At 68.2% G+C, this 115343-nt stretch carries 90 protein-coding genes and 4 tRNA genes (2 of these 94 only partly in view); 41 read left to right on the top strand and 53 right to left on the bottom strand.

The window, feature by feature from the left end:
• From dnaG to BUF17_RS02880, 3 genes are all read left to right on the top strand, one after another.
• Positions 1-1867, top strand: the 3' portion of a protein-coding gene (gene dnaG, locus BUF17_RS02890) for a DNA primase (protein ID WP_073625658.1). 131 nt of this gene lie to the left of the window's left edge; 1867 of the gene's 1998 nt are visible here — the last part of the coding sequence; the start codon falls outside the window, past its left edge; the stop codon is at positions 1865-1867.
• Between the two features lie 597 nt (positions 1868-2464).
• Positions 2465-4441, top strand: coding sequence for an RNA polymerase sigma factor RpoD (gene rpoD, locus BUF17_RS02885; RefSeq protein WP_073625657.1), 1977 nt, complete (start codon positions 2465-2467; stop codon positions 4439-4441).
• A gap of 140 nt (positions 4442-4581) precedes the next feature.
• Entirely contained in the window at positions 4582-5481 is a 900-nt protein-coding gene (locus BUF17_RS02880) for an aldose 1-epimerase family protein (protein WP_073625656.1), read from the top strand.
• Between the two features lie 89 nt (positions 5482-5570).
• On the opposite strand, the gene BUF17_RS02875 is transcribed toward BUF17_RS02880, so the two are convergent.
• Entirely contained in the window at positions 5571-6917 is a 1347-nt protein-coding gene (locus tag BUF17_RS02875; protein WP_280162373.1) for a DUF3095 domain-containing protein, read from the bottom strand.
• A gap of 366 nt (positions 6918-7283) precedes the next feature.
• Between BUF17_RS02875 and BUF17_RS02870 the strand changes: the two genes are divergently transcribed.
• The gene (locus BUF17_RS02870) at positions 7284-9176 is read left to right on the top strand and encodes a PAS domain-containing protein (protein ID WP_073625655.1); all 1893 of its coding nucleotides are present in this window, start codon (positions 7284-7286) and stop codon (positions 9174-9176) included.
• Between the two features lie 167 nt (positions 9177-9343).
• Complete coding sequence (locus BUF17_RS02865) at positions 9344-10510, top strand: adenylate/guanylate cyclase domain-containing protein (RefSeq protein WP_073625654.1); 1167 nt, start codon at positions 9344-9346, stop codon at positions 10508-10510.
• 31 nt (positions 10511-10541) lie between these two features.
• Here the strand turns inward: BUF17_RS02865 and BUF17_RS02860 are convergent, their stop codons facing one another.
• From BUF17_RS02860 to BUF17_RS02835, 6 genes are all read right to left on the bottom strand, one after another.
• Positions 10542-11621 carry an ABC transporter ATP-binding protein gene (locus tag BUF17_RS02860; protein WP_073625653.1) on the bottom strand — a complete coding sequence of 360 codons (1080 nt, stop codon included), beginning with the start codon at positions 11619-11621 and terminating at the stop codon, positions 10542-10544.
• Positions 11618-12403, bottom strand: coding sequence for an ABC transporter permease (locus BUF17_RS02855; RefSeq protein ID WP_073625652.1), 786 nt, complete (start codon positions 12401-12403; stop codon positions 11618-11620). The genes BUF17_RS02860 and BUF17_RS02855 overlap by 4 nt, the downstream gene beginning before the upstream one ends.
• Complete coding sequence (locus BUF17_RS02850; protein ID WP_073626015.1) at positions 12400-13281, bottom strand: ABC transporter permease; 882 nt, start codon at positions 13279-13281, stop codon at positions 12400-12402. Before BUF17_RS02850 ends, BUF17_RS02855 begins: the two co-directional genes overlap by 4 nt.
• Positions 13282-13733: 452 nt before the next feature.
• A complete protein-coding gene (locus tag BUF17_RS02845) occupies positions 13734-14837 on the bottom strand; it encodes an ABC transporter substrate-binding protein (protein WP_073625651.1) in 1104 nt (367 codons plus the stop codon).
• A 209-nt stretch (positions 14838-15046) separates the two neighbouring features.
• Positions 15047-16783, bottom strand: a complete 1737-nt coding sequence (locus tag BUF17_RS02840; RefSeq protein WP_073625650.1) for a SulP family inorganic anion transporter — start codon at positions 16781-16783, stop codon at positions 15047-15049.
• Positions 16784-17029: 246 nt separating this feature from the next.
• A complete protein-coding gene (locus tag BUF17_RS02835) occupies positions 17030-17965 on the bottom strand; it encodes a dihydrodipicolinate synthase family protein (RefSeq protein WP_073625649.1) in 936 nt (311 codons plus the stop codon).
• Positions 17966-18812: 847 nt separating this feature from the next.
• Between BUF17_RS02835 and BUF17_RS02825 the strand changes: the two genes are divergently transcribed.
• Positions 18813-18886 (top strand) — tRNA-Cys (locus tag BUF17_RS02825).
• Between the two features lie 64 nt (positions 18887-18950).
• A tRNA-Ile gene (locus tag BUF17_RS02820) sits at positions 18951-19026 on the top strand.
• A 267-nt stretch (positions 19027-19293) separates the two neighbouring features.
• On the opposite strand, the gene BUF17_RS02815 is transcribed toward BUF17_RS02820, so the two are convergent.
• On the bottom strand, positions 19294-20193 hold the full coding sequence (locus BUF17_RS02815) for a hypothetical protein (protein WP_073625647.1): 900 nt from the start codon (positions 20191-20193) through the stop codon (positions 19294-19296).
• A 178-nt stretch (positions 20194-20371) separates the two neighbouring features.
• Here BUF17_RS02815 and BUF17_RS02810 point away from each other — a divergent pair, with 178 nt between their 5' ends.
• Positions 20372-20668 carry a hypothetical protein gene (locus BUF17_RS02810; RefSeq protein WP_428977613.1) on the top strand — a complete coding sequence of 99 codons (297 nt, stop codon included), beginning with the start codon at positions 20372-20374 and terminating at the stop codon, positions 20666-20668.
• Positions 20669-20725: 57 nt separating this feature from the next.
• Here BUF17_RS02810 and BUF17_RS22835 read toward each other — a convergent pair whose 3' ends face one another.
• The 3 genes from BUF17_RS22835 to moaB all read right to left on the bottom strand — a co-directional run bounded on the left by BUF17_RS22835 (position 20726) and on the right by moaB (position 22948).
• Entirely contained in the window at positions 20726-20971 is a 246-nt protein-coding gene (locus BUF17_RS22835; protein ID WP_073625646.1) for a hypothetical protein, read from the bottom strand.
• A gap of 228 nt (positions 20972-21199) precedes the next feature.
• The gene (locus BUF17_RS22830; RefSeq protein ID WP_073625645.1) at positions 21200-21556 is read right to left on the bottom strand and encodes a hypothetical protein; all 357 of its coding nucleotides are present in this window, start codon (positions 21554-21556) and stop codon (positions 21200-21202) included.
• A gap of 834 nt (positions 21557-22390) precedes the next feature.
• Positions 22391-22948 (bottom strand): molybdenum cofactor biosynthesis protein B, encoded by a 558-nt coding sequence (gene moaB / locus BUF17_RS02795; RefSeq protein WP_073625644.1) that lies wholly within the window; start codon positions 22946-22948, stop codon positions 22391-22393.
• A gap of 307 nt (positions 22949-23255) precedes the next feature.
• Between moaB and BUF17_RS02790 the strand changes: the two genes are divergently transcribed.
• Positions 23256-25529: an NADP-dependent malic enzyme gene (locus BUF17_RS02790; RefSeq protein WP_073625643.1), complete on the top strand. Its 2274-nt coding sequence runs from the start codon at positions 23256-23258 to the stop codon at positions 25527-25529.
• An 89-nt stretch (positions 25530-25618) separates the two neighbouring features.
• On the opposite strand, the gene BUF17_RS02785 is transcribed toward BUF17_RS02790, so the two are convergent.
• The 11 genes from BUF17_RS02785 to BUF17_RS02735 form a co-directional block, all read right to left on the bottom strand.
• Positions 25619-26362, bottom strand: coding sequence for a proteasome-type protease (locus BUF17_RS02785; protein ID WP_073625642.1), 744 nt, complete (start codon positions 26360-26362; stop codon positions 25619-25621).
• Between the two features lie 129 nt (positions 26363-26491).
• Entirely contained in the window at positions 26492-27316 is an 825-nt protein-coding gene (locus BUF17_RS02780; RefSeq protein ID WP_073625641.1) for a transglutaminase family protein, read from the bottom strand.
• 226 nt (positions 27317-27542) lie between these two features.
• Positions 27543-28484: an alpha-E domain-containing protein gene (locus BUF17_RS02775; RefSeq protein ID WP_073625640.1), complete on the bottom strand. Its 942-nt coding sequence runs from the start codon at positions 28482-28484 to the stop codon at positions 27543-27545.
• 135 nt (positions 28485-28619) lie between these two features.
• Positions 28620-30041 carry a circularly permuted type 2 ATP-grasp protein gene (locus tag BUF17_RS02770; protein ID WP_073625639.1) on the bottom strand — a complete coding sequence of 474 codons (1422 nt, stop codon included), beginning with the start codon at positions 30039-30041 and terminating at the stop codon, positions 28620-28622.
• Positions 30042-30180: 139 nt separating this feature from the next.
• Positions 30181-30933 (bottom strand): RadC family protein, encoded by a 753-nt coding sequence (gene radC / locus BUF17_RS02765; RefSeq protein WP_139282379.1) that lies wholly within the window; start codon positions 30931-30933, stop codon positions 30181-30183.
• Between the two features lie 17 nt (positions 30934-30950).
• The gene (map, locus tag BUF17_RS02760) at positions 30951-31781 is read right to left on the bottom strand and encodes a type I methionyl aminopeptidase (RefSeq protein ID WP_073625638.1); all 831 of its coding nucleotides are present in this window, start codon (positions 31779-31781) and stop codon (positions 30951-30953) included.
• A 169-nt stretch (positions 31782-31950) separates the two neighbouring features.
• Complete coding sequence (gene sfsA, locus BUF17_RS02755; protein ID WP_073625637.1) at positions 31951-32649, bottom strand: DNA/RNA nuclease SfsA; 699 nt, start codon at positions 32647-32649, stop codon at positions 31951-31953.
• Between the two features lie 6 nt (positions 32650-32655).
• Complete coding sequence (locus BUF17_RS02750; RefSeq protein WP_073625636.1) at positions 32656-33450, bottom strand: ABC transporter ATP-binding protein; 795 nt, start codon at positions 33448-33450, stop codon at positions 32656-32658.
• Positions 33447-34331: an ABC transporter permease gene (locus BUF17_RS02745; RefSeq protein WP_073625635.1), complete on the bottom strand. Its 885-nt coding sequence runs from the start codon at positions 34329-34331 to the stop codon at positions 33447-33449. Before BUF17_RS02745 ends, BUF17_RS02750 begins: the two co-directional genes overlap by 4 nt.
• Positions 34332-34653: 322 nt before the next feature.
• Complete coding sequence (locus BUF17_RS02740) at positions 34654-35634, bottom strand: ABC transporter substrate-binding protein (RefSeq protein WP_073626012.1); 981 nt, start codon at positions 35632-35634, stop codon at positions 34654-34656.
• A gap of 635 nt (positions 35635-36269) precedes the next feature.
• Positions 36270-36659 (bottom strand): DUF2934 domain-containing protein, encoded by a 390-nt coding sequence (locus BUF17_RS02735; protein WP_073625634.1) that lies wholly within the window; start codon positions 36657-36659, stop codon positions 36270-36272.
• Positions 36660-37049: 390 nt separating this feature from the next.
• On the opposite strand from BUF17_RS02735, the gene BUF17_RS02730 reads away from it, so the two are divergent.
• Complete coding sequence (locus BUF17_RS02730) at positions 37050-37796, top strand: HugZ family pyridoxamine 5'-phosphate oxidase (protein WP_073625633.1); 747 nt, start codon at positions 37050-37052, stop codon at positions 37794-37796.
• Positions 37797-37888: 92 nt separating this feature from the next.
• Here the strand turns inward: BUF17_RS02730 and BUF17_RS02725 are convergent, their stop codons facing one another.
• The 5 genes from BUF17_RS02725 to BUF17_RS02705 form a co-directional block, all read right to left on the bottom strand.
• On the bottom strand, positions 37889-38893 hold the full coding sequence (locus BUF17_RS02725) for a dipeptide ABC transporter ATP-binding protein (protein WP_073625632.1): 1005 nt from the start codon (positions 38891-38893) through the stop codon (positions 37889-37891).
• Positions 38890-39909, bottom strand: a complete 1020-nt coding sequence (locus tag BUF17_RS02720; protein ID WP_073625631.1) for an ABC transporter ATP-binding protein — start codon at positions 39907-39909, stop codon at positions 38890-38892. Before BUF17_RS02720 ends, BUF17_RS02725 begins: the two co-directional genes overlap by 4 nt.
• 2 nt (positions 39910-39911) lie before the next feature.
• Positions 39912-40826 (bottom strand): ABC transporter permease subunit, encoded by a 915-nt coding sequence (locus tag BUF17_RS02715; RefSeq protein ID WP_073625630.1) that lies wholly within the window; start codon positions 40824-40826, stop codon positions 39912-39914.
• Positions 40827-40837: 11 nt separating this feature from the next.
• On the bottom strand, positions 40838-41842 hold the full coding sequence (locus tag BUF17_RS02710; RefSeq protein ID WP_073625629.1) for an ABC transporter permease subunit: 1005 nt from the start codon (positions 41840-41842) through the stop codon (positions 40838-40840).
• A 324-nt stretch (positions 41843-42166) separates the two neighbouring features.
• Entirely contained in the window at positions 42167-43759 is a 1593-nt protein-coding gene (locus BUF17_RS02705; protein WP_428977622.1) for an ABC transporter substrate-binding protein, read from the bottom strand.
• A 410-nt stretch (positions 43760-44169) separates the two neighbouring features.
• Here BUF17_RS02705 and pyc point away from each other — a divergent pair, with 410 nt between their 5' ends.
• Positions 44170-47619 carry a pyruvate carboxylase gene (gene pyc / locus BUF17_RS02700; protein WP_073625627.1) on the top strand — a complete coding sequence of 1150 codons (3450 nt, stop codon included), beginning with the start codon at positions 44170-44172 and terminating at the stop codon, positions 47617-47619.
• Between the two features lie 372 nt (positions 47620-47991).
• On the opposite strand, the gene BUF17_RS02695 is transcribed toward pyc, so the two are convergent.
• Positions 47992-48393: a winged helix-turn-helix transcriptional regulator gene (locus tag BUF17_RS02695; protein ID WP_073625626.1), complete on the bottom strand. Its 402-nt coding sequence runs from the start codon at positions 48391-48393 to the stop codon at positions 47992-47994.
• Between the two features lie 92 nt (positions 48394-48485).
• On the opposite strand from BUF17_RS02695, the gene BUF17_RS02690 reads away from it, so the two are divergent.
• Entirely contained in the window at positions 48486-49040 is a 555-nt protein-coding gene (locus BUF17_RS02690) for an FMN-dependent NADH-azoreductase (protein ID WP_073625625.1), read from the top strand.
• A 98-nt stretch (positions 49041-49138) separates the two neighbouring features.
• On the opposite strand, the gene leuA is transcribed toward BUF17_RS02690, so the two are convergent.
• Together leuA and BUF17_RS02680 are read right to left on the bottom strand one after the other, a co-directional pair.
• Positions 49139-50869: a 2-isopropylmalate synthase gene (gene leuA / locus BUF17_RS02685; protein ID WP_428977612.1), complete on the bottom strand. Its 1731-nt coding sequence runs from the start codon at positions 50867-50869 to the stop codon at positions 49139-49141.
• A gap of 387 nt (positions 50870-51256) precedes the next feature.
• The gene (locus tag BUF17_RS02680; protein ID WP_073625624.1) at positions 51257-52054 is read right to left on the bottom strand and encodes a phosphodiesterase; all 798 of its coding nucleotides are present in this window, start codon (positions 52052-52054) and stop codon (positions 51257-51259) included.
• A gap of 289 nt (positions 52055-52343) precedes the next feature.
• Between BUF17_RS02680 and recJ the strand changes: the two genes are divergently transcribed.
• The gene (gene recJ, locus BUF17_RS02675; RefSeq protein ID WP_342185595.1) at positions 52344-54080 is read left to right on the top strand and encodes a single-stranded-DNA-specific exonuclease RecJ; all 1737 of its coding nucleotides are present in this window, start codon (positions 52344-52346) and stop codon (positions 54078-54080) included.
• Positions 54081-54124: 44 nt separating this feature from the next.
• Here recJ and BUF17_RS02670 read toward each other — a convergent pair whose 3' ends face one another.
• The 5 genes from BUF17_RS02670 to BUF17_RS02650 all read right to left on the bottom strand — a co-directional run bounded on the left by BUF17_RS02670 (position 54125) and on the right by BUF17_RS02650 (position 59961).
• Positions 54125-55366 carry a molybdopterin molybdotransferase MoeA gene (locus BUF17_RS02670; RefSeq protein ID WP_073625623.1) on the bottom strand — a complete coding sequence of 414 codons (1242 nt, stop codon included), beginning with the start codon at positions 55364-55366 and terminating at the stop codon, positions 54125-54127.
• A 131-nt stretch (positions 55367-55497) separates the two neighbouring features.
• On the bottom strand, positions 55498-56034 hold the full coding sequence (moaC, locus tag BUF17_RS02665) for a cyclic pyranopterin monophosphate synthase MoaC (protein ID WP_073625622.1): 537 nt from the start codon (positions 56032-56034) through the stop codon (positions 55498-55500).
• Between the two features lie 41 nt (positions 56035-56075).
• Positions 56076-56909: an indole-3-glycerol phosphate synthase TrpC gene (gene trpC / locus BUF17_RS02660; RefSeq protein ID WP_073626009.1), complete on the bottom strand. Its 834-nt coding sequence runs from the start codon at positions 56907-56909 to the stop codon at positions 56076-56078.
• Between the two features lie 10 nt (positions 56910-56919).
• A complete protein-coding gene (trpD, locus tag BUF17_RS02655; protein ID WP_073625621.1) occupies positions 56920-57948 on the bottom strand; it encodes an anthranilate phosphoribosyltransferase in 1029 nt (342 codons plus the stop codon).
• A gap of 123 nt (positions 57949-58071) precedes the next feature.
• Positions 58072-59961 carry a peptidylprolyl isomerase gene (locus BUF17_RS02650; protein WP_073625620.1) on the bottom strand — a complete coding sequence of 630 codons (1890 nt, stop codon included), beginning with the start codon at positions 59959-59961 and terminating at the stop codon, positions 58072-58074.
• Between the two features lie 351 nt (positions 59962-60312).
• On the opposite strand from BUF17_RS02650, the gene BUF17_RS02645 reads away from it, so the two are divergent.
• A complete protein-coding gene (locus tag BUF17_RS02645) occupies positions 60313-61419 on the top strand; it encodes a glycosyltransferase (protein WP_073625619.1) in 1107 nt (368 codons plus the stop codon).
• A 46-nt stretch (positions 61420-61465) separates the two neighbouring features.
• Here BUF17_RS02645 and BUF17_RS02640 read toward each other — a convergent pair whose 3' ends face one another.
• Together BUF17_RS02640 and BUF17_RS02635 are read right to left on the bottom strand one after the other, a co-directional pair.
• On the bottom strand, positions 61466-62368 hold the full coding sequence (locus BUF17_RS02640) for an alpha/beta fold hydrolase (RefSeq protein ID WP_073625618.1): 903 nt from the start codon (positions 62366-62368) through the stop codon (positions 61466-61468).
• 107 nt (positions 62369-62475) lie between these two features.
• Entirely contained in the window at positions 62476-63192 is a 717-nt protein-coding gene (locus BUF17_RS02635; protein WP_084563980.1) for an SDR family oxidoreductase, read from the bottom strand.
• A gap of 129 nt (positions 63193-63321) precedes the next feature.
• Here BUF17_RS02635 and BUF17_RS02630 point away from each other — a divergent pair, with 129 nt between their 5' ends.
• Complete coding sequence (locus BUF17_RS02630; protein ID WP_073625616.1) at positions 63322-64227, top strand: LysR family transcriptional regulator; 906 nt, start codon at positions 63322-63324, stop codon at positions 64225-64227.
• A gap of 168 nt (positions 64228-64395) precedes the next feature.
• Here the strand turns inward: BUF17_RS02630 and BUF17_RS22455 are convergent, their stop codons facing one another.
• Positions 64396-64986, bottom strand: coding sequence for a hypothetical protein (locus tag BUF17_RS22455; protein ID WP_139282378.1), 591 nt, complete (start codon positions 64984-64986; stop codon positions 64396-64398).
• A 156-nt stretch (positions 64987-65142) separates the two neighbouring features.
• On the opposite strand from BUF17_RS22455, the gene BUF17_RS21995 reads away from it, so the two are divergent.
• Together BUF17_RS21995 and BUF17_RS02615 are read left to right on the top strand one after the other, a co-directional pair.
• Positions 65143-66441 (top strand): winged helix-turn-helix domain-containing protein, encoded by a 1299-nt coding sequence (locus BUF17_RS21995; RefSeq protein WP_139282377.1) that lies wholly within the window; start codon positions 65143-65145, stop codon positions 66439-66441.
• A gap of 416 nt (positions 66442-66857) precedes the next feature.
• Positions 66858-67058: a hypothetical protein gene (locus tag BUF17_RS02615; protein WP_073625614.1), complete on the top strand. Its 201-nt coding sequence runs from the start codon at positions 66858-66860 to the stop codon at positions 67056-67058.
• A gap of 92 nt (positions 67059-67150) precedes the next feature.
• Here the strand turns inward: BUF17_RS02615 and BUF17_RS02610 are convergent, their stop codons facing one another.
• Complete coding sequence (locus BUF17_RS02610) at positions 67151-68797, bottom strand: DEAD/DEAH box helicase (protein ID WP_073625613.1); 1647 nt, start codon at positions 68795-68797, stop codon at positions 67151-67153.
• Between the two features lie 391 nt (positions 68798-69188).
• Positions 69189-71330 (bottom strand): lytic transglycosylase domain-containing protein, encoded by a 2142-nt coding sequence (locus tag BUF17_RS02605; RefSeq protein WP_175563591.1) that lies wholly within the window; start codon positions 71328-71330, stop codon positions 69189-69191.
• 568 nt (positions 71331-71898) lie between these two features.
• On the opposite strand from BUF17_RS02605, the gene mgtE reads away from it, so the two are divergent.
• A complete protein-coding gene (gene mgtE / locus BUF17_RS02600) occupies positions 71899-73302 on the top strand; it encodes a magnesium transporter (RefSeq protein ID WP_073625612.1) in 1404 nt (467 codons plus the stop codon).
• A gap of 70 nt (positions 73303-73372) precedes the next feature.
• On the opposite strand, the gene BUF17_RS02595 is transcribed toward mgtE, so the two are convergent.
• The gene (locus BUF17_RS02595; protein WP_139282376.1) at positions 73373-74086 is read right to left on the bottom strand and encodes an RluA family pseudouridine synthase; all 714 of its coding nucleotides are present in this window, start codon (positions 74084-74086) and stop codon (positions 73373-73375) included.
• 168 nt (positions 74087-74254) lie between these two features.
• Here BUF17_RS02595 and BUF17_RS02590 point away from each other — a divergent pair, with 168 nt between their 5' ends.
• Entirely contained in the window at positions 74255-75187 is a 933-nt protein-coding gene (locus BUF17_RS02590; RefSeq protein ID WP_073625611.1) for a carbohydrate kinase family protein, read from the top strand.
• Between the two features lie 136 nt (positions 75188-75323).
• Here BUF17_RS02590 and BUF17_RS02585 read toward each other — a convergent pair whose 3' ends face one another.
• The 5 genes from BUF17_RS02585 to BUF17_RS02565 all read right to left on the bottom strand — a co-directional run bounded on the left by BUF17_RS02585 (position 75324) and on the right by BUF17_RS02565 (position 80497).
• Entirely contained in the window at positions 75324-77396 is a 2073-nt protein-coding gene (locus BUF17_RS02585; RefSeq protein ID WP_073625610.1) for a methyl-accepting chemotaxis protein, read from the bottom strand.
• 271 nt (positions 77397-77667) lie between these two features.
• Entirely contained in the window at positions 77668-78147 is a 480-nt protein-coding gene (gene smpB, locus BUF17_RS02580; protein WP_073625609.1) for an SsrA-binding protein SmpB, read from the bottom strand.
• Between the two features lie 101 nt (positions 78148-78248).
• Positions 78249-79124, bottom strand: coding sequence for a 4-hydroxy-tetrahydrodipicolinate synthase (dapA, locus tag BUF17_RS02575; protein WP_073625608.1), 876 nt, complete (start codon positions 79122-79124; stop codon positions 78249-78251).
• A 260-nt stretch (positions 79125-79384) separates the two neighbouring features.
• Complete coding sequence (locus BUF17_RS02570) at positions 79385-80164, bottom strand: bestrophin-like domain (RefSeq protein WP_073625607.1); 780 nt, start codon at positions 80162-80164, stop codon at positions 79385-79387.
• A 248-nt stretch (positions 80165-80412) separates the two neighbouring features.
• Positions 80413-80497 (bottom strand) — tRNA-Leu (locus BUF17_RS02565).
• 203 nt (positions 80498-80700) lie between these two features.
• Here BUF17_RS02565 and BUF17_RS02560 point away from each other — a divergent pair.
• From BUF17_RS02560 to BUF17_RS02550, 3 genes are all read left to right on the top strand, one after another.
• Positions 80701-81633, top strand: coding sequence for a sulfite exporter TauE/SafE family protein (locus BUF17_RS02560; RefSeq protein WP_073625606.1), 933 nt, complete (start codon positions 80701-80703; stop codon positions 81631-81633).
• A gap of 89 nt (positions 81634-81722) precedes the next feature.
• On the top strand, positions 81723-82496 hold the full coding sequence (locus BUF17_RS02555) for a TIGR02186 family protein (RefSeq protein ID WP_175563590.1): 774 nt from the start codon (positions 81723-81725) through the stop codon (positions 82494-82496).
• A 137-nt stretch (positions 82497-82633) separates the two neighbouring features.
• The gene (locus BUF17_RS02550; protein WP_139282375.1) at positions 82634-84091 is read left to right on the top strand and encodes a S41 family peptidase; all 1458 of its coding nucleotides are present in this window, start codon (positions 82634-82636) and stop codon (positions 84089-84091) included.
• A 126-nt stretch (positions 84092-84217) separates the two neighbouring features.
• Here the strand turns inward: BUF17_RS02550 and pdeM are convergent, their stop codons facing one another.
• The 3 genes from pdeM to dxs all read right to left on the bottom strand — a co-directional run bounded on the left by pdeM (position 84218) and on the right by dxs (position 89491).
• Complete coding sequence (pdeM, locus tag BUF17_RS02545; protein ID WP_073625604.1) at positions 84218-84928, bottom strand: ligase-associated DNA damage response endonuclease PdeM; 711 nt, start codon at positions 84926-84928, stop codon at positions 84218-84220.
• A complete protein-coding gene (locus BUF17_RS02540; RefSeq protein WP_073625603.1) occupies positions 84925-87498 on the bottom strand; it encodes a ligase-associated DNA damage response DEXH box helicase in 2574 nt (857 codons plus the stop codon). Before BUF17_RS02540 ends, pdeM begins: the two co-directional genes overlap by 4 nt.
• A gap of 73 nt (positions 87499-87571) precedes the next feature.
• Entirely contained in the window at positions 87572-89491 is a 1920-nt protein-coding gene (gene dxs / locus BUF17_RS02535) for a 1-deoxy-D-xylulose-5-phosphate synthase (protein WP_073625602.1), read from the bottom strand.
• 354 nt (positions 89492-89845) lie between these two features.
• Here dxs and cysP point away from each other — a divergent pair, with 354 nt between their 5' ends.
• The 6 genes from cysP to BUF17_RS02505 all read left to right on the top strand — a co-directional run bounded on the left by cysP (position 89846) and on the right by BUF17_RS02505 (position 95201).
• Complete coding sequence (cysP, locus tag BUF17_RS02530; RefSeq protein WP_073625601.1) at positions 89846-90862, top strand: thiosulfate ABC transporter substrate-binding protein CysP; 1017 nt, start codon at positions 89846-89848, stop codon at positions 90860-90862.
• Between the two features lie 248 nt (positions 90863-91110).
• Positions 91111-91542, top strand: coding sequence for a DUF6152 family protein (locus BUF17_RS02525; protein ID WP_073625600.1), 432 nt, complete (start codon positions 91111-91113; stop codon positions 91540-91542).
• 19 nt (positions 91543-91561) lie between these two features.
• Positions 91562-92032 carry a DUF2214 domain-containing protein gene (locus BUF17_RS02520; RefSeq protein ID WP_073625599.1) on the top strand — a complete coding sequence of 157 codons (471 nt, stop codon included), beginning with the start codon at positions 91562-91564 and terminating at the stop codon, positions 92030-92032.
• A 114-nt stretch (positions 92033-92146) separates the two neighbouring features.
• The gene (gene cysT / locus BUF17_RS02515; protein WP_073625598.1) at positions 92147-93004 is read left to right on the top strand and encodes a sulfate ABC transporter permease subunit CysT; all 858 of its coding nucleotides are present in this window, start codon (positions 92147-92149) and stop codon (positions 93002-93004) included.
• The gene (gene cysW, locus BUF17_RS02510) at positions 93001-93900 is read left to right on the top strand and encodes a sulfate ABC transporter permease subunit CysW (RefSeq protein WP_084563824.1); all 900 of its coding nucleotides are present in this window, start codon (positions 93001-93003) and stop codon (positions 93898-93900) included. Before cysT ends, cysW begins: the two co-directional genes overlap by 4 nt.
• Before the next feature lie 221 nt (positions 93901-94121).
• On the top strand, positions 94122-95201 hold the full coding sequence (locus tag BUF17_RS02505) for a glycosyltransferase (protein ID WP_073625597.1): 1080 nt from the start codon (positions 94122-94124) through the stop codon (positions 95199-95201).
• Between the two features lie 98 nt (positions 95202-95299).
• On the opposite strand, the gene BUF17_RS02500 is transcribed toward BUF17_RS02505, so the two are convergent.
• From BUF17_RS02500 to BUF17_RS02490, 3 genes are all read right to left on the bottom strand, one after another.
• Positions 95300-95839, bottom strand: coding sequence for a GNAT family N-acetyltransferase (locus BUF17_RS02500; RefSeq protein ID WP_073625596.1), 540 nt, complete (start codon positions 95837-95839; stop codon positions 95300-95302).
• A gap of 125 nt (positions 95840-95964) precedes the next feature.
• Entirely contained in the window at positions 95965-96903 is a 939-nt protein-coding gene (locus tag BUF17_RS02495) for an electron transfer flavoprotein subunit alpha/FixB family protein (protein WP_073625595.1), read from the bottom strand.
• Positions 96903-97652 (bottom strand): electron transfer flavoprotein subunit beta/FixA family protein, encoded by a 750-nt coding sequence (locus tag BUF17_RS02490; protein WP_073625594.1) that lies wholly within the window; start codon positions 97650-97652, stop codon positions 96903-96905. Before BUF17_RS02490 ends, BUF17_RS02495 begins: the two co-directional genes overlap by 1 nt.
• Positions 97653-98098: 446 nt before the next feature.
• Here BUF17_RS02490 and BUF17_RS02485 point away from each other — a divergent pair, with 446 nt between their 5' ends.
• From BUF17_RS02485 to BUF17_RS02470, 4 genes are all read left to right on the top strand, one after another.
• Positions 98099-100447: a putative bifunctional diguanylate cyclase/phosphodiesterase gene (locus tag BUF17_RS02485; protein ID WP_073625593.1), complete on the top strand. Its 2349-nt coding sequence runs from the start codon at positions 98099-98101 to the stop codon at positions 100445-100447.
• Between the two features lie 122 nt (positions 100448-100569).
• On the top strand, positions 100570-102219 hold the full coding sequence (gene ettA, locus BUF17_RS02480) for an energy-dependent translational throttle protein EttA (RefSeq protein ID WP_073625592.1): 1650 nt from the start codon (positions 100570-100572) through the stop codon (positions 102217-102219).
• A 91-nt stretch (positions 102220-102310) separates the two neighbouring features.
• On the top strand, positions 102311-103081 hold the full coding sequence (gene tam / locus BUF17_RS02475) for a trans-aconitate 2-methyltransferase (protein WP_073626003.1): 771 nt from the start codon (positions 102311-102313) through the stop codon (positions 103079-103081).
• A gap of 257 nt (positions 103082-103338) precedes the next feature.
• A complete protein-coding gene (locus tag BUF17_RS02470) occupies positions 103339-103974 on the top strand; it encodes an MOSC domain-containing protein (protein WP_244530735.1) in 636 nt (211 codons plus the stop codon).
• Between the two features lie 33 nt (positions 103975-104007).
• Here BUF17_RS02470 and BUF17_RS02465 read toward each other — a convergent pair whose 3' ends face one another.
• Positions 104008-104586 (bottom strand): HdeD family acid-resistance protein, encoded by a 579-nt coding sequence (locus BUF17_RS02465; RefSeq protein WP_073625591.1) that lies wholly within the window; start codon positions 104584-104586, stop codon positions 104008-104010.
• Positions 104587-104939: 353 nt separating this feature from the next.
• Between BUF17_RS02465 and BUF17_RS02460 the strand changes: the two genes are divergently transcribed.
• The 9 genes from BUF17_RS02460 to groL form a co-directional block, all read left to right on the top strand.
• Entirely contained in the window at positions 104940-105770 is an 831-nt protein-coding gene (locus tag BUF17_RS02460) for a MipA/OmpV family protein (protein ID WP_073625590.1), read from the top strand.
• A gap of 178 nt (positions 105771-105948) precedes the next feature.
• Positions 105949-106704 (top strand): SDR family NAD(P)-dependent oxidoreductase, encoded by a 756-nt coding sequence (locus BUF17_RS02455; RefSeq protein ID WP_073625589.1) that lies wholly within the window; start codon positions 105949-105951, stop codon positions 106702-106704.
• Between the two features lie 49 nt (positions 106705-106753).
• Positions 106754-108163, top strand: coding sequence for a guanine deaminase (gene guaD / locus BUF17_RS02450; RefSeq protein WP_073625588.1), 1410 nt, complete (start codon positions 106754-106756; stop codon positions 108161-108163).
• Positions 108164-108222: 59 nt separating this feature from the next.
• Positions 108223-108918: a TIGR00266 family protein gene (locus BUF17_RS02445; protein ID WP_073625587.1), complete on the top strand. Its 696-nt coding sequence runs from the start codon at positions 108223-108225 to the stop codon at positions 108916-108918.
• Between the two features lie 106 nt (positions 108919-109024).
• Positions 109025-110308, top strand: a complete 1284-nt coding sequence (locus BUF17_RS02440; protein WP_073625586.1) for a metallophosphoesterase family protein — start codon at positions 109025-109027, stop codon at positions 110306-110308.
• Positions 110308-113826, top strand: coding sequence for an ATP-binding protein (locus BUF17_RS02435; RefSeq protein WP_073625585.1), 3519 nt, complete (start codon positions 110308-110310; stop codon positions 113824-113826). The genes BUF17_RS02440 and BUF17_RS02435 overlap by 1 nt, the downstream gene beginning before the upstream one ends.
• Positions 113827-114041: 215 nt before the next feature.
• Positions 114042-114117, top strand: a tRNA-Lys gene (locus tag BUF17_RS02430).
• Positions 114118-114455: 338 nt separating this feature from the next.
• Positions 114456-114770, top strand: coding sequence for a co-chaperone GroES (gene groES / locus BUF17_RS02425; protein ID WP_073625584.1), 315 nt, complete (start codon positions 114456-114458; stop codon positions 114768-114770).
• A gap of 119 nt (positions 114771-114889) precedes the next feature.
• On the top strand, positions 114890-115343 hold the 5' portion of the coding sequence (gene groL / locus BUF17_RS02420; RefSeq protein WP_073625583.1) for a chaperonin GroEL. Its footprint extends 1187 nt past the window's final position; only the first 454 of its 1641 coding nucleotides appear in the window; the start codon lies at positions 114890-114892; the stop codon falls past the right edge of the window.

Here is a 115343-nt window from a genome sequence, read left to right as displayed (position 1 = left end):
GTTCCATCAGGAGAAGTCGCCGTCGTTCCATGTCGACGACCGTAAGGGTTTCTATCACTGCTTCGGCTGCGGCGCGTCCGGCGACCACATCCGCTTCGTGATGGAGACAGAGGGCGCCACCTTCCCGGAAGCCGTCGAGCGGCTGGCCGGCGATGCCGGCGTGCAGATGCCGGCGCGCGACGCCGCCAGCGAATGGCGTGAGGAAGTGCGCCGCACCCTCGGCGACGTGGTCGCGCTCGCCGACCGCTTCTTCCAGCAGACGCTGCGTACCCCGGCGGGGGCGGACGCCCGCGCCTATATCGAGCGGCGCGGCCTCAGCGTCGACACGGTGCGCACGTTCGGCATCGGCTACGCCCCGGCCGAGCGTGATGCCCTGAAGCGCCATCTCGCCGCCGAGGGCATCGACGAGATGATGATGGTCGATGCCGGCCTCGTGATCCGGCCGGACGACGGCCGCCCGGGCTACGACCGCTTCCGCAACCGCCTGATGATCCCGATCCATGACCTGAAGGGTCGGGTGGTGGCGTTCGGCGGCCGCGCGCTCGCCGAGGACCAGCAGCCGAAATATCTGAACTCGCCGGAGACCGCGCTTTTCTCCAAGCGCATGCTGCTGTTCAACGCCCATCGCGCCCGCGAGGCCGCGCGAGCCGCCGGCTCCATCGTGGTGGTCGAGGGCTATCTCGATGCCGTCGCGGTCTATCAGGCGGGCATCAAGGGCGTTGTGGCGACCCTCGGCACCGCCTTCACCGAGGATCAGATCCAGGCGCTGTGGCGGCTCGCACCGGAGCCGGTGATCTGCTTCGACGGCGACCGGGCCGGCATCGCCGCCGCCCATCGCGCCATCGACCGCATCCTGCCGCTGCTCGAAAGCGGCAAATCGTTCAACTTCGCCTTTCTGCCGGACGGCAAGGATCCGGACGAACTGATCCGCAGCGGCGGCGCCGAGCGCTTCGTCGCGGAACTGCGCGCCTCCGTGCCGCTGAACGAGGTGCTGTTCGAGCGCGAGATCGCCGGGGCCCGCGTTGACACGCCCGAGCGCCGCGCCGCGCTGGAGAAGCGCTTCGACGAACTGATCGGCCAGATTCGCGACGAGCGCGTCGCGCGCGGATACCGTTTCGCCGCGCGGGTGAAGCTGCAGGAGGCGATGCACCGCGCCGGTGGCGAGGCCGGAGGCCGCCGGCCGGAGACGCGGCAGGGTGGTGGCGGCCGGCGCGGCGGGCGCGGCGGTTTCGCGCCGCCGGAAGCGCCCTCGATCGCGCTCGTGTCCGCGCCGCCGGCTGAACCGCTGGAACTGGAGCGCCTCGTGCTCGGCCTCGTCGTCGAATATCCCGCCCTGATCGATCGCCATGCCGAGGCGCTGGCCGCCGCCCCGCTTCAGAACGAGCTGCACCGCCGCTTCCGGGATGCGCTGCAGGCGATGTCCCTCGAAGAGGCCGATATGGCGGGCGAGGGCGCACCGGCCGCGGCCGATGCGCCGACGCGGGTCGACGGGCAGTTCTTCTCGCTGCTCGGCGAGGTGCACGGGCTGGAGGCGGACGGCCGCCGGCGCGGGCATCGGCTGCGCGGCCGGTTCCCGATCCTGGCCTTCCATCCGAGCGAGGATTTCGTCGAGCGCTGCTTCATCCATTTCCTCGGGCGCCTGGAGCTGAAGGCGATCGAGAGCGATCTCGATGCGGCGATCGCCGCCGCCGAATCGGATCTGACCGCCGACGACTGGGAACGTATCCAGGCGCTGCAGCATGCCGTGGTGCGCCGGCGGGAGGACATCGCGGCAGAGGAACGGAACTTCTCCGACGAGATCCGCTCGATCCGCAATGCATATGGATCGGGCAGCCCCGGTCTCGACGCAGACACCGGCAGCCCCTGATTTTCGATCCTTCCATGCGAATCATCGCTTGCAGATTCGCGATTGCGCGCTATCTAGAGCGACTGGGGCATACTATATGCGCTTGACGTGAATGCGGTCTCGTTTTCCCGGTTGCCGGTCTTCCCCGGCCCGGAAATTGCTTGGGGTCGTGTTGATCGTTCTCCGGCGACGGCTGGAGATGATTGCAGAAGGTCCGCGATGACGGTCGTGACACCACGTCTCAAGGCGCTCTCGTGATTGGAAAAGCGAGCGGTTCGGAATTGCGCGGTTCGAGATTCGGCGTTCTGGCGCCCTGCGGCCGAGCCATGGCCGCTCCTTGCAAGCCGCCGCTGATGCGGCAGCGGTTCCTGTCCTATCCCGCGACATGCGGGTCGGGCGACCGCCCTCCGGGATAGCAACGGCACGGTCCCGCGTGGCCGATTCGCTTGCCGGGGAGGGTGCGCGGCGCCCTTTCGGCAGCACAAAAGCAGTTTGAGTGGACATTGAGCGGACCGCACCCGCTGGTCCGATCATATCGTTGAAGGAAACGGCGGCTTTCGTCGGCATCCCGGTCGGTACCGGGTCCGGGTGTGGAGCGGCCGGTGGTGGAGACCGAAAATGGCAGCCAAGGCGAGCGAAACCGAAGACGCCCCGGAGACCTCGGCGGAAACCCAGGACGGCCCGCTGCTCGACCTTTCCGATGCCGCCGTCAAGCGGATGATCAAGGCCGCCAAGAAGCGCGGCTACGTCACCTATGACGAGCTGAACGAGGTGCTGCCTTCCGAAGAGGTCACCTCCGAGCAGATCGAAGACACCATGGCGATGCTCAACGACATGGGCATCAACGTCATCGATGCGGAAGAGGCCGAGGACGCGGAAGCCGCGACCAATAACGAAGGCGGCGAGGAAGAAAGCGGCGATCTCGTCGAGACGCAGTCGACCGCGGTCGCGCGCCCGGTCGCGGCGCGCGAATCCGCCGAGCGTACGGACGATCCGGTCCGCATGTATCTGCGCGAGATGGGCTCGGTCGAGCTTCTCTCCCGCGAGGGCGAAATCGCCATCGCGAAGCGCATCGAGGCCGGCCGCGAGGCGATGATCGCCGGACTCTGCGAGAGCCCGCTGACCTTCCAGGCGATCATCATCTGGCGCGACGAACTGCTCGAAGGCAAGGTTCTGCTGCGCGACATCATCGATCTCGAGGCGTCCTATTCCGACCCGGACGCCAAGCCGCCGATGGAAGTCGACGGCGATGCCGAGACCGACGAGGAAGCCATCCCGACCCCGCCGGAAGGCGAGGGCGAGGAAGAGGGCGACGAGTTCGAATCGAACGTGCCGCTCGCCGCGATGGAGGCGGAGCTGAAGCCGAAGGTGCTGGAGACCTTCGACAACATCGCCGAGAACTACAAGAAGCTGCGCCGGCTCCAGGATCAGAACGTCGAGCAGCGCCTGCAGAACAAGCTGCTGTCTCCTTCCCAGGAGCGGCGCTTCAAGAAGCTGCGCGACGACATCATCGATGACGTCAAGAGCCTGTCGCTCAACCAGAACCGCATCGATACGCTGGTCGAGACGCTCTACGACATCAACAAGAAGCTGATCGGCCTCGAAGGCCGGCTGCTGCGTCTTGCCGAATCCTACGGTGTGTCGCGCGAGGACTTCCTGCGCCAGTACCAGGGTTCGGAACTCGATCCGAACTGGATCCGTCGCGTCGCCAACCTCTCGTCCCGTGGCTGGCGCGATTTCGTGCAGCGCGAGAAGGAGCGCGTGCGCGAAATCCGGCAGGACATCCAGAATCTCGCCACCGACACGGCGCTCGAGATCATCGAGTTCCGCCGCATCGTGCACATGGTGCAGAAGGGCGAGAAGGAAGCCCGTCAGGCCAAGAAGGAGATGGTGGAGGCGAACCTCCGCCTCGTGATCTCCATCGCCAAGAAGTACACCAATCGCGGCCTGCAGTTCCTGGATCTGATCCAGGAAGGCAACATCGGCCTGATGAAGGCGGTCGACAAGTTCGAGTACCGTCGCGGCTACAAGTTCTCGACCTATGCGACGTGGTGGATCCGGCAGGCGATCACCCGTTCCATCGCCGATCAGGCGCGTACCATCCGCATCCCGGTGCACATGATCGAGACGATCAACAAGATCGTCCGCACCTCGCGCCAGATGCTGCACGAGATCGGCCGCGAGCCCACCCCGGAAGAGCTGGCTGAGAAGCTGGCGATGCCGCTGGAGAAGGTGCGCAAGGTCCTGAAGATCGCCAAGGAGCCGATCTCGCTCGAAACTCCGATCGGCGACGAGGAGGATTCCCACCTCGGCGACTTCATCGAGGACAAGAACGCGATTCTGCCGATCGACGCGGCGATCCAGTCGAACCTGCGCGAGACCACCACGCGCGTGCTGGCCTCGCTCACGCCGCGCGAGGAGCGCGTGCTGCGCATGCGCTTCGGCATCGGCATGAACACCGACCACACCCTCGAGGAGGTCGGCCAGCAGTTCTCGGTGACGCGCGAGCGCATCCGCCAGATCGAGGCCAAGGCGCTGCGCAAGCTCAAGCACCCGAGCCGGTCGCGGAAGCTGCGCTCGTTCCTCGACAACTGATCGCAAGATCGGATACCGCACGACACGAACGGCGCCCTCGATGGGCGCCGTTTGCTTTTCAGCTCCGGCCAGAAGATGGCGGCGGCCGGGGCGGGCGGATGCTATAGAGGAACGCCTGTCCTCCTCGGAGAAGCCCCAGCATGACCCCATCCGCGGCCGAAACCATCGCGATCTCGTCCTCCGGACTTGCCGTCACCGTGTCGACCCTCGGCGCCGAACTGCAGTCGATCCAGGACGCGGCCGGCAACGATCTGATGTGGAACGGCGATCCCGCGGTGTGGTCCGGCCGCGCGCCGATCCTGTTTCCGATCGTCGGCGAACTCGCGGGCGGCCGCTGCCGGGTCGACGGCAAGGATTATGCGCTCTCCCGGCACGGCTTCGCCCGCCGGCGCCTGTTCGCCATCGAGGCCCGGACGCCGGACGCTGTCACGCTCCGGCTCGTGGAGGATGACGAAAGCCTCGCCGTCTATCCCTTCGCCTTCGTGCTCGACATTACCTTCTCCGTGGCCGGCTCGCGGCTCGACGTGGTGGCGGCGCTCACCAATCCGTCGGATGTGCCGCTCCCGGCGAGCTTCGGCTACCATCCGGCGTTTCTGTGGCCGCTGCCTGGGGCGGGCGACCGTGACGGCCATGCGATCCGGTTCGATCAGCCCGAGACCGCCCCTATCCGCCGCCTCGACGTCCACGGTCTCGTGGTGCCCGAACCGCGCGAGAACCCCGTGGTCGGCGATCTCCTGGTGCTGCGGGACGAACTCTTCACCGACGATGCCCTGGTGTTCGACCAGCTTGCCAGCCGGGCGGTGACCTATGGCGGCAATGGCGGCCCGTCGATCCGGGTGGAGTTCCCGGAGATGCCCGATCTCGGCATCTGGACCAAGCCCGGCGCGGGCTATGTCTGCATCGAGCCGTGGCAGGGGCACGCCGACCCGGTCGGCTATGACGGCGAGTTCGCCGCGAAGCCCGGCGTCGTGACCGTCGCGCCCGGCGAGACCCGGCTGTTCGCCATGGGCATCACGGTTGAGGCCACCGATCCGGTCTGATCGCACGCCTTGCGGACTTCTCCGAAGTCAGTCGAGAGAATCCAGCCATATCATTGATAAGACATGATTTTCGGCGTCTGTGCGGTGCGTCACGCCCCGGCCGTCGCGATCCGGGCGGCCATCGCTTTCAGGCTTCGTGCCGCCTCGGCATAGCCGCCCTCGGCGCCGTCGATGAAGTGCACATGGTCGTGGCGGGTGATGTTCGGCACGAAGCAGGTGATCAGCGCGTTGTTCTGGCGGTGCAGGCCGTAGAGGACCATGTGATCCGCGGCGGCCTTGGCCAGCAGGCTTTCGAGGCGGTCGGCAAACTCGGGCGTGCAGTCCATCGTCAGGCGCAGGCCGTCGTCGAACTTGCGGAAATCCGAGTTCGCCACCAGCTCGTTGATGTAGCGCTTCGGGTCGAAGCTTCCGATGTGCGTCCCATACCGGAACACGCTCTTTAGAAGCCCGCCGAGCACCGCGATCTTCACTCGGTAGAACCAGGCCGGCAATGACGGCCTGCGCACGGCGAGCGCCTCCAGCTCGACGGCCTCCGGCGGCAAGCTGTAGTTCGGTCCACCTTCCGGAACCGGATTGCCCGCTTCGTCCTTCGACGGGTCGGGCAGCGCGAGGATCGCCTCGATCAGCCGCCGGAATGTCGGCATGTCGGCCCGGGGATCGGGCACCACCAGCAGCGAAACGATCACCCCGCGCCGCGACTTGATCGGATCGAACCGGCAGGACATGCCGGAAAGGTCGGGCTTGGAACCCGCCGGGGCCGGCGCAACGGCATAAAGGCCTCGCTTCAGCGCGGCCTCGGCCCAGCGCAACCCGCCGCCGGAGAACATGGCGTAGGCCAGATTAGGCGAAGACGCGAACCGTGCCACGCGGACATCGCTCCCGGCCGCGCGGATGTCGTCGACGGGCACCAGTGCCGCCCGCAGCGTCAGCCCGAGATCCTCCGCCGACCATGCGGCGGTCTCCGCAAGGCTCTGCCGCGCAGCCGCCTCGTCGTCGGGTGCCACGGCGAAACTCGCGCCGTCGCCGCCGAACACGAACGGGAAGTCCTCATTGCCGAGGGCGTTCGACAGGGCGCCGATCACCGAAGCCCCGGCCAGGTTCACGCGCTTGTAGTTGCCGGCGGCGATGGCGCCGGAGGAATCCACGACATCCGTCGTTCCGATCAGCCAGCCGGCGGGCAGCGGCATGTAGAGTTCGGGCTCCATCAGCCGGGCGAAGCCGTCGAACACCGGGATGCGGTGATAGAACGCGGTGGTCGGCCGTTCCGCCGGCAGGGGTGTCCCGTGCGCCGCCGTGCCGGCATCGCCGCCAGTTCGCGCGGTGTCGTCTGGTGCCGGGTCGCTCATCTCCGCCTCGCCGTCGATGGTGCCGTGAGCCGCATGGAACGCCGGCGGATGCGGGCAGCAACCGCCTTGCGCCGGGCGTGCCCTCTTCATGGCACATCACGCCGGTTGCGGCGAGAAATCAGATGCAGGAACGAGATTGCCCTGCGCCTGCGGGCCTCGTCGCAATTCCCGTGAAATCCATCGTCCGAAACGGACCGTGCAGAACGCATCCGGCCATTCCTGCCTCCGCGCGCATTCCGACCGGCGGTGACAAAGCTGCCTCCATCTCTTCGACGAGACTTGAATTATTGGTGCAATCAGGTGTTTACAAACAAGATTTCCTGATCGAACCTTGCGCCGGCTCTGACGGCTCGTGGCGCGGGGCGCCATTGACAATGCAGAGGAATTAACCACCGTCTGCGCACTCGGACTCGGAAGTCGAAGCCCCCGCTGTTCGTCGGTAGGAATAATTGCGTCATGCCTGTCAGTCTCTTCCACCGGCTGGACAGCAACATCAACGACCGGCTCGCGAGCAGTGTCATGCTGCATCAGATCCGGGATTTCGACTGGGCCTCGTCACCCGTCGGACCGATCGATCGATGGTCGTCCGCGCTGCGCAGCGCCGCGCGCACCATGCTGCTGTCCTCGACGCCGATGGTCGTCCTGATCGGGCGGATGGGCCTGCTCGTCTATAACGACGCGGCGCGGGAGATGTTCGGTCCCGGCTACGAAGGCTCGCTCGGCAGGCCCGTCGCCGAGGTGCTGGGCGAGGCGGCCGAGTTCTACGGCACGGTGATCGACGCCGCGTTCGAGGGCACGTCGTCGAGCTTCCGCGACCAGCCCTTCCGGCTTCGGCGCGATGGCTCGCGCGAGATCTCCTGGCTCAACCTCGACTTCACACCCATCGTCGACGAGACGGGAACCGTCTACGGCGTGCTGCTGCTGGTCAACGAGACGACCGAGCGGGTTCTGGCCGTGCGCGACCTCCAGCGCTCCCGTGCGCGCCTCGATCTCGCGCTCGATGCCGGCGGGATCGTCGGCACCTGGGAACTCGATTTCGCCACCGAGACGGTGACGTGCGATGAGCGCTCCGCGCGTCTCTACGGCATCGATCTTGAAGCGGCTCGGACAGGGGCGCCGAAGGCCACCTTCCTGGCCGGCATCCATCCCGAGGACCGCGATCGTTTCATCGCCGATTTCGACAGCGCCCGGTTCGGGCAGCACTTCCGCTGCCAGCACCGGGTGATCGGGCAGGGAGACGTCCGCTGGGTGGTGAATTCCGGCCGCGTCGTCGCCGATGCGAGCGGCCGGCCGCTGTCGTTTTCCGGCGTGGTGGTCGACGTCACCCACGAGATCGAGACGGCCGAGGCGCTCGCGGCAAGCGAACTGCGCTTCCGAACCTTCACGGAAGCGTTGCCCCACGTCGTGTTCAGCTGGCAACCCGGCGGGCAGATCGATTATTTCAACCAGCGCTGGCGGGAGTTCCTCGCCGTGCCGTCCGCCCCGGCAACCACGGAGGAATGGGAGGCCTGCCTGCACCCCAGCGATCGCGCCAGTGTGTTCGACAACTGGCGGGAATCCGCGCGCACCGGCGAACCCTTCGACATCGAGGCCCGCTACCGGCACCGCTCGGGCGAATTTCGCTGGGGGCGCGTCATCGCGCTGCCGATCCGCGATACCCACGGCCGTATCGGCCGCTGGATCGCGACGCTCACCGACATCCACGAGGCGAAACTGCTGGAAAGCGAGCGGGAGCTCGTGACGCGTGAGCTCGACCACCGGCTCAAGAACATCTTCGCCGTCGTCAACGGGCTGGTCAGCCTGACGCTGCGCGAGGACGTCGACGTGGGCGCGCGGTCGCAATCGTTCGCCGAGCGGCTTCGCGGCCGCCTGGGCGCGCTCGATTCCGCCCACGGCTTCATCAAGTCCGCCGGTACCGACCGGCGCAACGGCAGTTCGCTGCAGGAACTCGTCCGGGAACTGCTCGCGCCTTACGATGCCGCGGGCGATGGCGGCCGTCTCGTGCTCGAGGGCGACGATATCCGCGTCGCCGACAGCGCCATGACGCCGCTCGCGCTGATCTTCCACGAACTCGCCACCAATGCCGCAAAATATGGCGCTCTCAGCATGCCCGGCGGGGCCATCCGCCTGCACTCGCTGAAAAACGGCAACGCGCTGAAGATCGTCTGGCACGAGAGCGTGGGGACCGAGACGGACCTGTCGGCCAAGGAAAGCGGCTTCGGATCGAAGCTTCTGACCCTCGTCATCGAGGGACAGCTGCGCGGGCGCCTGCAGCGCGAGGCCACGCCGGACGGCTTCCGGATCGCCATGGAACTGCCGTTCGAGGGCATCGCCAGACCGGCGGGCTGAGGCCGCCGGCGCCGCCGGACCATCGTGCCGCAGCGCGTGCGTGCGCCACTTGCGTGCGCCCGGCCATGTACTAGATAAGACGTGGCCGTTCAGGCCGTTCTTCCATTGCTTCCGGCGATGCCGCGTCTTGTTTCCTGTCAGCGGCCGATTGTTCTCGACGAGGTAAAATGACGACCGATCTGGTGGCCGCCGGCCGCAGCCTGGCATTGTGGCTCGTCGACGAGGGGCGCTGGCTCGATCCCGCCGTGCTGATGGAAGGGCTCGGCTATCGCATGATGTCGTTCGGCCTGCCGATCCACCGGCTGACCGTCTCGCTGCGCGTGCTGTCGCCGACCGTGCTTGCCGTCGGCGCGACCTGGAAGCCCGGCGAGCCGACCGAGATCGCCACCTACGACTATGCCGAACGCGACACCGGCATGTATGAGCGCAGCCCCTACAAGGTCGTGCACGAGACCGGCAAGCCCCTCACCATCGCCCTCGACGAAACGCCGGACGACCGCTTCGGCATCGTCCCCGAACTGAAGGCCGCGGGCTACCGTCACTATTGCGTGCATCCGCTCCGCTTCTCCGACGGGGTGGTCAACGCGCTGACGATCTCGACCCGCGACGAAGCGGGCTTTCCGCCCGATTTCGAGGCCTTCCTTGCGGAGATGCTGCCCGCCTTCACCAACGTGATGGAGGTCTTCACCTATCATCGTGTGCTGAAGGGGCTCCTGACGGCCTATGTGGGCGCGGGGCCGGCCGGGCAGATCATCTCCGGCACCACCCATCGCGGCGAGGTCACGCGCATGCATGCCGCGGTGCTGTTCGTCGACCTGCGCGGCTTCACCGCGCTGTCGGTGACGATGCCGCCCGAGGACACCGCCGATCTTCTGAACAGCTATTATGATCTCGTCGTGCCGGCGATGACCGACAAGGGCGGCGACATCCTGAAGTTCATCGGAGACGGCGTACTGGCGATCTTCGCCGACGGCGAGGAAGGCCCGGGTGCGGCCTGTGTGCGGGCGCTTTCGGCGGCGGAGGCGGCGCTCGCCGCCGCGGTCGCCCACGATGCCGGTGAGGGGCCGCCAATCCACTTCGGCGTGGCGCTTCACCACGGCGAGGTCGCCTACGGCAATGTCGGTTCCGGCGAGCGGCTGGACTTCACCGTGGTCGGCCGCGACGTCAACATCGCCGCCCGCATCTCGGCGCTCTGCAGCAGCCTTGGACGTCCGCTGCTCGTTTCGGCGGGCTTCAAGGATCTCGTCGATGAGCGCACGTTCTCGACGTGCGGCTGGCACGATGTCCGCGGCCTTTCGGACCCGATCGAGGTGTTCGAGCCCGCGCCGCAATAAAGCGGCGCGGGGCATTGCACGGCTCCCGCGGTCAACCGGCCGCGGCGACGGGCTCGGCCAGCACCTGAAGGTCGCCGTAGCCGAAATGCAGCGCCACCGGCTGGCCGCGCTCGGGCGGCGGCAGGTTCGGCGTGTTGAAGGTGTCGAGCGACACCACGGCCTCGTTGATGCGGACGCGGACGCGGACGATGGCGCCGAGGAACGCTACCTCGTCGATGGTGCCGTCGACCCGGTTACGCTCGCCGCCCGGGTCCGTCAGCGACACCGCCTCCGGCCGCAGCGCGATGGTGCGCACGTCGCCGACCGATGCGCCGTTCAGGCCGCGGTTGGTGACGAGTTCCTTGCCGTCGATCAGGATCCGCCCGAGCGCCGGGTCGAGCACCTTGCCCTGCAGCAGGTTGAGCGTGCCGACGAACGAGGCGACGAAGCGGGTGCGCGGATAGTTGTAGATCTCGAACGGCGCGCCGACCTGGTCGGCCCGGCCTTCGTTCATGACCACGATCCGGTCCGACATCGACAGGGCTTCTTCCTGGTCGTGGGTGACGTAGATCGTGGTGATGCCGAGATCGCGCTGCACGGCACGGATTTCCTCGCGGAGCGAGATGCGGATCTTGGCGTCGAGCGCCGAAAGCGGCTCGTCGAGCAGCAGGATCTTCGGCTTCACCGCCAGCGCGCGGGCGAGCGCCACGCGCTGCTGCTGGCCACCCGAAAGCTGGTAGGGGTAGCGATCGCCGTGGTTCGGCAGCTTGATCAGCCGCAGCATTTCCTCCACGCGCGGCTTGATCTCGGACGCCGGACGCTTGGCGACCTTCAGGCCGAACGCCACATTGTCCGCCACCGTCATGTTCGGGAACAGCGCATAGGCCTGGAACACCATGCCGACATTGCGCTGGTTCGGCCGAAGCTGCGTCACGTCCTTGCCGTCGATCGAGATCGAGCCGGAGGACGGGGTCTCGAAGCCGGCGACCATGCGTAGCGTCGTGGTCTTGCCGCAGCCCGAGGGGCCGAGGAAGGAGATGAACTCGCCGCGTTCCACCGACAGGTTGAAGTCGTGGACGATGGTCATCGGCCCGAAGGATTTGCGCAGCGAGCGGATTTCGAGATAGCTCATTTCTTGCCTCCGGCGCCGCGTGCGCGGCCGAATACCTGCATCAGGCCCATGCAGGCCCAGGTGACGAGGAAGGCGATGATCGCGAGCGCCGACGGCTCATAGGCGCGGTTCGCGCCGATGAGCTGCAGATAGGGCCCGAAAGCCGGCCGGTTGAGCAGGCTCGCCATGGTGAATTCGCCGATCACGATGGCGAAGGTCAGGAATGCGCCCGACAGCAGCGCCACCCGCACGTTGGGGAAGATGACCTTGAACAGGATGGTCACCCAGTTGGCGCCGAGGCTTTCAGCCGCCTCGGTCAGCGTGCGCACGTCGATGGTGCGCAGGCCCGTGTCGACCGAGCGGTACATGTAGGGCAGGGCCAGCGTCACGTAGCCGAACATCAACAGGATGTTGGTCGACCACGCATTCGAGGTGAGCGGCAGGATCGAAGAGGAATTGTAGATCTTCAGATAGCCGAACACGATGACGATGGCCGGCACCACCAGCGGCAGCAGCGTCACGAACTCGACGAACGGCCGGAGCTTCGGCAGGCGAAGCTGGATCCAGTAGGCGGCCGGAACGACGAGCATGATGCCGACCGCGATGGTCGCGAGCGCGATCAGCGCCGAATAGCCGAACGTCGCCTGGAAGTTCGGGTCGGTCAACACCACCCGATAGGCTTCGAAGCTGTAGGTGCCCCGCTGCATGCGCAGCGAGAACTCGAAGGTCGCGATCAGCGGCACGACGAAATAGAGCGTGCCGACGACGACCGCGAGCCAGTGTCCGAACCGGTTCGCCTTCATTTCAGCCACCGTTCGCTGCGGGAGCGAAGCCAGATATAGGTGGCGTTCGACAGCCCGGTGATGATGATCATGCCCAGCGCCAGCGCGTAGCCGAGATTGGCATTGTGCAGCACGTCGCCGCGGATCTGCGCGTAGAGCAGGATGGTGACGATGTTGAGCGAGGAGCCGGTGAGCGCATAGGCGGTCGCGACTGCGCCGAACGAGTTCGCGAACAGAAGCAGCGTCGCGCCGAGCACGCTCGGCCACAGCACCGGGAAGGCGACGTGGCGCCAGTACTGCCAGGTGGTCGCGCCGAGAATGGAGGACGCCTCCCGCCATTCGCGCTTCAACCCGTCCAGCGCCGGGGTCAGAATCAGCACCATCAGCGGGATCTGGAAGTAGAGATAGGTCAGCGTCAGGCCGGTGAAGCTCAAAAGGTTGAAGCCGGTCGAGTAGATGTTGAAGCCGGCATATTTGATGAGCAGCGTCGTGATCAGGCCCGTCCGGCCGAGCGTGGCGAGGAACGCGAACGCCAGCGGCACGCCGGCGAACTGCGATGCCACGCCCGAGAAGGTCATCAGCGTCGGCCGTATCCAGGCCGGCAGCCCTCCGCCGACCGCGGCATAGGCGAGCCAGGCGCCGATGATCGCGCCGGCGATCGCGGAAGCCGCGCTGATCTGGATGCTGATCCAGTAGGCCCGCAGGATCTGGGGCTGCATCAGGTCGGCGAGGTTGCCGAAGGTGAAGTTGCCGTCCGCGTCCTGAAAGGCGCCGACGATCAGGAACGCCATCGGCAGGAGCAGGAACAGCACGGCGAAGATCAGGAAGGGCGAGACGCCGATCAGCGCCCAGGATGTCGCACTCCATCCCGCGGGATGGAGGCCTGATCGTCGGGGCATCGGCGTGACGACGGTTGGGGGCGCGTTCTGCTGGGCCATCGAGTCCTGCCGGAATGGGGCGCGCTCAAGAGGCGGCCGCCGAAGATCATGCGGAAAGGGAACTCACGCGAAGGAAGGCACGTCCACCGGGCGCACTCTCAGGCGCGCCAGCCCGTCGCTGTCTCGACGACGGCCGGGCAAGCAACCGGGAATGCGATAGTTCGTCGGCTCAGGTTCCCGTAACGGGGCGTCCCTGTCCAGTGCCTGCAAGCCGCAGGGGAAATCTTCGGGCACGAAAGTCTTCGGGCACAAAAGAGAGCGGCAGTCGGCGATGTGGCTGCCGGGTGAGAGCGCTCACGCGGGGGAGGCGCGCACACGCGATCACCTGCAATGGGGGACGAGCGCCTCCATCGGCGGACGCGACATGAAGAAACGGCGGACGGCAGAAGCCGCCCGCCGATCAGATCGCCCGATTACTGGACGCTGGCGCCGACAGCGGTATCCCACTGCTTGGTGATCACGCCGCTATACTGCTTCTGCTCTTCGAGGGTCGGGAACACGGCCTTCTCGTAGGCGGCGGCCGGCGGCATCTTGGCGAGCAGGTCCGCCGGGATCTTGCCGTTCTTGGCAAGATCGTTGAAGCGGATCGGGTGGCAGTAGCCCTTCAGCCACGCCAGCTGGCCTTCGTCGGAATAGAGATATTCCATCCACAGCTTGGCGGCATTCGGGTGCGGGGCGTAGGCGCTGATCGCCTGCACATAGACGCCGGCGACGACGCCGGTCTTCGGCACCACGACCTCGACGCCCGGGTTGCCGTTCAGCGTGTCGCGGTCGGCGAGGGCGTTGTAGTCCCAGCGGATGATGATCGGGGTCGCGCCCTGGGCGAGCGAGGCGGCCTTGCCGATCACCGGAACGAAGTTGCCGGCCTTGTTGAGGTCGGAAAAGAACTTCAGGCCGGCTTCGCCCGCCTTGCTCACGTCACCGCCGGCGCTGGAAAGGCCGGCCGCGAACACGCCCTGGATGGCCTGGTTGGCGGTGCGCGGGTCGCCGGCGAGGGCGACGGCGTTCTTGTAGTCCGGCTTCAGAAGATCCGGCCAGTCGGTCGGGACGTTGGTGACGATGTCCTTGTTCACTTCGAAGGCCAGCACGCCGTAATAGTCGCCGTACCAGTAGCCTTCAGCATCCTTGGCGCTGTCCGGGATCGAGTCCCAGGTCGAGACCTTGTAGGGCTGCAGCAGGCCCTCGGCCTTCGCGGACGGGCCGAACGACAGGCCGACGTCGATCACGTCCGGCGCCTGCGGGCCGGTGTTGCCCTTGTTCGCCTTGATGGCCTCGATCTCGTCGCCCGAGCCGGCGTCCGGGTTCAGCTCGTTGATCGTCAGGCCGTACTTCGCCTTGAAGCCGTCGATCACCGCGCCGTAGCCGCACCAGTCATGGGGCAGGGCGATGGTGGTGAGCTGGCCTTCCTTTTTCGCGGCGGCGATCAGTTCGGCCGACGGCTCGGCGACGGCCAGGCCGGTTCCGGCCCACATCGCGAGGACGGAGACGGACGTCATGCGAATCCAGGATGACTTCATAAGGATAAACCCCTTCGTGGCAGATCTGCGCGCGGTGGAAGGCCCGCCGGCTTCTCGGTCCGGCCGTCGCTATCACGCCTGCTTGAAGGTTCGATGTCAATTATACGACCACTTACAAATTTGGCTTTGGCGCTTCGCAATGCGCGGTTTTATCCCCGAACTCTTTCGTTTAGGCGGATTAACGCGCCCCGAGTGAACCCGCGTTGCCTTCACGCCGCGCTTGCCGGGGGCGCTTCCTCGCGGTCGGCGATGCCTGCGATCGCCCTGCGCGCCGAGGCCACGGCATCCTCCGCCGAAGGGCGGAAATGCACCTTCGGCGGGCGCGCATGATGCAGCAGCAGCACGCGGCGGACCGCCGGGCTGGCGCCTGAGATATAGACCAGCGCGCCGCGCCGTTCCGACTTGTGAACGAAGCCATCGATGGTCGCGGCGGCGGTCGAATCGATCACCGGCACGGCGGAGATGTCGATGACCACGGCGCGCGGATTGTCGTCGAACCGGTCGAGGGCCGCGCCAACGGTCGCCGCCGCGCCGAAGAAGAACGCGCCGGAGATGCGATAGACCACCACGTCCGTGTCGGTCGCAGCCGCGGCGTCGTATGCGCCGCGGCTGTCGGTGTCGTCGGCCCGGTCCGGCGCGATCAGCGGCCGGTCGGTCGCGATCTGCACCGCACCCGCCATGCGGTTCAGGAACAGGAGCACGCCGAGGCCGAAGCCGACGAGAATGCCCTCCGTCAGGTCGCGGAACACCGTCAGTAGGAAGGTCGCCAGCAGCACCACGGCATCGCCCCGCGAGGCGCGGATGAGGGTGGCGAAGGCGTGCTTCTCCGCCATGTTCCACGCGACAACGGCGAGCACGCCGGCGAGCGCTGCAAGCGGGATATAGGAGGCGAGCGGCGCCGCCACGAGCATGAATGCGAGCAGGAACAGCGCGTGCAGCATGCCAGCGACCGGGCCGCGCGCGCCGGAGCGCACATTGGTGGCGGTGCGGGCGATGGTTCCGGTCACGCAGAAGCCGCCGAACAGGCCCGAGGCGATGTTGGCGAACCCCTGTGCCACCAGCTCGCAGTTCGAGCGGTGGCGGCGCCCGGTCATGCCGTCGGCGACCACGGCCGACAGCAGGCTTTCGATGCTGCCGAGCAGCGCGAACGACAGCGCCGTCGGCAGTAGAATCAGGATGCGGTCGAGCGAGATCTCCGGCAGCCGCGGCGCCGGCAACGTGCTCGGAATGCCGCCGAACTTCGTGCCGATGGTCTCGATGGGCAGCCCCAGCCCCCAGGCCGCGACGGAGGCGAGCGCGACGGCGACGAGCAGGCTCGGCACCTTCGGCCGCCAGCGCCGCAGCGCCAGGATGACGACGATCACGCCCGCCGCCAGCGCCACCGCGGCGGCGTTCGCAGTCGGCAAGGCGTCGGCGATGGCGCGCAGCTTCGGCACCAGCGGTCCGGGCTCGGGCCCCGGCAGAGTCAGCCCGAACAGGTCCTTGATCTGGCTCGCGAAGATGATGACCGCGATCCCGGCGGTGAACCCGACCGTGACCGGATAGGGGATGAACTTGATGAACGTGCCGAGGCGCAGGAAACCGATGGCGAGCAGGATCACGCCCGACATCATCGTCGCGAGGATCAGGCCCTCGACGCCGTGGGCCGCCACCGTCGCCGCGACCAGCACGATGAACGCCCCGGCCGGCCCGCCGATCTGGAAGCGGCTGCCGCCGAGCAGCGACACCACGAACCCGCCGACGATGGAGGTATAGAGGCCCCGGTCCGGCGTGACCCCGGAGGCGATGGCGATCGCCATCGACAGCGGCAGCGCGACGATCGCGACGGTGAGCCCGGCGATGGCGTCGGCGCGTAGATCCGTGAGCCGGTAATGCTCGGAGAGTACGGTGACGAGCTTCGGCGTGAACAGGTCCGCAAAGCTCGGTTCGGCGGTCGGCGCAGCCATGACGATCCCCTTGCGAGGACCGGCATGGATCGTGAGGTGACCGCGCCGGTCCGATCCGTCCAGAACAGGCACGCCGTCCGGGAAGGCCTTGCCGGCCCTTCGGCACGCACGTGGTCGTGCTGCATCGCAGCTGGGATCGTCGGCACGAGGTCGGCGGTCGCCGTCCGGCGATTGTCGCCGAACGCGGCCGCATTCTCAAGCCGCGGACGCCCCCGGAACCGCGAAATTCCGGGGCGCCGCCTTGTCTCAGCGGCCCCAGCGCAGGACGAGCGGGTCCAGTCGGCGGGCGATCTCGATCAGGCCGGCGCTGGTCTTCGGGTGCGGCAGTTTCAAGGGATGGCGCACGGCGTCCGAGGCGATCACGCCGCCTTCCTTCATCAGGATCTTGGCGGTCGGGATGCCGCACTGGCGGTTCTCGTAGTTGATGAGCGGCAGCCAGCGCTGGTAGGCGTCGAGGGCGTCCGTCCGCCGGCCGGCGAAATAGGCGTCCGTCACCTGGCGGATGCCGTCGGGATAGCCGCCGCCGGTCATCGCGCCCGTCGCGCCGCCGTCGAGGTCGGCCATCAGGGTGATGGCTTCCTCGCCGTCCCACGGCCCCTCGATGGCGTCGCCGCCGGCCTCGATCAGCGCGCGCAGCTTGGAGGCGGCGCCGGGAACCTCGATCTTGAAATAGGACAGGTTCTCGATCTCGCGGGCCATGCGCGCCAGGAACGGCACCGAAAGCGGCGTGCCGGCGACCGGCGCGTCCTGCACCATGATCGGGATCGAGATCGCATCCGAAACGGTGCGGTAGAACTCGTAGATCGACTCTTCCGTCACGCGGAAGGTGGCGCCGTGATAGGGCGGCATGATCATGACCATGGCCGCGCCGAGTGCCTCAGCCTTCGCGCTGCGCGCCGCGGTGACGGCCGACGAGAAGTGCGTGGTGGTCACGATCACGGGCACGCGGCCGGCGACGTGGGTGAGCGCCAGTTCCATGATCTGGTCGCGCTCTTCGTCGCTCAGCACGAACTGCTCGGAGAAGTTCGCCAGGATGCAGAGGCCGTTGGAGCCGGCGTCGATCATGAAGTCGATCGCGCGGCGCTGGCCGTCGAGATCGAGGGTGCCGTCGTCATGGAACACGGTCGGCACCACAGGGAAAACGCCCGAGTAGCGCGGCGCCTTCTTTGCCTGGTCGGTCATGGATACTCGCTCATTCGGTTGGCGGCCGCTGCCGCGGCCGGGGTGGAAGGGAAAGGGTGGCGCCAGCGCCGCAATCCGCCGCCGCTTACGGCGGGTCTCGCAATGTGCCGGGCGTCCCGGTTCTTGTTCCCTGCTGTGCTCTTTACCTTGGCCGGGGTGCGAACGCGACCGTTGGTCTCGACTGCGACCATGGCGGCCGCCGTGGTCCTGCCGTCACCGGCGGCGATGGCCTCGACCACGGCGCGATAGGGGGCGAGGGAGCGAACACGGTCGTCGGGAAAGCCCTGGGTGTCCTTGCAGGTGAATGTCATCGCCGGGTGCCCGCACGTGCCCCCGATGTCATGCATCACCCGGGCGGCCGTCGCCTCGGAAACCCTGCCGCGAAGGCGGCACTGGCTGGCTTTGGCCCTGCATGCGATCGAGTGTCTGCGGTCCATCGGCCCCTGCGGCGTTTCCAGCGTCGTCCCGGCCCGCCTTCCTCTCCGGGAAGGTTCGCCGGCATGCCTATCCCAAGCGTGCCTATCCCAAGCGTGCCTATCCCAAGCGTGCCCGTTTCAAGCGTGCCCGTCTCATGCCATAGCCGCGCGGGAATAAATAGTCATATCATTTAACCTTGGCGGGAGCGTGCGTGCCCCGTCTCCCGCCGTCCGCGAGGGATGTCGGAAGGGGACGGGAAGCCGCCCGCATGGCCCCGGTCGCCGTCGCCAGGGCGGTGTCGCCCGCCTACCGGGAGCGTGCGTTCCGCCGCTCCGGCGGGCCGGCTCCGTTGGGACCGTCCGAGAAAAATGTGCACGAAATCCGAATGGGCTTGCGCCGCTTTTTACAAGCCCTTAGAAAACCGGCGCGTGGTGACGTGGCGGAGTGGTTACGCAGCGGACTGCAAATCCGTGTACGCCGGTTCAAGTCCGGCCGTCACCTCCACTCTTCAAGCCGGGCGCACACTTCAAGCCGCGCGAAGGCGTAAGCCACGCTCAGGCGACTGGCCGGGCCCGTAGCTCAATGGTTAGAGCTGACCGCTCATAACGGTCTGGTTGCTGGTTCGAGTCCGGCCGGGCCCACCACTTCCTTGTTCTGCTCGTCCTCTTTTCCCTCAGCCGTCACACGCCATTTCCGCGCGCCGGCCGGACCGTTTCCCGGGCGGATGGACGTCATCTGTCTGGTGGGACACGCCGTGCACTTTGGCGGGCGGGGTCTGCTCCGCCGCTTCAGATCAGCTCGCCTCAGCCGGTACGGGCTGCGTCAGGCCCGCCACAGCGGGCGGACCTGACCGTTTGCTTTGCCCCTAAGCCGCGCCTGGCGCAATTTCCGTCGGCGCGATCTCGCTTGGCTCAGTTGCCCCGCGCGGTCTGAAGCAGGGCTTCGGCGCGCTTGGTGACGGCCGCGAAGAACGGCAGCTTCGGCGCTTCCTCGGCGAAGCAGGCGCGATAGGCCTTCTCGCCTTCCGCTTCCACGTCGGCGGCTTCGGCGAGTTTGGCGTCGCGCTTGGCGCCGGCCTTGGCGGCGGAGGCCTGCAGCGCGGCGGACTTCTTCTCGTACCCCTTCCACACCTTGTCGCAGGCCGGGATCTGCTTGATCTTCACGCCGGCCGTCGTCGTGCCGACGACGACGCGGCCGTTGGCGATCTGTCCGATCACGATGGAATCGGGCACGGCGTTCGTGGTCATGTCCTGGGCGAAGATGCCGAGCGCCGCGTACGCGGTCTCGCCGGTCGGCGCAGTGACCGGCAGCGCGACATAGCCGGTGAAGGCGGCGTCGGAGCTGATGGTCGACGTGTAGAATTCGTTGACCTTGAAAGCCGCGGCGATGCCCTGACGAAAGGCGGCCGGCGCCTCCTGCTCCTTAGCGCGTGCCGCAAGCCAGTTGGCGAACACGGGTTCCGGCGAGACGATGAGGCGGGTCTGCCAGTCCTTGTCGGCGAACATCAGCCCGTCCGGCTCTTCCGATTCGATATAGCCGGGCACCAGCGTGCCGGGCGAGAACGTCGGCTTGGGCCCGAGGCCCTTGAACCGCAGCGGACCGAGAATCTTGGAGATCTGCGTCTCAAGTGCCGCCCGGGCGTCGCCGTCGAGTTTGTCGAGGCGGTCCTGGCTGGCGTCCGCCGCCGCCTCCCTCTTGATCTCGGTGGCATATTTGTCGCGCGCCGCGATGTAGGCTTCATCCGCCGGTCCGGCCTGGACGGCAGCGGGCAGCACGGTGGCGAAGAGGGCGGCAAGGGCGATCTTTTTCATGATGGGCTCGCAGCGACGGTGGAGACGGCGTGATCGTTCGTCTCGTGTGATCTCGTTAGTCTTGCCCGAACAGCAATCGCCGGTCCGCGCGCGATTGGAAAGACGCCGAAAGTCGCATCGCTCCAGCCGACCTGAAGCCGCGCGGTCAAGTCCGGTCCGACGAAACGGGGGTGAACCGATGAATGTTCTGCTTTCGATCGACCCGATGCTGGCGATCGGCGTCCTGCTCGCCACGGCGGCGACGGATGCGGTCTATGTGATGTTCACGTCGGCGGTGGTGATGCGCCGGCGCTTCGCCGCCGCCACCTGGTCGAGCTTCTGGTACCTGCTCTCGTCCTTCGCCGTGATCAGCTACACCGAGAACTGGATCTATGTCGTGTTCGCTGCGGTCGGCTCGTGGTTCGGGGCGTTCGCCTCGCTCACGTTCCTGCACCGGCCGGGCAGGGCCGTGCCGCCGGGATCGCCTCCGGAATGAGGTGATGTGATGCCCGCGGTCGTCGCCGGGCACCGGCCCGCCGCAACCGTCCGGGTCTCAGCCCGCCGGGGCGACGCGCTTGCGCAGGTTGTCCCAGGCGAGCTTGATTTCCTTGCCGTCAGCCCACGTCAGCGTAATCGTTCGCCCCGCGAGCTTGGCCCGGGCGGGCATGTCACGGCCCGTCTCGGCGCACCATTTGCCGGCGAGCCAGCCGATGCCTTCCGAAGAGGGCAGCGGAAACGGACATTTCGTGCCCGCGGCGGCGGCGTGGCCGGCGCGGAGATTGCGGATGGGGTCCGCCATGACGGGCTCCGGATGGCTGGAAAACGACTGTGACCGCCCCGGAATACCCGATCGGCGCGGCATGGGGTAGCCGCGCCCGCGATCTGCTTCTTCCTGGCAGGGCGACCGCTAGGGCATAGCCCGTTCGGATCGAACCGATCTGAACGGCTAGGATATGCTCAAGCATTTGAATCTGCAGCGATTTCTTGTCGATCTGATGTTGCCATCGGATCGGAAAGCACTCAAGGCTCAGCCCGCTGCCGGCGGCTCGGGCGGAAGCACGCTGCGCGGGAGCAGAACATATCCCTGCTCCGCCATGCAGCTTCGCATGGCATAGGCGGCGCTGTTGCCGGGCGTCGGATTGTAATAGATCGGGTTCGTTTCGATCGGGGCGGCGCGCGCGCGGTTGCTGCACATCGTCTGCGCGTAGGCGAAGCCGCTTTCGAGCTGCGGATTGCCTTCGACGCGGCGTCCGTCGATCCGTGCCCAGGCGAGCATGCTCGCGTCGTAAGTCAGTTGCTGCTGCTGTTGTTGCTGCGCGCCGCAGCCCGCGATGCCGAGGCTTGCCGTTGCGAGCACAGCCAGCCGAACCAATGTCTTCATCATCCCGATCCCGCCCCAGGATCGCCGGCCCGGGTACGGCGTCCGCGACGTGGCGGAACGGCGCTTTGCCGGACGACGACTGTCGCGGAGAAGGCTAGCGAGGCAGTCTGTGCTGAGCCTGTTGTTCCGCCGGGCCACGCCATGGGGCCTGACGGCAAATGAGGCCTGACGGCAATTCCTCCGGTTCAGGAGCTTGGGTTTAACCCGAACGGGAGGGATTTTGCACGGCCACGTTCGGGTATCCGGGGCACCGGGGCCGGCGGTTCCCGACGTGATCGCGCAGGCGTGTCAGTGGTCGGAATAGGCCGCCGTCTGACCGGCGTCGGTCGTCGGAGCATAGGCCACGGCGAGCAACCCGAGCCAGCCGAGAGCGAGCACCACCATCGCAATTCGCATTGTCATTTCGTCAACTCGCTCAATGCGTTACAGCACGACTGCCCGAAACGCCGCCGCAAAGGAGGGGGTTCCGCCCGGGAGGCGAAATTTGCAGCGAACGGCTCAGGAAGCCGGATTTTGAAAGAAGCCGGTCGCGGGAGCGTCCGACAGACCGCAAACGACAACCACCCCGGTTGCGTTCCCTCGACGGCAGCGAAATGCCGCCTTCCGGAACGTTCGTCAATGGCCCTCGGCCGATCGGAATAAAGCACCGCCTTTGTCCCGCCGCCACAACTATCGAGGCGGAATCTTGACGGAACGTTAAGCCTTGCGGTCGCGACGGGCGCGACCGTTCTCTCGGTTAACGTAAGGGGCGCATTCCCGAAATAAAGACAGTAATATCAGCTAAATAGACCGATATTCTGATGTTCAGACGCAGCAGGGCAGGTGCCCGCGCGCGTCCTAGGCCTCCCGTGCCTTGCCGCGGCGCAGGTGCTCGTCCAGCCGGGGCATGATCTCGACGAAATTGCAGGGTCGCAGGCGGTAGTCGAACTGCCATTTCAGGATGCCGTCCCAGGCGTCGCGGCAGGCGCCCGGCGAGCCCGGAAGGCAGAACACGAACGTCGTTCCCGCGAGCCCCGCCGTCGCGCGCGACTGGATGGTCGAGGTGCCGATCGCATCGAAAGAAAGCCGGTGGAAAAGGGTGGAAAACCCGTCCATGCGCTTCTCGAACAGCGGTTCGACGGCGTCCGGCGTCACGTCGCGGCCGGTGAACCCGGTGCCGCCGGTCGTGATCACCACGTCCACATCGGGGTTCGCGATCCACGCCGAGACGCGGCTGCGGATGGCCTCGATGTCGTCGGTGACGAGGTCGCGGTCGGCAAGCTGGTGGCCGGCATCCCGGATGCGCTCCGCGAGCGTCGTGCCGGACTTGTCGTCCGCCAGCGAGCGGCTGTCGGAGACCGTCAGCACGGCGAAGCGGATCGGGATGAAGGGGCGGCTTTCGTCGATGCGGGTCATGCAAGGGCTCCGGTGGTTCGCCGGCTGTCCGGCGCCTGCCGCCTGCGCAACGGCCGGTTAGGCCCGCTGGCGGCGGACAGAGCGGACCCGAAATCGCCCTCGCGTGCAAGCGCCACCCGGAGGACGGCGCGCGTTTTCCGGCGCTGCCGTGCATCGTTGCGACCATGCTTCGCGGCCGGCATCGCCGTTCGGCGTTGGCAGGACGGTCGCCGCGGCGCTATGAAGCGTGCGGAGGCCTTGGCCTTCACAATAGCCGGAGGCGTTCGCCCCGGGAGAGCCGGAGGCGTTGGCCTCGGAGGAGAGTGGCATGTCCGAAGAGCGGAAGAGCAACGCGGCCAATCTGGAAGACGGTGCGCTTTATTATCACCGGTTTCCGCGCCCCGGTAAGCTTGAGATCCGCGCCACCAAGCCGCTCGGCAACCCGCGCGATCTGGCGCTGGCCTATTCGCCCGGCGTCGCCTTTCCCTGCCTTGCCATCGCAAAGGACCCGGCCGCCGCAGCCGACTACACCTCGCGCGGCAACCTCGTCGCGGTGGTCTCCAACGGCACCGCCGTGCTCGGTCTCGGCGCCATCGGGCCGCTGGCCTCCAAGCCCGTGATGGAAGGCAAGGCCGTCCTGTTCAAGAAGTTCGCCGGCATCGACGTGTTCGACATCGAGGTCGAGGAACGCGACGTCGACCGCTTCGTCGACGTTGTCGCGGCGCTGGAGCCGACCTTCGGCGGCATCAATCTCGAAGACATCAAGGCGCCGGAGTGCTTCGACATCGAGGCCAAGCTGCGCGAGCGGATGCGGATTCCGGTCTTTCACGACGACCAGCACGGCACCGCGATCATCGTCGGCGCCGCCGTGCGGAACGCCATGGAGATCGCCGGCAAGCGCATCGAGGACGTGAAGATCGTCGCCTCCGGCGCCGGAGCGGCGGCGATCGCCTGCCTCAACCTTCTGGTCTCGCTCGGCGCCAATCCGCGCAATATCTGGGTCAGCGATCTCGAAGGCGTGGTCTACAAGGGCCGCCCCGTGCTGATGGACCGCTGGAAGGAGCCTTACGCCCAGGAGACCGACAAGCGCACGCTGGCGGAGGTCATCGACGACGCCGACATCTTCCTCGGCGTCTCGGCCGGCGGCGTGCTGAAGCCGGAGATGGTCGCGCGCATGGCGCCCAATCCGCTGATCCTCGCGCTCGCAAATCCCAATCCCGAGATCATGCCCGATGCGGCCGCCGCGGTTCGGTCGGATGCCATGGTCTGCACCGGCCGGTCGGATTTCCCCAACCAGGTCAACAACGTCCTCTGCTTCCCCTATATCTTCCGCGGCGCGCTCGACGTCTCGGCGACCGCCATCAACGAGGCGATGAAGCTCGCCGCCGTCGAGGCCATCGCCAAGCTCGCCCAGGAACCGCCGATCGATGCCGACGACAGCAAGCCGTTCGGTCCGGAGCGCCTGATCCCGTCGCCCTTCGACCAGCGCCTCGTGCTGCACATCGCTCCGGCGGTCGCCCGCGCGGCGATGGAGACGGGTGTCGCGACCCGTCCGATCACCGACTGGGAAGCCTATCTCGACGGGTTGAACCGCTTCGTGTTCCGCTCCGGCCTCCTGATGAAGCCGATCATCGCCAAGGCCAAGCAGATCGCCAAGCGCGTCGTGCTGTGCGAGGGCGAGGACGAGCGCGTGCTGCGCGCGGTGCAGATCGCGGTCGAGGACGGCATCGCGCGGCCGATCCTGGTCGGCCGTCCGTCGGTGGTGGAATCGCGGCTGGAGCGCTTCCGCCTGAAGATCAGGCCCGGGGTCGATTTCGAGCTGATCAACCCGCTCGACGATCCGCGCTACCGCGATTATGTCGACCTCTATTTCAGCCTCGTCGGCCGCAGGGGCATCACGCCGGATGCGGCGCGCACCATGGTGCGCACCAACTCGACCGTGATCGGCGCGCTGGCGCTGCGGCGTGGCGAGGCGGATGCCATGCTCTGCGGCCTCGATGGCCGCTTCAAGCGGCATCTGCGCGACATCAGCCAGGTCGTCGGGCTGGCGCCGGGCGTGTCCGCGCTGTCGACCTTGTCGCTGCTGCTGTTGTCCGAGGGCGCCTACTTCCTCGCCGACACCTCGGTGCAGGAAGACCCGTCCGCGCCGGCGATCGCGGAGATGACGAAACTGGCCGTGCGGCACGTGCGCCAGTTCGGCGTCGAGCCCGCCGTCGCGCTCTTGTCCCATTCCAATTTCGGCACCAGCGACGGCGAATCCCCGCGCAAGATGCGCGAGGCGCTCGGCCTCATTCTCGAAGACCAGCCGGACCTCCACGTCGATGGCGAGATGCAGGGCGATTCGGCGCTGTCCCGGCTCGTTCGGGACCTCGCGATGCCGCGCTCGCGCCTGTCCGGGGCCGCGAACCTGCTGATGTTCCCGAACCTCGACGCCGCCAACATCGCGCTGACGCTGTTGAAGGAAGTCGCTTCCGGCCTGCATGTCGGCCCGATGCTGATGGGCACGGCGCGCCCGGCTCATATCCTGTCGAGCTCCGCCACCACCCGCGGCGTCCTGAACATGATCGCGGTGGCCGCCGTCGAGGCCGGCAGCCGTCAATAACGGCCGGCCGCATCCCGGATGAAAAAAAGCCGCCGGCTCATTCGGGCCGACGGCTTTCTCATTTCTCATAAACGCTTACGCCCGATTCCTCACACCTCACCGTAAGGCGGCTCGGGAATCGCCAGGTGCGCGTCGCGCAGCGCGCGGGACCAGCGGTCGCGCAGGTCGCGGAAATAGGGATCGTAGGAATCGATGCGGTGGCGCAGGCTCGAGCGGATTGCGTCGCGGCGCACCATCAGCGTGTCGATGGGCAGACCCACGCTCAGGTTCGAGCGCATGGTGGAATCCATCGAGATCAGCCCGAGCTTCAGCGCGTCCTGCAGCGTCGTGTCGTAGGTCGCGGCGCGGTCGAGGATCGGCTTGCCGTATTTGTGCTCGCCGATCTGCAGATAGGGCGTGTCCTCGGTGGCCTCGATGAAGTTGCCCGCCCGATAGACCATGAACATCCTCAGCCGCCCGCCTGCGATCTGGCCGCCGACGAGCATGGTGACGTCGAAGCTGTTCGCGCTCTGCTCCAGCGCGCGCCCGTCGATCCGGTAGACCTCCCGGATCGCGCGGCCGACGAACTGCGCCGTGCGGAACAGCGTCGGCATCTCCATCAGCGTCTCGATCTCGCCCGTCTCCGGGTTCTCGAGACCTTCCGAGACGAGGCTCAGCACCGACTGCGTGATGGCGAGGTTGCCGGACGAGGCGATGGCGACCACGCGATCGCCCGGCCGCTCGAAGACGTGCAGCTTGCGGTAGGTGGCGATGTTGTCGAGGCCGGCATTCGTCCTCGTGTCGGCGATCATGACCAGCCCGTCACGCACCAGGATGCCGACGCAATATGTCATCGTGTTTCACCGTAGGAAAAAAGCCCGCAAATCCTCGCGACTTTTGCCTTCGACCGGAAAAAGGCGCAAGGGTTCCCGCGTTGCAAGGCGCAAAAGCCGCACATGTGACAGGGCGGTGGTGCACACCGGTCACAATCCGTAGGTGATCTCTTCCACCACGATGTTGACGGCGATGGATTCGATGCCGCCGCCGGCCCGCGCGCCGCGGATCGGCGCGGCGCCGATGGAATCGAGGCCCGTGGCCACCCGCACGTGCGCGTCCATCGGGCAGATGCCCAGGCAGGGATCGAAGGCGATCCATCCGAGACCGTCCACATAGGCTTCCGCCCAGGCATGCCCGGCATCCGTCTCGCGGAAGGCTTCCGGCCGGTGCAGGTAGCCCGAAACATATCGCGCGGGCACGCCGGCGTGGCGGGCGACCGCGATGAACAGGTGCGCCACATCCTGCGGGGTCGCTGGCTCGTCGACATCGGCGATCACTGCGGTCGCGGGCCGCGCCGGGGCATGGATCGCCGGCGCGAGGTTGATGCGGCGGTGAATGTCGATGTTGAGCCGGTGCAGGAGATCGAGCGGATCGTTCGCCGCCGCCGTCATCGCGGCGGCGAGGGCGGCGACCTTCTCGTCGGCGGCGGTGTAGTCGGTCGGCCGCAGGAAGACGGCGGCAGGCAGCTTGTCGCGCAGCCCCCGCACGATGCCGGCGGTGTCGTTCGTCACCACCTCGCCGCCCGCCTGGATGACGAGCGTTTCCACCGGCCCCTCGAACGACAGCGAATGGGTGGTGTTGCCGAACGGATCCTCGATCCGCGTCAGCCGGCCATCGGTCGAGACGTCGACGCGCCAATCCGAGACATACTGGCCGTGATGGTTCTGGGGGGTGAGCCGCAGGATCTCGATCGCCCGGTCGATCGGGCTGTCGTAGCGATAGACGGTCTCGTGGGTGATCCGCAGCCGCATTGTTGAACTCCGCCGGCAGGCGTCATGCTGGCAATCATCCGTCCGGCGACTTGGGGAGGTCTCCGGCGGCGGATGCGCGACAGTCGGGCGGGAGATCGGCCGGGGCTCCGAAAGGAGATCGTCCCGGCCGGCAAGCCGCCTGGAAGGTTGCTTCGGACGTCGGGGAAGGGGGGGCCCGGGTGTCCGAAGGCTCGGATACCCGGCGGCTCCCTCGCCGTCCGACCGCTCAGACGAGATATTGTTCTGTGATCGCCTCGCCCAGCTTGTTGTTGTCCTCGATGAACTCGGTCAGGAAGCTCCGCAGTCCGGAGCGCATCACGGTGCGGATCTCGCTGTCGTTGAGACGGTCGTAGATGTCGTAGGCGAGCCGCTGGCTCGGACCCTGGCGGCCGTAGGCGCGCGCCAGCAGGTCGAGACGCCGCGTGACGTTCTCGTAGCAGCTCGCGATCGAGCGCGGCATGCGCCGGTTGAGGATCAGCAGGTCGGCGACCAGCTCCGGCTTGACGCTGTCGCGGTAGACCCAGTGATAGGATGTCTGCGCCGAGACCGAGCGCAGGATCGCGGTCCACTGGAAATAGTCGTGACCGGTGCCGCGCGAGGCGCTGTCGTCCTCCAGGAAGTCGTGCTTTGCGAACAGGATGCGCGCGCTCGCATCCGCCCGCTCGATGAACACGCCGAGCTGGAAGAAGTCGAAGGCGTCGTCGCGCAGCATGGTGCGATAGGCCGAGCCGTCGAACCGGAGGTTGGCCTCCTTCACGAACGACAGGAACTCCGACAGCTTCGTGCGGGTCATCGAATCGCTGGAGAAGCGTTTCATCTCCAGCCACGCGCCGTTGATCGCCTCCCACATCTCGATGGTCAGCGCGGTGCGCACCGCGCGCGCGTTGGCCCGGGCGACCTCAAGGCACGAGCGGATGCTGGACGGGTTCTCGGTGGAAAAGCCGAGGAACTCGACGACCGTCTGCTGGTTGGCCTCGCCGTGGAGGCGGTTGAACAGGTCCGACATGCCCGTGGCCGCGACGGCCGTGGCCCATTCGTTGTGGTCGCCGGAATAGCCGGCCGGCATGGCGGACAGGCGCGCCGCGGCGTCTATGATTCGAGCGGTGTTTTCGGCGCGTTCGACATAGCGCGCGAGCCAGTACAGGGTTTCTGCGGTGCGGCTCAGCATGGAAGGTGGGCTCCCGTTTGGGATTGTGATTGTTGAGGGTCCGGCCGCGTGCGGGGTCGGCGGACCGTTCAGGCAGGGAAGGCGGCGGCGGGCGCGGGCCACCATCGATGGGGGCCGCCGCGCACGCCGGACACGTCAGTCGTTGAGGACCCAGGTGTCCTTGGTGCCGCCGCCCTGGCTGGAGTTGACGACCAGCGATCCGTCCTTCAGCGCGACGCGCGTCAGGCCGCCGGGAACGATGCGCACCTTGTCGGCGCCCGAGAGCACGAACGGCCGCAGGTCGACGTGACGGGGGGCGACGCCGGAGGCGACGAAGGTCGGGCAGGTCGAAAGCGCCAGCGTCGGCTGGGCGATGAAGTCGTCCGGCTTGGCCTTGAGCTTGGCGCGGAAGGTCTCGATGGTTTCCTTGTCGGACCGCGGGCCGATCAGCATGCCGTAGCCGCCGGATCCGGAAACCTCCTTCACCACCAGCTCTTCCAGATGGTCGAGCACGTAGGCCAGCGCCTCGGGCTCGCGGCAGCGATACGTCGGCACGTTCTTCAGGATGGCTTCCTCGCCGAGATAGAACCGCACGATCTCCGGCATGTAGCTGTAGACCGCCTTGTCGTCCGCCACGCCGGTGCCGACGGCATTGGCGAGCGCGATGTTGCCCGCGCGGTAGGCGGCCATCAGGCCGGGCACGCCGAGCGCGGAGTCCGGGCGGAACACCAGGGGATCGAGAAAGTCGTCGTCGAGGCGGCGATAGAGCACGTCGATGCGGCGCGGCCCTTCGGTGGTGCGCATGTAGACGATGTTGTCGCGCACGAACAGGTCGCGGCCTTCGACGAGGTCCACGCCGAGCTTGTCGGCGAGGAAGGTGTGCTCGTAATAGGCGCTGTTGAACGGACCGGGCGTCAGCACGCCGATGGTCGGCGACGACGGCGCCGAATCGGGGGCGATCGAGCGCAGCGTGGCGAGAAGTTCGTCCGGATAGTTCTCGACCGGCGCGACGCGGCTCTCGGCGCAGAGCTCGGGGAACAGCCGCAGCATCACCTCGCGGTTTTCCAGCATGTACGACACGCCGGACGGGGTGCGCGCATTGTCCTCCAGCACGTAGAACGTGTCGGCATCGACGCGGATGATGTCGATGCCGGCGATCGGCACATAGACGTTCTGGGGCGGGCGGAAGCCGACCATTTCCGGCCGGTAATAGGGATTCTTGTAGACGAGTTCCTCCGGCACGATGCCGGCCTTGATGATCTCGCCCTTGTTGTAGATGTCGGAGAGGAAGGCGTTCAGCGCCTTGACGCGCTGCTCGAGGCCGAGCGTCAGGTTCTTCCATTCCGTCTTGGTGATGACGCGCGGCACGATGTCGAACGGGATCAGCCGTTCCTCGGCATCGGCATCGCCATAGACGTTGAAGGTGATGCCGATCCGGCGGAACAGCAATTCCGCCTCCTTCTGCCGCAGGCGAAGCTGTTCCTGATCGGTCTCGGAGAGCCACGCCTTGATACGCTCGTATCCCGGCCGGATTTCCGCCCCCATTGCGGTCATCTCGTCGAAGGCCTGCGTCGTCATCCAGTCTGCTCGCTCTGTTGGCCGCCCTGGATTCGATTTAATCGACAAATCCGGGCCGTCCGCAAGGGCTTTGCCTCAGAGCTGACCAATGACTAAAATTTGGTCATTGGTGTTCAAAAGAGATCCGCATCACAGTATTTCAGAAAAACTTGAGCGCCTTCATGCTGGTGTGACCGTCGCGCCCGACAATAATATGATCGTGCACCAGAATGCCCAAAGGCTTGGCGATATCGGCGATCTGTCGCGTCATCTGAATATCTGCCCTCGACGGCGTGGGGTCGCCGGAGGGGTGGTTGTGGACGAGGATCAGCGCGGTTGCGGAGAGTTCGAGTGCTCGTTTGACGACTTCCCGCGGATAGACCGGCGTATGATCGACTGTCCCGGTCTGTTGAAGTTCATCGGCGATCAGCGCGTTCTTCTTGTCGAGGAAAAGGATCCGGAACTGCTCCTTTTCAGCAAAAGCCATCGCCGCGCGGCAATAGTCCAGAACTTCGCTCCACGATGAGAGGACAGGTCTGCCTCTGACCTTGCCGCGCGTCAGGCGCTGGGCCGCGGCGAGCACGATTTTCAGGTCCGTCGCTGTGGCATCCCCGACGCCTTCTACTTCGATCAATTGTGCGTGGGGAGCGGACAGCACTTCCGCGAACGATCCGAAGCGCTGGATCAGCCTTTTGGCGAGCGGCTTCGTGTCGCGCCTGGGGATCGAGCGGAACAGCACGATTTCGAGCAGCTCGTAGTCGGCGAGGCCGTCCGCGCCGGTGGTCTGGAACCGCGCGCGCAAGCGCTCGCGGTGCCCCTCCGCGTCCCCCTTGCGCGGGTCGATCTTTCGCGTGGCGTCGGCGAAGCCCGAGGCCGGCGGGCCGGCGGGGGGTCCGGCGTCGTCTCCGGCCATCGGCGCTCTCCCGCGTCTCAGCCGCGCAGCGAACGGGGCGTGAACAGGCCGCCCGGCGACGCGGTGAAGATCTCGCACCCGGTCTCTGTCACCCCGATGCTGTGCTCGCACTGCGCGGAGAGGGAGCGGTCGCGGGTGACGGCGGTCCAGCCGTCCGACAGCACCTTCACATGCGGCCGGCCGAGATTGACCATCGGCTCGATGGTGAACAGCATGCCGGGCTTCAGTTCGACGCCTTCGCCCGGCCGGCCGTAGTGCAGGATGTTCGGCACGTCGTGGAACAGCCGGCCGAGGCCATGGCCGCAGAAATCCTGCACCACGGAGCAGCGCTCGGCCTCGACATAGGTCTGGATGGCGTGGCCGATATCGCCGGTGGTGGCGCCGGGCTTCACGGCGGCGATGCCGCGCATCAGCGATTCGTGCGTCACCTCGATCAGGCGCTCGGCCGCGCGCCGGACGTCGCCGACTGGATACATCCGGCTCGAATCGCCGTGCCAGCCGTCGACGATGTAGGTCACGTCGATATTGACGATGTCGCCTTCCCGCAGCGGCTTCTCGTTGGGAATGCCGTGGCAGACGACGTGGTTGATCGAGGTGCAGGTCGAGCGGCGATAGCCCTTGTAGAACAGGGTCGCCGGGATCGCGTCGTTGGCGATGCCGAAATCGTAGACGAAGGCGTCGATGGCGTCGGTGGTCACGCCCGGCTTGACGAAGTCGTCGAGTGCGTCGAGGCAGCGCGCGGTGAGCTGCCCCGCCTTGCGCATTCCGTCGAACGCGGTCGCGTCGTAAAGCCGGATCTGTCCGTTGTTCTTCAACGGGGCGGTCGCCCCATCCACATATGTCACCATCGTACCGTTCCTTGCGGGCGTCGCACCGCCACGGGGCCGGCGTCGGGTTGACCGGCGGGCCCCGGCTGGGAGGAAAGCGCGTCCATTGCGAGCGTTGCGCCACATATAGGGTCTTTTGAACGCCAGTTCATCGCCGTTCGCAATCGCCAATTGGGCCGTGGGGCCCTGTTCAGGCGAAAGCGACCGGGCCGGTGACGGAAATCGCCTCGGTCGAGATGGTGCAGCCGTAAACGAGCGCCTCCACGCCCGCCTTGCGGGCGGTCTCGAAGGCGGCCGCGTAGGCCGGATCGATGTCGGCGGCGAGGGCGAAACGCTCCGCATCCGGCCGCTGGATCAGGAACACCATCACGGCGCGGTGGCCGAGCGCGCACATGGCGGCGAGCTCCGCGAGGTGGCGCGCGCCGCGCGCGGTCACCGAATCGGGAAATTCCGCCAGTCCCGGCCGCCGCATCAGGTGCACGTTCTTGACCTCGACATAGGCGCGCGGCCGGGCGTCGTCCTCGAGCACGATGTCGACCCGGCTCGCCTCGCCGTAGGCGACCTCGCGGCGCAGCCGCGCATAGCCCGCGAGCGGGGCGATGGTTCCGTCCACGATCGCCTCCGCGACGAGCCCGTTCGGGTGCGCGGTGTTGATGCCGACGAGCACGCCGTCCGCTTCCACCAGTTCCAGCGTCAGCGGCAGCTTGCGCTTCAGGTTGGGCGAGCGCGACACGAACACGCGCCCGTCCGGGATCGCGAGCCCGGTCATCGCGCCGGGATTGGGGCAATGCACGGTCTCGACGCGGCCGTCCTCGAACGCGACGTCGGCGAGGAAGCGCTTGTAGCGCCTGACCAGGCGGCCTTCGATCAGCGGGGTGGCGAAGCGCACGGCGGCTCAGTCCATCAGCAGGGCGTCGTCCTCGATCTCCTGGCCGCGCACCTTGCGGAACATCGCGACGAGATCGTCGACGCCGAGCCCGGCGCGCTCCGTGCCGGACACGTCCAGCACGATATTGCCCTCGTGGAGCATGATCGTGCGCTGGCCGACGGAAAGCGCCTGCTTCATCGAATGCGTCACCATCAGCGTCGTCAGGCGATGCTCCGCGACGAGGCGGGCGGTGAGGTCCAGCACGAAATCGGCCATGTGCGGATCGAGCGCGGCGGTGTGCTCGTCGAGCAGCAGCACCTTCGAAGGCGCGAGCGTCGCCATGACGAGCGACAGCGCCTGACGCTGGCCGCCGGAAAGAAGGCCCATGCGGTCCTTCAGCCGGTTTTCGAGCCCGAGGCCGAGCGAGGCGATGCGTTCGACGAACGCGGCGTGGCGGGCTCCCGTCAGCGCGTGGCCGAGGCCGCGCCGGCTGCCGCGGCCGGCGGCGAGCGCCATGTTCTCCTCGATGGTGAGATCGGCGCAGGAGCCGGCGAGGGGGTCCTGGAACACGCGGGCGACCAGCGCGGCGCGGCGGGTCGTCGACCAGCGCGTCACGTCGGTGTCGCCGATCAGCACCCGTCCGCGCGTCGCCTGCACGTCGCCCGCGAGCGCGCCGAGCAGGGTGGACTTGCCGGCCCCGTTCGAGCCGATCACCGTGACGAACGTGCCGTCGGCGATGGCGAGGTCGACATGGTCGAGCGCGCGCTTCTCCAGCGGCGTGCCGCGGCCGAAGGTGATGCCGAGATCTTCGACGCGGATCATGCGGTCCTCCCGGACTTTTTGAGGCGCGGCAGCACCAGCGCGACGGCGACGAGCACGGCGGTCACGAGGTTGAGGTCCGAGGCCTGGAGGCCGATGGAATCGGCGGAGAGCGCCAGCTGGATGCAGATGCGGTAGACGACGGAGCCGAGCACGCAGGCGGTCAGCGCCAGCCACAGCGTGCGGGTCGGAATGAGCGTCTCGCCGACGATCACCGCCGCGAGGCCGACGACGATGGTGCCCACGCCGACCGTGACGTCGGCAAAGCCGTTGATCTGCGCGAACAGCGCGCCGGCGAGCCCGACGAGGGCGTTCGACAGCGCCATGCCGACATAGATGTGGGCATCGGTGGAAACGCCCTGGGCGCGGGCCATGCGGGCGTTGGCGCCGGTGGCGCGCATCGCGAGGCCGAAATCGCTGGCGAGGAACCGGGCGATCAGCACCACGGCGATGGCGACCAGCACGGCCAGCATCATCGGCCGCACCCAGTAATCGCGCAGGCCGAACAGGCCGCGGAACGGCGTCAGCACCGTCTCGGCATTGATGAGCGCGACGTTCGGCCGGCCCATGACGCGCAGATTGATCGAGAACAGCGCGATCATCGTCAGGATCGAGGCGAGCAGGTTCAGGATCTTGAAGCGGATATTGAGGAATGCGGTGACGAGACCCGCCGCCGCCGCCGCCGCCATCGCCGCCAGCGTGGCGAGCCAGGGATTGACGCCCGCCAGGATCAGCACGGCGGAAGTCGCCGCGCCGAGCGGGAACGAGCCGTCGACGGTCAGGTCGGGAAAGTCGAGCACCCGGAACGAGAAATAGACACCGAGGGCGACGAAGGCATAGACGAGGCCGAGCTCGACACTGCCGAGGATTGCAATCAGGGACATGGAGGCTCCAGGCCGCACGGTGCTGCGGTCCGCGGCAATCCGTCGATCCCGGGATCGGCCGGATCGCGCCTCTGTCGCGCCGCGCCGCCGCGCGGGTTCAACCGCGAACGGGCAAACGCTCCAGATTCAAAGGCTTGAACACGGGCTTGAACAGGGCGTCTCGCGTCCGGGCCGGAGACCCGGACGCAAGCCGTTCTAAAGCACATTCCCGGCTAAACGAACAGACCCGGCGCTGCGGGAGCGGCCGGGTCTGGATAGCGGACAAGGTCCGGGGAGCGAGCAGGGACTGGCAACAGCCAGCCCCGTCGCGGATGTCCGCGGATTACTGCACCACCTTGGTCGCCTTGGCGACGACGTCGGCCGGAATGGTCACGCCGTACTTCTCGGCGGCGCCGGGATTGACCACGAGATTGGTGCCCTTGGCGACGATCGCGGGGATCTTGCTGGGCTTCTGCCCGCCGAGCACTTCCACCACCATCTCGCCGGTCTGGCGGCCGACATCGTAATAGTTGAAGCCGACGGCGGCGATGGCGCCGCGCGGCACGGAATCGGTGTCGCCGGCATAGAGCGGGATCTGCGCTTCCTGGGCGACCTGCACGGCCGATTCAAGCGCGGAGACCACGGTGTTGTCGGTCGGGACGTAGATGGCGTCGACCTTGCCGACGAGGGCGCGGGCGGCCTGCTGCACGGACGAGGAGTTGTTGGCCGTCGATTCCACCACCTTCAGCCCCGCATCCTCCGCCACGCCCTTGAAGGCCGAGACCAGCGCGACCGAATTGGCCTCGCCGGGATTGTAGATGATGCCGACCGTCTTCACGTTCGGCGTGATCTGCTTGATGAGCGCGACCTGATCGCCGAGCGGCGAGAAGTCCGAGACGCCGGTGATGTTGGCGCCCGGCTTGCCGAGGCTCTCGATCAGCCCGGCGCCGACGGGATCGGACACCGCCGTGAACACGACCGGAATGTCCTGCGTCGCGCTCGCGACGGCCTGGGCGGAGGGCGTCGCGATCGGCACGATCACCGCCGGGTTCTCCCCGACGAACTTGCGGGCGATCTGCACGGCGGTCGCCGGGTTGCCCTGGGCGGATTCGTAGACGAAGCGGATCGTCTTGCCGTCCTCGTAGCCGGCATCCTTCAGCGCATCGCGCACGCCGTCACGGGCGGCATCGAGAGCCGGGTGCTCGACGATGGCCGTCACGGCGACCAGCGGCAGGTCGTCGGCGCGGGCCGCGATCGGCGACGTCGCCATCAGGGACGCAAAGGCGAGCGCCGCGACGCCGGCCGCAGCGGCGAGGCGCGGCATCAGAGGGCGGGCGGCGTTCCCGGCTTCCGCCCGCGCGGTGGCGGCGGCGGACCGACGGAAGTGCCCGGTCGCGGTGAACGTCGTCGTGAGCGGCATGGTGAAATCCCTCTTTCGCAAGCTGCAGGCTCGTCTTGGGTGTTCGCATCCGGCTTTCGGCACCCGCGGGCACCGACGCCTCATCCCCAACCTATGTTCCAGAAATGCCGCGGCCTGTCGACGGAAGACATGGCGCGGGCATGGCGTCGTCGACGAAAGACATCCTGCGCCACCGAGGCCGACGGGCTTCGCCGACCGTCATGCCCGGTCCGGCCGGGAAAGCCCGCGGCTCCGGCAGAGACGAGGGTCGCTTCCGGCAGGGATGGGGGTGCTTCCAGCAAGTCACACGATCGACGATGGGAGAGAGCGGCGGACGTGAGGTGTGAGACGGCCGGCTTGGCCTGCGCGGCCGGCGGACCGGCAGTTCCTGACGCGAGGCGGGAAGGCGGGTCGTCCGCTCGGCGAGGTCCGGCGCACCGTTGCGTCGCTGCGCGTCTCATCGCGCCGGCCGGCAGGACCGACACGTCGCGAACCGCGAGCGCCATCCCGGCGCGGCCGAACGTCCGCGCGGGGAGACCTTGAGGCACGAAGGCGGCGGATCAGGCTTTCGGCTTGGCGGTCCGGCGGGTCTTGGCGGGCGCCTTCGTCACGGCGGGCTCCGGCGTTTTGGCGGCGACGGCTTCGGGCTCGGCCTTGACAGGCTCGGCGGCGGCGGGCGCTTCGGGGGCCGTCAGAGCCGGCGTCGCGGCCGGGGAGGCCTTGGCGCGCGCAGCGGGCTTCTTGGCAGCGGGCGTCTTCGCTGCGGGCTTCTCGGCGGCGGCCGGCTTCGCGGCGCGCGGCGCCTTGGCGGGCTTCGCCGCGTCGGCGGTGAAGCGCTCGACCGCGAGGAACCAGTGCGCTTCCGACCGGCCGTCGGGCATGCCTTCCTCGATCCAGATCGCGTGTGCGATCGCCCGGACCTGGTCCTCATCGATGGCGTTCTTGGTCATGTCGCTCTGCCTGTCGGTCCAGTGGAGGTGCGGTCGGCGTCCGGACCGTCGATGCCGTTCCGCGATGATTGTCCGGGTGTAACCCCGATCAGTGCAAGCACGATTCCTGCCAGATCATATGACAGGCAAAACGGTTTTTCCCGGGAAGCCGTGTAAATTCTCGTTTTGCAAATGCCTCGCAGTTGTGGCTATAACCCGGCGTCCCGCCTGTCTTTCCGGATCGACCGTCGGCGGCAAGCGGGACCATGCGCCGCCGCGCCTGCGGCTTTTGCGCAAGATACGTTCGCCATGTCGGCCTCCGCGTCGGATTGCGAAGTGAATTCAATTTCTTACACGCCGGGGGGCGGCGATGCCGCCATGGCCGGCGGGTTCCAGGGGCAGGATAGTACAATGACGGAAGACGCCTTCATCCCGGCTCTCGCGGCGCGGACGCTGATTCGCAACGCGCGCCACGGCAGCCTGGCGACGTTGGCGACGGAGGACGGGACGCCCTATGCCTCGCTCGCTTCGGTCGCGACCCTGCCGGATGGAACGCCGGTCACGCTGATCTCGACGCTCGCCCTGCACACCCGCAACGCAGCCGCGGACGCCCGTGCCTCGCTGCTCGTCACCGACGGCACCCGAATCGATCCGCTCGCCGGCGCCCGCGTCACGCTGCTCGGGCACCTGCGTCCCGTCGAGGAGGCGGGGGTGGAACTGGCCCGTCGCCGCTTCCTCGCCCGCCATCCGTCCGCCGCCGGCTACGCCACCTTCAAGGACTTCGCCTTCTGGCGCCTCGATGTGGAGCGGGCGCATCTCGTCGCCGGCTTCGGGCGCATCAACGCCCTCGCGCCGGCCGATGTCCTCGTCGATCCCGCGCTCGCCGGCGTGTTCGCCGAGAACGAGGCCGGCGCCGTGGCGCACATGAACGAGGACCATCGCGACGCCATCGCGCGCTATGCGACGGTGCTGCTCGGCCTCGAGGCGGGCGACTGGACCATGACGGGCGCCGACGCCTACGGCATCGACATGATGACCGCCGACGGCGTGCGCACCGCGCGCCTCGACTTCCCCGAGCCCGCGACCGCGCCGAACGCGCTGCACATGACGCTGGTCGATCTCGCCCGCAAGGCGAAGGCGCAGGCCGCGGCGGCGTGAGCCCAAGCAGGCCCACCCCAAACTGGCCTGAGCCCAAGCAGGCCGAACCCAGACAGGCCCCGGCGGCGTGAGCCGCCGCCGGAGACCGACGTTCAGGCCGGGACCGCCGCCTCGCGCGAGTTGGTCCCGGCTTCCGCCATGGCGACCCAGCACGCGGCCTTGCGACCGGCGATCTCGGCCAGCGGCGGGCGCTCGGCGACGCAGCGCTCGACGCGCTTCCAGCAGCGCGGGTTGAAGGCGCATCCGGACGGCGGCGCGAACGGCGAGGGCAGTTCGCCCTTGAGCACGATGCGATTGCGCACCCGCTCCGGGTCCGCCGAAGGCGTCGCCGACAGCAGCGCCTCGGTATAGGGGTGCTTCGGCGCGGAGAAGATCGCCTCGCTGTCGCCCTGCTCCACGGCGCGGCCGAGATACATCACCAGCACCTCGTCGGCGATGTGGCGCACCACCGAGAGGTCGTGGCTGACGAACAGGTAGGCGAGGCCGAGTTCGTCCTGCAGGTCGGCGAGCAGGTTCAGCACCTGCGCGCGCACCGAGACGTCGAGCGCCGAGACCGGTTCGTCTAGCACGAGGATGCGCGGCTTCAGGATGACCGCGCGGGCGATGGCGATGCGCTGGCGCTGCCCGCCGGAGAACATGTGCGGGAAGCGGTCGGCGTGTTCCGGCCGCAGCCCCACCTTCGCCAGCATCGCCACCGCCTCGGCGCGCCGGTCGGCCGCGCTCATGTCGGTGTTGATCTCCAGCGGCTCGGCGATCTGCTGGGCGATGGTCTGCCGCGGATTGAGCGAGCCGTAGGGGTTCTGGAACACGATCTGCACGTCGCGGCGCAGCGTCTTCAGCGTGGCCCTGTCCGCTCGGGCGATGTCGATGCCGTCGATCGTCAGGCTGCCGGCGGAGGGCCGCTCGATCATGGTGACGAGGCGGGCCAGCGTCGATTTGCCGGAACCTGATTCGCCGACCACGGCCAGCGTGCGGCCGGGCTCCAGCGTGAAGCTCGCGTCGGCGAGCGCGTGCACCACGCCCGCGGGGCGGAATGGCCCGCGCGACACCGAATAGGTGCGCGCGAGGTTGCGGGCTTCGAGCAGCGGCGCGGTCATGCCGGCACTCCTTCGCTTCTGGCGGGAACGGTGGGCGGCAGCGGCACGCCGTGGACGAGCGGGGTCAGGCAGCGCGCGCGGCCGAGTTCGGGGCTCGCCGGCTCCGGCTCCACCCGGCGGCAGGCATCGAAGGCGAAGGCGCACCGAGGTTCGAACAGGCAGCCCTTCGGCCGGTCGAACGCGCCCGGCACGGTGCCGGGGATCGCCGGCAGCCGCCGTTCCGTCGCCCGCTCGGGCAGGGCGGCGAGCATGGCGGCGGTGTAGGGGTGGTGCGGATCGCGGAACAGCCCGGCGGTCTCCTGAGTCTCCACCTGCTGCCCGGCATATTGCACCACGACGCGATGCGCCGTTTCCGCCACCACGCCCATGTCATGCGTAATGAGCACCAGCGCCATGCCGGTCTCCTGCTGGATGCGCGCCAGCAGATCGAGGATCTGCGCCTGGATCGTCACGTCGAGCGCGGTGGTCGGCTCGTCGGCGATCAGAAGTTTGGGATCGCCCGCGAGCGCCATGGCGATCATCACGCGCTGGCTCATGCCGCCGGAAAGCTGGTGCGGGAAGGCCGAAAGCCGGCGCTCCGGGTCCGGAATACCGACGAGGCCGAGAAGTTCCACGCAGCGCCGGTGCCGCGCGGCACGGTCGAGCCGGGTGTGGGTCTTCAGCACCTCGGCGATCTGGAAGCCCACGGTGAAGCACGGGTTCAGGCTCGACATCGGCTCCTGAAAGATCATCGCCATATCGCGCCCGACGATCCGGCGCCGCTCGCGCCGCGAGATCGTGCGCAGATCCTTGCCGTCGAACGACAGCGTGCGCGCGGTCACCGTCGCCGTGGGTGGCAGCAGCCCCATGACGGCGAGCATCGCCACCGACTTGCCGGAGCCGGATTCGCCCACGATGGCGGTGACTTCGCCGAGCGGCACCTCCAGCGAGACGCGGTCGACGGCCCGGAACGGACCGGCCCGGGTCGCGAACTCGACCGTCAGGTCGGCGATACGGAGAATGGGTTCGCCCGTCATCGTCAGCCCCTCTTCAGCTTGGGATCGAGCGCGTCGCGCAGGCCGTCGCCCATCAGGTTGATGGCGAGCACGGTGATGAGAATCGCGAGGCCGGGGAAGGTCACCACCCACCACGCCCGCAGGATGAACTCGCGCGCCTCGGCCAGCATCGTGCCCCATTCCGGCGTCGGCGGCTGCGCGCCCATGCCGAGGAAGCCGAGCGCGGCGGCTTCCAGGATGGCGTTGGAGAACGACAGCGTCGCCTGCACGATCAGCGGCGCCACGCAGTTCGGCAGGATGGTCTTGACCATGATGCGGAACGGCCCGCCGCCGGCGGTTCTGACGGCGATCACGTAGTCGCGCTCCTTCTCCGCCAGCACCGAGCCGCGCGTGAGGCGGACGAAATGCGGCTGGAGCACGAGCGCGATGGCGATCATCGCATTGTCGAGGCCGGGGCCGAGGATCGCCACCAGCACCAGCGCCAGCAGCAGGCTCGGGAAGGCGAGGATGACGTCCATCACCCGCATGATGACGATGTCGACCCAGCCGCCGAGGAAGCCGGCGATCAGTCCGAGCGCCACGCCCGAGACGAGCGATAGCGACACCACCACGAGGCCGATGAACAGCGAATAGCGGGCGCCGAAGATCAGCCGCGAGAGCATGTCGCGCCCCACGGCGTCGGTTCCGAGCAGGTATTCGCTCGATCCGCCGGTCACCCAGGCCGGCGGCAGCAGCAGCGCGTCGCGGTTCTGAATGTCGGGGGCATGCGGCGCGATCAGCGGCGCAAACACCGCGATGAGGATCAGCGCCACGAACACGATGAGGCCGGCGACGGCGCCCTTGTTCTCGGAGAACGAGCCCCAGACCTCGCCGAGGGTCGTCATCAGGGGATGGCCGCGGTTCGCGGCGGGCGTGGAGGGGGAGGCTGTGTCCGTCATGTCCCTCTCCCTCAGTGCCGGATGCGCGGGTTGACGAAGCCGTAGGCGACGTCGACCATCAGGTTGACGAGCATGATGATCGCCGCGATCAGCAGCAATCCGCCCTGGACGACCGGGTAGTCGCGGCGAAACACGGAATCGACCATCCACTTGCCGACGCCGGGCCAGGAAAAGATGGTTTCCGTCAGGATGGCGCCCGCCATCAGCATCCCGATCTGCAGGCCGATGGTGGTGACGACCGGGATCATGGCATTGCGCAGCGCGTGCAGGCCGACGACGCGCGAGGGCGGCAGGCCCTTTGCGCGCGCCGTGCGCACATAGTCCTCGCCCAGCACTTCCAGCATCGCCGACCGGGTCTGCCGGGCGATCACCGCCAGCGGAATGGTGCCGAGCACGATCGAGGGCAGGATGAGGTGCGACACGGCGGAGGAGAACGCGCCCTTCTGGCCGGACAGCAGGCTGTCGATCAGCATGAAGCCCGTCACCGGAGGGAAGAAATAGAGCAGCCCGATGCGGCCCGATACCGGCGTCCATTTCAGGATGCCGGAAAACAGGATGATCAAGAGCAGGCCCCACCAGAAGATCGGCATCGAATAGCCGACGAGGGCGGTTCCCATCACGGTGTGGTCGAACACCGAACCGCGCCGCACGGCCGCGACCACGCCCGCGGGAATGCCGATGCCGATCGCGAACACCATGGCGCAGATCGACAGTTCCAGCGTCGCGGGGAACAGGGTGGCGAACTCTTCGATCACGGGCTTCTTGGAAACGATGGAATTGCCGAGATCGCCGTGCAGCACGTTCCAGAGGAAGATGCCGTATTGCTCGTAGATCGGCTTGTCGAAGCCGAACCGCGCCATCATTTCGGCATGGCGTTCGGGCGAGATGCCGTGCTCGCCCGCCATCACGATCACCGGATCGCCGGGCAGGAGGCGGATGAAGACGAAGGCCACCATCGTGACGCCGATGAAGGTCGGAATCAGGATGGCGAGACGCTTCAAAATGAAACGCAACATGAGTGGTCTCCCGTCCGCGATCGCCCCGCTCGGAGTGCGCCGGACGAACCGATGGTGTCGCGGCGCGCCGCGAGGGCCGGCATGGCCACCCGACGACCGCGCGCGCCGGCCAGCGCGGAAGAACCGCGCAGGGACGGGCCGTTCGACGGCCGCGATGGCGGACAAGCCGGCTTCAATCGATTCTAATTTGAGGTGTTATGCAACTGCCAAGCGATGGCGGCACTGTCGGCGCCCGCAGGTTCGCGCCTCTCGTCGGCACGCACGAACCGGTACCGGAGCGCGCATCGGCGCGCCCCGGACCGCATCGGATGGCCTTCAGGCCGCTTACTCGGAGATGTCCACGCCGTCGAAGCGATGGATGCCGAGCGGGTCGATCTTGAAGTTGACCACGTTCTTGGTGGTCGGGACGGTCACCAGCGAGTGGGCGATGGTGGCCCACGGCGCCTGCTCCTTGAAGATCGCCTGGGCCTGCTCGTAGAGCTTGGCGCGCTCTTCCTGCGAGGGCAGGCTCTTGGCCTTCTGCACCAGGTCCTCATAGGGCTTGTAGCAGAACTCGGCGACGTTGTTGGATGTGCCCACGCCGTCGCAGCCCAGCAGCACCGCGAGGAAGTTGTCCGGATCGCCGTTGTCGCCGGTCCAGCCGAGCAGGATGGCGCCGTCGTGGTCCTTCTGGCCGGCCCGCTTCAGGTACTCGCCCCACTCGTAGGAAATGATCTCGGCCTTGACGCCGACCTTCTCGAAATCGGCCTGAATCATCTCCGCCATGCGGCGGGCGTTGGGGTTGTAGGGACGCTGCACGGGCATCGCCCAGATCTTCATGGAGAGGTCTTTGACGCCGGCCTCTTCCAGAAGCTTCTTGGCGGCTTCCGGATCGTAGGGATCGTCAACCACTTCCTTGTTGTAGGACCAGATGGTCGGCGGGATCGGGTTCTTGGCGACCTGGCCGGTGCCCTGGAACACCGCATCGACGATGGCCTTCTTGTCCAGCGCCATGTTGAGCGCCTTGCGCACGCGCACGTCGTCGAACGGCTTCTGGGTGGTGTTGTAGGCGAGATAGCCGATATTCAGGCCTTCCTGCTGCAGCACGTTCAGGTCCGCGTCCTGCTTCAGCCCGTCGATGTCGGCCGGGTTCGGATAGGGGATCACGTTGCACTCGCCCGCCTTCAGCTTCTCGGCGCGGATCGAGGCGTCCGGCGTGATCGCGAACACGAGGTCGTCGATCGGCTGCTTGCCGGCATAATAGTCCGGGAACGCCTTGTACCGGATCACGGCGTCCTTCTGGTAGGCGACGAGCTGGAACGGACCCGTTCCGATCGGCTCCTGGTCGATCACCTCGGGGGTACCGGCCGCGAGCATCTTGTCGGCATATTCCTTCGAGACGATCGAGGCGAAGTCCATGCCGAGATTCGCGATCATCGGCGCGTTCGGCTCGTTCAGCACGAACTTCACCGTGTAGTCGTCGACCTTGTCGATCGACTTCAAGAGCGTCGGCATCGACATGGCTTCGAAATATTCATACGAGCCGCCGCTGACGTCGTGGAACGGATTGTCCTTCTTCCACTGGCGGTCGAACGAGAAGATCACGTCGTCGGCATTGAGGTCGCGGGTCGGGGTGAACTTGTCGTTGGACTGGAACTTCACGCCCTTGCGGAGATGGAAGGTGTATTCCTTGCCGTCAGGCGAAACATCCCATGATTCGGCCAGACCCGGGCCGATCTCGGTCGAACCCGGCTTGAACTCCACCAGGCGGCTGAAGATCGTGCGGTTCACGGCGTCGAAGGTGGTGCCGGAGGTGTAGAAGGCCGGGCCCCAACCCTCGGGGCTGCCTTCCGAGCAATAGACCAGCGTCTTGGCGGAAGCGGAGGCCGTCCACGCAAGGCAGGTGGACAGGGCCAGGAGACCGGCCAGGGTTCGCAAACGCATCTTATCGTCCTCTGGTTTCTTTGCTGTGCGTGCCTCGGAGCGAGGCTGCATGCTACCTGCCGGTGTCGGCGGCAGCTTGGGGACGCATGTTATGGACTCGCAACCGCGCCGCCAAGCCGCCACGATGAATTTATCTGCATACAAATCAGCATTGCCTAAATTTATATAATCGACTGATTTTGCAGGATAATAATGATGGCATCGCCGATGTTCCCGTTTCGGCCTGCCGATTGCATGCCGTTCCCGCGGGGTAGCTGCGTCGTCATCCTCCAACCGGCGGATGTGGCGGCGCACCACCGGCGCGCGTGCGGCGCGACAACGGCTTGTGCGCTGCAGCGTACCGTGAAACCCTGCCGCAATGAGGGGCGTAACCGCGCCCGTGGGAAGGGGACATCCGCGTGCAAATGAAGACGATCAAGCGCCTTCTCGTCGCCAACCGCTCGGAAATCGCCATCCGCGTCTTCCGCGCTGCAAACGAACTCGGGATCGAAACGGTCGCCGTGTTCGCAGAGGAAGACAAGCTCGCGCTGCACCGTTTCAAGGCGGATGCGGCCTATCAGATCGGCAAGGGAATGGGCCCCATCGAGGCCTATCTCTCCATCCCCGAAATCATCCGTGTGGCGAAGCTCGCCGGCGCCGACGCCATCCATCCCGGATACGGCCTCTTGTCGGAGAGCCCGGAATTCGCGGATGCCTGCGCCGAGGCCGGCATCATCTTCATCGGCCCGCGGGCGCAGACCATGCGCACCCTCGGCAACAAGGTCGCGGCGCGCAATCTCGCGATCTCCGTCGGCGTCCCGGTGATGCCGGCGACCGATCCGCTGCCGGACGACATGGAGACGGTCGAGGCGCTGGCGCTCGGCATCGGCTACCCGGTGATGCTGAAGGCGTCGTGGGGCGGCGGCGGGCGCGGCATGCGCGTCATCCGCACGGTCGAGGACCTGCGCCGCGAGGTGCTCTCGGCCAAGCGCGAGGCCAAGGCGGCGTTCGGCAAGGACGAGGTCTATCTCGAGAAGCTGGTGGAGCGCGCCCGCCACGTCGAATCCCAGATCCTGGGCGACACCCACGGCAATCTCGTCCACCTGTTCGAGCGCGACTGCTCGGTGCAGCGCCGCCATCAGAAGGTCGTCGAGCGCGCCCCGGCGCCTTACCTCACCGATGCCCAGCGCGAGGAGATCGCCGGATACGCCCTCAATATCGGCAAGGCCGTCGACTATGTCGGCGCCGGTACGGTCGAGTTCCTGATGGATTCGGACACCGGCCAGTTCTATTTCATCGAGGTCAACCCGCGCATCCAGGTCGAGCACACCGTCACCGAGCAGGTGACGGGCATCGATATCGTCAAGGCGCAGATCCGCATTCTCGAAGGCGCCGTCATCGGCACCCCGGAATCAGGCGTGCCGCCGCAGGAAAAGATCGTCCTCAACGGCCACGCCCTGCAGTGCCGCATCACCACCGAGGATCCCGAGCAGAACTTCGTCCCTGACTACGGCCGCATCACCGCCTATCGCGGCGCGACCGGCTTCGGCATCCGCCTCGACGGCGGCACCGCCTATTCCGGCGCGGTCATCACCCGGTTCTATGACCCGCTTCTGGAGAAGCTCACCGCGTGGGCGCCGACGCCCGACGAGGCGATCGCCCGCATGCACCGCGCGCTGCGCGAGTTCCGCATCCGCGGCGTGGCGACGAACCTCGCCTTCCTCGAGAACGTCATCACCCACCCGAAATTCCTCGACAGCTCCTACACCACCCGCTTCATCGACCAGACGCCGGAGCTGTTCGCACAGGTGCGCCGCCGCGACCGCGCCACCAAGATCCTGACCTACGTCGCCGACGTCACCGTCAACGGCCATCCGGAGGTCAAGGACCGGCCGAAGCCGCACGCCGATGCCCTCAAGCCCGCGGTGCCCGATTTCGGCAGCGGACCGATTCCGAACGGCACGCGCCAGCGTCTCGATCTCGACGGCCCGGTGGCGTTCGCGAAATGGATGCGCACCGAGCGGCGCGTGCTCGTGACCGACACCACCATGCGCGACGCGCACCAGTCGCTGCTCGCCACCCGGATGCGCAGCCACGACATCGCCGCCGCCGCCGAGGCCTATGCCCGCGGGCTGCCGTCGCTGCTGTCGCTCGAATGCTGGGGCGGGGCTACCTTCGACGTCGCGATGCGCTTCCTCACGGAAGACCCGTGGGAGCGGCTGGCCGATATCCGCGCGAAGGCGCCGAACATCCTGTTGCAGATGCTGCTGCGCGGCTCCAACGGCGTCGGCTATGCCAATTATCCCGACAACGTGGTGCGCTTCTTCGTCCGGCAGGCCGCGGCTGGCGGCGTCGACCTGTTCCGCGTGTTCGACTGCCTGAACTGGGTGGAGAACATGCGTGTCTCCATCGATGCCGTCGCCGAGGCCAATAAGCTCTGCGAGGGCGCGATCTGCTACACCGGCGACCTGCTCGACCCGCGGCGGGCGAAATACTCGCTGAAATATTACGTCTCGCTCGCCAAGGAACTCGAGGCCGCCGGCTGCCACATCATCGGCATCAAGGACATGGCCGGCCTGTTGAAGCCGGCCGGCGCGCGGGTGCTGGTGAAGGCACTGCGCGAGGAAGTCGGCCTTCCCGTCCATTTCCACACCCACGACACCTCCGGCATCTCCGCGGCAACCGTGCTCGCGGCGGTCGATGCCGGCGTCGATGCAGTGGACGCGGCGATGGATGCGTTCTCCGGCCTCACGTCGCAGCCCTGCCTCGGCTCCATCGTCGAGGCGCTGAAGGGGACCGAGCGCGACACCGGGCTCGACCCGGAGGTCATCCGCAAGCTGTCGTTCTACTGGGAGGCCGTGCGCAACCAGTACCGCGCCTTCGAGGCGAACCTGCAGGCGCCGGCGTCCGAGGTGTTCCTGCACGAGATGCCGGGCGGCCAGTTCACCAACCTCAAGGAACAGGCCCGCTCGCTCGGCCTCGAAAGCCGCTGGCACGAGGTCGCGCGCGCCTATGCCGACGTCAACCAGATGTTCGGCGACATCGTGAAGGTCACGCCGTCCTCCAAGGTCGTGGGCGACATGGCGCTGATGATGGTCTCGTCCGACCTGACGCCGGCCGACGTGCTCGATCCCGGCCGCGACGTCGCGTTCCCGGAATCCGTGGTCGGCCTGTTCCGTGGCGACCTCGGCCAGCCGCCCGGCGGCTTCCCGGAAGCCTTGCAGAAGAAGGTGCTGAAGGGCGGCGAACCGATCACCGTCCGGCCGGGCTCGCTGCTCGCCGATGCCGATCTGGAGGCGGAGCGGGCGCAGATCGCCGCGAAGGTCGGCGGCACCATTTCCGACCGCGATCTGGCGTCCTACCTGATGTATCCGAAGGTCTTCACCGACTTCGCCAGGGCCTACGACACCTATGGCCCGGTCAGCACCCTGCCGACGCCGGTCTATTTCTACGGCCTGCAGCCGGGCGAGGAGATCCTGGTCGATCTCGAACCCGGCAAGACCATGGTGGTGCGCTGCCAGGCCATCGGCGAGCCGGACGAGGAGGGGCAGGTCCGCGTCTTCTTCGAACTGAACGGCCAGCCCCGCATCGTCCGCGTGCCAGACCGCAATGCCGGCGCGGGCGCGCGGGCGGCCCGCCGCAAGGCGGAGGAGGGCAACGCCGCCCATGTCGCCGCGCCGATGCCGGGCGTGGTGGCGACGCTCGCCGTCAAGCCGGGGCAGGCGGTCTCCGCCGGCGACGTGCTGCTGTCCATCGAGGCGATGAAGATGGAAACCGTCCTGCACGCCGAGCGCGACGGCAAGATCGCCGAGGTGCTGGTCTCCGCCGGTTCGCCCATCGACGCGAAGGACCTGCTCGTGGTGTTCGAGGGGTAGAGCGCTTTCCGATCTGATGGAATCATCAGATCGACAAGAAATCGCTCCAGAGTCAAAAGCTAGAGCATATCCTTATCGTTCAGATGGATCCGATCTGAACGGGATATGCACTAGCGGCCTCCACCGGCAGCGCGGACTGGGGCACGGCGCACCCCTGCCCCGGTGAGACCGCAGTTTGAACGGATGAAATCATCCGATCGGCAAGAAATCGCTCCGGATTCAAAGCTTTCAGGCGATCCTCGTCGTTCAGACCGGTTCGGTCTGAACGGGGTATTCTCCCGCGTTGCCACATCCGCCTTGACCGGAAGGCCGTCGCTGTCGTCGCCGCGATCGGCCAGCAGACTCTGCCCGTGAGCGCGGTCGCCGCCCGCGCTATAGCGGCTGTTGAACTGCGCTCCTGCGGTCGAACGCGGCCCGCGCCTGCGTGATCTCGTCCGCATTGCTGCTGACCCAGTCGTGGAGATCTTTCAACGTCCGCAGCAGCGTCATGCCGAGCGGCGTCAGGGCATAGTCCACGCGCGGCGGCACCGTGGGAAAAACGCTCCGCGTCACGATTCCATCCCGTTCCAGCGTCCGGAGCGTCAATGTCAGCATCCGCTGCGAAATGCCGTCGATGGAACGTTTCAGTTCATTGAAGCGCTTCGGGCCGCCTCCAAGAACAACGACTGTAAAGACAGTCCATTTATCTCCCACCCGCGTCAGAACATCTCGGGTGATAGGATTGCACTCGTCTCTTCTAAATTCGGTGGTTACCTCGGTGTGCCTCTGCAACATCAAAGTGCCTCCTTGCGTGCCGCCGTGGTTCTCTCAATATCCTCTGCATCGTAATGGAACCAGGTTACCTGGTGAAACTAGGATGCGTTTCGATGACCATACTGCATGTCGATAGCAGCATAAACGGCGCCAACAGCGTCAGCCGCTCCCTCAGCGCGGAGGTCGTGGCCCACCTCAAGGCCGCGAACCCCTCCGAAACGGTGGTGTTCCGTGATCTTGCATCCCAGCCGCTGCCGCACCTCATGCAGATAGGCGGGGGCGATCCGGTCGTGCTGGAAGAGTTTCTCTCGGCCACCACCGTCGTGATCGGCGCGCCGATGTACAATTTCGGCATCCCGTCGCAACTGAAGATATGGCTCGATCACATCGCGGTGCCGGGGAAGACGTTCCGTTACGGTGCCAGTGGCCCGGAAGGTTTGTGCGGCAACCAGAAGGTGATTGTCGTGTCCTCGCGCGGCGGCATCTTCACCTCCGGCTCCCCCTATGCCGCATTCGACCATCAGGAAGGCCACCTCACCGCCTTCTTCACCCTCCTCGGCGTGACGGATCTGAGCTTCGTGCGGGCCGAAGGGCTGGCGCTGGGCGAAGAGATGCAGAAGCGGGCGCTGGAAGCGGCTCAGGCCCAGATCCAGGCGCTGGCCGCATAAGCGCAGGCCGACGGCACGACAGCGGATATCCGGTCGTCCCCCGCCATTGCGGACGGGGCAGGGCGCAACCCTGCCCCGGTCTCGCGGGGCCGCCTGCCTCAGGCGGCGTTGGCGGCGCTGATGACCGCCTTCACCGAGGCGGCGGCGACGTCGTCGTCGATGCCGACGCCGAACACCACGCGGCCGTCCGGCAGCTTGCATTCGACATAGGCGGCGGCCTGCGAATCCGATCCGCGCCGCAGCGCGTGTTCCTGGTAGTCGATGATCTCGATGCCGAGGCCGAACTGGTCGTTCAGCGCCGCGACGGTTCCCGACAGCAGGCCGTTGCCGCGTCCGGACGCGGTGACTTCCTCGGCGCCCTTGCGGATGCGGCCGACGAACACCCGTTCCGTGCCGCCGCGCGGCGATCGCGTGTCGTCGAAGCTGACGAGTTCGAACGTCTGCCGGCCACCGAGGTGATAGGCCTCCTCGAACGCGGTCCAGATGTGTTCGGCCGTCAGTTCCTTCGAGGTCTCGTCGGCGAGCACCTGAACCCGGCGGCTGAAATCCACCTGCAGCCGGCGCGGCAGCTTCAGGCCCTTGTCCTGTTCCAGCACCCAGGCGACGCCGCCCTTGCCGGACTGGCTGTTGACGCGGATCACCGCCTCGTAGTTGCCGCCGACATCGGTCGGATCGAGCGGCAGATAGGGCATTTCCCAGAAGCCGTCATTGCGCGTCTCGTGGGCCGCGAAGCCCTTCTTGATGGCGTCCTGGTGGGAGCCGGAGAACGCCGTGAACACGAGTTCGCCGGCATAGGGATGGCGCGGATGCACCGGCAGGGCGTTGCAGTGCTCGACCGTGCGCACCACCGCGCCGAGATCGTCGAAGTTCAGACCGGGATCGACGCCCTGCGTGTAGAGGTTCAGGGCCAGCGTCACGATGTCGACATTGCCGGTGCGCTCGCCGTTGCCGAACAGGCAGCCTTCCACGCGGTCGGCGCCCGCCAGCAAGCCGAGCTCCGTGGCCGCGACCGCGGTGCCGCGGTCATTATGCGGGTGCAGGCTGATCGCGACCGCGTCGCGCCGCGAGATGTTGCGGCAGAACCATTCGATCTGGTCGGCATGGACGTTCGGCATGGCGACCTCGACCGTCGCCGGCAGGTTCAGGATGACCGGCGCGTCCGCCGTCGGCTGCCATACGTCGAGCACACGCTCGCAGATCTCCAGCGCGAACTCCGGCTCGGTGAACGAGAACGTCTCCGGCGAATATTCGAACTGCCAGGTCGTCTCCGGCCGCCGCCGGGCCTCCTCCAGCATGGTGCGGGCACCGGTGACGGCGAGTTCGATCACCTCCGCCTTTTCCATCCTGAACACCACGCGCCGGAACAGCGGCGCCGTGGCGTTGTAGAGGTGGACGATGGCCTTCTTCGCGCCTTCCAGCGATTCGAACGTCCGCGCGATCAGGTCGGCGCGCGACTGGGTCAGCACCTGCACGAACACGTCGTCGGGGATGAGGTTGCCCTCGATCAGGCTGCGGACGAAGTCGAACTCGGTCTGCGACGCCGAGGGAAATCCGATCTCGATCTCCTTGAAGCCGACATCGAGCAGCATGCGGTAGAACCGCATCTTCTGCTCGACATTCATCGGATTGGCGAGCGCCTGGTTGCCGTCGCGCAGGTCGGTCGAAACCCATCGCGGCGCCTTGGTCAGGCGGCGGGAGGGCCATTGCCGGTCGGGCAGGTCGACGGGGGAGAGGAACGGGCGGTACTTCGTTTCGGGGTGCTTCAGCATGGCCTTGGCGATCATCGGGACGGGAATGCCGGCGCGCGGGGCCGGCTCCGTCTGGAACATGGGGACAGTCTCTTGCGGTTTGATGGCGCGCCGGGCGCAGCAGCGAACCGCAGGGATGGCACGGAGGAGGCGTTCGGCGCAGCGGACAGCCGCCGGGATGCCGTCAATCCCGACGGCTGCCGATAAGTCGAAGCGTACGCAGGCCCGCACGGCGGAACGCGCGTCCGCCCGAGATCAGGCGATGGGATGCGTGCGGATGATCAATGGAGGGCATGACACGACCGGCGATCTAGGAACCCGAAAGCAACGACGAAAACCCGCCTTCCTCAGAAGGTCGGGCCGGAAAGTCGAAGCAGGGTCGCGGTCGTCGTGATCATGCGATTTCTATCGCATGGGTGCGGGACAGGCGTCAACGCATCCCGCATCGCGGGCAGGCCGGGGCGGCCGCTATGCGAACGGCAGCGGCCCCGGGAACGTCCCGATCGGCACCAGATGGGTGACGAGGCCGGTGTCCGGCGTCCAGCGGTGCAGGAGCATCGCCGGGGGCTCGATATAGGAGGCCGGCTCCGCGTCCTCCGACAGGCGGAGCGCGATCGCCGTCGTCGTGCTCGGTGCCGTGCACAGCACCGTGCCGCCGAAGCGCGTCTGCATCACGCGGTGGATGTGGCCGCACACGATGCGCTCGACCGCCGGATAGCGCGCGACGATGGCGGCGAGCCGGTCGCCGTTGAAGCAGCGATAGAGATCGATATAGGGGATGCCGCTCTCGAACGGCGGCTGGTGCATCATGATCAGCGTCGGCCGGTCCGGCTCTGCGGCCAGGGCCTCGTCGAGCCAGGCCGCGGCCGCGTCGTCGATGTCGCCGTGATGGTCGCCGGGAACCGTGACGTCGAACCCGACGATGCGGACCGGCCCGTGGCTGCCATCGGCGAAGTGCAGCGGACCCGTTCCCGAGCCGAACGCCATCTCCGGAAAGCTCCGCCGGAAGGCCTCGCGTTCGTCGTGATTGCCGGGGATCATCAGGAGTGGCTGGCGGATGCCGGCCAGCATCTCCCGCGCGGCGGCATATTCCGCCTCCGTTCCCTCGTCCACCAGATCGCCGCTGAGGATCACGACGTCCGGCGCCGGAACGAGGCCGTTGAGGTGCCGGATCGCGGCCTCGAACATCGCATTGGAATCGACCCGATCCTGGTAGAGCACGCCGCGCGGTCGCAGGTGCGGGTCGGAAAGCTGGGCAATCAGCATCGCGATCTCGGGCGTCGGTTGGAGGCGGTCCAGACGAGCTTAGGCCGCTTTCCGGCCGGATGGAAACAGCGCAGGGAACCGGCGGCCTCGCCCGTTCACGGCCGCGAACAATTCCCCGGATCGCCCGCGATCGGCAGAACGCGCTGGCCCGCGGTCCACGACGATTGCCCGACTCAGCCATTTCTGCCACTTCTCGATCATGATGCTTGCGCGATTTTCAGAGGCTGCGGGTGAAGCCGCCGTGCGGCCGATGCTCGGCGTCTCCCGCTCGTTGACGGGCAGGCGTTGGTTGGCGCGTCTCGACGACCGGGGCACGGCGGAGGCGACGGCGATCTCCCAGCGCCACGGCCTGCCGGACGTGATGGGCCGGGTGCTCGCCGGCCGGTCCGTGCCGCTCGATGCCGTCGATTCCTTCCTCGCCCCCACGCTGCGCGACCTGATGCCCGACCCCGCCGTCGTCACCGGCATGGTCGCGGCCGCCGAGCGGCTCGCCGATGCGGTGGCCCGGCGCGAGACCGTCGGCGTCCTCGCCGATTACGATGTCGACGGAGCCACTTCCGCGGCGATCCTCGTGCGCCACCTGAGGGCGCTCGGCCTCGATCCGCTGCTTCACATTCCCGATCGCTCCACCGAGGGCTACGGCGTCTCCAACGCCGCCGTCGAGCGCTTCGCAGAGGCCGGCGTGCGGCTGATGGTGACGCTCGATTGCGGCACCTCCAGCCACGAGGCGCTCGAGATCGCCGCCCGTCGCGGTCTCGATGTCGTCGTCGTCGATCATCACCCGGCGGGCGAGCGCCTGCCGCCGGCGGTCGCCATCGTCAACCCGAACCGGCAGGACGATCTGTCCGGCCTCGGCCACCTCGCCGCCTGCGGCGTCACCTTCCTCCTGTCGGTCGCGCTCAACCGCGTGCTGCGGGCCCGCCGCGCCTTTCCCGGCCGCGAGCCGGACCTGATGTCCCTCGTCGATCTCGTCGCGCTCGGCACGGTCTGCGATGTCGTGCCGCTGAAGGGCCTCAACCGCGCCTTCGTCGCCCGCGGGCTGGAGGTGATGCGCCGGCGCGGCAATCCCGGCCTCGCCGCGCTCGCCGACGCCGCGCGGCTGACCGGCGCGCCGACGCCCTATCATCTCGGCTTCCTGATCGGGCCGCGCATCAATGCCGGCGGCCGCATCGGCGATTCCGCCCTCGGCTCGCGGCTGCTGTCGTCCGACGATGCGGCCCTGGCGGCGACCATCGCGGCGGAACTCGATGCCCTCAACCGCGCGCGCCAGGATATCGAGGCCGCCGCGCTCGCCCAGGCCGATGCCATGATCGCGCTCGCGCCCGAGCGCGCCGTCGCGCTCGTGTTCGACGAGGGCTGGCATCCCGGCGTGGTCGGGCTCGTCGCCGCCCGCCTGAAGGAGCGCACGGGCCGGCCGGCCATCGCCATCGCGCTCGATCCGGAAGGCCGCGGCACCGGCTCCGGCCGCTCCGTCACCGGCGTCGATCTCGGCGCTGCGATCCGCGCGGCGGCCGACGAGGGCCTGATCCTCAAGGGCGGCGGCCACGCCATGGCCGCGGGCCTGACGGTCGCCAAGGACCGGATCGCCGATCTCGAAGCCTTCCTCGACGAACGGCTGGCCGCGTCCGTCGCCGCCGCCCGCGCCTCCGACGGCCTCAAGCTCGATGGCGCGATGACGGCGAGCGGCGCGAACCGCGCTCTGGTCGATACCATCGAGCGCGCCGGTCCCTACGGCGCCGGCCATCCCGAGCCGGTGTTCGTCTTTCCCGCCCATCGCATCGCCGATGTGCGGGTGGTCGGCCAGGGCCACGTCAAGACCTCCATCGTCGCCGGCGACGGCGGGCGGATGGATGCCATCGCCTTCCGCGCCGCCGATCGCGATCTCGGCCGCGCGCTTCTCGCCGCCAAGGGCGAGAGCTTCCACTTCGCGGGTGCACTCGGGCCGGACATCTTCGATCCCGCCCGCGTCACCCTGCGCATCGTCGACGCCGCCGATCCGCGTCAGGCCGCGTCCCGGATCGCCTGAGATTTCAGGACGGGCGGAAGACGAATTGGACGGACAGAGACGCGTCAGAGCCGGATGAACCGGCACGGCGCGCCGGCATCCGCCGCCGCCTCGTGCGGTTCGCGGATGAGGAGCGCGCCGGCCGCGGCGATGGCGGAGATCATCGAGGAATCCTGCACCGGAATCGGCGTGATCACCGGCGTGCCGCTCGCGCCGGTCGCCATCCGCGCGCGCATATAGTCCCGCCGCACATCGTTCTGCCGCACCGGCGCGCCGAGAATGCCGGTCTCCACCAGCGGCGCAACGGGCGCGATGCCGGCGAGGGCGCGCACCAGCGGCGCGAGCAGCACCAGCCCGCAGACCATGCTCGAGACCGGGTTTCCCGGCAGGCCCAGCACGCGCGTCCCGCCGAGCCGGCCGAACATCACCGGCTTGCCGGGCCGCATCGCGATCTTCCAGAAATCGAGCGCCACACCCTCGCGGGCGAGCGCCGCCGCGACGAGATCGTGGTCCCCGACGGAGGCGCCGCCGAGGGTGACGATGACGTCTGCTTCGCCTTCCACCGCCTGTGCGATCCGGCCGGCGATGTCGGCCACCGTGTCGCCGGCGATGCCGAGCGGCAACGCGGTGCCGCCGTTCGCCGCGACGAGGGCGGCAATGCCGAGATGGTTCGAGGCGACGATCTGGTCGGGTCCGGGTTCCGCGCCCGGCGGCACCAGTTCGTCTCCGGTCGAGAGAACAGCGACTTTCGGACGGCGGCGCACGGGCACGGTCGCGTGGTTGGCGGCGGCGGCCAGCGACAGCGTGCGGAAATCGAGCCGCGTGCCCGTGGCGAGCACGGTCTCGCCGGCGCGGAAATCGAGCCCGGCGCGGCGGATGTTGGCGCCTGGTTTCACGCCCTCGGTCGCCTCGATGGCGTCTTCGCCGAGGGTGCGGGTGTTTTCCTGGATCAGCACGGCATCGGCGCCGGCGGGCACCGGCGCGCCGGTGAAGATGCGCACCGCCTCGCCGGGACCAACCTCGCCGGCAAAGCGCCGGCCTGCTGCGGCTTCGCCGGTCCTGCGCAAGTGCGCGCCCGGAACCACATCGGCCGCGCGCACCGCATAGCCGTCCATCGCGGAGGCGTCGAACGGCGGCTGGGTGCGCCTTGCGACGAGATCGGCGGCGAGCACGCGTCCGGCCGCCTCGTCGATGGCGATCCAGTCCTCTCCGGCGGGTTCGGCGCCGGCCAGAATCCGCGCTGCTGCCTCGTCGACCGGCATCAGCGGCTTGCGTGCCGGCGACTTTGCAGCGGAATCCGATGCCATGGTGTCCTCGCCGGTTCGACGCGGGTGCCGCTTGGCCGGATCGAAGCGATCCGGCGGCGCGCCGCGTTCAGTCTGGAAATCCGAAAGAGCTCTGTCCGAACGTCGCGCTTCCGAAGTGCCGGCCCACCGGCTCAGGCGCCGTCCGCCCGCCAGTCGCCGGATCGGCCACCGGATTTTGACACGAGGCGGATGTCCGTCACGATCATGCCCCGGTCCACGGCCTTCGCCATGTCATAGATGGTGAGGCAGGCGACCGACACCGCCGTCAGCGCCTCCATCTCGACGCCGGTCGTGCCGATCAGTTTCGCGGTCGCGGTGACCCTCAGGCCGGGCAGGGCGGCATCCGGCTCGATCGCAACGTCCACGGATTGCAGCATCAGCGGGTGGCACAGCGGAATGAGGTCGCTGGTGCGCTTGGCGGCCATGATGCCGGCGATTCGGGCGGCACCCAGCACGTCGCCCTTCTTGAGGTTGCCGGCCACGACGAGCGCCAGCGTCTCCGGCGCCATCCTCACCACACCGGCCGCCACCGCCACGCGCTCGGTCGCCGGCTTCGCGGAAACGTCCACCATCCGCGCCGCGCCGCTCGCGTCGAGGTGGCTCAGCCGGGGCGCCTCGCCGTCGGCCCCGTCCCGCGCCGCGGCGTCGTCGTCTGTCGTGCAGGCCATCGCCCCATCTCCTGCCCGCGTGCGTGCCGTCCGCGCGGCCGTCAGGCCCGCGGCGTCAGCAGCCGCCGCGTCGCGCCGCTCACATCGTCCTCGCGCATCAGGCTCTCGCCGACGAGCAGCGTCTTGATGCCGATCTTCGACAGTCGTGCCACATCTTCCGGCGTGAAGATTCCGGATTCGCCCACCAGCAGCCGGTCCGGCGGCACCAGCGGCGCCAGCCGCTCCGAATTGGCGAGCGAGGTCTCGAACGTCCGCAGGTTGCGGTTGTTGATGCCGATCATCGACGAGGGCAGGGCGAGCGCGCGCTCCAGTTCCGCCTCGTCATGCACCTCCACCAGCACGTCCATGCCGAGCGAGAGCGCCGTCTCGGTGATCGCGCCCGCCTCGGCATCGTCGAGGGCGGCCATGATGACGAGCACGCAATCGGCCCCGAGCACGCGCGACTGGTAGACCTGATAGGGCTCGTACAGGAAGTCCTTGCGCAGCACCGGCAGCGAAACCGCGGCCCGGGCGGCGATCAGGAACTCGTCGCTGCCCTGGAACGACGGTGCGTCGGTCAGCACCGAAAGGCAGGCCGCGCCGCCGGCCGCATAGGCGCGCGCGAGCGCAGGCGGGTCGAAATCCGCGCGGATCAGCCCGCGCGACGGGCTCGCCTTCTTGATCTCGGCGATGAGCGCCGTGCGGCCGGCGGCGATCGCTTTCTGCAGCGCCGCCATGAAGCCGCGCGGTGGCAGGGTGGAGGCGGCAAGCCGGCGGATGTCCTCCTCCGGCACGGCGGCCTTCGCGGCGGCGATCTCGGCGCGCTTGTAGAGTTCGATGCGGGCGAGGATGTCGACCTTCTCGCGGGCCGCGCCGGTGGCTGTTGATGTCGTCATCATCGCGCTCCTACGCGCTCTGCGGTGCGGCGTTGGTCACGCGCACCAGGGCGGCGAGGCGCGCTTTCGCCTCGCCGGAATCAATCGACTGCGCCGCGCGGGCAACGCCGTCGGCGAGGGTCCCGGCAAGGCCGGCGACGACGAGCGCCCCGGCGGAATTCAGCAGCACGATGTCGCGATAGGCGCCGGGGGCGCCATCGAGCACGGAACGGAGCGCCTCGGCGTTGTGGGCGCCGTCGCCGCCCTTCAGCTCGTCGAGCGGCCAGCGGCGCAGGCCCACCTCCTCCGGCGTCACGTCGAACACCGAAACCGTTCCGCCGGACAGCGCCGCGACGTGGGTCGGCCCGGTGACGGTCATCTCGTCGAGCCCGTCCGAGCCATGCACCACCCACGCGGAAACCGAGCCCGTGGCCGCCAGCACCGTCGCGACCGGCTCGATCCAGCGGCGGTCGTAGACGCCGACAAGCTGGCGCCGCACGCTCGCCGGATTGGAAAGCGGGCCGACCAGATTGAACACCGTGCGGGTGCCGAGTTCCACGCGCGCCGGGCCGACATGCTTCATCGCGGCGTGGTGGGCCGGCGCGAACATGAACCCGAGCCCGGCCTCGCGGATGGCGGCTGCGATCCGCTCCGGTCCGATGTCGATGGCGACACCGAGCGCGGCCAGCACGTCCGCCGCGCCGGATTTCGACGACAGTGCCCGGTTGCCGTGCTTGGCGACGGGTACGCCGCAGCCCGCGACGACGAAGGCGGTGCAGGTCGAGATGTTGTAGGTGCCGACATTGTCGCCGCCGGTGCCGACCACGTCGATCGCCTCGGCCGGCGCCTCCACGGGCAGCATCCGCGCGCGCATGGTGCCGATGGCGCCCGCGATCTCGTCGACGGTCTCGCCCCGCACCCGCAGGCCCATCAGGAACCCGCCGATCTGTGCCGGGGTCGCCTCGCCGGCCATGATCACGTCGAAGGCGGCCCGCGCCTCGTCGTGGTCGAGGGGCAGGCCCGCGGCGACCTTGGCGATATAGGGCTTCAGCTCGGCCATCGGTATCCTCGTCCTGTCTCGTCGCGCGCCGCCCGGCTCGGCCGTCCGGCCGGCCCGGCGCGGGCCCGAGGCGGTCGGCCGTCGTGCGGTCGTGGCGCCGTCACGATCCCGTTACGATCGTTGTTACGACCCCTGGCCCGGCGCCACGACCTGCGTGACGGCGGCTTGGTTGATCTTGATGCCCTCGGAGGCCTCCAGCGAGGAGACATATTCCGACAGCAGCGCGTTGCCGACCGACTGGCCGGCCTGATCGGCGAGCGTGACGGAATCCGGCAGCGTGGGATCGAAGTCGGGGTCGTACACGTCCGACACCACGATGACCGACTGGCCGCCGGTCGCGGAGGCGGCGGTGGCGACGGAGCCCTTGGCGCTGCGGAAGGCCGCCGCGATGGCGCCCGCCGACAGGCCCGGCACCGGACCCGAGCGCTTGAACGGCGCCGTCGTCATCACGTCGACGTCGAGCGCCTTGGCGGCGTCATCGAGGCTCTGGCCCTTGCGCACCGCCTCGGCGATCTCGGCGGCCTTGGCCGTCAGCGCCGCCTGGGTCTTCTCCGCCTTCCACGCGGAGGCGACGTCGGCCTTCACCTCGTCCAGCGTGCGGTCGCGGGCCGGCGTGGTCTGGGTCAGGTCGACCCAGGCATAGCCGCCGCTCGCGAGCTTCACCGCATCCGAATCGCTGCCGCTGTCCGCCTGGAACGCGGCGGCGAGCACCGGCTGTCCGCCCGGCACATTGACCGCGTCGCCCTGCGGGCTGAGCCCGTTCAGGCTGACCGAGCCGACTTCGACGAAGGCGAGGTGGAACTTGTCGGCGATCTCCTTCAGCGACTGGCCGCCGGAGAGCGCGTCCTCGACCTGATCGTAGATGTTGAGCAGGTTGCGGCGCGCGAGGTCCTCCGCCATCTGCCGCTTGATGTCGCCTTCGACCTCGGCGAGCGGCTTGGTCTCGCCCGGCTTGATCTCGGTGACGATCACGATCACCGGGCCGAAACGGCCGTCGACGACGATCGGCTGGTTCGGGGCGGCGGAGAAGGCCGCGTCGGCCACCTTCGGATCGATCAGGCCGGTCTTGGCGACGAGGCCGAGATCGATGTCGGCCGGGCTCAGCTTGCGCTCGGCGAGGATGTCGGAGAGCGGGTTGCCGGCCGAGAGCTTGGCGAGCGCGACGTCCGCCGAGGTGCGGTCCGGAAACGGAATCTGCTGGACGTTGCGGCGCTCGGGCGTGCCGTACTTGGCGGCATTGCGCTCGTAGTCGGCCTTCACGTCCTCCTCGGAGACCGGCGTCGAGGCGGCGAGCGTCACGGGATCGAGCGTCGCCACCTGGAACGAGCGGTATTCCGGCGCCGAGAACTCCGCCTTGTGGGCGTCGAAATAGGTCTTGAGGTCCGCGTCGGTCGGCTCGGCGATCTTGCCGGCGGCCTGGGGCGGCACGTCGATATAGCGTACGGTGCGCTGCTCGTTGCCGTAGGTATAGAGCGCCTTCAGCATGATCTCCGGCGCGGTGATGCCGGAGAACAGGCCCTCCATGATCTGCCGGCGCTCGGAAAGCCCGCGGATGGCGTTGACATAATCCGCCTCGGCAAGGTCGTTGGCGGCGAGGATCGCCCGCATCCGGTTCGGATCGAACTTGCCGTCGGCGCCCTTGAAGTTCGGGTCGGCCTGGATCTGGCGCAGCAGTTCCTCGTCGGTGACGCCGACGCCGAGCGCATCGACGGTGTTGTTCATCACCGTCTCGGTCACGATCTGGCTCAGCACCTGCTGCGGCAGGCCATAGGCCGCCGCGTCGGCCGGCGAGACCGGGCCGCCGACATTCTGGCTGAGCGCCTGCATCGCGCGGGCATAATCGCGCTGGAAGCGGGTGAGGGGCACCTCGGTACCGCCGACGGTCGCGACCGTGGACATGCCCATTCCGCGGAACGCATCCGCGACACCCCAGATGACGAACGACACGACGAGGAGGCCCATGAGGATTTTCGCGAGCCAGTTGCCGGCGCCGCGGCGCAGTTGATTGAGCATCGTGTTTCGTGCCGTTCCGTCCGCGGCGTCTGCGCCGCTCCCGATGGGTCCTGATTGCGCGGAGGTCGCGCGTGAGCGGCGGATCATAGTTATCGCAAGGCAAAGGGGAAAGAGGGGAACGCAGACGCGGAGACCGCCGTCTGCCGGTCGCAAACCGCGGCCGCGCGGACATGTGCGCGCCTTGCCGGTGGACAGTTCGCCGCGCGCGCATTAGAGCACACCCATGCCATTGGCCCGGGAGACGGGTCCGGCGCGCCGCCTGTCGCCTGCGCCGGGAGTTCCTCCCCGCCGGGCCGCTCGCAACCCGGCCGCGGGACCAGCCTCGCCCGAATTGTTCGCGACACGGACCGCATGAACGCATCGCCGCAGATTTCCGCCGCTCCCGACCTGTCGATCGTCGTTCCGACCTATAACGAGAGCGCGAACGTGGCCGAGCTCGTGCGGCGGCTGGACGCCGAACTCGGCGGCATCCGCTGGGAAGTGATCTTCGTCGACGACAACTCGCCGGACGGCACCTATCGCGTGGTCAAGGACCTGTCCGCGCGCGACGGCCGGGTGCGCTGCATCCGCCGCGTCGGCCGCCGCGGCCTTGCCGGCGCCTGCATCGAGGGCATCCTGTCGAGTTCCGCGCCCACCGTCGCGGTGATGGACGCCGACCTCCAGCACGACGAATCCATCCTGCCGGCGATGTACAAGGCCATCCAGGACGGCGCCGACCTCGTTGTCGGCAGCCGTTATGTCGACGGCGGATCGTCGACCGGCGGGCTGTCGTCCGTCCGCCAGTGGGGCAGCACGCTTGCGACCACACTCGCGCGCAAGTTCCTCAGGATCGAATTGTCGGATCCGATGAGCGGCTTCTTCATGATCCGCCGCGAGAAGGTGGAGGAGACGGCGGACGATCTTTCCCGTCAGGGCTTCAAGATCCTGCTTGATATCGTCGCCTCGTCGCGCTCCAAGTTGAAGACCGCGGAGATTCCGTTCACCTTCCGCGAGCGTCTCGCCGGGGAATCGAAGCTCGACAGCCTCGTCACCGCCGAATATCTCGGCCTGCTGTTCTCCAAGATCACCGGCGGCGTGCTTCCCACACGCTTCCTGATGTATCTCGGCGTCGGTGCCTCCGGCGTCGTCGTCAACCTCGCGGTGCTCACGCTCGTCTTCAACCTCCTGAAGCTCGAGTTCTCGTGGGCGCAGCTCATCGCCACCTTCGCGGCGATGACGTGGAACTTCGTGCTCAACAACCAGCTCACCTATCGCGACCGCCGCCTCCGGGGCGTGAGCTTCCTCGTCGGCCTCGCCAGCTTCTATCTGGTCTGCTCGCTCGGCACGCTCGCGAATGTCGGCGTCGCAAGCTGGCTGTTCCAGATGGACACCGGCCTCTGGTTCGCCGGCCTCGCCGGGGCGATCATCAGCGCCGTGTTCAACTACGCCGCCTCCGCCGCGCTGACCTGGCGCAAATAGCGTTCGGAATCGGCGCCCGCCGGCCGTCCGCCGGCGACGTCATGGATCACCGCCGCCGCGTGCCCGCCTTCACGACGGTGAGGATCGCGTCGGCGATCCTCCCTTCGATCTCCGCCGGCAGGTCGTGCCCCATCCCTTCGATCGGCAGATAGCGCGCGTTCGGGATGGCGTGCGCGGTGTCGAGGCCGCAGGCGGGCGGGATCAACGGGTCGTCGGTGCCGTGGATGACGAGCGCCGGCACCGCGATGGTCGCGAGCCGCCCGCGCCGGTCTCCCGCCACCGCCATGGCCGCGATCTGGCGCGCCGTTCCGGCCGGATCGTGGCCGCGCGCCGCCTCTTCGAGCAGCAGTGCGCGCTGGGCATCCTCATCGAAGGCATATCCCGTCCCGGCGATCCGGCGCGCGAACGCGAGGCGCACTGCCAGAAAACCCTCCGGATCGGATGCCGGATCGGGCGCCGGGCGCATCATCATCGCCATCACGTCCGGGGCCGCCTGCGGCAGCGCCGGATTGCCCGTGCCCGACATGATCGAGGTCAGCGACATCACCCGGTCGCCATGCTCGCTTGCCATGACCTGCGCGATCATGCCCCCCATCGAGCGGCCGACGACGTGCGCCCGCGGGATGCCGAGCGCATCGAGAAGCCCGATTGCATCGGCCGCCATGTCATCGAGCGTGTAGGGCACATCGGGCCGGCGCCCGGCCATGAGCGCGGCGGCGAGCGCACCGAAATCCGGCGGCGCCGACGCGCTGAAATGAGTGGAGCCGCCGCTGTCCCGGTTGTCGAAGCGGATGACGCGGCAGCCGCCCGCGACGAGCGCCGCGCAGAAGGACCGCGTCCACCGGATCCTCTGCGTCCCCAGCCCCGCGATCAGCAGCACGGGCTCCCCCTTGGCATCGCCGAACCCGTCCCAGCCGAGCCGGATGCCGTCTGCCGTCGTCAGGATCATCGCCGCGCCCACTGCTTGAAACACATTGGCCGTTAATACCCGGATGAAATATCTCCGTCAATTATACCCGGATAAAACACCGCAGCTGCCACCGGCCGCTCGCGCCCTCACCACGGAACCGTGCGCCCCTCGCGGTCCAGATATCGAAGGCCCGGCTGTCCTTCTTGCGCCAGCAGCATGGTCACGATCTGCGGCACGGTCTCGTCCAGGCCGAACGGCGCGTCCGGGCCTCCGAGGTCGGTCCTGATCCAGCCGGGGGCGACGAGAACCAGCGCGCGGGGCTCGCCCGCATGGCGCGCGGCATAGCTGCGCATATACTGGTTCAGTGCCGCCTTGGACCCGCGATAGACCTCGTGGCCGCCCTTGAGGTTGTTGGCGATGCTGCCCTGGCCGGAGGACATCACGCCGATGGTGCCGGCGGGCGTCACCAGCCCCTGCAGGCCCTCGATCGTCCTCATGGGGCCGAGCGCGTTGGTCACCATCACCCGCACGAACGCCTCCGTCGAAACGTCGGCGATCGTCTCGTCCTGATCGGCATTGGCGGTCCCGGCATTGACGAACAGCATGTCGAGGCGGCGCCCGGCAAGGCGCTCGCGCAGGCCGGCGATCTCGCGTGGCTCGGTGATGTCGAGCTGCTCGATTTCGACGCGGCCGGGATATGTGTCGGCGAGATCGTGCAGCAACGTCCGTCCGCCGCCGCGCACCGTCCCGATCACGCTCCAGCCCCGCCGGACGAACTCCGCCGCCATGGCGTGGCCGAGGCCGCGCGATGCGCCGACGATCAGGATCGTTCCGGCGGTCTTGTCTGCTTGTTCCTGTGTCATGGGCATTCCTTTCATCCTCGAATGCCATTGAGGATGGTGGGCCGCGTGACACCGCGCCAGACGCATGAGATGCACACTATTGTTGCGTCCTGCGCCATATCCGCTGCAAATGACGGTCGGAGTGCCCTCATGGACCCCATCGATCTCAATCTGCTCCCCGCGCTCGACGCCCTCTTGTCGGAAGCCAGCGTGACGGGCGCCGCGCGTCGCCTCGGGCTGAGTTCTTCGGCCATGAGCCGGACGCTCGCGCGGCTGCGCGCCGCCACCGGCGACCCGTTGCTGGTGCGGGCAGGCCGGGGCCTGGTGCCGACGCCGCGCGCCATGGAACTCAGGGATCGGGTTCACACGCTCGCCCGCGAGGCGCGCGACGTTCTGAGCCCGCAGCCCGACCGGCTGGATCTCAAGGCCCTTGAGCGGACGTTCACCATCCGCGCCAACGAGGGATTCGTCGGGTTGTTCTCCGCTCCGCTGGTCGCCGCCGTCACGGCTGCCGCGCCGCGCGCGCGGCTGCGGTTCGCGCCGAAACCGGCCAAGGAGGCCGGGCCGCTGCGGGATGGCGAGATCGATCTCGAAATCGGGGTGCTCGGCGCCTTCGCTCCGGAGGTGCGCACCCACCTCCTGTTCCGCGACCGGTTCGTCGCCGCCGTGCGGAGCGGCCATCCCATGCTGTCGGCGCCGATGTCGCCGGCGCTTTACGCTGCCGCTCGCCACGTTGTGGCCTCGCGCAGGGGCAGTTTCACCGGCCCGGTTGATGTCGCGCTGGAGGCCCTCTCGCTTCGTCGCGAGATCGTCGCCGTGGTGCCGGGCTTTGCGGACGCGCTGCGGATCGCCCGTCAGTCCGATCTGGTCGCGCTCGTTCCGCAGTCCTGCCTCGCCGACGAGGCGCTTTCTCAGGGTTTCGCCAGCTTCGCGCTTCCGGTCGCGACGCCGGAAATCGCCGTCTCGATGATGTGGCATCCGCGCATGGAGGCCGATCCGGCGCATCGGTGGCTGCGCCGCACGGTCATGTCCCTCTGCCGGCCGCCCGCTCCGTGATGGTCTCCGGCGGGCGCAGGTCGCGGGAACGGCAACGGAACGCTCCGACCCGGCCCATCGATACCGACCTCATCGAAGCCTTCGCGCACGCAAAAGGGCCGCCCGCGCGATCTGCGCCAGCGGCCCGCACAACGTCCGCGGCCGTGTCCGCCGCCGCCCGTTTTCGCCTCAGCTCAGGATGCGGATCGAGGTCGCCTCGATATAGGTCACCTGCACGAGATCGCCGACGCTCATGGTTTTCAGCGCGGCCTTCACCGCAGGCGCCTGCGCCTTGACCTCATGGATGACGTGGTCGAACCCTTCGAAGCTCGCGGTGCCCTTCGCCGCGTCGACCGACACCAGCTTCGTCACCGCCACCAGGCGGCGGGCGAAGAAGTCGGCCGGGTAGCCGTCGAGCTCGCCCTGCACCACGGTGTCGTCGATGGCGAGACCGGGCGTGCCCGTCTTCGGCTTCGAAACGTCGGTCAGCACGCCCTCGATGAAGCGGATGCGCAGGTTGTTGCCGGGCTTGACGCGGTCGAGAGGGCCGAACACCGGCGGCACCGGAATGGCGTACTGGTTGCCCTTCAGGCCCTTCAGCCAGACCTTGCGCTTCTCGCGGTCGACCTTGACCACCTTTGCGTCATAACTGTCGACCTCCAGCACCCCGAGCCCGGGCACGTTGATGGTCTCGACATTGGCCGCGCGGACCGGCGCGATGGCGATGCCGGCGGCGAGGAGGGCGGCAAGGCATAGGCGAATCGGTCGAACAACGGGCATCATCCGTCCCCCCGGGTCGATGGTTGTCCGGCGTTCCCAAAGCGCCGGTCTCGCCAGCATAGGACCGGCAAAGGCAACCCGCCACATCGCGATGTCGCCCGTGCGGCTTAACCGTGTGGACAGAGGTTGCCCGAAATCTGCGGGAGGCGCCGAGCGATGCAGCAGGATCCGGATGGCGGCGACAACGAGGCCGACGCGATTTCCCTTCCCGGACCGGGTGCCGCCGCGCTGGAGCGCCTGACTCCGGCGCAGGCCCGCCGGATCGCGCTTGCCGCCCAGGGCTTCGGCGGACGCACGCGCCGGGCGGACGGCAGCGCGGCCGGCCCCTCCGCGGCCGTGCTCCACCGCGCGGTCCGCCGGCTCGGCGTGCTCCAGATCGATTCCGTCAACGTGCTCGTGCGCTCGCACTACCTGCCGCTGTTCTCGCGGCTTGGCAGCTACGACACCGCCGTGCTCGACCGCGCGGCTTGGGCGCGCAAGAAGACCCTGTTCGAATATTGGGGCCACGAGGCCTCGCTGCTGCCGGTGGAGATGCAGCCGCTGTTCCGCTGGCGCATGGCGCGGGCCAGCCGGGGGGTGGGCATTTATTCCGGCCTTGCCAAGTTCGGTGTCGAGCGGCGCGATTTCATCAATGCCGTGGAGGCGGAGATCGCATCGCGCGGCCCGCTTTCGGCCGGCGAACTCTCCGAAGGCGGCAAGGGCGCGGGCGGCTGGTGGGGCTGGAGCGAGGGCAAAACGGCGGTCGAATATCTGTTCTGGGCCGGCCGCCTCACCACGGCCACCCGGCGCGGCTTCGAACGCATCTACGACCTGCCCGAGCGCGTGCTGCCCGCGGCTGTGCTGTCGCAGCCGACCCCGCCGGAGGCGGAGGCCCAGCGTGCGCTGCTGCTCATCGCCGCCCGCGCCCTCGGCGTCGCCACCGCCCGCGATCTCAGGGACTATTTCCGCCTCGGCCCCGCCGATGCCCATGCGCGAATTGCCGAACTCGTCGAGGACGGTTCGCTGCAGCCCGTCACCGTCGACGGCTGGAAGCACCAGGCCTTCCTCGATCCCGCCGCGCGCCGGCCGCGCCGGATCGAGGCGACCGCGCTGCTGTCGCCGTTCGATTCCCTGATCTGGGAGCGCGCCCGCACGCTTCGGCTGTTCGATTTCCATTACCGGCTCGCGTTCTACACGCCGGCGGAAAAGCGCACCCACGGCTACTATGTGCTGCCGGTGCTGTTCGGCGACCGGCTCGTCGGCCGAATCGATCTCAAGGCCGACAGGGCGGCCGGCGTGCTGAGGATGATCGCGGCGCACGGCGAGGCGAGAACGGGCAAGCGCGACGATCCGGCGGCCATCGCCGCCGCCGTCGCCGCCGAACTGGTGCCCCTCGCGGCGTGGCTCGGCCTCGGCGGCATCGACTGCGGCACGGAGGGCGACCTCGCAGCCGGGATCGCCCGAGCCATCGGCTGACGCCCCCACGGGCGGCTGAGCCCGGACGCGATGCGGTGGCCGCCGGCCCGATCGGCGCAGCGGCGTCGCCGGCGGTAACGGATCGCGCCGCGTCGGACGCCGGCTCGCGCGCGCCCCCGACGGCGCCCCTTCAAGCGCGCCGTCAGGGTGCGCGATCGCCCGCGCCCCGTCCATTTTCCTGCCACCCGACCTTTGCAGCGTCTGCGCCAACGAAAAACGCCCCCGCGAAGCGGAGGCGTTTCAATCGGCGGCGCGCAAGGCGGCTGCTGAAAGATGCTCAACTTTTGTGCGGTGGGAATGCAGCGCCTGGAAGGTTGTAAACCCTTCGCGGGATACCCCGGAGATACACGCGATCAAAGATCGCTTTGGCTCAGGCGCTGCCCACTGAAGATAGGCCGGATCGGAGGATAAAATCCATGGCGGGCGTGAGCCTGGAATATCGGATCGATGATGCGGAGCTGCGGGCCGCGTGGCGCCAGCTCGGAATCCTGATGGACGACGCCACGCCGGTGATGCGCGTCATCGGCACCGGGCTCGTCAAGGACACGCACGGTCACTTTGAAGGAGAGGTCGGCAGCTCAAGAAGACGCGGACGTCCGAAGAAGCGCACGTCTTGACGCTGTCCCAACCGGCGGAAAGGCGAGGGGCCTTCCCGTCGGTTCCGCCTTTTCGGCCGGGGATCCTGTCGCGGGATCCTGCCGCGGAACGCTCAGTTCCCGCCGATTTCGGCGTCTTCGAAGGTCTCCTCGTCTTCCATTTCCTCCACCTTCGACGGCTTCGGCAGCCGCACGGGGCGCAGGAGGAAGGCGGGAACGTGATCGCCGAGACCGATCACCGGCGGATCGTCGCGGTCCTGACGGTCGCGGCGGTTGTGCTGCCGGTCGCGGCTGGACGACGAACCCTGACGGACCGGCTCGCGCGAGGACTGCTCGCGAGGGGCCTGATCGCGGGGCGCACGCTCACGCGGCGCCTGGTCCCGTGCGGCCTGCTCGCGGGGAGCCTGCTCACGCGGAGCCGGGGCCAGGGCCTGCGGGGCGGCAGTCTCGTCGGCGGTCTTCGCAGCGCGCTTCTCGCCGCGCTTCGGCCGCGGCGCCCGTGCCGGCTTCGCCGGTGCGTCAATCGCCTCGGCGTCGGCCTCGGGCGCGGGGGCCGCGGTCTTGGCCGTTTTCGCACCGCGGCGGCTGCGGCCGCGACGCTCGGCGCGCGGCTCCTCGCCGTCGTCCGCCGGCGGCGCCGGAGACTCGATCCAGGGGATTTCGCGGGCGATCAGCTTCTCGATGGCGGTGAGCAGCTTGCTGTCGGCCGGCGTCACGATGGTGACCGCGACGCCGCTGCGTCCGGCGCGGCCGGTTCGGCCGATGCGGTGCACATAGTCTTCGGAGTGATGCGGCACGTCGAAATTGAAGACGTGGCTGACATCCGGAATGTCGAGGCCGCGGGCGGCGACGTCACTGGCGACCAGGAGCGTGATGTTGCCCTTGCGGAAGCCGTCGAGCATCGCCATGCGGGCGTGCTGGTCCATGTCGCCGTGCAGCGCGCCGACGGAGAAGCCGTGGCGCTGCAGCGAATGGAACACCGTCTGCACGTCGCGCTTGCGGTTGCAGAAGATGATGGCGTTCTTCAGGTTTTCCGCGTTGCGGATGAGGTGGCGCAGCACCGAGCGCTTCTCGTGGGGCTCGCTGCCGGAGGAGATCAGCTGCTGCGTCACCGTGTCGGCGGTCGAGGCGGCGCGGCTGACTTCGACCTTCACCGGGTTCTGCAGGAACTTGTCGGCGAGGCGCTGGATTTCCGGCGGCATGGTCGCCGAAAAAAACAGGGTCTGGCGCGTGAACGGGATCAGCTTGCTGATGCGCTCGATATCCGGAATGAAGCCCATGTCGAGCATCCGGTCGGCCTCGTCGATGACGAGCACCTCGACGCCCTGCAGCAGCAGCTTGCCGCGCTCGACGTGGTCGAGCAGGCGGCCCGGGGTCGCGATCAGCACGTCGGCGCCACGGCCGAGCTTGCGGTCCTGCTCGTCGAACGAGACGCCGCCGATCAGCAGCGCGACCGTGAGCTTGTGGTTGACGCCGTAGCGGGAGAAGTTCTCCTCCACCTGCGCCGCGAGTTCACGGGTCGGTTCGAGGATCAGCGTGCGGGGCATCCGGGCCCGGGCGCGGCCATGCTCGAGCAGGGTGAGCATCGGCAGGGTGAACGATGCGGTCTTGCCCGTGCCCGTCTGCGCGATGCCGAGCACGTCCCGGCGTTCGAGCACATGCGGAATGGCTCCCGCCTGAATGGGGGTGGGCTCACGGTAGCCTGCGGCGGTCACCGCGGCGAGGACCTTGTCGCTCAGGCCGAGAGAATCGAAACTCATCTATCCAATAGATCTTCGATTAAGGGGCCGGGCGGAGGGTTCGGACACCATCGTCGGAGGGAGCGACCGTCGCTTGGAACGGCACCGCGCCGGCGGCTGCAGCCATCGCCGAAGACCCCGTCGATCACACATTGCGATCGATCAGTGCGGCGCAAAATACGGATAATCTTAATAAAGTCAATGTCGCGGGGCGTGCTTTCGCGGCGTTCCGCGCGCTTTGCGGCAAGATTCGGCGTGATCGTCCGCTCCGCGCAGGCAATTCACCCCGCCCTGTGTTCTCCGCGCCACTCGACCGTCCGCGCGGAAAGCCTCCCGGGCGGGGTGAAAACGGCAAGACCGCGAAGGCCGGCAGGCCCCGCGGTCTCGCATTCCGGTCCGGTCGGCGCGCCGTTCAGCCGCCGCTGGAGCCGCGCTTCAGGTCGCGGTCGATGGCGAGCTGGCCGGAGCCGAGCCGCTCGCGATAGACCTGCACGTTCTCCATCACGCGCTGCACGTAGTTGCGGGTTTCCGTGTACGGAATCCGCTCCACCCAGTCGATGGCGTCGACGCGCGGATCGCGCGGGTCGCCGTATTTGGCGATCCACTCGCTGACGCGGCGCGGGCCGGCATTGTAGGCCGCGAACGTCATGATGTACGAGCCGTTGAAGTTGCCGACGAGCTCGTCGAGGTGGAACGCGCCGAGCGTAGCGTTGTAGGCGGGGTCGTTGGTCAGGCGCGGCTGCGAATAGGGCAGGCCGGCGCGCTTGGCGACAAGCTGCGCCGTCGCGGGCATCAGCTGCAGCAGGCCGCGCGCGCCCGCCGGACTGACCGCACCCGGATTGAACACGCTTTCCTGCCGCGCGATGGCGTAGACCACCGGGCGCTCCAGGTCCGCCGGCACCTGCGTGGTGCGCGGAATGCCGGCCGTGGGGAAGGCGAGGCCGCCGACCGGAAGCCCGCGGTTCTGCGCGGTCTTGGCCACCGAAAGCGCGAAGTGGTGCTTGCCGTACTTGTCGGCGAGGTCGGCGAGCAGCGTGACCTGGCCTGGCGTCGGCAGCGTCTCGCCGAGCGCGGTGAAGAACGGCAGCGTCTTGTCGATGGCGCCGGCCGCCGCCATGCGCTGCACCGCCTGCACCATCGAATTGCGGCTGAAGGCGGATTTGTCGGCCCCGGTCGGCTGCGGCACGCCGCCGACGCCCGGCGCATGGATGCCGAGGCGCGCGCGGGCGAGCTGGCCGTAATAGGTCATGCCGTAGGCCGCGGCGGCGCGGTAGGCGTTGGCGGCCGCGCCGCGATCGCCGCGGGCCTCCTGGGCACGGCCCAGCCAGTACTGCCCGCGCGAGACGCTGATCGGCGTCTTGGCGAAGCGCGCGAGCTGGGTGAAGTGCTTCACCGCGAGGTTGGGATTGTTGAGGAAGCGCAGCGCGTACCAGCCGGCGTGGAACTCGGCGTCGAGGTCGTCGGCGTTGCCGTCCGGCACATAGTCGGCGACGATCTGGTAGGCGAGCTTGTAGTCGCCCTGGTCGAGCAGCTTGCGCGAGACCATCTTGCGCTCGTCCCACCACGCGCCGGGATCGATCTGGGCGGCGCGGTCGTTGGGAACGCTCAGCAGCAGCTTCGCGGCGTCGGAATATTGCCCGGCGCGGCGATAGAGCTGGATCATCGAATATTTGTAGCCCGGCCGGTTGCGCATCGAGGCCGGAACCGCCGCCATCAGCCGCGCGGCGTCCGGCGCCTCGCGGATGGTCGCGGCGCGCGCGTCGACATAGGCGCGTTCGGCCGCCGGCAGGATCGGGTCGAGCGCCTGCGCGCGCTTGGCGTTCTCCGCATAGAGCAGCAGCTCGGCGCGGCGCATGTTGTCCGCCGGCGTCAGCATCGAGCCGAACTCGGTCATGATCGCCTTCTGGTTCACGTCCGACATGGTGTCGGTGACCCAGGCGTGGCGGATGACCTTGGCGGCGGCCTGCGCCTGACCGGTCGCAAGCAGCGAGCGGGCGAGCAGGCGCGCGCCGTCGGCGGTCTCGGGCTGGTTGCCCGAGAACACGTCGATCACCTCCTGCGGCGTCGGGTTCTCGCGCTGCAGCGCCTGTTCCGCGCGGGCACGGAACAGCTTCATCGTCGGCCATCCCGGCGCGGCGCGGGCGAAGGCGGTGATCATCGACGAGGTCATGACCGAATCGCCGTTGCGCACCAGCAGCCAGTCGATGATCAGCCGGTCGATCGGATCGGACATGGTGTTGCGCAGCGCATAGGCCTCGCGGCCCTTGCCGGACGAGGCGAGTGCGATCGCCTGCGCCAGCGCGCCGGAGGGCGCCGCGACCTGCACCACGTCCCCGGAACCATAGGCGATGGCCGGCGTTGCAGCAGGTAGCCCCTCGGAGAAGTCCTGCGGACCGACCGCGGGCATGGAGGCCCCGGAAATGGTAGGGCTGAGGGCCAGTGCCGCGTCGGGCAGCGAAGTCAGCCCGGCGAGCACGATGGCCGTTGCGGCCTTCAGGCGGTTACGCCCGAAGGCACGTTCGGACTTTGCCCGCCCGGTCTCGACTGGTTGCATTTTGGCCTCGCAGATCAGTTCCAACTCTCGCAATGCCCGTCGCCCGCGGTCATCGTAGCGACACCGTGGAGAGAATTCACGGCGCGATTGCACCGGACGGTTGCCGCAGCGGGCTTCGGGATGAGGGCCAAGCATGGCGCCAACACGGTAAAGGTTTGGTTTCCCGTGGCGGGAACGCGGCTGGATGCGGGCGCTTTCCGGCGGAAATCCGCCAAAGGCTCTCGCGATTGTTATCCGGCCCGCGGCGGTTGCGGCCTCCGCCGTCAGCTTGTTCGTCCCGCCAGCCGGTTATCCCGCGCCTGCTTCGCGGGCGTCAACGTCCCGTCTGCGACCGACGAAACCAGCCCTGCAGGCGCGTGTCGGCGGGGCGCCGAAACGCTGTCGCTTTCAACAGGCACTTGCACCGGCCGCCGGACACGATATCCGTGGTGCCGTGGCCGGCGGGCCGTCGCTTCGCGCAAGCGACCGGCGTCGTCCGTCTCCCGATCCCCGTTCGGCGCGCCCGGTGCGCGTCCGTTTCCCGACCGTCTCCGACAATGGCTGCCCGTCCGGCAGCGGATGAGTGCGAATGGCCGAACCCACCGCCGATCACGCGACGGAGGCCCTGCCGGCATTTCGCGATGCCGGCGGCGGGGTGAATCCGCTTTTTCTCGCGGCCATCGAGATCCTGCTCGAGGAGGGCGATGCCGCTCGCCTCGCGATGCTCGCCGGCGAGCTCCACGAAGCGGATGTGGCCGACCTTCTCGCGGCGCTGACGCCGGACGAGCGCGTCGCCTATGTCCGGCTGATGGGCGAGGGCTTCGACTTCGCGACGCTGACCGAAGTCGACGAATCGATCCGCCTCCAGATCCTGAAGGCGCTGTCTCCCGCGGTCGCGGCGCGCGGCGTCGGCGCGCTCGAATCCGACGATGCCGTCTACATCCTCGAAGATCTCGACGAGGACGAGAAGCAGGCGATCCTGGAACGCCTGCCGATCTCCGCCCGCGTCCGGCTGGTGCGCTCGCTCGACTATCCGGAGGAATCCGCCGGCCGGCGGATGCAGACCGAGTTCGTCGCCGTGCCCGGCTTCTGGACGGTCGGTCAGACCATCGACGAGATCCGCGACGACGAGAACCTGCCGGAAGATTTCTACGAGATCTTCGTGGTGGACCCGATCTTCCACCTCATCGGCACCGTTCCGCTGGATCGCCTGCTGCGCGCCGGCCGCAACACCCGCATCGCCGACGTGATGCGCGAGAACCAGTACACGGTGCGCGCCACCGAGGATCAGGAAGACGTCGCCCAGCTCTTCAAGCGCTACAACCTCATCTCCGTCGCCGTCGTCGACGATAGCGACCGGCTCGTCGGCGTGCTCACCATCGACGACATCGTCGACGTGATCGAGCAGGAGGCGGAGGAGGACATCCGCGCGCTCGCCGGCGTCGGCGACGAGGAAATGTCCGACAGCGTGTTCTATGCCGCCCGCAGCCGGTTTCCGTGGCTGTTCGTCAACATGTTCACAGCGTTCCTGTCGGCCTCGGTGATCGCGATCTTCGACGACACCATCGCCCACATGGTTGCGCTCGCGGTGCTGATGCCGATCGTCGCCTCGCTCGGCGGCAATTCCGGCACCCAGGCGATGACTGTCACCGTGCGCGCCCTCGCCACCCGCGAGATCGGCCGCCGCAACGCGCTGAAGGTCCTCGGCCGCGAGATGACGGTCGCCCTCATCAACGGTGCCATCATGGCGCTGATCGTCGGGGCGGTCGCCTCGCTCTGGTTCACCAACCACGAGGTCGGCGTCGTCATCGCCGCCGCGCTCGTCGCCAACGTGCTCACCGCCGGCTTCGTCGGCGTGGTCATCCCGCTCGGGCTCAACGCCGCCGGAATCGACCCTGCGGTCGCATCCGGCGTGCTGCTCACCGCCATCACCGACATGGTCGGCTTCTCGGCCTTCCTCGGCCTCTCGACCTGGTGGTTCGGCCTGGTCTGACCGAAGCGCCATTCCAGCGTCACATGAGCGGACGTTGGTACACCGCTGGAAGGATTAGGTTTCGACCGCCCTACGCCGCCGGGCGCCAGCCCGTCAGCGACAGCGCCGCCGTCATGTGCAGCGGCACAGGCGCCTCGACCGAGACCCGCCGGCCGTCCAGCGTAAACGCGATATGGCGGGCGTGAAGGTGCAGTCGCGCCCCGGTGCGCGGCGCCCGGCCATAGATGGCATCGCCCAGGATCGGAAAGCCCATGTGCGCCGAGTGGATGCGCAATTGATGGGTGCGCCCCGTGATCGGCTCCAGTTCCAGCCAGGTGAAGCCGCCGCCGCGCCCGAGCACCTTCCACGCCGTCGACGAGGGCTGCCCGCCGGCGTGGTCGACCACCATCCACCAGCCGCGCTGGGCGTCGCGCTTGCGCAGGGGCGCCTCGATCACGCCGCTCTCGCCGTCGGGGCCGCCTTCCACCACGGCCCAGTAGGCCTTTTCGACGCCGCGGTCCGCGAACAGCTTGCCGAGCGCGGCGATCGATTTCGCCGTCCGCCCCAGCACGAGGCAGCCGGAGGTTTCCTTGTCCAGCCGGTGGGCGAGCTGCGGCGCGGCGGGCGCATCGAAGCGCAGCGCGTCGAAGCCGTCCTCCAGCACCATCCCGCCCTTCGGCCCCTTGTGCACGGCGATCCCCGCCGGCTTGTCGAGCACGATCGTTGCGGCATCGCGATAGAGCACGCGCTCGCGCAGGCCCAGCGGATCGGGGATGTCGGTCATGGGGTCGTGCCGTTCGGTCATGCCGGCGGTTCTGCCACGCGCGGCGCCGCCGCGCCACCCCGGCTTATCGGCGGCGGCGTCGCGCGGCAGCGGTCCCAAAACCGCGTCGCGCGGTGTCTTCCGATGTTCTAATCTCGCCCGCGATTCCAGAACGCCGGACAAGGCGGCAGCACGCGGAGAGGAGCGCCCATGATCGTCGTCAGCGGGGAAACCGTCGTCGATCTGTTTTCCGAGACGGCAGCGGACGGTGCGACCGTGTTCCGCCCGGTGAACGGCGGTTCGCCGTTCAACACCGCGCTCGGCCTCGCGCGGCTCGGCGTGCCAACCGGTTTTCTGTGGGCGCTGTCGACCGACCTGTTCGGCGTGCGCTTCGCCGCCGCCCTGAAGGAAGCGGCGGTGGCGCCGCAATGGACGCTGTCGACCACGCGCCCGAGCACGCTGTCCTTCGTCGATCTCAGCGGCCCCAGCCCGGCCTACACCTTCCTGGACGAGGGCACCGCCGGCCGCCTGTTCGATCCCGAGGATGCGCCGCCGCTCAGCGACGACGTCGCCGTGCTGCATGTCGGGTCCTATGTGCTGGCGACGGAGCCGAACGGCAGCCGTCTTGAGAAGTTGGTCGAGAAAGAGGCCGTCAAGCGGCTGATTTCCATTGATATCAACATTCGCCCATCGCTGGTGACGGACCCCGCCGCCTATCGCGCGCGGCTGACCCGGCTGATCGCGCTCGCGTCCATCGTCAAGGCCAGCGACGAGGATCTGGCGTGGTTCGCGCCGGGCCGTTCCGCCCTCGAGGTCGCGGAAGGCTGGATCGCCGGTGGTGCGGCGCTGGCCGTCGTCACGCTCGGCGCAGAGGGCTCCCTCGCCGTGTGCCGCGAAGCGGTGGCGCAGCGGCCCGTCAAGCCGGTCGAGGTGGTCGATACCGTGGGCGCCGGCGATTCCTTCATGGCGGGCCTGCTGTCCGGCCTCTACCGGCGGGGCTTCCTCACCCGCGAAAGGCTGGAGGACCTGACCCTCTCCGACATCGCGACCATCGCCGACGAGGCCGCCACCATCGCGGCCATCGTCTGCGGCCGGCGCGGCCCGGCGATGCCGTGGCGCTCGGAGGTGCCCGGGCTGTTCTGAGGCGCCGCGCACAATTGAAGAGAGGCCCCGGGCGAACCACGCTCCGGGGCCTTTTGCATTTGAAGGACGCCTTGTGAAGCAGGCCTTGCACGGCACGCCTTGCGCGGCATGCCTTCCGCGTCAGGCGTCGCGCCGCTCAGGCGGCCGCGACCGAGCGCAGGAACCCCTCGATCTCGCGCTCCATCTGCGTTGCGACATGGCGCACCGAACCGGCCGATTCCAGCACCCGGTTGGCCGACGTGCTGGTGTCCGCCACCGTCGCATCGAGTTCCTCGATATCGGCCGCGACGGCCCCGGTTCCCCGAGCGGCGCTGTCGATGTTGGAGCCGATCTCGCCGGTGGCCGCGCTCTGCTCTTCGACCGCCGAGGCGATGGAGGACATGAAGCCGTTGACGTCTTCCATGGTGCGCGAGATGGCGCGGATCGCGTCGACGGCCGTCCCGGTCTCTGTCTGGATGGAGGCGATCTGGGTGATGATCTCGTCGGTCGCGCGCGATGTCTGCACGGCGAGCGCCTTCACCTCGGAGGCCACCACGGCGAAGCCCTTGCCGGCCTCGCCGGCCCGGGCCGCCTCGATGGTGGCGTTGAGCGCCAGCAGGTTGGTCTGGCTCGCGATCGCCTCGATCAGCCGCACCACGTCGCCGATGCGGCTCGCCGCGGTCGCGAGCCCGGTGATGGTCTCGTTGGTGGCGCGGGCATCGGTGGCGGCGCGCGTGACCATGGTGTTGGTCGCGCTGATCTGGCGCGAGATCTCCGTGATCGAACTCGTCAGTTCCTCGGACGCCGTGGCGACCGACTGCACGTTGCCCGAGGCCTGCGTCGACGCCGCGCGTACCGAGCGGGTGCGCTGCTGGCTTTCCGCCGCCGCGGCGGCGAGGCGGTCTGAGACGGTTTCGAGATCGCCCGTCGCACGCCCGGCGGCCTCGATCAGGCCGGCGGCCGATTCCCGGAACGAGGCGATCAGGTCGTCGACCACCTTCTGGCGCGCGAGGCGCGCGGCGGTGACCTCGGCGCTTTCCGCTTCCAGCGCCTGCCGCTGCATGGCGTTCTCGCGGAACACGTTGACCGCGCGTGCCATGGCACCGAGTTCGTCCTTGTGGTCAATGCCTTCCACCACGATGGCGGTGTCGCCCGCGGCTAGCAGGCGCATCTTCTCAGTGATGTCGACGATCGGCCGCGTCAGCAGCCGAGCGCCGATCCACACCGCCACCAGCACCACGACGAGGACGACGAGGGCGACGACGGCCATCAGGTCGCGGATTTCGAACATGGTGTCGAGCACGGTGCGCTCGGGCACCGTGAGGATCAGCGCCCAGCGCTCTTTCGCGCCCTGGATGTCGACGGGAATGGCGAACCTGTAGACGGCTTCGCCGGTGGGGTCCGTCGCCTGCAGGGTCCGCGACTGGCCGGCCTGCACCTCCTGCACCAGCGCCTTCATCTCCGGATCGTCCACCGGCTTGCCGAGCAGCTTCGGATCGCCGTTGGCGATCCAGAGGCCGTCGGTGCCGACGAGTTCGGCGCGTCCGGTCCCGAACGGCTTCAGGGTGCCGACGAAGGCGGTGAGGTTCGTCAGGCCGAGATCGCCGGTCAGAATGCCGATCGGCTTGTCCGCCCGGCGGACCACCATGCTGATGGTGCTCATCAGCACGTCCTTGCCGTTCACCGGATAGACATAGGGCGGCGTCACCAGCGAGCGGTTCTCGCGCACCGGCTTGTCGTACCACGACTCCGTTCCCGCCTCGGGCGTCATCACCAGCTGCTCGACGCCCACCGATCCGTCCGGCTTGTGGAAGAAGTAGGGAACGAAGCGCCCGGTCTTGTCGGAATAGGCGTGGCCGACGAAATCCCCGTCGCGGCCCTCGATGGCGTTCGGCTCGAAGGCGAGCGTCATGCCGACCAGTTCCGGGTTCGCCGCGACCATGGCGGTGACCATCGCGCCGAGTTCGTCGCGGTCCGCCTTGCCATCGGCGACGACACCTTCGACCGCCCTCGCGCCTGTCGCGACGGCAAGCGCGGCGGTGTCGAGATTTCGCGAAACGGTCAGGGCATAAGTGCGTGCGATGTCCTCGCCGAGTGCCTGCGCGTCCTTCCGCACGGCATTCGTCACGGCCCACAGGCCGATCAGGCAGACGACCGCGAGCGACAGCCCGAACAGGGCTCCGGCGAACACGACGAGCTTGGTGCGGATGGACCAATCCACGATGCGCATGACGACCCTCGACTGAAAAGGGCCGACCGAAGGCGAGAATGCGGCGGCCGCGGGGCAGGGACGATGGAGTGTCCCGTGCCTGCGTGAAGCCCGTGTGAAGGTCGCAGGATGCACGCCATGGAGGCGCGTCAGGGTGCGCAATGCGCGCCGAAAAGGGACCCGCCGGGTGGGCGACAGGCGCGCATCGGCGCGCACTTTGTACATAGAGACGAGCGCGCATCAGCGCGCGCCCGGCGAGCAGGAGGGACGTGGTTTCGCGCGCGTGGACCGCTCAGCCGCGATCGCGCAGCAGCCGGGCCTTCTCGCGGTTCCAGCTGCGTTCCTTCTCGGTCTCGCGCTTGTCGTGGAGCTTCTTGCCGCGCCCGAGGGCGAGTTCGACCTTCGCCCGGCCCTTCTCGTTGAAGTAGAGCTTCAGCGGGACCAGCGTCATGCCCTCGCGCTGCACGGCGGCGGCGAGCTTGTAGATCTCGCGGCGATGCAGCAGAAGCCGGCGCGGGCGGCGCGTTTCGTGGTTGAAGCGGTTCGCCTGGAGGTATTCCGGGATATAGGCGTTGTAAAGATAGAGGTCGCCGGCATATTCCGCCGCGTAGGAATCGGCGATGTTGCTCTTGCCGGCGCGCAGCGACTTGACCTCCGTGCCCTGCAGTTCGATGCCGGCTTCTACGGTGTCGATGATCTCGTAGTTGAACCGCGCCTTACGGTTGTCCGCCACGAGGCGATTGGTCGGCGCGGCGGCGCGCGAGGCGGACATGGATCGTCTCCCTGAAAGATGGAGCCCGGCCATCGCGGGCCGCGGCTCCTCAGCTTGCATCCGGTACCGTCACGGCGGTCCGGAAAGGTCTCGTCGGTCGTTCAGATCAGGCCGGCATGGGCCATGGCGGCCTCGATCTCCTTGGCCGTCGCCGGGCCGATCGGCACCAGCGGCAGGCGGACTTCGTTCGCCAGCCGGCCAAGCACCGACAGGGCATATTTGGCCCCTGTCGGGTTCGGTTCAAGGAACAGCGCCCGATGCAGCGGCATCAGCTTGTCCTGATATTCCAGCGCCTTGGCGTAGTCGCCGGCGAGGCAGGCGGCCTGGAACTCCGACACGAGCTTCGGGGCGACGTTGGCCGTCACCGAGATGCAGCCGACGCCGCCATGGGCGTTGAAGCCGAGGGCGGTGGCATCCTCGCCCGAGAGCTGGACGAAGTCCGGGCCGCAAGCCTCGCGCTGCAGGCTGACGCGGGCGAGGTTCGCGGTGGCGTCCTTGACGCCCTTCACCGTCGGGCAGTCGGCGAACAGCCGCGCCATCGTCTCCACGCTCATGTCGATCACCGAGCGCGGGGGGATGTTGTAGATATAGAGCGGCAGCCCGGTCGCGCCAGCGACCGCGCGGAAGTGCTGGTAGAGCCCTTCCTGATTCGGCTTGTTGTAATAAGGGGTTACGACCAGCACGCCCTGGGCGCCGGCTTCCTCGGCGTGACGGGCGAGGCTCACGGCCTCCGCGGTGTTGTTCGAGCCGGCGCCCGCCATCACCGGCACGCGGCCGTTGGCGACTTCGACGCACAGCGTCACAACGCGGCGATGTTCCTCGTGGGAGAGCGTGGGCGATTCACCCGTGGTACCGACCGGCACGAGGCCATTGGTGCCCTCGGCGATCTGCCACTCGACGAAGTCGCCGAACGCCTTCTCGTCCACTTTGCCGTCGCGCATGGGCGTGACGAGCGCAGTGATCGATCCTCTGAACATGGCGTTTCTCCCGGCGTTCTTCGTTCAACCTGCCTGGCGGGTGCCTTGGCCGCGCGGGGCAGGGATGGATGGCTTTGTGAAGGCTGGTTCGCCTGCCCCGGCGGAGACCGTTCGGGACAGGGACGGATAGCCCGGTCCCGGCTGCGTTCGGCCGAGTCCGTCGGCCGGCGCCTTCCGTGGACGCGGGGCGCGACAATAGTCGCGCACCCGCGCCCCGGCAAGTCGCTCCACCAGCGGCGGTTTGCCGTGCGCCGCTGCGCTCAGAGCGAGGGCCGCGCCATGGTCGAGAGGGTGTGAAGGAACGGGGTCTGCGGCACCACGACGAGGCCGTCGAACGGACCGCTCATCTCCTGCACCAGGAACACCGCCGCGGCGAGCGACGCCGCGCAAATCAAAAGGGCCGTGACCGTGACGGCGTTGCGCGGCGCGAACAGGCCGAAGCCGATGAAGATCACGGTCAGCCAGCACGCCAGCACGACCGTGAAGGCGGTCGGCAGCGTCGCCTCGCGGTCGGCGATGAGCTGCTGGCCGAGGGACCACAGCGTGGCGAACTCGCTGAGCGCCTCGCTGCGAAGCTCCGTCTGGACGGGGGTCGTCGGCTGCAACATGCGGATGGAGGTTTCGACCCCCCGGATCAGGTCCGCCGGCGTGCGGCCCTTCTCCTCCGGGATCTCCGGAATCGTCAAAATCGCGTCCGGCCAGAGGCCATGGGCCGCCTTCACGACGAAATGCTGAAGCCGGGCGCGGGCGGTGTCGGCGTCCGGCCCGTAGCGGCGCAGGGTGTCGTCCAGCCGCTCGGCACCGCCTGCAAAAAGCTGCACATTGCGGTTGGCGTCGTCGAAATTGCCCTTCACCGACGCCGTCATCAGGCCGAGGACGAGGGACGCCAGCGTCGCGATGGTGCCGACCCCGAGCTTCACGAGGTCCTGCGTTTCGCTGGTGCGGTGATGGTCGCGGAGATAGTCGCGCATCGTGAGGGCGCCGAGTGCGCCGCCGAACACGCAGACGAACACGATCACGCCGATTAGCCAGGCTTCCATGCTTCCCGATCCCCGGCATTGCCGAATCCCGCGGCGCGCCCGCGTCACACCTCATATCGCATGAGACGATGTGAGGTTACGCCGGCTTCGCACTGAAATCCGCAAAATCGTCCGCAGGATAAAACGGCAGTGACCGGAAAAACAAAAAGGCGGCCTGCGAGGGCCGCCTTCTTTGTCTTCCGATCTGGACCTTCCGGCCTGATCTTCCGTCCGGACCGCATGTCGATCCATCGGGATGTTCAGAAGAGTGGTGCGGTCGAGAAGACTCGAACTTCCACGGGTTGCCCCACAGCGACCTCAACGCTGCGCGTCTACCAATTCCGCCACGACCGCATCGCCGGTTCTCGCCGGCCCGCAGCGTGTAACAAATCGCTCTGCCGGGTTCAAGGGCATCGATGGCGTGATTTTGAAGTTCTCCACCGCCCGCCTTCGCGCGCCGGGGACGGTGTTTGTGCCGCGCGCTGTTGACAGGCAACGGCCGATTTGCGCCATATCGCTGGGCTGCGGCCGTCATGCCGCCTGCCGCGGGGCCGAGAGTGGATATCTATCTCCCGATTGCGGAAATCCCGTTGAACCTGTTCCTGATTCTGGGGATGGGGGCCGCGGTCGGGTTCGTCTCGGGGCTGTTCGGCATCGGCGGCGGATTCCTGCTGACGCCGCTGCTGATCTTCACCGGCGTGCCGTCCGCTGTCGCTGTCGCGACGGTGACGCCGCAGATGGTGGCCTCCGCCGCCTCAGGCGCCCTCAGCTACTGGCGCCGCAAGCTCATCGATTTCCGCCTCTCCGGCCTCCTGTTCGTGTCCGGCGCCGCCGGCACCGCGCTCGGCACCTGGACGTTCTCGGTCCTGTCCGGCCGTGGCCAGCTCGATGTCGTGATCGCCATTTCCTACATGGTGCTGCTCGGCATCGTCGGAACGCTGATGGTGGTGGAGGCGGCCCGCGCCGTGATCCGCAGCCGCGCCGGTGCCCGCCCGCAGGGCCGCCGCCCGAACAGCCACAACTGGATCCAGCGGCTGCCGCTGAAGATGCGGTTCCGCGCCGCCCGGCTCTATGTCAGCGTCATCCCGATCGTCGTGCTCGGCGCCGGAATCGGCTTCATCGGCTCGCTGCTCGGCGTCGGCGGCGGCTTCATCCTCGTGCCGGCGCTGATCTATCTGCTGAGGGTGCCGACCTCCATCGTCATCGGCACGTCGCTGATCCAGACGCTCGGCACCATGGTCGTCGCCACGGTGCTGCATTCGGTGACGTCCGTCTCGGTCGACGGCCTGCTCGCCTTCATCATGATGGTCGGCGGCGTGATCGGCGCCCAGTTCGGCACCCAGGTCGGCCTCAGGCTGAGGGGCGAATATCTGCGTGGCCTTCTGGGTCTGCTGGTGCTCGCCGTCGGACTGCGATTCGGCGTGCAGCTCGTCGTCCATCCGGCCGACCTCTATTCGCTGGCCGTGCTGGAATGGGGAGGCCGGCCATGAGGTGGTGGCGGACCATGAGGCGATGGCCGGCCATGAGGCGGCGGCAGGCCGGCGGGACACTTCCCGGCAGCGCCCATCCATGGCATCCCGTGCGGTGGCTGCGAGGCGCGGTCCGCGCCGCCGCGCTCGCGCTCGCCGCCCTGGGAGCCCAGGCCGCGCCAGCCGCGGCCGAAACGGTGGTGGCCTCAGTGTCGAGCCCGCGCATCGATATCTCGTCGAACTTCGTCGGCGCCGAGATCGTGGTGTTCGGCGTCGTCGAGCGCGCCCACGACGAACCGATGCCGCCGGACGGCTACGACGTCGCCGTGGTGGTGCGCGGCCCGCCGCAGCGGGTCGCCAGCCGCCGCAAGGAGCGCGTCGCCGGCTTGTGGATCAACGGCGCATCGGAGGAATTCGTCGGCGTTCCCGCGTTCTACGCCCTCGATTCGACGCGTCCCGTCAGCGAGATCGCCGCGCCGAGGGTGCTGGAGGTGTTCCGCATCGGGCTCGACAACACCAGCTTCGGCGTCGGCCCCGTGCAGCGGGACGATCCGTTCCGCGCCGCCATCGTCAACCAGCGCACGGCACACGGCCTTTTCCGCGAGCGCGCCGGCTCCGTGTCCATGCTCACGCCGACCTTCTTCCGCGTGACGGTCCTCCTGCCGAAGGACGTCCCGGACGGGCTCTACAGCGTCGAGACCTATGTCTTCGCCTCCAAGCGCATGGTCGCCTCCGAACTTTCGGCCCTGAAGGTGGAAAAGGTCGGCCTGGAGGCGCAGATCCACGACATGGCCGTGAATGCGCCGCTGCTCTACGGCCTCCTGATCGCCGCGCTGGCGCTCGCGACGGGCTGGCTCGGCGGCGTGGTGTTCCGCCGCGATTGACCGCGCGATCGCGTTGACCTCGATCATGCCTGCATCCTGGCCCGCCGGTATCCTGTCGTTGCGGGAATCGTCACGGAAGGTCAGGCAGCGTGGGGAAAGCGGGATTCGGCGGGCTTCGGTCCCGCGTCGCGGTCGCCTTGGCTATTCTGGGCCTCTCGGTCTGCGGCGGGAAGCCGGCGGCGGCCGCCGACCCCGCGCCGGTGTCGGGCTTTCGCCTGGCCGAGCCAGCGGATTTCAGCGCGCTCGGTTTTGTCGAGGCCTTCCGGTCGGCCCATCGCAAGTTCGCGACGGAATATGCCTTCACCCGCTGGAAGAACGTCGACTGGCACGCTCTCTACCGCCGGACGTTGCCCGCTGTAGAGGACGCGGCCCGCAGCCGGGACGAGGCGGCCTATTTCCGCGCGCTCACCGCCTATGTCGCGGGTATCGACGACGGACACGTCTCCCTGCCGCGCAACGATGCGACGGCGCCTCTCGTCGATGCGGTAGTGCGGCGCCAGTCCGGAGGTTCCTTCGGCCTCGGACTGGCGATGCTCGATGACGGCCGCGTCATCGTGGCGAAGGTTGCTCCCGGCGGGCCGGCAGAGAAGGTCGGCGTGGAGCCGGGTGCCGTCGTGCTGGAATGGGACGGGCTGCCCGTCTCGCAGGCCGTCCGCGGGCTCGACCTCGGCGCGCACGTCGCCGCCATGCGCGTCGCGACCGACGAGTACCGTCGCCTCGAGCAGGTTCGCCTGCTCACCCGCGCCCCCGTCGGGGCCTCGGCACGCCTCGTCTACCGCAATCCGGCCGCTGCGGCTGTCCGCGCCGCGCGGCTTGTCGCTGTGGACGACGACCTGCGCGGGCTCGATCTGTTCAACCTGGCGCCACCGCCGACGGCGGAAGACGAACGCGCGATCATCGCCGCCCGGCGCATCGGCGACGACGGCTATATCCGCCTGTCGGCGCTGGCCGACCTCAAGGACCTCAAGCGCGCGCCGGACTTCATCTGGGATTCCTATGCCGCAGCCGTGGATGGCTTCAACCGCGCGGGGGTGCACGGTCTGGTCCTCGACCTGCGCGGCAATCACGGCGGCTACGATGTGCTGGCGGAGATGATCTGCGGCTCGCTCTACGACAGGCCCGCCTTCTACGAAGCGACGGTCTTCTTCGATGCGGCCACGGGCCGCTTTCGCCGCATCACGGTCGACGATCGCACCGGAAAGGTCGTGGATGCGTTAATGATCGAGCCGCAACCGCCGCATTTCCGCGGCCCCGTCGCCGTTCTCGTCAATCCCAGGACAATCAGCAGCGCCGAGGGGATCGCTCATTGCATTGCCGCGCGTCCGAACGGCGCGGTCATCGGCTTTCACGGCACCCGGGGATCGTTCGGGCTTGCCGGCGGCGAGGCGACGCTGCCGGGCGGCATCACGCTGCATTACCCGTTCGGCCGGGCCGTCGACCGGCGTGGCGTGGTCATGATCGACAGTCGCAACGGACGCGGCGGCGTCGCGCCGACGGTTCGCGTCCTCTCAACGCGGGAAAACATCCTGGCGTTCGCCTCCGGCGACGACGTGGAGCTCGAACGGGCGCTGCACTGGCTGCGCGAAAGCCGCTGAAACGCGGTCGGTTGTCTGGAGTGCTTTCCGATTTGATGAAATCCGGTCGACCAGAAATCACACCGGATTCAAAGCCATGAGCATATTCTTGCCGTTCCGTTCGTTTCGGTCTGAACGGGCAACGCTCTACCCGCCCGCGAGGCCGCCGGCCGCGACGGTATAGAGCCGGTCCGCGCCGATGACATGCACCCTGAGGTGCGCGCGGGGCAGGATGGCCGCGAACGCCGAATCGAGCACGTTGAGGCCGCCCGTCAGCGCGCCGAAGGCGGGCAGCACCATGCGCTCTGCGGTCGCGGCGAAGCAGCGCCGCCGCAGCGAACGGCCGCGCCCGACGACGCGGGCGGCGGGATGCAGGTGGCCGGCGATCTCGCCCGGCGCGGCACCGGGCTTCGGCTCGTGGCGGAAGGTCAGGCCGCCGATCTCGGCCTCGGCGGCGACGGTGCCGCCGAGCGCAGAAGGCAGTTCGGGATCGTGATTGCCGGTGATCCACACCCAGTCGCGGCCGGCGACGAGCGTGGCGAGGCGGGCGGCATCCGCCGGTTGCAGGCGGTCGGGGCCATGCCGGTCGTGGAAGCTGTCGCCGAGCGCGATCACGCGGCGGGGGGCGAGCGCGTCGACGGCTTCGGCGAGGCGCGACAACGTCGCGGCGGTGTCGTAGGGGGGCAGGAACTGCCGGCCGCGGGCGAACGACGATCCCTTTTCGAGATGGAGATCGGCGACGACGAGGGTGCGACGCTCCTCCCACCACAGCGCGCCGGCGCGATGCAGCGACAGTCGCTCGCCGGCCACCGTCACCGGCGTCAGATCGGCGGTCACAAGGGTTGTCTCGCCGCTCACTCCATCGCCTCCCGGATCAGGTCCTCGGCCTCCGCGAGAATGGTTTCGTCGGCATCGCCGCCGACCGGCACGCGGCCGATGTCGAGCAGCACCGGCACCGCCAGCGGCGAGACGCGATCCAGAGCCTTATGAACGATTCGCCCCTTCACGCGCGACAGCATTTCGCCGAGGCGGCGGATGTCGAGCAGGCCGGTGGCCGCGTCCGCGCGGGTCGCCTGCAGCAGGATGTGGTCGGGCTCGTGGGTGCGCAGCACGTCGTAGATGAGGTCGGTCGAGACCGTGACCTGCCGGCCGCTCTTCTCCTGTCCGGGGTGGCGGCGGTCGATCATGCCGGCGATGAGCGCGCATCCCCGGAACGAGCGCTTCAGAAGGAAGCTCTCGTCGAGCCAGGCTTCGAGATCGTCGCCGAGCATGTCCTCGTCGAACAGCTCCGAAAGGCTGGGGCGGCTGGTGGTGGCCATTGCCCCGAGATCGCCGATCGCCCAGAGCCCGATGGCATAGTCGGTCGCGACGAAGCCGAGCGGGCGGGCGCCGGCGCGCTCCAGCCGCCGGGTCAGCAGCATCCCGAGGGTCTGGTGGGCGAGGCGGCCCTCGAATGGATAGGCCACCATGTAGAAGCGGTTTCCCTCCGGGAAGGTCTCGACCAGCAACTGGTCCGGCCCGGGCAGCAGCGAGCGGCGCTGCTGCACGCCGAGCCAGTCCTGCACCTGCTCCGGCAGGCGGCGGATCCGCTCCGGCGAGGCGAGGATGGCGCGCACCTCCGCCGCGAGGAAGGTGGAAAGCGGGAACTTGCCGCCGGCATAGGCGGGCACCTTCGGCGTTTCGGCGTTGGTGCGGGTGACGAGGGCTTCCTGTTCGTGGACGGTCTCGAACCGCAGCGTCTCGCCGGCGAACAGGAAGGTGTCGCCGGGCACCAGGTGCTCGATGAAATATTCCTCGATTTCGCCGAGCACCCGTCCACCACGGCCGATGAGGCCAGAGCGCTTGCGCGAGGTGAGCCGCACCTTCATCAACGGCGCCTCGAGGATGGTGCCGACATTGAGGCGGTATTGCTGGGCGACGCGGGGGTGGGCGACGCGCCACCGCCCGTCGATGCCCTTGCGGATCTTGGCGAACTGCTCGTAGCTGCGCAGCGCGTAGCCGCCGGTGGCGACGAACGCGATCACCTTCTCGAAGGTCTCGCGCGGCAGGCCGCGATAGGGCAGCGCCGAGGCGATCTCGCGATGGAGGTCGTCGGCGAAGAAGGGGCCGGCGCAGGCCATGCCGAGCACGTGCTGGGCGAGCACATCCAGCGCGCCCGGCCGCAGCGGCGGCGTATCCTGCGCGCCGAGATAGTTGGCATCGAGCGCCGCGCGGCACTCCATCACCTCGAAGCGGTTCGCCGGCACCAGCACGGCCTCGGACGGCTCGTCCATGCGGTGGTTGGAGCGGCCGATGCGCTGGGCGAGGCGGCTCGCGCCCTTCGGCGCGCCGACATGGATGACGAGGTCGACGTCGCCCCAGTCGATGCCGAGATCGAGGGTCGAGGTGCAGACCACCGCCTTCAGGCGGTTCTGCGCCATCGCCGCTTCCACCTTGCGGCGGCGCTCGCGGTCGAGCGAGCCGTGATGGAGCGCGATCGGAAGCCCGTCCTCGTTGATGGTCCAGAGCGCATGAAACACCGCCTCGGCCTGGGAGCGGGTGTTGACGAACACCAGCGTGGTGCGGTGGCGCGCGATCAGGCGGTAGATCTCGGGGAAGGCGTAACGGGCCGAATGGCCGGCCCACGGCACGTGTTCCTCGGTTTCGAGGATCGTGATGCGCGGCGGCGCGCCGCCCTTTACCGTCACGATCTCGGCGAGCGCGCGCGGGGCCTGCGGGTCGTCCGCGGCCGGCTCCTGCGGCACCAGCCATGCACGCAGCCCGTCTGGATCGGCGACCGTGGCCGACAGGCCGGTGATGCGCAGCCCCGGCGCGAGCCGGCGCAGGCGCGCGATGTCGAGGGCGAGCAGGTCGCCCCGCTTCGACGTCACCAGCGCGTGGAGTTCGTCCAGCACGAGCGCTTCGAGGTCGCGGAAGAACGTGGCGGCATCCGGCGACGCCAGAAGAAGCGCGAGCTGTTCCGGCGTCGTCAGCAGAATGTCCGGCGGGGCATATTTCTGCCGCCGCCGCTTGTGGGGCGGCGTGTCGCCGGTGCGGGTTTCGACGGTGATGTCGAGGCCCATCTCGGCGATCGGCGTCTCCAGGTTGCGGGCGATGTCGACCGCAAGCGCCTTGAGCGGCGAGACATAAAGGGTGTTGAGCCCGCGATGCGGCGGCCGCGGTTTCGGGCCGAGGCCCGGCAGCGGCGCCACGCGGTTCGACGGCGCGGCCACCGGGTCGCCGCGCTCGGCGATGGCGATCAGGCTCGGCAGGAAGCCGGCAAGCGTCTTGCCCGCGCCCGTCGGCGCGATCAGGAGCGCGGAGCGGCCGGCGCGGGCATGGGCGAGAAGGGCGAGCTGATGGGGTCGCGGCGACCATCCACGGTCGGCGAACCAAGCGGCGAAACGCGGCGGCAGCGCCGCACCGGGAGAGGCGGTGTCATGTTTCACGACACCGGTCTCTAGCACGGTTCAGGAACGAAAGGGGATCAAAACCACGGCCTCGGTCCGCTCCCGGCCGATGTCACGCCCGCATCGGCTGGCCGGCCGCTTCCTGTCCGAGGAGCCCGGCCACGGTCGCGACGATGCCGCGTGCATCGAGCCCGATGGCGGCATACATCGCCTCGGGCTTGTCGTGGTCGAGATAGCGGTCCGGCAGTTCCAGCGTGCGGACCTTGAGGCGGCCGTCGAGAAGGCCGGCGGTCGCCATGAAATGCAGCACCTGCGATCCGAAACCGCCGACCGAGCCTTCCTCGACCGTCACCAGCACCGCATGGTCGCGGGCGAGGCGGGCGACGAGGTCGGTGTCGAGCGGCTTGGCGAAGCGGGCGTCGGCGACGGTGGTCGAGAGCCCGCGGCCTTCCAGTTCCTCCGCCGCCGCCAGGCACTCGCCGAGCCTTCCGCCGAACGAGAGCAGCGCGACGGTCGTTCCCTCGCGCAGCACGCGGCCGCGGCCGATCTCGAGCACAGAGCCGCGCTCCGGCATCTCGACGCCGAGGCCCTCGCCGCGGGGATAGCGGAAGGCAATGGGGCCTTCGTCGAACGCGGCGGCGGTCGCCACCATGTGGCGCAGTTCCGCCTCATCGCCGGCCGCCATCACCACCATGCCCGGCAGGCAGGAGAGGAAGGCGATGTCGAATGCGCCGGCATGGGTGGCGCCGTCCGCGCCGACGAGCCCGGCGCGGTCGATCGGGAAGCGCACCGGCAGTCCCTGCAGCGCCACGTCGTGGGCGATCTGGTCGTAGCCGCGCTGGAGGAAGGTCGAATAGATCGCGCAGAACGGCTTCATGCCGTCGGCGGCAAGGCCCGCCGCGAAGGTCACGGCGTGCTGCTCGGCGATGCCGACATCGAAGGTGCGCTTCGGAAATGCCTGCCCGAACAGGTCGAGCCCGGTGCCCGAGGGCATCGCAGCAGTGATCGCCACCACGCGCTCGTCGCGACCGGCCTCGTCGATCAGGCTGGTGGCGAACACCTTGGTATAGGACGGGGCGTTGGCCTTGGGCTTCGCCTGCTCGCCGGTGACGACGTCGAAGCGGTTGACGCCGTGATATTTGTCGGACGCCTTCTCGGCCGGCGCGTAGCCCTTGCCCTTCTGGGTGACGACGTGGACCAGCACCGGCCCCTTCGCCGCGTCGCGCACGTTCTTCAGCACCGGCACGAGCTGGTCGAGATCGTGCCCGTCGACCGGGCCGACATAATAGAAACCCAGTTCCTCGAACATCGTGCCGCCCATGGCGAAGCCGCGGGCGAATTCCTCCGCGCGCGCCGCGCCGCGTTCCACGAACGGCGGCAGGTGGCGGACGAGGCCCTTCATCGCCTCGCGCAGCGACAGGTAGGTGCGTCCCGAGACGAGGCGGGCGAGGTAGCCGCTCATGGCCCCGACCGGCGGCGCGATCGACATGTCGTTGTCGTTGAGGATGACGATCAGGCGCGAACCGAACGCGCCCGCATTGTTCATCGCCTCATAGGCCATGCCCGCCGACATCGCGCCGTCGCCGATCACGCAGACGACGGCGTTGTCCTCGCCCTTCAGGTCGCGGGCGACCGCGAAGCCGAGGCCGGCCGAGATCGAGGTGGAGGAATGGGCCGCGCCGAACGGGTCGTATTCGGATTCCGAGCGGCGGGTGAAGCCCGAGAGGCCGCCGGGCTGGCGCAGCGTGCGGATGCGGTCGCGCCGGCCGGTGAGGATCTTGTGGGGATAGGCCTGGTGGCCAACATCCCAGATCACCTTGTCGTCCGGCGTGCGGAACACATGGTGGAGCGCGACGGTCAGCTCGACGACGCCGAGGCTCGCGCCGAGGTGCCCACCGGTGACGGACACGGCCGAGATCGTCTCCTGCCGCACCTCGTCGGCAAGCTGCCGCAAAGCGGATTCCGGCAGCCGGCGGACGTCCTCCGGGGTGGCGACCCGGTCGAGCAGCGGGGTTTTGGTCGGAACGGTCACGGTCTGTCTCCGCGGAATGCGTCCCCGTCATAGGGCGAGGGCTTTGCCGGCCGCAAGGGGCCGCACTTTCGCAACGCGGCCGGCAGGACTTCGCTCCCACGGGCATCGGATTTCATGGTCCGGACGAAAATCCCCCTCCGACCACCGCTCCTTGGCTTACCGGGAAATTTGAATCTAAAATACGGCACTTCTGAGCGATGATTTTCTCCCGGACGCGTTCTCGCCACGATTCCGTCCGTTCCGGGGCAGGCGGCATTCCGGCTAGGTTCGGACAGCAATTTGATCGGAATCGTCGCACGCCGCGCGCTTGCCTCCTCAGGGGTGCCGGGACGGTTCAGCCCTGGGAGACATCAAATGAAGAAGATCCTGACCGCCGGCCTCCTGGCCGCCGGCTTCGCCCTGGCGATGGCGCCCGCCGGCGGCGCGCGCGCCGAGGAGCCGAACTCCATCCTGAACGTCTCCTACGACATCTCCCGCGAGCTCTACGCGGCGATCGATGCGGCCTGGCAGAAGAAATATGCCGCGGAGACGGGCAAGACCATCGAGGTCAAGCAGTCCCACGCCGGCTCGTCCAAGCAGGCCCGCGCCATCCTCGAAGGGCTCGATGCGGATGTCGTCACCTTCAACCAGGTCACCGACGTTGACGTGCTGGTGAAGGGCGGCCTGATCAACGCTGACTGGAACAAGCGCCTGCCGAACAACGCCTCGCCCTATTATTCGCTGCCGGCCTTCCTCGTGCGCGCCGGCAACCCGAAGAACATCAAGAGCTGGGACGATCTCGTGCGCGACGACGTGCAGGTGATCTTCCCGAACCCCAAGACCTCGGGCAACGCGCGCTACACCGTTCTGGCCGCGGAGGCGTTCGCGCTGGAGAAGTTCGGCGGCGACAAGGAGAAGGTGAACGCCTTCGTCGGCAAGCTGTTCGATAACGTCCCGGTGTTCGACACCGGTGGCCGTGCGGCGACCACCACCTTCGTGGAGCGCGAGACCGGCGACGTTCTGGTGACCTTCGAGGCCGAGACCCGCGGCATCGCCAAGGAATACGGCACCGACAAGTTCGAGACCGTGGTGCCGCCGGTCAGCATTCTGGCCGAGTTCCCGGTGTCGGTGGTCGACAAGGTCGTGGACAAGCGCGGCAGCCGCGCGATCTCCGAGAACTACCTGAACTATCTCTACAGCCCCGAAGGGCAGGAGATCCTCGCCCAGTTCGGCAACCGCGTGCACGACAAGGGCGTGGTGGAGAAGTTCAAGGACCAGTTCCCCGACGTGCGCCTTCTGACGGTCGACGACGTGTTCGGCGGCTGGGCGAAGGTCTCGAAGGAAGAGTTCGGGCCCGGCGGTACGGTGGACCAGCTTCTGGCCGGCCGCTGATTGCGGAGCGCGGCCGGCACCCCGACCGGCCGCGCTTTCGCCCGCCTGGAACGCCTTCAGATCGGAGAGACGGACCCGATCGACAGGAAACGGCACCGGATCAAAGGCTTGCGCCTATCCTTGCCGTCGGGAGCGGTCCGATCTCGAACGGGATTGGCTCTCACTCATCAACACCGCATGATCGGGCGGAACTCCGCGTTCGCCTTCGGCCTTCATCCGGGCTGGGGCCGCACCGAAGGAGTCTCCACATGGTCTTGAAGGGCAAGTCTCTCTCGATAGCCTCGTTCCGTCCGGGAAAGCGGGCCGGGCACGGTTCCGCTCTCGCCGCCGGTTTGGCCGCGGCGCTCGCCGCGACAACCGCTGAGGGTCACCACGGCTGGTCTTGGGCGGAGGGCGAGCAGAGCGAACTCGTCGGTGTGATCGAGACGGTCTCCATGGCGCCGCCGCATCCGGCGCTGAAGGTCCGCGCCGGCGATGGCGTTGTCTGGCAGGTCGACCTGGGCAATCCCCGGCAGACGGAACGCTCCGGCTTCGGTGCCGAAAGCGCCCGGGCCGGCGACGAGGTGATCGTGCTCGGCAACCGTTCCCTCGACGCCGGCGAGGCGCGCATGAAGGCCGTGCGCATCACCGTCGGCGGCGAGAATTACGACATGTACCCGGAGCGGATCCGGGCGGACTGAGCGGCGACGGGCCGGAAGGATGACGGTCGTCGACTGGATCGCGGACTGGCCCGGCGCGGCGCTCCTGAGAGGTTCCGCAACGGCGTATCTGCTCGTCAATGCGGCTCACATTCTCGGGATCGGCCTTCTGGTGGGCGCGATCCTGCCGCTCGACCTGAGGCTTGCGGGCTGCTTCCGCGCGGTGCCGCTCGCCGCCATTGGCCCGTTCCTGTCCCGGGCGGCGGCTTTCGGTCTGGCGGCAGCGGCGCTGACGGGGCTGTGGCTCTTCAGCGTCCGGCCTGCGGCCTATATCGGCAACGCGGCCTTCCTGGCGAAGATGGGCCTCCTCGCCCTCGCGCTCTGCAATGTCGGCCTGCAGCACATCGGGCCGGGTTATCGGGCGGCGCTCGCCGGCGGTGCGGTGAGGCCGGCCACACGGATCGCAGCCGGCATCTCGGCCGCTGCCTGGATCGCGGTTCTCGTGGCGGGGCGCTGGATCGGGTTCGTGTGACGGCGGCGGGATGCGGCCTTGCATCGGGCACGGGTTGCGCATCGGCCGCGGGATCTGCAAAAGGCGTCGGCCGGAAGGCCGGCGAGGTGAGGAATACGTCATGCGGCAGTCTTCATGAGCGCGCAGCCGTCCGACCGCCCGAAGCGGCGGGTCAGAAGGCGCGTGCTGCCGGGCTTCGGCCTGTCGATCGGCATCACCGTCGCCTATTGCGCCCTCATCATTCTGCTGCCTCTGGCAGCGCTCGCCTGGAAGGCGGCCAGCCTCGGGCCGGTCGACTTCGCCGCCGTGGCGTTCAGCCGCCGCGCGCTCGCGGCCTATCGCGTCACAATCGGCAGCGCCTTCGTCGCCACCGCCTTCAACGCGGCCTTCGGCCTGCTGCTGGCGTGGGTGCTGGTGCGCTATCGCTTTCCCGGCCGCCGGCTGATCGATGCTCTGGTCGACGTTCCGTTCGCCCTGCCGACATCGGTCGCCGGCATCGCGCTGACGGCGCTGTTCGTGAAGAACGGCTGGTTCGGCGGCCCGCTCGACGCGCTCGGCATCAAGGTGGCGTTCACCCCGCTCGGCATCATGGTGGCGATGGCCTTCACCAGCCTGCCGTTCGTGGTGCGCACCGTGCAGCCGGTCATCGAGGAACTCGACCGCGAGATCGAGGACGCCGCCGAGTCGCTCGGCGCCGGGGGCGGCGTGATTTTCCGGCGCGTTATCCTGCCGGTGATCGCGCCTGCGTTCCTCGCCGGCATGTCGCTCGCCTTCGCCCGCTGCCTCGGCGAGTTCGGCGCCATCATCTTCATCGCCGGCAACCAGCCGATGCACACCGAGATCGCGGCGCTGCTCGCCTTCATCCGCCTAGAGGAATACGACTATCAGGGCGCCGCCGCCGTCGCGGCGGTGATGCTCGGCATGGCGTTCGCGATCCTCGCCCTCACCAACGCGCTGCAGTCCTGGCAGCTTCGCTATACGAGCCGCACATGAGCGTCGCGATGGAAACGGGCGGCAGCCGCGCCGCAGAAGCGGGCCGGCCGGTCCGCGCCCGCCGCCGGGTGGGCGAGGGGCCGCTGACGAAGGCCGTGCTCATCGGCCTCGCCGTTGTCGGCACGCTCGTCGTCCTCGGCGCCCCGATCGTCGTCATCGCGGCCGAGGCGTTCAAGGCGGGCGTCGGCAGCTACCTCTCCAACCTCGCCCATCCCGACACGCTGAAGGCGATCTGGCTGACGGTGTTCGTCGCCATGATCGCGGTGCCGGTGAACACCCTGTTCGGGCTCGCCGCGGCCTGGGCCATCGGCAAGTTCCGCTTCCGCGGCCGGCGCCTGCTGATCGCGGTGATCGAGGTGCCGTTCTCGGTCTCGCCCATCGTCGCGGGCGTGTCCTACCTGTTCGTCTACGGCGTGCAGGGGCTGTTCGGCGAATGGCTGCGCGACCACGACATCGCGATCCTGTTCGCGTGGCCCGGCATCGTGCTCGCGAGCCTGTTCGTGACGGCGCCGCTCGTCGCCCGCGAGGTCATCGCGCTGATGGATTCGCAGGGTAACGACGGCGAGGAAGCGGCGCTCAGCCTCGGCGCCAGCGGCTTCACCACCTTCCTGCGGGTGACGCTGCCCGAGATCCGCTGGGCCTTGCTCTATGGCGTGGTGCTCTGCAATGCCCGTGTCATGGGCGAGTTCGGCGCCGTCTCGGTCGTCTCCGGCAACATCCGTGGCGAGACCAACACGCTGCCTTTGCAGATCGAACTGCTCTACCATGATTACAACGCGGTCGGTGCCTTCGCCGCCGCGACCGTGCTGACCGCGCTTGCCCTCGTGACCTTGGTGGTGAAGATCATTCTCGACCGGGCGATCGGCGACGGCCGGCGCCGCGGCGCGGGTCATTAGGCCCCGCCGGAGACGGACGCAGGGAAAGAGCCGGTCTTGAGGAAAGCGGCGGCCTTGACGGGCGTCGCTATTCCCGGCGGTCGGATGTGCTCAAGTTTTTGAATCTGGAGCGATTTCTGGTCGATCTGATGATTCCATCAGATCGGAAAGCGCTCTGGAACCCGGAGTGGTGTGTCGTTGGTCGCCCGATCGCGAGGTGCTCCGGGCAGGGGGGAGAGCGGATGCGGATCCTGGCGGTCGCCGAGCGCTTCGTGCCTGCACCGGGCGGATCGGAAATCTCGCTTCACGCGGTGCTGAAGGGGCTCCATGCCGCCGGTCACGAGGTCGCGATCCATACCAGCGCCGCGCCACCCGGCGCCCCGTCTGCCGCGGCGATGCCGCGTCCGGCCGACCCGTGGCTCGAACGCATTCCGGCGCCACGTTTCGATTGTGACGGCTTCAGGGGCGTCCTCGCGCGGTTCCGCCCGGACCGCGTTCTGACGCAGATGGACTGGGCGCATCTTGCCGGCCCCGTCGCGGTGGAAGCCGGCATTCCGGTCTGCTTCTTCAGTTGCGTCGGCGACGTGTGCGGCGCGCTCGACGGCATCGTGTTCAATTCGGCGTGGTGCGAGCGTTCCCTCGCCGGCTACGCCTTCCTGGCAGGCAAGGGCAGGCACGTGCTGCACCCGCCGATCGAGCGTGCCGCAGTGGTGGCTGTTCAGCCGCGGCCGGCCGAGGTGGTGATGGTCAACCCGATACGCGCCAAGGGCGGCGAGCTCTTCGCCCGGCTCGCGGCCTCCATGCCCGACATTCCGTTCCTCGCGGTCACCGGCTGGTACGATCCGGCGGAGGACGGCATCGATCTCGCCCTGCCGAACGTGACGCTGCTGCCGAACCAGTCGGACATGCGCCCGGTCTATGGCCGCGCCCGCGTCCTCATGGTGCCGAGCCTGTTTCCCGAGGCGTTCGGCCGCGTCGCCCGCGAGGGTGTTCTGAACGGTCTGCCGGTGATCGCCTCCACCCGCGGCGGTCTGCCCGAGGCGACGCTGGGCGCCGCCCTCCATCTCGATCCCGAAGACGAGCCCGCATGGCGCGAGATGCTGCGCCGGCTGTGGGATTCTCCGAAGGCGGCTAATGATCTCGCGGCGAGGGCGCGTGTCGCGGCCCACCGATATCGCGAGGCCGACGAGATGGCCGCGTTCGTCGCCTTCGTCGAAGGCCTTGAGCGGCAGGGGACCTATCCGGATCTCAAACAGCCGTTTCACAATCTCGAATGGCTGTCGTCGCGGCGCGCCGGCGAGACGTCGCAGGCGAACGATTGACCGCGCGGGAATGTCGCGCCGACCGCGATTTCCTGTCGACAGGGATTTCCTCCCGGATTTCCTGTCGACCCGAGCGAGTCCGTTCGATCCGATGTCTTCTAGGTGCCCTCGGCCTCGCCCATGATCTTCTCGAACATGAACGCCTCGCCATCGTCGGGCAGGCCGCTCGGCGCTGGGCCGTGGGGGTCCGGATGGCGGTCGCTGAAGAAGGCGACGATCCGGAATCCGCACTTGTTGACGTAGAAGTGGATGTTCCGCTTCTCGAAATAGGGTGTGTGCGTGATCCAGACCCGCGTCTCGGGATAGCGGCGTTCGATCGCCTTCCACGCCTTCAGGCCGAGGCCGCGGCCGCGATCCGGCGACGAGAGGAAGAACAGGTCGAGCGAGTTGCGGTGCGTTTCCCGGTCGATGGCGACAACGGCGCCGCCGATCTTGCGCCCGTCGCAGAGGATGCGCAGGACCTCGGCGCCCGGCGCGGACATCGATTCGTCGAGTTCGCTGTCGGACGGAATCGGGCCGTCCGGCAGATCGCCGAACTCGGCGATGACGGCGACCGCGAAAGCGTCCTGAAGTTCCCGCTTCAAGGCCGGAAGATCGTCGGCCTCCGCGACGGCGAGAGAGACGGAATCGGTCGTCATGCGCGGTCTTCCTCTATCCCACTGGCGGCCGGCACGCCGCCGCGCGATGGGGTGTCGCGGAAAGGGCGCATCCCCTCGACGGGTGTCCGCGGGCTCGGTCGAGCCGCGCCCGCAGACAGTGTCGATCAGGACTTCAGCGCCGCCGTCAGCGCCGGCACCGCCTGGAACAGGTCGGCGACGAGGCCGTAGTCCGCAACCTGGAAGATCGGCGATTCCTCGTCCTTGTTGATGGCGACGATGACCTTGGAATCCTTCATGCCGGCGAGATGCTGGATCGCGCCGGAGATGCCGACCGCGACATAGAGATCGGGCGCCACGATCTTGCCGGTCTGGCCGACCTGCCAGTCGTTGGGGGCGAAGCCGGCATCGACCGCCGCGCGCGAGGCGCCGACCGCCGCGCCGAGGGCATCCGCCAGCGGCAGGATCACCTCGGTGAACTTCTCCGCCGAACCGAGCGCCCGGCCGCCGGAGACGATGATCTTCGCCGAGGTCAGCTCCGGGCGGTCTGACTGGTCGATGTGCGCACCCTTCCAGGTCGAAAGCCCCGGGCCGGCCGGCAGCGCGGCGACCGCCTCGCTCGCGGCGCTGGCGCCGGTGGCTGCCGGCGCGAAGGCCGAGGTGCGCACCGTCAGCACGATCTTCGGGTCGAGCGCCTGCACCGTCTCGATGGCGTTGCCGGCATAGACCGGCCGCTCGAACGTGTCGGGCGAGACCACCTTCGTGATGTCGGAGACCTGCATCACGTCGAGCAGCGCGGCGACGCGCGGCGCGATGTTCTTGCCGGTGGTGGTGGCCGCCGCCACGATGGTGCGATAGCCGCCGGCGAGCGAGACGACGAGGTCCGCGACCGGCTCGGCGAGCGCGTTGGCGTAGGCCGGGCTGTCGGCGACGAGCACCGTCTCCACGCCCTGAAGCGCGGCCGCCTGCGTCGCGGCGGCGGAAAGCGCCGTGCCGGCGACGAGCACGTGAACGGGCTCGCCGAGCGCGAGCGCGGCCGTCAGCGCCCGGGCGGTGACGTCCTTCAGGCCCGAGGCGTCATGGTCTGCGATCAGGAGGGTCGTCATCACAGCACCCCGGCTTCGGTCTTGAGCTTGGAAACGAGTTCGGCGACGTCGGCGACCTTCACGCCGGCCTTGCGCGCCGGCGGCTCGGTGACCGACAGCACCTTGAGGCGCGGCGTCACGTCGACGCCGAGCGCCTCCGCCGTCGTCTCCTCCAGCGGCTTCTTCTTGGCCTTCATGATGTTGGGCAGCGACGCATAGCGCGGCTCGTTGAGCCTGAGGTCCGTCGTCACGATCGCCGGCAGGGCCAGCGTGACCGTCTCCAGGCCGCCGTCGATCTCGCGGGTGACGTCGACGGTGCCGTCGCCGATCTCGACCTTCGAGGCGAACGTGCCCTGGGGCCGGCCCATCAGGGCGGCGAGCATCTGGCCGGTCTGGTTTGAGTCGTCGTCGATCGCCTGCTTGCCGAGAATGACGAGGCCCGGCTGTTCCTTCTCGGCGACCGCCTTGAGAAGCTTGGCGACCGCCAGCGGCTCCACTGTGCCGTCCACCTTGACGAGGATGCCGCGGTCGGCACCCATCGCGAGCGCCGTGCGGATCGTCTCCGCCGATTTTTCGCCGCCGATGGAGACCGCGATCACCTCGGTCGCCTTGCCGGCTTCCTTCAGCCGCAACGCTTCCTCGACCGCGATTTCACAGAACGGGTTCATTGACATCTTGACGTTCGACAGGTCGACGCCGGTGCCGTCCGTCTTCACGCGCACCTTCACGTTCGCGTCGACAACCCTTTTTACGGGAACGAGAATCTTCATCACAATTCCATCGGAAAGGCGGCGAATCGCGCGCCGCTCGGGACGCCAGCCATGGTTGGGCGGGGCCGCACGATGGCAGGCCGAACAGGGCGTTGCAATCCCCTCGCAGTCCGGTGTCCGGCCGGGCAGGGACAAAACGCCGCGGATTTGATAGAATGCTATGTACTTGGTCCGGAAATGCGCGAGAGCGGGCCGCGTCAGCCTTCGACGAATGACCGATGAAGTATTTACACGGCCGCTTTCATGTATTTTTCTAGCCCACGGCTGGGGGGCCGCGCAGGCTGGAAGGGATAGACGGGCGTGGCCCGTTTGTGTCCGCTTTTAGGGGGGTCCTCACGTCGAAGTCGAAAGAAAGCGCGAGTTACGCGAGTGTCGCTGTGATGGCAGAGAGCGTTCAGCCGACGCCGATAGAGTTTCTCCCGAGCTTTCGCGGCGAAGGATTTGACGTGCTGTCACAGCCCGTCTGGGTGCTCGATCTGGCCTCCGAACGCAACGTCTATGCGAACGCCGCCGGACTGCGCATGTGGGGGGTCGCCAGCGTCGAGGCCCTGAGGGCGCGCGAAGTTCCGGCGATGTCGGCGGTGTCGCGCACGCGGCTCGAGGAAGTGATCCGCCGCTCCGTCAGCGGCGAGGCGACGTTCGAGCGCTGGACCTTCTACACCGCGTCCGAGCCGCAGACCTTCGACATTCTCATGCAGGCCGTCCGGCTCGGCGAGGGCGACGTTGGAATCCTCTCTATCGGGATCCCCGTCCGGAGCGACCTCAGCGACCGCCGCGCCGCGGAGGCGCTGCGCTACAGCCGCGACCAGATCACCTTCTTCGATTCCGACGGCCGGGCGCTCTATCGCAACGCGGCGGCGATCTCGACCTACGAGGCCGATCGCGCCGACCTGATGGCGCGGTTCGCCGACGCCGCGGCGGGCGACCGCTTCCTGGAGGAACTCCGCCGGACCGGTGCGGCTCAGGCCTTCGTGGAGGTGACGACCGCGGCCGGCCGGCGCTGGCATGGCATCGAGGCCGTCGCGACGCTGGACCCGGAAACCGGCGGAACGGCCTACGTCGTCGGCGAGCACGACGTCACGGCGCTCAAGCTGGCCGAGGCGAACCTGCGCCTGCGCGAGCAGGAACTGCATCAGGCCCAGACCATGGCCCAGCTCGGCAGCTGGCGGCTCGATCTGTCGAACCAGACCTATCAGCTCTCGCGAACCTTGTCGGCGATGCTGAAGCTCGATCCGGAGCCGATCGACGCGGCCAAGGCCAACGAACTGCTCCATCCGCTCGACCGGGAAAACTTCTCGTCGCTGCTGCGCGGCATCTTCAACGGCGCGGAGAGCGCGGAAGGCTCGTCCCGGGTCATCCTTCACGACGGCGACGTCCGCCACCTCTGGATCCGCTGCGCGCCGGAGCGCGATGCGTCCGGCAAGCTTTCGGCCATCATCGCCGTCGTCCGCGACATCACCGAGGACGTGCGCGCCCGCCAGCGGATCGATTTCCTCGCCGTCCACGACGGGCTGACCGAGCTGCGCAACCGGGCCGGCTTCTCCGATGCGCTCGACCAGGCGATGGCCCGCACCGGCCAGGCCGGCGGCAGCCTGTTCATGATCGACATCGACGGCTTCAAGGAGATCAACGACACCCGCGGCCATGCGGTCGGTGATACCGTCCTGGTCGAGATCGGCCAGCGCCTGCGCAATGCCGTGGAACCGGAGGGAATCGCCGCCCGCCTCGGCGGCGACGAGTTCGCGCTGATCCTGCCTTATCGCACCGACCGCCGTGAACTGGATGCGTTCGCGCGCCGGCTGGTGGCCGATCTCTGCGCGCCGGTCATGGTGGACGACGTGCCCGTGCTGCTTGCCGCGAGCGTCGGCATCAGCCTCTGGCCGCACGACGCGAGCGATGTCGGCAACCTGCAGCGCAATGCCGATCTCGCCCATTACACCGTGAAGGCCGAAGGCGGCGGCTTCGCGTTCTTCGACCGCTCGATGCGCGATGCTGCCGACAAGCGGCGCTGGGTGATCGACAACCTGCCGCGCGCCATGAAGTCGGGTGCGATCGAGATGCACTACCAGCCGCTGATACGGCTCAGCGACGGCGTGCGGGTGGGCTTCGAAGCGCTGGTGCGGTGGCGCGATCCCGTGCGCGGCCTGATCCCGCCGGACCGCTTCATTCCCATCATCGAGGAATGCGGGCTGATGGCGACGTTCGGGAGCCACATCCTGTGGCAGGTCGCCGCGCAGATCCAGCGCTGGGTCGCGGTCGGTCGAGAGCCCGGCAAGGTGGCGGTCAACCTCGGAGCGGGGCAGCTTCTGGGCGGCGACCTCGTCGGCGATCTTCGCGCGATCCTCGCGGAGACAGGCCTCGATCCGGCGCGCCTTGAACTTGAAGTGACCGAGACGGTCACCGTCGGTCGCCGGACAGCGGAAATCGTGTCGACGCTCGAAACGCTGCGTGAAATGGGCATCGCCGTGGTGCTCGACGATTTCGGCACAGGCCATGCCTCGCTCACGCATCTCCGGCGCCTGCCGATCGACCGCATCAAGATCGACCGCAGTTTCGTCGCCAATCTCGGCGTGGTGAATGCCGACACGGCGGTGGTCCGGGCGATGCTCGACATCGCGCGGACGATGGATCTCAGCGTCGTGGCCGAGGGCGTGGAAACCGAGGAGCAGCTGGCACGGCTCATCGCCATCGAATGTCCGCTCGCCCAGGGCTATCTCTTCGGCCGGCCGCTGCCGCCCGAGGCCCCTGATTTCTGGCGTCTCGACGATGGCGTGGCGGTGGGCGCGGGGGTGTAGGCCGCCGGGCGCGCGCCGCACCGGCGTTGCCGCAGGCCGCGCGATGGCTTAAGAGCCTGTTCCAAACTGCGGGTCCCGGCCCGCGGCCGTTCCCGAGAACAATCGTACAGTTCAGGACCGCAATGGCGCGCCAGTTCATCTATCACATGCACGGCCTCTCCAAGGCCTACGGTGCAAAGAAGGTGCTCGACAACGTGCACCTGTCCTTCTACCCGGACGCGAAGATCGGCGTGCTCGGCCCCAACGGCGCCGGCAAGTCGACCCTGCTGCGCATCATGGCCGGCACCGACAAGGAATATTCCGGCGAGGCCTGGGTGGCCGAGGGCGCGACGGTCGGCTACCTGCCGCAGGAGCCGCAGCTCGATAACACCAAGACCGTGCGCGAGAACGTCATGCTCGGCGTGGCCGCCAAGACCGCGATCCTCGAGCGCTACAACGAACTCGCGATGAACTACTCGGAGGAAACCGCCGACGAGATGGCGCGCCTCCAGGACGAGATCGACAGTCAGAACCTGTGGGATCTCGATTCCCAGGTCGATCAGGCCATGGATGCGCTGCGCTGCCCGCCGGGCGAGGCGGAGGTCGGCCCGCTCTCGGGCGGCGAGCGCCGCCGCGTGGCGCTGTGCAAGCTGCTGCTCGAACAGCCGGACCTGCTGCTGCTCGACGAACCGACCAACCATCTCGACGCCGAAAGCGTGCACTGGCTGGAAAACCACCTGCGCGAATATCCCGGCGCGATCCTGATCATCACCCACGATCGCTACTTCCTCGACAACGTCACGGGGTGGATTCTCGAAATCGACCGCGGCCGCGGCATCCCCTACGAGGGCAACTACTCGGTCTATCTGGAGAAGAAGGCCAAGCGGATGGAGCAGGAGGGCCGCGAGGAGGCCTCCCGCCAGCGTGCCATCAACCGCGAACGCGAGTGGATGCAGCAGAGCCCGAAGGCGCGCCAGACCAAGTCGAAGGCCCGTATCCAGGCCTATGACGAACTGGTCGCGCGCAACGAGGCCCGCGTGCCGGGACAGGCGCAGATCGTCATCCCGCCCGGCGAGCGCCTCGGCGACACGGTGCTGGAGGTCGATGGCCTGAACAAGGCCTATGGCGACCGCCTGCTGATCGAGAACCTGTCCTTCAAGCTGCCGCCCGGCGGCATCGTCGGCGTGATCGGCCCGAACGGCGCCGGCAAGTCGACGCTGTTCCGCATGATCACGGGCCAGGAGAAGCCGGATTCGGGATCGATCCGCCTCGGCGAGACGGTCCATCTCGGCTATGTCGACCAGTCGCGCGACACGCTCAATCCCAACAAGAACGTGTGGGAGGAGATCTCCGGCGGCGCCGAGGTCATCCAGCTCGGCAAGCGCGAGATCAATTCGCGCGCCTATGTCGGGGCGTTCAACTTCAAGGGCAGCGACCAGCAGCAGAAGGTGGGGGCGCTTTCGGGCGGCCAGCGCAATCGCGTGCACCTCGCCAAGATGCTGAAGTCCGGCGCCAACGTGCTGCTGCTCGACGAACCGACCAACGATCTCGACACCGAGACCCTGGCGGCCCTGGAAGATGCGCTGGAAGATTTCGCCGGCTGCGCCGTGGTCATCAGCCATGACCGCATGTTCCTCGACCGTCTCGCGACGCACATCCTCTCGTTCGAGGGCGACAGCCACGTCGAATGGTTCGAGGGCAACTTCCAGGACTATGAGGAAGACAAGAAGCGTCGCCTCGGGCCGGATGCCATCATCCCCCGGCGCATCAAGTACAAGCGCCTGACGCGCTGATCGCGGCATGACGCCGCCGCCCGGTGCGCTTCCGCGCCCGGGCGGTGCGTTCCTGCCGGGTGAGGCCACGCCGGAGCGCCGGGAGGTAGCCATGAAGGACTGGTCGGCGGGTCAATATCTGAAGTTCGAGGACGAGCGCACGCGGCCGTCCGCCGAGCTTCTCGCGCGCGTGCCCGTCGAGGCGCCGCGCGAGGTCGTCGACATCGGGTGCGGGCCGGGCAACTCGACGGAGCTGCTGGTCGCCCGCTATCCCGCCGCCCGCGTCACCGGGTTCGATATCTCGCCTGCCATGTTGGAAGCTGCCCGCAAGCGATTACCGGGCCACGATTTCTTTCAGGCCAGCGCCAGCGAATGGCAGCCCGGCCCGCAGACGGACGTCCTGTTCGCCAACGCGGTGTTTCAATGGCTCCCGGACCATCCCGCCGTGATGGCGCGCCTTTTCGAGGCGCTGCCGTCCGGGGCGGCGATCGCCGTGCAGATGCCGGACAACATTGCAGAACCGAGCCACGTGCTGATGAAGCAGACCGCCGAAGACGGGCCGTGGGCCTCGGTGCTCGCCTCCGTCAGCCAGCGCCGCCCGCTGCCGGAACCCGGCTTCTACTACGATCTGCTCCGCCCGCACGCGGCCGACATCGACATCTGGCACACGGCCTACAATCACGTGATGGACGACGCGGCGGCCATCGTCGAATGGGTCAAGGCAACCGGCCTGAAGCCGTTCGTCGACCCGCTCGACGACGACCTGCGCGCGGGCTTCCTCGAGGCCTACCGCGCGCGTATCGAGCGCGCCTATCCCGCGCGGGTGGATGGAAAGCGGCTGTTGCGGTTCCCGCGGCTGTTCATCGTGGCCCGCCGGGCCTGAAGCGCCGCCCGTCGATGCAAGGCGTCGTAAGCTCGACGTGAACGCACGTCGGATCACGCGCCACGCTCCGTTCAGCGCGGCCCGGTTCGGCGAGAGCGCTTTCCGATCTGATGGAATCATCAGATCGAGAAGAAATCGCTCCAGAGTCAAAAGCTTGAGCATATCTTTATCGTTCAGATCGATCCGATCTGAACGGGATATGCTCTAGGACGGAAAGTCCGGCGTCCCCTTTGTCACACCCGATGTCGGAGACCGTGATGTCCGATCAACCCATGCTGCCGATCGAAGCGGGCACCGCGCCGGAGCCGGATATCGTCGTCGTTCCGGGCCGGCGGCTTCGCGCGCGGCTCGTCGCCACGTTCGCGACCGCGGAACCCGGCGATTTCCGCACCGTGGCGGCCGAACGGCTCGATCTCATTCACGGCGGCATCGCGGGCGACCGGCATCACGGGTTCACCCGCCACTCCGGCGGGCGCGAGCCGTGGTTTCCGCGCGGCACCGAGATCGCCAACGACCGGCAGCTTTCGATTCTGTCCCTTGAGGATCTCGCCGAGATCGCAACGCGCCTCGATGTCCCCGAAGTCCGGCCGGAATGGATCGGCGCCAATCTCGTCGTCGAAGGCATCGCCCGGTTCTCGTTCCTGCCGAAGGGAACGCGGCTGTTCTTCGAGGATGGGGCTGTGGTGGCGCTCGCCGGGCAGAATGCCCCCTGCAAGATTGCGGGGCGTGCCATCGCGGCCGAGGTGCCGGACCGGCCGGATCTGGAACTCGGTTTCCCGAAGGCCGCGAAGCGCCTTCGGGGTGTCATCGGCTGGGTGGAGCGGCCGGGGCCCGTGTTCCCCGGCCAGGCGGTCTCCGTGCATGTGCCGGAGCAGTGGATCTATCCGGCCTGAGCCACCGCCCGCGGCGGCCGGACGCGTGTGTCGTCAGCGCTTGCGGATGGCGAGGCCGAAGAAGATCCACGTGAAGCCCTGCGACAGAAGGTCGACGGCGAGCACGAGGCCGATCAGCCAGTCGGTGTTCTGCGGCCACTGCGCGGTGATGAGCAGGCCGAACAGCGTGGTGACGATGCCGCCGGCGAGCACCCACAGCCAGCCGGCCGCGCCCTTGGCGTCGAGCGCCGCGATGATGCGGAAGCCGCCGACGATGATGACGGTGATGCCGAACATCAGCGTGAACACGTCGGCCGCGACCATCGGGCGGGCGAGGGCGATGATGCCGGCGATGGCATAGATCAGGCCGCTCGCGAACCAGTAGAGCACCTTGCCCCAGCCGCGCGCGCCGAAGGACTGGGCGATCTGCACCGCGCCGCCGATCAGCAGCATGATGCCGGTCATGAACACCACCGCGACGGTGGCGGCGAGCAGGTTGCCGAGGGCGATGACGCCGAACAGCACCATCAGCGCGCCGGCGGCGACGAACCAGCCCCATTTTGCGCGCAACGCCTCAAGCTTTCTGCGGAAGGCGTTCTGGTCGCCGAACAGCGACGGACCGCCCAGCGGCATTCTCGGGCCTCCGGCTCCGCTGCCCTGGTTGCGGTCGCCGGAAGGCGGAAATGAAGTCGGCATCGGATCGTTCCTTGCGAGCGTATCAAGGGGCGTCCGGTCGCTGCGCCGGTTCCCCAACCCCTGCGCATCATGCAGCGTATTCAAGCCTTAACATCCAACGGCTTCATTGGCATCGGGCAATCCATCCTGCCGGGTGGCGGCGGATTGTCCGATGGTTCGCGATGGACGCTCGGCCGGATATGGCGACAGGGATTGCATCTTGTTCACTCTTGCCGGCTAAAGTGCCCGTTCGAAGAGCGTTGCTGTCCCCGCCGGAAGAGCTCGATTCCGTCGGGTGGAGGAAAATCGAGATGCCCTTGAAGCCCTGCGCCGTCCGCTCCCTGTCGTTTGCCGCGTGTGCGGCGGCCCTGCTGCCGACGGCAGCCCCGGCCCAGGAAGTCGTGGCGGTGGACAAGGCCAAGGACTGGGTCGTCACCATCACCGGGAACGGGGCCTGGGGCTCGTCCTACTGGGGCGCGAAGAGCAAGGACTGGACCGGCTTCCCGTCGATCGCTCTCCGCCAGGCCGACCAGCCGGCCGAGTTCGAGGCGCCCGACGACGGTTTCAGCTTCGCTCTCTTCGGCAATCCCGGCCTCAAGGTCGGCGTCGTCGGCCGCTACATGGCCGGCCGCTACAACAGCGAGGACGACCTTCAGGGCACCGCCAGCATTCCCTGGGGCCTCAATGTCGGTGGCTTCGTCGAATACTGGCCGATGCCGATGATCCGCACCCGGTTCGACGTGCTGCACGGGGTGAAGGGCAACTACGGCTGGTCGAGCAACATCGAGGCCGATTATGTGCAGCCGTGGAACAAGTTCACGTTCTCCCTCGGCCCGCGCCTCGTCCTCGGTGACGACACCACCACGGACACCTATTTCGGCGTCAACGAGAGGGCGGCTTTCGTCAACCCGAAGCTGACCGCCTACGACCCGAGCGGCGGCATCACCTCGGTCGGCGCGCTCGCCGCGGTGAACTACGAGTTCGACGACAACTGGTCGACGGCCGGTTATGTCCGCTACGACCGGCTGGTCGGGTCCGCCGCCGACAGCCCGATCGTGAAGAACATCGGGTCGCCGAACCAGGTCGTCGTCGGCATGTCGGTCAGCTACACCTTCGGCCTCGACCTGCATCGCGCCAACTGAGCCGCTGCTTTCCGGCTCGGGAGCGGCAGGCGTGCGTTCCCGCGCGCATGGGCGCTCGACATCCACCGACAACCTGTTCAATGGGCGCTCACTTCAATAGTTTGAGCGCGCACGAACCGATCATCGCGTTCCCTTCGCGTGCGGTTCGGACAGGCTCGAACGGATGGAGTAGCAGCTCATGGCCGGAACAGTTCTCATCACCGGTGCCACCGCAGGCTTCGGCGCGGCAACGGCGCGGAAATTCCGGGCGGCCGGCTGGAAGGCCATCGTCACCGGACGGCGGGCCGACCGGCTTGCGACCCTCGTGGAGGAACTCGGCGGGTCGGAGCACGTCCACGCCGCTGCCTTCGACATCCAGGACGAGGCGGCGATCGATGCCGCGATCGATTCGCTGCCCGAGGGCTTCAGGGGCGTCGATCTCCTGATCAACAATGCCGGGCTCGCGCTCGGCACCGCGCCGGCGCAGAAGAGCGACCTCGGTCAGTGGCGCACGATGATCGCGACCAATGTCACCGGGCTGGTGACGATCACCCACCGCCTGCTGCCGACGCTGATCGAGCGCAAGGGCGCCATCATCAACCTCAGTTCGGTCGCGGCGACCTATCCCTATGCCGGCGGCAATGTCTACGGCGGTACAAAGGCTTTCGTCCGCCAGTTCTCGCTCGGCCTCAGGTCCGATCTCGCGGGAACCGGCGTCCGCGTCACCTCGATCGAACCCGGCCTGTGCGAGAGCGAGTTCACGCTGGTGCGCACCGGCGGCGACCAGGCGGCCTATGACGCGCTCTATGGCGGCGCCAACGCCATCCAGCCGGTGGATATCGCCGAGACGCTGCTCTGGGTCGCCTCGCTTCCGCCGCACATGAACATCAATGCCATCGAGATGATGCCGGTGAGCCAGTCGTTCGCCGGTTTTCAGATCGCGCGCACGAAATAGCGCTGGGCTGACGGCGCCGGGACGGAGCGGCAGCGGGGGGACGCATCCAATGACGAATGCAGCGGATACCGCTGCCGGCGAACCGCCCCTGCTGGCGGTCGCGGGCACCGTGATCCACACGCCCGAGCGCGGCGTGATCGAGATCCTCGAGGATGCCGTAGTGACGGTCGGCGAGGACGGCCGGATCGAACGGGTGATCGAGTCCGACGATCCAGCCCAGGAGGCGACGATCGAGGCGGCAGCCGCCGGGGGGCGGCTGACCCTGCTGCGCGCCGGGCAATATCTGCTGCCGGGGCTGGTGGATCTTCACGTTCATGCCCCTCAGTGGCCCCAGATCGGCAAGGCGCTGCACCTGCCGCTCGAGCAGTGGCTGGCGAACTGCACGTTTCCGCTCGAGGCACGCTATGCCGACCTCGAGTTCGCCGCGCGCTCCTACAGCGGGCTGGTGGACGCGCTGCTGGCCAACGGCACCACCACGGCGCTCTATTTCGGCAGCGTTCACCTCGGAGCGACCAAGCTTCTCGCCGATCTCTGCCATGCCAAGGGCCAGCGCGCGCTGGTCGGCAAGGTGGTGATGGACGATCCGACGCTCTGTCCGGACTATTACCGCGATGCCTCTGCGACCATCGCCGTTGCCGAGACGGAGATGTTCATCGAGCACGTCCAGCGGCTGGCCGGGCCGGAGGGCCGGGTGCGCCCGGTGATCACGCCGCGCTTCATCCCCGCCTGCACCAATGACGCTCTGGAGGAACTGGGCCGCCTCGCGCGGCAGACCGGCCTGCACGTTCAGACCCATTGTTCGGAAAGCGACTGGGAGCACGACTTCGTGCGACATCGCCTCGGCGCCACCGACACCCGCAGCCTTGAGGCGTTCGGCCTTCTGGGGCGGCGGACGATCCTCGCGCACTCGAACTTCATCTGCGACGACGACATGGACGCCATCGGCGGCTGCGGCGCAGGCATCGGTCACTGCCCGCTCTCGAACGCCTATTTCTCCAACGCTGTCTTCCCGTTGGCGCAGGCACTTGAGAAGAAACTTCATGTCGGCCTTGGCACCGACATCTCCGGCGGACCCGACGCCTCGATCTTCTCGGCCTGCCGCCATGCGATCGCGGCGTCGCGGATGCTGGCGGACGGCGTCGATGCGAGGATCGCGCCGGACAAGCGCGGCCGGCCGGGCGCCGCGATCGATTTCGCCGAGGCGTTCTGGCTCGCCACGGCCGGTGGCGGTATCGCGCTCGATCTGCCGATCGGCGTGATCGCGCCGGGGTTCGCGTTCGATGCCATGGTGATCGACACCACCGTGCCCGATGCGGACCTGACGCTCTGGCCCGACCTGGACGAACCGGAGGACGTGCTCCAGCGCATCGTCTACGGTGCCGCGCGGGCGAATGTCCGCCGGGTCTGGGTGGACGGTGCCACGGTCGTGGATAAGGATGCAGGGCTCGACTGGACCTGACCCCGGGGGGCAGGCTTCGCGCCGGAAATGCCGGATCGGACACGAGGGAGGGGAATCCCATGCGGACCAAGACGATCGGAACGACGCTGCCGGTTCTGGAACTGACGCTCGATCCCGGCGAGCGCATCATCGCCGAACCCGACAGGCTCTCCTGGATGGCGGGCGACATTTCGCTCAACACCACCACGGCGACCGGCGGAGCGAGCGGTCTGTTCGGGGCCCTCGGCCGCGCCCTCGGCGGCGGCGGGCTGTTCATGACCGAGTTCTCGGCCGGCCGTTCCCCGGCGATGGTGGCGTTCGCGGCAAAGATTCCCGGCGAGATCCGGCAGGTGCCCGTCGAATCCGGCCAGCCGCTCTACGTGCATCGCAGCGGCTTCCTGTGCGGCACCGATGGGCTCGGCGTCGGCATCGGCTTCCAGCAGTCGCTCGGTGCCGGCCTGTTCGGCGGCAACGGCTTCGTGCTGCAGAAGATCGAGGGCCAGGGCACGGCCTGGATCGAACTCGGCGGCGAGGTCGCGGTCTACGACCTGGAACCCGGCCAGTCCATGCTGGTCCATCCCGGCCATGTCGGGCTGTTCGCGGATGGCGTCGGCTTCGAGATCGAGATGATGCGCGGCATCCGCAACATCATGTTCGGCGGCGACGGGCTGTTCCTCGCGCGGCTGACGGGGCCGGGTACGGTCTGGCTGCAATCCATGACACTGCCGAACCTCGCCCACGCGCTGACGCCCTATCTGCCGGTCAATTCGCGCTGAGGCCATCGGCGACGGGTTCCAGCGATAAGCGGGCGCCTTTCTTGAAGGTGCCTGCGAACGGCTTTACCTCTGCGAGCGCAACGTTCGGGAACTTCCGGAGGCGGAGATCGCGGCCTATCGCTTCATCCATGCGGCGGACATCCACCTCGATTCCCCGCTCAAGTCGCTGTCGCTGCGCGATCCCGCGCTGGCCGATCTCGTCGGCAACGCGACGCGGCGCGCCTTCGTGCGTGTCGTGGACCTTTGCCTCGCTGAGGAGGTCGATGCGCTGATCCTTGCCGGCGATCTCTACGACGGCACGCAGACATCGATGAAGACGGCCCGCTTTCTCGCCGAGCAGGTGAGGCGGCTGCACGAGGCCGGCATCGCCACGTTCGTGATCCGCGGCAACCACGATGCGATGTCTCAGATCACGCGGGAACTGGTGTTTCCGGAGTCGGTGACGGTGTTCGGCGGCCGGGCGGGCGCGATCGAGATCGACCGGCCGGCGGGAACCTTTCCGGTCACGATCCACGGCCTGAGCTTCCGCGACAGGCATGCGCCGGAAAGCCTGCTCGACAAGTACCGGCCGCCCGTGGCGGGCGCGGTCAATATCGGCCTTCTCCACACCAGCCTCGCCGGCGCGCCAGGGCACGACAACTACGCGCCGTGCAGCGTGGCGGACCTGCAGGCGGCCGGCTTCGATTACTGGGCTCTCGGCCACATCCACAAGCGGTCCGTTGTCGAAGGCCAGCGCGCCGTGGTGATGCCGGGAATGCCGCAGGGCCGCGACATCAACGAGGCCGGCCCGAAATCGGTCTCGCTCGTCACCGTCGCCGATGATCGCACGATCACCATTGAGGAGCGCGTCACCAGTGTCGCGCAGTTCGAGCGGGTGCCGTTCGACGTGAGCGGGATCGAGGACTGGGCCGAACTGGTCCGCGCCGGCGAAGCCGCGCTGGCGGAAGCGCGGCACGGACTTGCCTCGGACCATCTGGTGGCCCGCCTGAAGCTCACCGGAGCGACGCCGCTGTCCTGGCGCCTGCGTCGCGACATCGACCTGCTGAAGACGGATCTCGACGAGCGGGCGGCCGCGATAGGGGCCTGCTGGGTGGAGAGCGTAGAGATCGAAACCCGACCGGACGGAGCGGCGACCGCGACGGCGGGGCCGGAAGCCCCGCTGATCGAACTGCGGCGCCTGATCGCCGAGGAGGTAGCGGGTTCGGCCGCCTTCCGTATGGAGGCGTCGCGGATCGTGAACGATCTCGCCGCTCGCCTGCCGCCGGAGAGCCGCCGGCTTTTCGGCACGGACGAGGCGGCGTTCGAGGCGGCGGTCGCAGCCTTGATCGACGAGGGCACCGAAGATGCGCTCGCCCGGCTCCACGCCGGCGCCGACGACGGAGAGGCGTGATGCGCATCAGACGCCTCGATCTCGCCCGCTACGGCAAGTTTACCGACCGCAGCATCGCCTTCGGCGAGCAGTTGGGGGACGGGCCGGATCTCCATATCGTCTACGGGCCGAACGAAGCGGGAAAGTCGACCGCGTTCTCCGCGTTGCTCGATCTGCTCTACGGCATCGAATTCCGCAGCCGGTTCAACTTCCTGCATCCCTACTCGACCATGCGCGTCGGTGGCGTGCTCGAACTTGGTTCGGGCACGTTCGAGCTCGCGCGCGTTCGCGGCCGGCAGAACACCCTGCTCGATGCCCACGACCGTCCGGTCTCGGAGGCGATCCTTCAGGCGGAACTCGGCGCGATCGACCGCGACGCCTACCGCACCATGTTCTCGCTCGACGACGAGACGCTGGAGAAGGGGGGCGAGAGCATCCTCGGCAGCAAGGGCGACCTCGGTCAGTTGCTGTTTTCGGCCAGCGCCGGCCTTGCCGACCTCAGCCGGCGCCTTGCAGATCTCGACGCAGAGGCCGACCGCTTTCATCGGGCGAATGCCCGCAGCGGCGAACTCGCGGACCTCAAGGCGCGGCTTGCAACTCTGAAGCAGGAGCGCGACAGCCTCGACATCCTCGCGACCGAATATCGTCGGCTGGTGGCGGAGCGCGACGACGCGCGGCTGCATTACGAGACGGCTCTCGGCGAGCGCGCGCGGACGAGCGTGCGCATCGACGAGATCCGCCGCCTTCTCGCCGCGCTGCCGCGGCTCGCGTCGTTGAAGACGGTGCGTGGGGAGCTTGCCGGGCTGGACGACCTGCCGGACGCGCCGGCCGGCTGGCTGCGTGAACTGCCGCGGCTCCGCGAGGAACTCGCCCGGCATTCCGCGCGCCTGGAGGCGATCGACGGGACCATCGCGAACCTGCGGGGGGAACTCGACGGCCTCGAACACGACGATGCCGCCCTAAACGTCGCCGCACAGGCCACGGCCCTCGCCGAGCTGCGCGCGCGCCACATGACGGCGGATCGCGACCTGCCCGAGCGCCGGCTTAGCCTGCGCGAGGTCGACGGCACCATATCCGGAATCCTCGACCGGATCGGGCGGGGCGGGGAGGGAAATCCGGGCCGCCTCGTGCTCGGGGCGCCCGCGTTGGGCACGCTGCGAACGCTGATCGAGGCACGGTCCGGCATCGATGCGCGATCGCGGGCGGCGGAAGCCGAGCTGTCGCGCGCGGAGCGCGATCTGGCCGAGGCGGAAGCGCGGTTCCGCGACGCGGCGGGCGACGACACGGTCGCGGCGAGAGACGGCAGTGCCCGCGACGCCGCGCTGCGGGCGACCGTGACCGCTCTGCGCGCCGACGATCACGCCGCGCGCCGCCGCCTTGCGGAGCGGGCGAGGGCGAACCGGCAGGCGGCACTGGACGACGCTCTAAGGGCGCTGAAGCCGTGGCACGGCGAGCCGGACGCGCTGATCAACATGGTCGTGCCGGAGGCCGGTGAGATCGATGGCTGGCGGACCGGCATCCAGGATGCGCAGCGCGAGGTGGCCCGCCGCGAGGAGGAACTGGACCGCCTCCGCGCCGAGGCGGCGAGGCTGAGGGCGGAAATCGACGTCATCGCACGGTCGGCCGGGCTCGTCGGTGCCGACGAAGCCCACCGTGTTCGCGTCGCCCGCGACGAGGCATGGACAGCCCATCGCGCCGCGCTCGATGCCGTGACGGCCGATGCGTTCGCGGATGCAATGGGACACGACGACCGGATTGCCGCCGCACGGCTGTCCCACGCCTCGGAACTGGCGCAGCAGCGGCAGGCGGAGCGTGCGCTCGCGCTGGCCGAGGTCGATATCGGCCGGACAGAGGGGCTGGCCGCGAAGGCGCGTGCGTCCCTTGCGGCCTGGCAGGATCGGATGACACAGGCGATCCGTGCTTTCGCGCCCGGGCTTTCCGCCGACATGGCTCCGGCCGTGCTGGAAGCCTGGCTGGCGCGCCGGGACAAGGCGCTGGAAGGCCTGGCCGCACTGCGTGAGGCCGAGCGCGATCTGGCGGAGGCCCAGGCCGATGGCGAGGCCGCCCGTGGGCGGCTCGCCGGTGCGCTCGCCGCGTCGGGCGTGGCCCACGACCCGGTGCAGGATTTCGAAGCCATGATGGCGGTCGCAGAGGCCGCGCTCGACAGGCAGACCGAACTGGCTGCGCTGCGCGAGGCCATCGCGCAGGGGCGACGCAAGGTCGAGGAGCGGACGCGGGACCTGGAAGAGGCGCGAATCGCCGGGCGGGACTGGCAGCGAGCCTGGGACGAGGCCTGCGCCGCCACGTGGCTCGGCGAGGGCGGGACCGTGCCGGCGGTCGGTATCGTCCGCGAAATCCTCGTGGCGGTGGGCGATCTTGGTCCGGCGCTCGCCAAGCGGACGAATCTTGCCGACCGTATCGAGAAGATGGAGCGCGACCAGGCCGATTTCGCCGCGGAGGTGGACAGGCTCGCGGGCATGCTCGATCTCTCGGCGCCGGGAGGCGTTCTCGACCGGTCGGCCGCAATCGAGGAGCGCGTAAAGACCGCCGAGGATGTCCGCGTCAGGCGTCGGGAACTCGGTCGAAAGCTGGAGGAGGCCGTCGACACCGGCCGGGAGATCGCCGCCGCGCTTTCCGGCCATAAGGCCCGCAGCGACGAAATCACCGCGTTCCTCGGCGTCGAGACGCTGAACGAAGCCGAGACCGTGCTGCGGGCCATCGAGCGGCGGACGGAGCTGCGCCGGCAGCAGGACGACATCGTCCGCGACATCCTCGATGCGACGAACCTGCCGACGCTGGAGGAGGCCGAGGCCGTGCTGGGCGATGTGGAGCGCAGAGCGCTCGAAGCCGAGCGTGCGGAACTGGATGCGCGCTTCGAAGGCGAGGACGGCCGCGTGCGGGAGCTGTTCTCCGCGCACAGCAAGGCCGAAGATCGCCTGAATGCCATCGGCGGCGACGACGCGGTCGCGCGGATCGAGGAACGCCGCCAGACCACGCTTCTGGAGATCGAGGACGGCGCGCATAGATATCTGAGGCTGCGGATCGGGGCCGCCGCCGCTGGCCATGCGCTTCGCCTCTATCGTGACCGTCACCGCAGCGCGATGATGGCCCGCGCCTCGGAAGCATTCCGTACCATCAGTCGCGGCGCCTATCGCGGGCTGGCCGCCCAGCCGGGCAAGGACGGCGAAATTCTGGTCGCCATCGCCGCGGACGGTGCCTCGAAGCTCGCCGACGAACTCTCCAAGGGAACGCGCTTCCAGCTCTATCTGGCGCTGCGCGTTGCCGGCTACCACGAGTTCGCCGAGACGCGCCGCCCGGTGCCGTTCGTGGCAGACGACATCATGGAGACCTTCGACGATTTCCGCGCCGAGGAGGCGTTCCGGCTGTTCGCCGACATGGCCGGGGTGGGGCAGGTGATCTATCTCACCCACCATCGCCATCTCTGCGACATCGCGCGGCGCGTCTGTCCGCAGGTGCGGATCCACGATCTCGATGCCGGCACGGAAAATCCGGCCGTCCTGCTGGCCGAAGGGCGGTAAGTCCCTGCCCGTACGGGCGTTTCCGAAGACCTTTCATCGCAGTGCGTCGCAGGTCCGAAACCCCTGCGCCGGTCTGCCCCGGCACGGCCGTCCCGGGTGCGGCGTCGGGGATTCATCCACAGGCCCGTTCCGAAAAATCGAAAATAGCGTGTTGCGTCGGCGATCCGATCCCCGTATATGACCGCTCACGACGACGCCAACGGCGCCGGACGGACGGGTGTATAGCTCAGTTGGTAGAGCAGCTGACTCTTAATCAGCGGGTCCAAGGTTCGAGCCCTTGTACACCCACCACTTCCTTCGCTGATCGCGACCTTCCCTCACAATTCGATCGACCCCGCGCAAATCGCTGATGCGCGGCTTGGCGCGCCGGACCGGGCGATGGTTTCGCCGTAAGGCACTGTCTGATCGTGTGTTTAATCCTGCCGGTGACGCCGCTTCGCGGCTCTGCGGATGGCCGACGGAGCGGATGCTGGCACTCTCCTCGCACGAGTGCCAAAATTTTTTCGTCCCCCTCTTGATCGGCCCGGTGAATTCCCCCAAATCGACGTCGCACCGGGTCGGCACGCCTCATGAGGGTCCGCCCGGATTGGAAGAAATGGGTCATCCTAGCCTTGCATGGAGGAATAACCATGACGTTCCGGCCGCTGCACGATCGCATCGTCGTCCGTCGCATTGACGCTGAAGAGAAGACCAAGGGCGGGATCATTATTCCCGACACCGCCAAGGAAAAGCCCCAGGAGGGCGAGGTCGTCGCCGTCGGTCCCGGCGCGCGCAACGACAAGGGCGAACTGATCGCGCTCGACGTGAAGCCCGGCGACCGGGTTCTGTTCGGCAAGTGGTCCGGCACCGAGGTGAAGATCGACGGCCAGGATCTCCTCATCATGAAGGAGAGCGACATCCTCGGCGTGATCGAGGCCACCGTTACCGCCCAGAAGGCGGCCTGACGAGGCCCGACCGGACCTTTCGTTTCCAAGGCTGAAATCCGGATCCGCCTCGACGTGACGCCCGGGACAAGTCCCGCGGCCCGAGGCCTGGGTCCAAGAGATATCTGGAGAGAAATCCAATGGCTGCCAAAGAGGTTAAGTTCTCGGTCGACGCGCGCGACAAGATGCTGCGCGGCGTCGACATCCTCGCCAACGCGGTGAAGGTCACGCTCGGCCCGAAGGGGCGCAATGTCGTGATCGAAAAGTCCTTCGGCGCCCCGCGCATCACCAAGGACGGCGTGAGCGTCGCCAAGGAAATCGAGCTTGAGGACAAGTTCGAGAATCTCGGCGCCCAGCTCGTCCGCGAAGTCGCCTCCAAGACCAACGACCTCGCCGGTGACGGCACCACCACCGCCACCGTGCTCGCCCAGGCGATCGTTCGCGAGGGCGCCAAGGCGGTTGCCGCCGGCATGAACCCGATGGACCTGAAGCGCGGCGTCGACCTCGCCGTCGAGGCGCTGGTCGCGGACCTGAAGTCCAAGGCCCGCAAGGTTACGACCAACGAGGAAATCGAGCAGGTCGGCACCATCTCGG

It is taken from the genome of Pseudoxanthobacter soli DSM 19599, assembly GCF_900148505.1.
In the GTDB taxonomy this organism is placed as follows: Bacteria; Pseudomonadota; Alphaproteobacteria; order Rhizobiales; family Segnochrobactraceae; genus Pseudoxanthobacter; species Pseudoxanthobacter soli.
The sequence above is the reverse complement of the archived record's forward strand: the minus strand, read 5'-3'. Positions and strand labels throughout refer to the sequence as shown.

What these genes read in the sequence shown, in the direction of transcription:
- BUF17_RS02725 (WP_073625632.1), bottom strand. Translation starts at nt 38,893, where the DNA reads ATGACCGCGCCGCTGCTCGAAGCCCGCAACCTCGCGCGCACCTATTCG.
- cysW (WP_084563824.1), top strand. Translation starts at nt 93,001, where the DNA reads ATGAGCGTCGCGATGGAAACGGGCGGCAGCCGCGCCGCAGAAGCGGGC.
- BUF17_RS02860 (WP_073625653.1), bottom strand. Translation starts at nt 11,621, where the DNA reads ATGAGCTATCTCGAAATCCGCTCGCTGCGCAAATCCTTCGGGCCGATG.
- dapA (WP_073625608.1), bottom strand. Translation starts at nt 79,124, where the DNA reads ATGTTCAGAGGATCGATCACTGCGCTCGTCACGCCCATGCGCGACGGC.
- BUF17_RS22830 (WP_073625645.1), bottom strand. Translation starts at nt 21,556, where the DNA reads ATGATGAAGACATTGGTTCGGCTGGCTGTGCTCGCAACGGCAAGCCTC.
- BUF17_RS02650 (WP_073625620.1), bottom strand. Translation starts at nt 59,961, where the DNA reads ATGCTCAATCAACTGCGCCGCGGCGCCGGCAACTGGCTCGCGAAAATC.
- BUF17_RS02875 (WP_280162373.1), bottom strand. Translation starts at nt 6,917, where the DNA reads ATGAAGAGGGCACGCCCGGCGCAAGGCGGTTGCTGCCCGCATCCGCCG.
- BUF17_RS02720 (WP_073625631.1), bottom strand. Translation starts at nt 39,909, where the DNA reads ATGACGGGCGAACCCATTCTCCGTATCGCCGACCTGACGGTCGAGTTC.
- BUF17_RS02845 (WP_073625651.1), bottom strand. Translation starts at nt 14,837, where the DNA reads ATGAAGTCATCCTGGATTCGCATGACGTCCGTCTCCGTCCTCGCGATG.
- BUF17_RS02790 (WP_073625643.1), top strand. Translation starts at nt 23,256, where the DNA reads ATGTCCGAAGAGCGGAAGAGCAACGCGGCCAATCTGGAAGACGGTGCG.
- BUF17_RS02710 (WP_073625629.1), bottom strand. Translation starts at nt 41,842, where the DNA reads ATGTTGCGTTTCATTTTGAAGCGTCTCGCCATCCTGATTCCGACCTTC.
- BUF17_RS02445 (WP_073625587.1), top strand. Translation starts at nt 108,223, where the DNA reads ATGCGGACCAAGACGATCGGAACGACGCTGCCGGTTCTGGAACTGACG.
- BUF17_RS02715 (WP_073625630.1), bottom strand. Translation starts at nt 40,826, where the DNA reads ATGACGGACACAGCCTCCCCCTCCACGCCCGCCGCGAACCGCGGCCAT.
- BUF17_RS02870 (WP_073625655.1), top strand. Translation starts at nt 7,284, where the DNA reads ATGCCTGTCAGTCTCTTCCACCGGCTGGACAGCAACATCAACGACCGG.
- BUF17_RS22835 (WP_073625646.1), bottom strand. Translation starts at nt 20,971, where the DNA reads ATGGCGGACCCCATCCGCAATCTCCGCGCCGGCCACGCCGCCGCCGCG.
- BUF17_RS02680 (WP_073625624.1), bottom strand. Translation starts at nt 52,054, where the DNA reads ATGCTGATTGCCCAGCTTTCCGACCCGCACCTGCGACCGCGCGGCGTG.
- trpC (WP_073626009.1), bottom strand. Translation starts at nt 56,909, where the DNA reads ATGACGACATCAACAGCCACCGGCGCGGCCCGCGAGAAGGTCGACATC.
- BUF17_RS02470 (WP_244530735.1), top strand. Translation starts at nt 103,339, where the DNA reads ATGTCCGATCAACCCATGCTGCCGATCGAAGCGGGCACCGCGCCGGAG.
- BUF17_RS02880 (WP_073625656.1), top strand. Translation starts at nt 4,582, where the DNA reads ATGACCCCATCCGCGGCCGAAACCATCGCGATCTCGTCCTCCGGACTT.
- BUF17_RS02585 (WP_073625610.1), bottom strand. Translation starts at nt 77,396, where the DNA reads ATGCGCATCGTGGATTGGTCCATCCGCACCAAGCTCGTCGTGTTCGCC.
- cysT (WP_073625598.1), top strand. Translation starts at nt 92,147, where the DNA reads ATGAGCGCGCAGCCGTCCGACCGCCCGAAGCGGCGGGTCAGAAGGCGC.
- BUF17_RS02500 (WP_073625596.1), bottom strand. Translation starts at nt 95,839, where the DNA reads ATGACGACCGATTCCGTCTCTCTCGCCGTCGCGGAGGCCGACGATCTT.
- mgtE (WP_073625612.1), top strand. Translation starts at nt 71,899, where the DNA reads ATGGCCGAACCCACCGCCGATCACGCGACGGAGGCCCTGCCGGCATTT.
- tam (WP_073626003.1), top strand. Translation starts at nt 102,311, where the DNA reads ATGAAGGACTGGTCGGCGGGTCAATATCTGAAGTTCGAGGACGAGCGC.
- BUF17_RS02740 (WP_073626012.1), bottom strand. Translation starts at nt 35,634, where the DNA reads ATGCCGCGCCTCGCCGCTGCGGCCGGCGTCGCGGCGCTCGCCTTTGCG.
- BUF17_RS02840 (WP_073625650.1), bottom strand. Translation starts at nt 16,783, where the DNA reads ATGGCTGCGCCGACCGCCGAACCGAGCTTTGCGGACCTGTTCACGCCG.
- BUF17_RS02835 (WP_073625649.1), bottom strand. Translation starts at nt 17,965, where the DNA reads ATGACCGACCAGGCAAAGAAGGCGCCGCGCTACTCGGGCGTTTTCCCT.
- BUF17_RS02435 (WP_073625585.1), top strand. Translation starts at nt 110,308, where the DNA reads ATGCGCATCAGACGCCTCGATCTCGCCCGCTACGGCAAGTTTACCGAC.
- BUF17_RS02495 (WP_073625595.1), bottom strand. Translation starts at nt 96,903, where the DNA reads ATGACGACCCTCCTGATCGCAGACCATGACGCCTCGGGCCTGAAGGAC.
- BUF17_RS02745 (WP_073625635.1), bottom strand. Translation starts at nt 34,331, where the DNA reads ATGTCCCTGATTGCAATCCTCGGCAGTGTCGAGCTCGGCCTCGTCTAT.
- BUF17_RS02850 (WP_073626015.1), bottom strand. Translation starts at nt 13,281, where the DNA reads ATGCCCCGACGATCAGGCCTCCATCCCGCGGGATGGAGTGCGACATCC.
- map (WP_073625638.1), bottom strand. Translation starts at nt 31,781, where the DNA reads ATGGTGACATATGTGGATGGGGCGACCGCCCCGTTGAAGAACAACGGA.
- BUF17_RS02640 (WP_073625618.1), bottom strand. Translation starts at nt 62,368, where the DNA reads ATGATCCTGACGACGGCAGACGGCATCCGGCTCGGCTGGGACGGGTTC.
- BUF17_RS02770 (WP_073625639.1), bottom strand. Translation starts at nt 30,041, where the DNA reads ATGACGACGCAGGCCTTCGACGAGATGACCGCAATGGGGGCGGAAATC.
- rpoD (WP_073625657.1), top strand. Translation starts at nt 2,465, where the DNA reads ATGGCAGCCAAGGCGAGCGAAACCGAAGACGCCCCGGAGACCTCGGCG.
- radC (WP_139282379.1), bottom strand. Translation starts at nt 30,933, where the DNA reads ATGGCCGGAGACGACGCCGGACCCCCCGCCGGCCCGCCGGCCTCGGGC.
- BUF17_RS02785 (WP_073625642.1), bottom strand. Translation starts at nt 26,362, where the DNA reads ATGACATATTGCGTCGGCATCCTGGTGCGTGACGGGCTGGTCATGATC.
- BUF17_RS02855 (WP_073625652.1), bottom strand. Translation starts at nt 12,403, where the DNA reads ATGAAGGCGAACCGGTTCGGACACTGGCTCGCGGTCGTCGTCGGCACG.
- BUF17_RS02520 (WP_073625599.1), top strand. Translation starts at nt 91,562, where the DNA reads ATGACGGTCGTCGACTGGATCGCGGACTGGCCCGGCGCGGCGCTCCTG.
- smpB (WP_073625609.1), bottom strand. Translation starts at nt 78,147, where the DNA reads ATGTCCGCCTCGCGCGCCGCCGCGCCGACCAATCGCCTCGTGGCGGAC.
- BUF17_RS02635 (WP_084563980.1), bottom strand. Translation starts at nt 63,192, where the DNA reads ATGACACAGGAACAAGCAGACAAGACCGCCGGAACGATCCTGATCGTC.
- leuA (WP_428977612.1), bottom strand. Translation starts at nt 50,869, where the DNA reads ATGTTCCAGACGGAGCCGGCCCCGCGCGCCGGCATTCCCGTCCCGATG.
- BUF17_RS02505 (WP_073625597.1), top strand. Translation starts at nt 94,122, where the DNA reads ATGCGGATCCTGGCGGTCGCCGAGCGCTTCGTGCCTGCACCGGGCGGA.
- BUF17_RS02460 (WP_073625590.1), top strand. Translation starts at nt 104,940, where the DNA reads ATGCCCTTGAAGCCCTGCGCCGTCCGCTCCCTGTCGTTTGCCGCGTGT.
- pyc (WP_073625627.1), top strand. Translation starts at nt 44,170, where the DNA reads ATGAAGACGATCAAGCGCCTTCTCGTCGCCAACCGCTCGGAAATCGCC.
- BUF17_RS02465 (WP_073625591.1), bottom strand. Translation starts at nt 104,586, where the DNA reads ATGCCGCTGGGCGGTCCGTCGCTGTTCGGCGACCAGAACGCCTTCCGC.
- BUF17_RS02735 (WP_073625634.1), bottom strand. Translation starts at nt 36,659, where the DNA reads ATGACCAAGAACGCCATCGATGAGGACCAGGTCCGGGCGATCGCACAC.
- BUF17_RS02670 (WP_073625623.1), bottom strand. Translation starts at nt 55,366, where the DNA reads ATGGCATCGGATTCCGCTGCAAAGTCGCCGGCACGCAAGCCGCTGATG.
- BUF17_RS02605 (WP_175563591.1), bottom strand. Translation starts at nt 71,330, where the DNA reads ATGCAACCAGTCGAGACCGGGCGGGCAAAGTCCGAACGTGCCTTCGGG.
- BUF17_RS02645 (WP_073625619.1), top strand. Translation starts at nt 60,313, where the DNA reads ATGAACGCATCGCCGCAGATTTCCGCCGCTCCCGACCTGTCGATCGTC.
- BUF17_RS02865 (WP_073625654.1), top strand. Translation starts at nt 9,344, where the DNA reads ATGACGACCGATCTGGTGGCCGCCGGCCGCAGCCTGGCATTGTGGCTC.
- moaB (WP_073625644.1), bottom strand. Translation starts at nt 22,948, where the DNA reads ATGACCCGCATCGACGAAAGCCGCCCCTTCATCCCGATCCGCTTCGCC.
- BUF17_RS02610 (WP_073625613.1), bottom strand. Translation starts at nt 68,797, where the DNA reads ATGAGTTTCGATTCTCTCGGCCTGAGCGACAAGGTCCTCGCCGCGGTG.
- BUF17_RS02455 (WP_073625589.1), top strand. Translation starts at nt 105,949, where the DNA reads ATGGCCGGAACAGTTCTCATCACCGGTGCCACCGCAGGCTTCGGCGCG.
- BUF17_RS21995 (WP_139282377.1), top strand. Translation starts at nt 65,143, where the DNA reads ATGCAGCAGGATCCGGATGGCGGCGACAACGAGGCCGACGCGATTTCC.
- BUF17_RS02490 (WP_073625594.1), bottom strand. Translation starts at nt 97,652, where the DNA reads ATGAAGATTCTCGTTCCCGTAAAAAGGGTTGTCGACGCGAACGTGAAG.
- BUF17_RS22455 (WP_139282378.1), bottom strand. Translation starts at nt 64,986, where the DNA reads ATGCCCGTTGTTCGACCGATTCGCCTATGCCTTGCCGCCCTCCTCGCC.
- BUF17_RS02590 (WP_073625611.1), top strand. Translation starts at nt 74,255, where the DNA reads ATGATCGTCGTCAGCGGGGAAACCGTCGTCGATCTGTTTTCCGAGACG.
- ettA (WP_073625592.1), top strand. Translation starts at nt 100,570, where the DNA reads ATGGCGCGCCAGTTCATCTATCACATGCACGGCCTCTCCAAGGCCTAC.
- trpD (WP_073625621.1), bottom strand. Translation starts at nt 57,948, where the DNA reads ATGGCCGAGCTGAAGCCCTATATCGCCAAGGTCGCCGCGGGCCTGCCC.
- BUF17_RS02775 (WP_073625640.1), bottom strand. Translation starts at nt 28,484, where the DNA reads ATGCTGAGCCGCACCGCAGAAACCCTGTACTGGCTCGCGCGCTATGTC.
- BUF17_RS02595 (WP_139282376.1), bottom strand. Translation starts at nt 74,086, where the DNA reads ATGACCGAACGGCACGACCCCATGACCGACATCCCCGATCCGCTGGGC.
- BUF17_RS02525 (WP_073625600.1), top strand. Translation starts at nt 91,111, where the DNA reads ATGGTCTTGAAGGGCAAGTCTCTCTCGATAGCCTCGTTCCGTCCGGGA.
- BUF17_RS02750 (WP_073625636.1), bottom strand. Translation starts at nt 33,450, where the DNA reads ATGATCCGCGTCGAAGATCTCGGCATCACCTTCGGCCGCGGCACGCCG.
- BUF17_RS02730 (WP_073625633.1), top strand. Translation starts at nt 37,050, where the DNA reads ATGACGGAAGACGCCTTCATCCCGGCTCTCGCGGCGCGGACGCTGATT.
- BUF17_RS02810 (WP_428977613.1), top strand. Translation starts at nt 20,372, where the DNA reads ATGAATGTTCTGCTTTCGATCGACCCGATGCTGGCGATCGGCGTCCTG.
- groES (WP_073625584.1), top strand. Translation starts at nt 114,456, where the DNA reads ATGACGTTCCGGCCGCTGCACGATCGCATCGTCGTCCGTCGCATTGAC.
- guaD (WP_073625588.1), top strand. Translation starts at nt 106,754, where the DNA reads ATGACGAATGCAGCGGATACCGCTGCCGGCGAACCGCCCCTGCTGGCG.
- BUF17_RS02615 (WP_073625614.1), top strand. Translation starts at nt 66,858, where the DNA reads ATGGCGGGCGTGAGCCTGGAATATCGGATCGATGATGCGGAGCTGCGG.
- cysP (WP_073625601.1), top strand. Translation starts at nt 89,846, where the DNA reads ATGAAGAAGATCCTGACCGCCGGCCTCCTGGCCGCCGGCTTCGCCCTG.
- BUF17_RS02695 (WP_073625626.1), bottom strand. Translation starts at nt 48,393, where the DNA reads ATGTTGCAGAGGCACACCGAGGTAACCACCGAATTTAGAAGAGACGAG.
- BUF17_RS02570 (WP_073625607.1), bottom strand. Translation starts at nt 80,164, where the DNA reads ATGGAAGCCTGGCTAATCGGCGTGATCGTGTTCGTCTGCGTGTTCGGC.
- BUF17_RS02815 (WP_073625647.1), bottom strand. Translation starts at nt 20,193, where the DNA reads ATGAAAAAGATCGCCCTTGCCGCCCTCTTCGCCACCGTGCTGCCCGCT.
- BUF17_RS02780 (WP_073625641.1), bottom strand. Translation starts at nt 27,316, where the DNA reads ATGCGGCTGCGGATCACCCACGAGACCGTCTATCGCTACGACAGCCCG.
- moaC (WP_073625622.1), bottom strand. Translation starts at nt 56,034, where the DNA reads ATGGCCTGCACGACAGACGACGACGCCGCGGCGCGGGACGGGGCCGAC.
- BUF17_RS02690 (WP_073625625.1), top strand. Translation starts at nt 48,486, where the DNA reads ATGACCATACTGCATGTCGATAGCAGCATAAACGGCGCCAACAGCGTC.
- BUF17_RS02630 (WP_073625616.1), top strand. Translation starts at nt 63,322, where the DNA reads ATGGACCCCATCGATCTCAATCTGCTCCCCGCGCTCGACGCCCTCTTG.